The organism is Rhodococcus sp. NPDC057135, from assembly GCF_042670865.1.
GTDB lineage: Bacteria > Actinomycetota > Actinomycetes > Mycobacteriales > Mycobacteriaceae > Rhodococcus_F.
The window spans coordinates 130,690-244,500 of the sequence record NZ_JBHUUU010000008.1; the positions used below are offsets into that span (position 1 = coordinate 130,690).

General features: G+C 61.6%; 109 protein-coding genes, 3 tRNA genes, 1 other RNA gene and 1 pseudogene (2 of these 114 cut by a window edge). 61 read left to right on the forward strand and 53 right to left on the reverse strand.

From position 1 onward, the window contains the following. Positions 1 to 311 carry the 3' portion of a YdcF family protein gene (locus tag ACFT1A_RS16950; protein WP_128638009.1) on the forward strand. It extends 268 nt beyond the left edge of the window, so the window shows 311 of its 579 coding nt (coding positions 269-579); its start codon lies beyond the left edge, outside the window; its stop codon occupies positions 309 to 311. A gap of 5 nt (positions 312 to 316) precedes the next feature. Next, entirely contained in the window at positions 317 to 1,615 is a 1,299-nt protein-coding gene (locus ACFT1A_RS16955) for a deoxyguanosinetriphosphate triphosphohydrolase (RefSeq protein WP_378447913.1), read from the forward strand. A 13-nt stretch (positions 1,616 to 1,628) separates the two neighbouring features. Here ACFT1A_RS16955 and ACFT1A_RS16960 read toward each other — a convergent pair whose 3' ends face one another. Beyond that, positions 1,629 to 3,167 carry a serine/threonine-protein kinase gene (locus tag ACFT1A_RS16960; RefSeq protein ID WP_378447914.1) on the reverse strand — a complete coding sequence of 513 codons (1,539 nt, stop codon included), beginning with the start codon at positions 3,165 to 3,167 and terminating at the stop codon, positions 1,629 to 1,631. Positions 3,168 to 3,251: 84 nt separating this feature from the next. Here ACFT1A_RS16960 and dnaG point away from each other — a divergent pair, with 84 nt between their 5' ends. Then, the gene (gene dnaG / locus ACFT1A_RS16965) at positions 3,252 to 5,171 is read left to right on the forward strand and encodes a DNA primase (RefSeq protein WP_283304208.1); all 1,920 of its coding nucleotides are present in this window, start codon (positions 3,252 to 3,254) and stop codon (positions 5,169 to 5,171) included. Between the two features lies 1 nt (position 5,172). Here the strand turns inward: dnaG and ACFT1A_RS16970 are convergent, their stop codons facing one another. Beyond that, positions 5,173 to 5,424, reverse strand: coding sequence for a hypothetical protein (locus ACFT1A_RS16970; RefSeq protein WP_094273802.1), 252 nt, complete (start codon positions 5,422 to 5,424; stop codon positions 5,173 to 5,175). A gap of 136 nt (positions 5,425 to 5,560) precedes the next feature. Here ACFT1A_RS16970 and ACFT1A_RS16975 point away from each other — a divergent pair. Next, positions 5,561 to 5,633, forward strand: a tRNA-Asn gene (locus ACFT1A_RS16975). A 67-nt stretch (positions 5,634 to 5,700) separates the two neighbouring features. Here ACFT1A_RS16975 and ACFT1A_RS16980 read toward each other — a convergent pair. Continuing rightward, the gene (locus ACFT1A_RS16980; RefSeq protein ID WP_378447915.1) at positions 5,701 to 6,324 is read right to left on the reverse strand and encodes an HAD family hydrolase; all 624 of its coding nucleotides are present in this window, start codon (positions 6,322 to 6,324) and stop codon (positions 5,701 to 5,703) included. Positions 6,325 to 6,456: 132 nt separating this feature from the next. Further along, positions 6,457 to 6,654 (reverse strand): hypothetical protein, encoded by a 198-nt coding sequence (locus tag ACFT1A_RS16985; protein ID WP_003941659.1) that lies wholly within the window; start codon positions 6,652 to 6,654, stop codon positions 6,457 to 6,459. Positions 6,655 to 6,832: 178 nt separating this feature from the next. Here ACFT1A_RS16985 and ACFT1A_RS16990 point away from each other — a divergent pair. Next, a tRNA-Ile gene (locus tag ACFT1A_RS16990) sits at positions 6,833 to 6,906 on the forward strand. An 831-nt stretch (positions 6,907 to 7,737) separates the two neighbouring features. Here ACFT1A_RS16990 and ACFT1A_RS16995 read toward each other — a convergent pair. Together ACFT1A_RS16995 and ACFT1A_RS17000 are read right to left on the reverse strand one after the other, a co-directional pair. Beyond that, a complete protein-coding gene (locus tag ACFT1A_RS16995; protein WP_378447916.1) occupies positions 7,738 to 8,700 on the reverse strand; it encodes a hypothetical protein in 963 nt (320 codons plus the stop codon). After that, on the reverse strand, positions 8,697 to 9,188 hold the full coding sequence (locus tag ACFT1A_RS17000; protein ID WP_378447917.1) for a hypothetical protein: 492 nt from the start codon (positions 9,186 to 9,188) through the stop codon (positions 8,697 to 8,699). The genes ACFT1A_RS16995 and ACFT1A_RS17000 overlap by 4 nt, the downstream gene beginning before the upstream one ends. Positions 9,189 to 9,556: 368 nt before the next feature. On the opposite strand from ACFT1A_RS17000, the gene ACFT1A_RS17005 reads away from it, so the two are divergent. Beyond that, a complete protein-coding gene (locus ACFT1A_RS17005) occupies positions 9,557 to 10,273 on the forward strand; it encodes an SGNH/GDSL hydrolase family protein (RefSeq protein ID WP_378447918.1) in 717 nt (238 codons plus the stop codon). A 350-nt stretch (positions 10,274 to 10,623) separates the two neighbouring features. Beyond that, positions 10,624 to 11,100 carry a hypothetical protein gene (locus tag ACFT1A_RS17010; protein WP_378447919.1) on the forward strand — a complete coding sequence of 159 codons (477 nt, stop codon included), beginning with the start codon at positions 10,624 to 10,626 and terminating at the stop codon, positions 11,098 to 11,100. A gap of 195 nt (positions 11,101 to 11,295) precedes the next feature. On the opposite strand, the gene ACFT1A_RS17015 is transcribed toward ACFT1A_RS17010, so the two are convergent. Next, on the reverse strand, positions 11,296 to 11,637 hold the full coding sequence (locus tag ACFT1A_RS17015; RefSeq protein WP_378447920.1) for a hypothetical protein: 342 nt from the start codon (positions 11,635 to 11,637) through the stop codon (positions 11,296 to 11,298). A 117-nt stretch (positions 11,638 to 11,754) separates the two neighbouring features. Here ACFT1A_RS17015 and ACFT1A_RS17020 point away from each other — a divergent pair, with 117 nt between their 5' ends. After that, positions 11,755 to 12,273, forward strand: a complete 519-nt coding sequence (locus ACFT1A_RS17020) for a DinB family protein (RefSeq protein WP_378447921.1) — start codon at positions 11,755 to 11,757, stop codon at positions 12,271 to 12,273. On the opposite strand, the gene ACFT1A_RS17025 is transcribed toward ACFT1A_RS17020, so the two are convergent. After that, positions 12,274 to 13,746 (reverse strand): mannitol dehydrogenase family protein, encoded by a 1,473-nt coding sequence (locus ACFT1A_RS17025; protein WP_378447922.1) that lies wholly within the window; start codon positions 13,744 to 13,746, stop codon positions 12,274 to 12,276. It lies immediately after the preceding gene. A gap of 7 nt (positions 13,747 to 13,753) precedes the next feature. Then, positions 13,754 to 14,764 (reverse strand): NAD(P)-dependent alcohol dehydrogenase, encoded by a 1,011-nt coding sequence (locus ACFT1A_RS17030; RefSeq protein ID WP_378448040.1) that lies wholly within the window; start codon positions 14,762 to 14,764, stop codon positions 13,754 to 13,756. Positions 14,765 to 14,902: 138 nt separating this feature from the next. On the opposite strand from ACFT1A_RS17030, the gene ACFT1A_RS17035 reads away from it, so the two are divergent. The 13 genes from ACFT1A_RS17035 to ACFT1A_RS17095 all read left to right on the forward strand — a co-directional run bounded on the left by ACFT1A_RS17035 (position 14,903) and on the right by ACFT1A_RS17095 (position 29,803). After that, positions 14,903 to 15,901, forward strand: a complete 999-nt coding sequence (locus ACFT1A_RS17035) for a sugar-binding transcriptional regulator (RefSeq protein WP_378447923.1) — start codon at positions 14,903 to 14,905, stop codon at positions 15,899 to 15,901. Positions 15,902 to 15,964: 63 nt separating this feature from the next. Further along, positions 15,965 to 17,317 (forward strand): ABC transporter substrate-binding protein, encoded by a 1,353-nt coding sequence (locus ACFT1A_RS17040; protein ID WP_378447924.1) that lies wholly within the window; start codon positions 15,965 to 15,967, stop codon positions 17,315 to 17,317. Then, the gene (locus ACFT1A_RS17045) at positions 17,314 to 18,264 is read left to right on the forward strand and encodes a carbohydrate ABC transporter permease (protein ID WP_378447925.1); all 951 of its coding nucleotides are present in this window, start codon (positions 17,314 to 17,316) and stop codon (positions 18,262 to 18,264) included. Before ACFT1A_RS17040 ends, ACFT1A_RS17045 begins: the two co-directional genes overlap by 4 nt. After that, on the forward strand, positions 18,264 to 19,130 hold the full coding sequence (locus ACFT1A_RS17050; RefSeq protein WP_378447926.1) for a carbohydrate ABC transporter permease: 867 nt from the start codon (positions 18,264 to 18,266) through the stop codon (positions 19,128 to 19,130). The genes ACFT1A_RS17045 and ACFT1A_RS17050 overlap by 1 nt, the downstream gene beginning before the upstream one ends. A 28-nt stretch (positions 19,131 to 19,158) precedes the next feature. Continuing rightward, positions 19,159 to 20,253 (forward strand): ABC transporter ATP-binding protein, encoded by a 1,095-nt coding sequence (locus ACFT1A_RS17055; RefSeq protein ID WP_378447927.1) that lies wholly within the window; start codon positions 19,159 to 19,161, stop codon positions 20,251 to 20,253. A 95-nt stretch (positions 20,254 to 20,348) separates the two neighbouring features. Next, a complete protein-coding gene (locus ACFT1A_RS17060) occupies positions 20,349 to 21,266 on the forward strand; it encodes a carbohydrate kinase (protein WP_378447928.1) in 918 nt (305 codons plus the stop codon). Positions 21,267 to 21,361: 95 nt separating this feature from the next. Further along, entirely contained in the window at positions 21,362 to 23,578 is a 2,217-nt protein-coding gene (locus ACFT1A_RS17065; RefSeq protein WP_378447929.1) for an MMPL family transporter, read from the forward strand. Positions 23,579 to 23,596: 18 nt separating this feature from the next. Next, on the forward strand, positions 23,597 to 24,802 hold the full coding sequence (locus ACFT1A_RS17070) for a sensor histidine kinase (protein WP_378447930.1): 1,206 nt from the start codon (positions 23,597 to 23,599) through the stop codon (positions 24,800 to 24,802). Further along, a complete protein-coding gene (locus ACFT1A_RS17075; RefSeq protein WP_378447931.1) occupies positions 24,799 to 25,473 on the forward strand; it encodes a response regulator in 675 nt (224 codons plus the stop codon). Before ACFT1A_RS17070 ends, ACFT1A_RS17075 begins: the two co-directional genes overlap by 4 nt. Before the next feature lie 66 nt (positions 25,474 to 25,539). Continuing rightward, positions 25,540 to 26,838, forward strand: a complete 1,299-nt coding sequence (locus tag ACFT1A_RS17080) for a DUF222 domain-containing protein (protein WP_378447932.1) — start codon at positions 25,540 to 25,542, stop codon at positions 26,836 to 26,838. A 323-nt stretch (positions 26,839 to 27,161) separates the two neighbouring features. Next, positions 27,162 to 28,289: an NDMA-dependent alcohol dehydrogenase gene (locus ACFT1A_RS17085; protein WP_378447933.1), complete on the forward strand. Its 1,128-nt coding sequence runs from the start codon at positions 27,162 to 27,164 to the stop codon at positions 28,287 to 28,289. Positions 28,290 to 28,325: 36 nt separating this feature from the next. Beyond that, positions 28,326 to 29,165 carry a serine hydrolase domain-containing protein gene (locus ACFT1A_RS17090; protein WP_378447934.1) on the forward strand — a complete coding sequence of 280 codons (840 nt, stop codon included), beginning with the start codon at positions 28,326 to 28,328 and terminating at the stop codon, positions 29,163 to 29,165. A gap of 128 nt (positions 29,166 to 29,293) precedes the next feature. After that, positions 29,294 to 29,803, forward strand: a complete 510-nt coding sequence (locus ACFT1A_RS17095; protein WP_378447935.1) for a DUF3145 domain-containing protein — start codon at positions 29,294 to 29,296, stop codon at positions 29,801 to 29,803. Between the two features lie 110 nt (positions 29,804 to 29,913). Here ACFT1A_RS17095 and ACFT1A_RS17100 read toward each other — a convergent pair whose 3' ends face one another. The 6 genes from ACFT1A_RS17100 to aceE form a co-directional block, all read right to left on the reverse strand. After that, positions 29,914 to 31,347 carry an acyl-CoA carboxylase subunit beta gene (locus ACFT1A_RS17100; protein ID WP_003941597.1) on the reverse strand — a complete coding sequence of 478 codons (1,434 nt, stop codon included), beginning with the start codon at positions 31,345 to 31,347 and terminating at the stop codon, positions 29,914 to 29,916. A gap of 108 nt (positions 31,348 to 31,455) precedes the next feature. After that, positions 31,456 to 32,706 (reverse strand): KasA/KasB family beta-ketoacyl-ACP synthase, encoded by a 1,251-nt coding sequence (locus ACFT1A_RS17105; RefSeq protein ID WP_003941591.1) that lies wholly within the window; start codon positions 32,704 to 32,706, stop codon positions 31,456 to 31,458. A 7-nt stretch (positions 32,707 to 32,713) separates the two neighbouring features. Further along, positions 32,714 to 32,989, reverse strand: coding sequence for a meromycolate extension acyl carrier protein AcpM (gene acpM / locus ACFT1A_RS17110; protein ID WP_003941649.1), 276 nt, complete (start codon positions 32,987 to 32,989; stop codon positions 32,714 to 32,716). A gap of 84 nt (positions 32,990 to 33,073) precedes the next feature. Further along, complete coding sequence (locus tag ACFT1A_RS17115; RefSeq protein ID WP_378447936.1) at positions 33,074 to 33,982, reverse strand: ACP S-malonyltransferase; 909 nt, start codon at positions 33,980 to 33,982, stop codon at positions 33,074 to 33,076. Between the two features lie 127 nt (positions 33,983 to 34,109). Continuing rightward, a complete protein-coding gene (locus ACFT1A_RS17120; RefSeq protein ID WP_378447937.1) occupies positions 34,110 to 35,438 on the reverse strand; it encodes a PucR family transcriptional regulator in 1,329 nt (442 codons plus the stop codon). 99 nt (positions 35,439 to 35,537) lie between these two features. Then, positions 35,538 to 38,393 (reverse strand): pyruvate dehydrogenase (acetyl-transferring), homodimeric type, encoded by a 2,856-nt coding sequence (gene aceE, locus ACFT1A_RS17125; RefSeq protein WP_378447938.1) that lies wholly within the window; start codon positions 38,391 to 38,393, stop codon positions 35,538 to 35,540. A 347-nt stretch (positions 38,394 to 38,740) separates the two neighbouring features. On the opposite strand from aceE, the gene ACFT1A_RS17130 reads away from it, so the two are divergent. The 6 genes from ACFT1A_RS17130 to ACFT1A_RS17155 all read left to right on the forward strand — a co-directional run bounded on the left by ACFT1A_RS17130 (position 38,741) and on the right by ACFT1A_RS17155 (position 41,797). Then, positions 38,741 to 39,187, forward strand: a complete 447-nt coding sequence (locus ACFT1A_RS17130; RefSeq protein ID WP_378447939.1) for a hypothetical protein — start codon at positions 38,741 to 38,743, stop codon at positions 39,185 to 39,187. A 177-nt stretch (positions 39,188 to 39,364) separates the two neighbouring features. Further along, a complete protein-coding gene (locus ACFT1A_RS17135) occupies positions 39,365 to 39,790 on the forward strand; it encodes a DUF3052 domain-containing protein (protein ID WP_317554952.1) in 426 nt (141 codons plus the stop codon). 36 nt (positions 39,791 to 39,826) lie between these two features. Next, the gene (locus ACFT1A_RS17140) at positions 39,827 to 40,291 is read left to right on the forward strand and encodes a peroxiredoxin (protein WP_317554954.1); all 465 of its coding nucleotides are present in this window, start codon (positions 39,827 to 39,829) and stop codon (positions 40,289 to 40,291) included. Between the two features lie 32 nt (positions 40,292 to 40,323). Beyond that, a tRNA-Val gene (locus tag ACFT1A_RS17145) sits at positions 40,324 to 40,395 on the forward strand. A 92-nt stretch (positions 40,396 to 40,487) separates the two neighbouring features. Beyond that, complete coding sequence (locus ACFT1A_RS17150; RefSeq protein WP_311093638.1) at positions 40,488 to 40,712, forward strand: hypothetical protein; 225 nt, start codon at positions 40,488 to 40,490, stop codon at positions 40,710 to 40,712. A gap of 65 nt (positions 40,713 to 40,777) precedes the next feature. Continuing rightward, positions 40,778 to 41,797, forward strand: coding sequence for a cobalamin biosynthesis protein (locus ACFT1A_RS17155; RefSeq protein WP_378447940.1), 1,020 nt, complete (start codon positions 40,778 to 40,780; stop codon positions 41,795 to 41,797). On the opposite strand, the gene ACFT1A_RS17160 is transcribed toward ACFT1A_RS17155, so the two are convergent. Genes ACFT1A_RS17160 through ACFT1A_RS17170 form a run of 3 tightly spaced genes read right to left on the reverse strand, consistent with a single transcriptional unit; the run spans position 41,738 to position 43,880 of the window. Beyond that, positions 41,738 to 42,676: an SURF1 family protein gene (locus ACFT1A_RS17160; RefSeq protein ID WP_378447941.1), complete on the reverse strand. Its 939-nt coding sequence runs from the start codon at positions 42,674 to 42,676 to the stop codon at positions 41,738 to 41,740. The genes ACFT1A_RS17155 and ACFT1A_RS17160 overlap by 60 nt on opposite strands. A gap of 48 nt (positions 42,677 to 42,724) precedes the next feature. Further along, positions 42,725 to 43,198, reverse strand: coding sequence for a low molecular weight protein-tyrosine-phosphatase (locus ACFT1A_RS17165; RefSeq protein ID WP_378447942.1), 474 nt, complete (start codon positions 43,196 to 43,198; stop codon positions 42,725 to 42,727). After that, entirely contained in the window at positions 43,185 to 43,880 is a 696-nt protein-coding gene (locus ACFT1A_RS17170; protein WP_378447943.1) for an HAD hydrolase-like protein, read from the reverse strand. The genes ACFT1A_RS17165 and ACFT1A_RS17170 overlap by 14 nt, the downstream gene beginning before the upstream one ends. A 56-nt stretch (positions 43,881 to 43,936) precedes the next feature. Between ACFT1A_RS17170 and cobC the strand changes: the two genes are divergently transcribed. The 4 genes from cobC to ACFT1A_RS17190 all read left to right on the forward strand — a co-directional run bounded on the left by cobC (position 43,937) and on the right by ACFT1A_RS17190 (position 48,068). Next, the gene (gene cobC / locus ACFT1A_RS17175; RefSeq protein ID WP_378447944.1) at positions 43,937 to 44,971 is read left to right on the forward strand and encodes an Rv2231c family pyridoxal phosphate-dependent protein CobC; all 1,035 of its coding nucleotides are present in this window, start codon (positions 43,937 to 43,939) and stop codon (positions 44,969 to 44,971) included. Next, positions 44,968 to 46,101, forward strand: a complete 1,134-nt coding sequence (locus tag ACFT1A_RS17180) for a Nif3-like dinuclear metal center hexameric protein (RefSeq protein ID WP_378447945.1) — start codon at positions 44,968 to 44,970, stop codon at positions 46,099 to 46,101. Before cobC ends, ACFT1A_RS17180 begins: the two co-directional genes overlap by 4 nt. Positions 46,102 to 46,209: 108 nt before the next feature. Continuing rightward, complete coding sequence (locus tag ACFT1A_RS17185; protein WP_019748955.1) at positions 46,210 to 46,947, forward strand: zinc ribbon domain-containing protein; 738 nt, start codon at positions 46,210 to 46,212, stop codon at positions 46,945 to 46,947. Next, on the forward strand, positions 46,944 to 48,068 hold the full coding sequence (locus tag ACFT1A_RS17190) for a bifunctional RNase H/acid phosphatase (protein WP_378447946.1): 1,125 nt from the start codon (positions 46,944 to 46,946) through the stop codon (positions 48,066 to 48,068). The genes ACFT1A_RS17185 and ACFT1A_RS17190 overlap by 4 nt, the downstream gene beginning before the upstream one ends. A 28-nt stretch (positions 48,069 to 48,096) precedes the next feature. On the opposite strand, the gene ACFT1A_RS17195 is transcribed toward ACFT1A_RS17190, so the two are convergent. Both ACFT1A_RS17195 and ACFT1A_RS17200 read right to left on the reverse strand, forming a co-directional pair. Further along, the gene (locus ACFT1A_RS17195) at positions 48,097 to 49,347 is read right to left on the reverse strand and encodes an SLC13 family permease (protein WP_378447947.1); all 1,251 of its coding nucleotides are present in this window, start codon (positions 49,345 to 49,347) and stop codon (positions 48,097 to 48,099) included. 28 nt (positions 49,348 to 49,375) lie between these two features. Then, a complete protein-coding gene (locus ACFT1A_RS17200) occupies positions 49,376 to 49,903 on the reverse strand; it encodes a DUF1697 domain-containing protein (RefSeq protein WP_378447948.1) in 528 nt (175 codons plus the stop codon). 54 nt (positions 49,904 to 49,957) lie between these two features. Between ACFT1A_RS17200 and rnpB the strand changes: the two genes are divergently transcribed. The 3 genes from rnpB to ACFT1A_RS17215 all read left to right on the forward strand — a co-directional run bounded on the left by rnpB (position 49,958) and on the right by ACFT1A_RS17215 (position 52,378). Next, an RNA gene (gene rnpB / locus ACFT1A_RS17205) (RNase P RNA component class A) lies at positions 49,958 to 50,372 on the forward strand. Between the two features lie 319 nt (positions 50,373 to 50,691). Next, on the forward strand, positions 50,692 to 50,877 hold the full coding sequence (locus ACFT1A_RS17210) for a hypothetical protein (protein ID WP_007735457.1): 186 nt from the start codon (positions 50,692 to 50,694) through the stop codon (positions 50,875 to 50,877). Positions 50,878 to 50,968: 91 nt separating this feature from the next. Next, positions 50,969 to 52,378 carry an RNB domain-containing ribonuclease gene (locus ACFT1A_RS17215; RefSeq protein ID WP_378448041.1) on the forward strand — a complete coding sequence of 470 codons (1,410 nt, stop codon included), beginning with the start codon at positions 50,969 to 50,971 and terminating at the stop codon, positions 52,376 to 52,378. A 4-nt stretch (positions 52,379 to 52,382) separates the two neighbouring features. On the opposite strand, the gene pip is transcribed toward ACFT1A_RS17215, so the two are convergent. From pip to panB, 3 genes are read right to left on the reverse strand one after another with little or no spacing between them, the layout of a single operon-like run. After that, positions 52,383 to 53,366 carry a prolyl aminopeptidase gene (gene pip, locus ACFT1A_RS17220; RefSeq protein ID WP_378447949.1) on the reverse strand — a complete coding sequence of 328 codons (984 nt, stop codon included), beginning with the start codon at positions 53,364 to 53,366 and terminating at the stop codon, positions 52,383 to 52,385. Continuing rightward, positions 53,366 to 53,806 carry a hypothetical protein gene (locus ACFT1A_RS17225; protein WP_230813774.1) on the reverse strand — a complete coding sequence of 147 codons (441 nt, stop codon included), beginning with the start codon at positions 53,804 to 53,806 and terminating at the stop codon, positions 53,366 to 53,368. The genes pip and ACFT1A_RS17225 overlap by 1 nt, the downstream gene beginning before the upstream one ends. 51 nt (positions 53,807 to 53,857) lie before the next feature. Next, positions 53,858 to 54,709 (reverse strand): 3-methyl-2-oxobutanoate hydroxymethyltransferase, encoded by an 852-nt coding sequence (gene panB / locus ACFT1A_RS17230; RefSeq protein WP_003941624.1) that lies wholly within the window; start codon positions 54,707 to 54,709, stop codon positions 53,858 to 53,860. Positions 54,710 to 54,916: 207 nt separating this feature from the next. Here panB and ACFT1A_RS17235 point away from each other — a divergent pair, with 207 nt between their 5' ends. From ACFT1A_RS17235 to ACFT1A_RS17245, 3 genes are all read left to right on the forward strand, one after another. Continuing rightward, positions 54,917 to 56,488, forward strand: a complete 1,572-nt coding sequence (locus ACFT1A_RS17235) for an alpha/beta hydrolase (protein WP_378447950.1) — start codon at positions 54,917 to 54,919, stop codon at positions 56,486 to 56,488. A 107-nt stretch (positions 56,489 to 56,595) separates the two neighbouring features. Next, complete coding sequence (locus ACFT1A_RS17240) at positions 56,596 to 57,936, forward strand: glutamine synthetase family protein (protein WP_003941637.1); 1,341 nt, start codon at positions 56,596 to 56,598, stop codon at positions 57,934 to 57,936. Next, positions 57,933 to 60,947 carry a bifunctional [glutamine synthetase] adenylyltransferase/[glutamine synthetase]-adenylyl-L-tyrosine phosphorylase gene (locus ACFT1A_RS17245; RefSeq protein ID WP_378447951.1) on the forward strand — a complete coding sequence of 1,005 codons (3,015 nt, stop codon included), beginning with the start codon at positions 57,933 to 57,935 and terminating at the stop codon, positions 60,945 to 60,947. Before ACFT1A_RS17240 ends, ACFT1A_RS17245 begins: the two co-directional genes overlap by 4 nt. 9 nt (positions 60,948 to 60,956) lie before the next feature. On the opposite strand, the gene ACFT1A_RS17250 is transcribed toward ACFT1A_RS17245, so the two are convergent. Beyond that, complete coding sequence (locus tag ACFT1A_RS17250) at positions 60,957 to 61,817, reverse strand: spermidine synthase (protein WP_378447952.1); 861 nt, start codon at positions 61,815 to 61,817, stop codon at positions 60,957 to 60,959. Positions 61,818 to 61,983: 166 nt separating this feature from the next. On the opposite strand from ACFT1A_RS17250, the gene ACFT1A_RS17255 reads away from it, so the two are divergent. From ACFT1A_RS17255 to ACFT1A_RS17270, 4 genes are all read left to right on the forward strand, one after another. Then, the gene (locus ACFT1A_RS17255) at positions 61,984 to 63,111 is read left to right on the forward strand and encodes an NDMA-dependent alcohol dehydrogenase (protein WP_378447953.1); all 1,128 of its coding nucleotides are present in this window, start codon (positions 61,984 to 61,986) and stop codon (positions 63,109 to 63,111) included. A 185-nt stretch (positions 63,112 to 63,296) separates the two neighbouring features. Beyond that, complete coding sequence (locus ACFT1A_RS17260) at positions 63,297 to 64,118, forward strand: alpha/beta fold hydrolase (protein ID WP_378447954.1); 822 nt, start codon at positions 63,297 to 63,299, stop codon at positions 64,116 to 64,118. Positions 64,119 to 64,162: 44 nt separating this feature from the next. Further along, complete coding sequence (locus tag ACFT1A_RS17265) at positions 64,163 to 65,191, forward strand: cupin domain-containing protein (protein WP_378447955.1); 1,029 nt, start codon at positions 64,163 to 64,165, stop codon at positions 65,189 to 65,191. A gap of 18 nt (positions 65,192 to 65,209) precedes the next feature. After that, entirely contained in the window at positions 65,210 to 65,731 is a 522-nt protein-coding gene (locus ACFT1A_RS17270; RefSeq protein WP_378447956.1) for a hypothetical protein, read from the forward strand. A gap of 71 nt (positions 65,732 to 65,802) precedes the next feature. On the opposite strand, the gene ACFT1A_RS17275 is transcribed toward ACFT1A_RS17270, so the two are convergent. Further along, entirely contained in the window at positions 65,803 to 66,489 is a 687-nt protein-coding gene (locus tag ACFT1A_RS17275; protein WP_378447957.1) for a GntR family transcriptional regulator, read from the reverse strand. A gap of 128 nt (positions 66,490 to 66,617) precedes the next feature. Here ACFT1A_RS17275 and ACFT1A_RS17280 point away from each other — a divergent pair, with 128 nt between their 5' ends. From ACFT1A_RS17280 to ACFT1A_RS17290, 3 genes are read left to right on the forward strand one after another with little or no spacing between them, the layout of a single operon-like run. Further along, entirely contained in the window at positions 66,618 to 67,538 is a 921-nt protein-coding gene (locus ACFT1A_RS17280) for a sulfurtransferase (protein WP_378447958.1), read from the forward strand. Positions 67,539 to 67,581: 43 nt separating this feature from the next. Further along, positions 67,582 to 68,427, forward strand: coding sequence for a hydroxyethylthiazole kinase (gene thiM / locus ACFT1A_RS17285; protein WP_378447959.1), 846 nt, complete (start codon positions 67,582 to 67,584; stop codon positions 68,425 to 68,427). After that, positions 68,427 to 69,536: an LLM class flavin-dependent oxidoreductase gene (locus tag ACFT1A_RS17290; protein ID WP_378447960.1), complete on the forward strand. Its 1,110-nt coding sequence runs from the start codon at positions 68,427 to 68,429 to the stop codon at positions 69,534 to 69,536. The genes thiM and ACFT1A_RS17290 overlap by 1 nt, the downstream gene beginning before the upstream one ends. Here the strand turns inward: ACFT1A_RS17290 and ACFT1A_RS17295 are convergent. Then, a complete protein-coding gene (locus ACFT1A_RS17295; protein WP_378447961.1) occupies positions 69,529 to 69,879 on the reverse strand; it encodes an inorganic pyrophosphatase in 351 nt (116 codons plus the stop codon). The genes ACFT1A_RS17290 and ACFT1A_RS17295 overlap by 8 nt on opposite strands. A 2-nt stretch (positions 69,880 to 69,881) precedes the next feature. Then, on the reverse strand, positions 69,882 to 70,661 hold the full coding sequence (locus ACFT1A_RS17300; RefSeq protein ID WP_378447962.1) for a helix-turn-helix domain-containing protein: 780 nt from the start codon (positions 70,659 to 70,661) through the stop codon (positions 69,882 to 69,884). 56 nt (positions 70,662 to 70,717) lie between these two features. Here ACFT1A_RS17300 and ACFT1A_RS17305 point away from each other — a divergent pair, with 56 nt between their 5' ends. After that, positions 70,718 to 71,110 (forward strand): VOC family protein, encoded by a 393-nt coding sequence (locus ACFT1A_RS17305; RefSeq protein WP_378447963.1) that lies wholly within the window; start codon positions 70,718 to 70,720, stop codon positions 71,108 to 71,110. Between the two features lie 72 nt (positions 71,111 to 71,182). Here ACFT1A_RS17305 and ACFT1A_RS17310 read toward each other — a convergent pair whose 3' ends face one another. The 5 genes from ACFT1A_RS17310 to ACFT1A_RS17330 all read right to left on the reverse strand — a co-directional run bounded on the left by ACFT1A_RS17310 (position 71,183) and on the right by ACFT1A_RS17330 (position 74,570). Next, the gene (locus tag ACFT1A_RS17310) at positions 71,183 to 72,211 is read right to left on the reverse strand and encodes an alpha/beta hydrolase (RefSeq protein WP_378447964.1); all 1,029 of its coding nucleotides are present in this window, start codon (positions 72,209 to 72,211) and stop codon (positions 71,183 to 71,185) included. A 149-nt stretch (positions 72,212 to 72,360) separates the two neighbouring features. Beyond that, positions 72,361 to 72,699 carry a DUF3349 domain-containing protein gene (locus ACFT1A_RS17315; protein ID WP_378447965.1) on the reverse strand — a complete coding sequence of 113 codons (339 nt, stop codon included), beginning with the start codon at positions 72,697 to 72,699 and terminating at the stop codon, positions 72,361 to 72,363. 11 nt (positions 72,700 to 72,710) lie between these two features. Next, positions 72,711 to 73,037: a DUF3349 domain-containing protein gene (locus ACFT1A_RS17320; protein WP_378447966.1), complete on the reverse strand. Its 327-nt coding sequence runs from the start codon at positions 73,035 to 73,037 to the stop codon at positions 72,711 to 72,713. A gap of 49 nt (positions 73,038 to 73,086) precedes the next feature. Beyond that, on the reverse strand, positions 73,087 to 73,368 hold the full coding sequence (locus ACFT1A_RS17325) for a hypothetical protein (protein ID WP_003941641.1): 282 nt from the start codon (positions 73,366 to 73,368) through the stop codon (positions 73,087 to 73,089). A gap of 14 nt (positions 73,369 to 73,382) precedes the next feature. Continuing rightward, on the reverse strand, positions 73,383 to 74,570 hold the full coding sequence (locus tag ACFT1A_RS17330) for an inorganic phosphate transporter (RefSeq protein ID WP_003941590.1): 1,188 nt from the start codon (positions 74,568 to 74,570) through the stop codon (positions 73,383 to 73,385). Positions 74,571 to 74,721: 151 nt separating this feature from the next. Between ACFT1A_RS17330 and ACFT1A_RS17335 the strand changes: the two genes are divergently transcribed. The 6 genes from ACFT1A_RS17335 to ACFT1A_RS17360 all read left to right on the forward strand — a co-directional run bounded on the left by ACFT1A_RS17335 (position 74,722) and on the right by ACFT1A_RS17360 (position 79,880). Then, complete coding sequence (locus ACFT1A_RS17335; protein ID WP_378447967.1) at positions 74,722 to 74,916, forward strand: hypothetical protein; 195 nt, start codon at positions 74,722 to 74,724, stop codon at positions 74,914 to 74,916. 96 nt (positions 74,917 to 75,012) lie between these two features. Beyond that, complete coding sequence (locus tag ACFT1A_RS17340) at positions 75,013 to 75,471, forward strand: DUF5994 family protein (RefSeq protein WP_042921868.1); 459 nt, start codon at positions 75,013 to 75,015, stop codon at positions 75,469 to 75,471. 499 nt (positions 75,472 to 75,970) lie between these two features. Then, positions 75,971 to 76,153: a hypothetical protein gene (locus ACFT1A_RS17345; RefSeq protein ID WP_378447968.1), complete on the forward strand. Its 183-nt coding sequence runs from the start codon at positions 75,971 to 75,973 to the stop codon at positions 76,151 to 76,153. Positions 76,154 to 76,210: 57 nt separating this feature from the next. Continuing rightward, positions 76,211 to 77,173, forward strand: coding sequence for an SMI1/KNR4 family protein (locus ACFT1A_RS17350; protein WP_378447969.1), 963 nt, complete (start codon positions 76,211 to 76,213; stop codon positions 77,171 to 77,173). 160 nt (positions 77,174 to 77,333) lie between these two features. Then, on the forward strand, positions 77,334 to 78,389 hold the full coding sequence (locus ACFT1A_RS17355; protein ID WP_378448042.1) for a hypothetical protein: 1,056 nt from the start codon (positions 77,334 to 77,336) through the stop codon (positions 78,387 to 78,389). A 264-nt stretch (positions 78,390 to 78,653) separates the two neighbouring features. Continuing rightward, on the forward strand, positions 78,654 to 79,880 hold the full coding sequence (locus ACFT1A_RS17360; protein ID WP_378447970.1) for an MFS transporter: 1,227 nt from the start codon (positions 78,654 to 78,656) through the stop codon (positions 79,878 to 79,880). On the opposite strand, the gene ACFT1A_RS17365 is transcribed toward ACFT1A_RS17360, so the two are convergent. From ACFT1A_RS17365 to ACFT1A_RS17375, 3 genes are all read right to left on the reverse strand, one after another. Next, positions 79,822 to 80,415 (reverse strand): transposase, encoded by a 594-nt coding sequence (locus ACFT1A_RS17365; RefSeq protein ID WP_378447971.1) that lies wholly within the window; start codon positions 80,413 to 80,415, stop codon positions 79,822 to 79,824. The genes ACFT1A_RS17360 and ACFT1A_RS17365 overlap by 59 nt on opposite strands. 4 nt (positions 80,416 to 80,419) lie before the next feature. Further along, positions 80,420 to 81,043: a hypothetical protein gene (locus ACFT1A_RS17370; RefSeq protein WP_378447972.1), complete on the reverse strand. Its 624-nt coding sequence runs from the start codon at positions 81,041 to 81,043 to the stop codon at positions 80,420 to 80,422. Positions 81,044 to 81,723: 680 nt separating this feature from the next. Then, on the reverse strand, positions 81,724 to 82,227 hold the full coding sequence (locus ACFT1A_RS17375; RefSeq protein WP_378447973.1) for a hypothetical protein: 504 nt from the start codon (positions 82,225 to 82,227) through the stop codon (positions 81,724 to 81,726). A 327-nt stretch (positions 82,228 to 82,554) separates the two neighbouring features. Between ACFT1A_RS17375 and ACFT1A_RS17380 the strand changes: the two genes are divergently transcribed. Next, positions 82,555 to 82,908 carry a hypothetical protein gene (locus ACFT1A_RS17380; RefSeq protein ID WP_378447974.1) on the forward strand — a complete coding sequence of 118 codons (354 nt, stop codon included), beginning with the start codon at positions 82,555 to 82,557 and terminating at the stop codon, positions 82,906 to 82,908. Positions 82,909 to 83,484: 576 nt separating this feature from the next. Here the strand turns inward: ACFT1A_RS17380 and ACFT1A_RS17385 are convergent. Both ACFT1A_RS17385 and ACFT1A_RS17390 read right to left on the reverse strand, forming a co-directional pair. Further along, entirely contained in the window at positions 83,485 to 85,605 is a 2,121-nt protein-coding gene (locus tag ACFT1A_RS17385; RefSeq protein WP_378447975.1) for a restriction endonuclease, read from the reverse strand. A 572-nt stretch (positions 85,606 to 86,177) separates the two neighbouring features. After that, positions 86,178 to 86,726 carry a recombinase family protein gene (locus ACFT1A_RS17390; protein WP_378447976.1) on the reverse strand — a complete coding sequence of 183 codons (549 nt, stop codon included), beginning with the start codon at positions 86,724 to 86,726 and terminating at the stop codon, positions 86,178 to 86,180. Between the two features lie 287 nt (positions 86,727 to 87,013). On the opposite strand from ACFT1A_RS17390, the gene ACFT1A_RS17395 reads away from it, so the two are divergent. Continuing rightward, entirely contained in the window at positions 87,014 to 88,144 is a 1,131-nt protein-coding gene (locus ACFT1A_RS17395) for a pentapeptide repeat-containing protein (RefSeq protein ID WP_378447977.1), read from the forward strand. Positions 88,145 to 88,328: 184 nt separating this feature from the next. Next, positions 88,329 to 90,296, forward strand: a complete 1,968-nt coding sequence (locus tag ACFT1A_RS17400) for a pentapeptide repeat-containing protein (RefSeq protein WP_378447978.1) — start codon at positions 88,329 to 88,331, stop codon at positions 90,294 to 90,296. A 151-nt stretch (positions 90,297 to 90,447) separates the two neighbouring features. Here the strand turns inward: ACFT1A_RS17400 and ACFT1A_RS17405 are convergent, their stop codons facing one another. From ACFT1A_RS17405 to ACFT1A_RS17425, 5 genes are all read right to left on the reverse strand, one after another. Then, the gene (locus ACFT1A_RS17405) at positions 90,448 to 91,599 is read right to left on the reverse strand and encodes a hypothetical protein (RefSeq protein ID WP_378447979.1); all 1,152 of its coding nucleotides are present in this window, start codon (positions 91,597 to 91,599) and stop codon (positions 90,448 to 90,450) included. Next, the gene (locus tag ACFT1A_RS17410) at positions 91,596 to 93,344 is read right to left on the reverse strand and encodes a hypothetical protein (protein WP_378447980.1); all 1,749 of its coding nucleotides are present in this window, start codon (positions 93,342 to 93,344) and stop codon (positions 91,596 to 91,598) included. The genes ACFT1A_RS17405 and ACFT1A_RS17410 overlap by 4 nt, the downstream gene beginning before the upstream one ends. Before the next feature lie 506 nt (positions 93,345 to 93,850). Further along, positions 93,851 to 95,761 (reverse strand): hypothetical protein, encoded by a 1,911-nt coding sequence (locus tag ACFT1A_RS17415; RefSeq protein WP_378447981.1) that lies wholly within the window; start codon positions 95,759 to 95,761, stop codon positions 93,851 to 93,853. A 181-nt stretch (positions 95,762 to 95,942) separates the two neighbouring features. Then, the gene (locus ACFT1A_RS17420; protein WP_378447982.1) at positions 95,943 to 96,152 is read right to left on the reverse strand and encodes a hypothetical protein; all 210 of its coding nucleotides are present in this window, start codon (positions 96,150 to 96,152) and stop codon (positions 95,943 to 95,945) included. Position 96,153: 1 nt separating this feature from the next. After that, entirely contained in the window at positions 96,154 to 96,354 is a 201-nt protein-coding gene (locus tag ACFT1A_RS17425; RefSeq protein WP_378447983.1) for a helix-turn-helix transcriptional regulator, read from the reverse strand. A 125-nt stretch (positions 96,355 to 96,479) separates the two neighbouring features. On the opposite strand from ACFT1A_RS17425, the pseudogene ACFT1A_RS17430 reads away from it, so the two are divergent. The 3 genes and pseudogenes from ACFT1A_RS17430 to ACFT1A_RS17440 all read left to right on the forward strand — a co-directional run. Next, a pseudogene (locus tag ACFT1A_RS17430) lies at positions 96,480 to 96,689 on the forward strand (helix-turn-helix domain-containing protein); the annotation flags it as partial. A gap of 111 nt (positions 96,690 to 96,800) precedes the next feature. After that, positions 96,801 to 97,145, forward strand: a complete 345-nt coding sequence (locus ACFT1A_RS17435) for a hypothetical protein (protein WP_378448047.1) — start codon at positions 96,801 to 96,803, stop codon at positions 97,143 to 97,145. After that, the gene (locus ACFT1A_RS17440; protein ID WP_378447984.1) at positions 97,129 to 98,262 is read left to right on the forward strand and encodes a tyrosine-type recombinase/integrase; all 1,134 of its coding nucleotides are present in this window, start codon (positions 97,129 to 97,131) and stop codon (positions 98,260 to 98,262) included. The genes ACFT1A_RS17435 and ACFT1A_RS17440 overlap by 17 nt, the downstream gene beginning before the upstream one ends. 53 nt (positions 98,263 to 98,315) lie before the next feature. Here ACFT1A_RS17440 and glnA read toward each other — a convergent pair whose 3' ends face one another. Next, positions 98,316 to 99,752 (reverse strand): type I glutamate--ammonia ligase, encoded by a 1,437-nt coding sequence (gene glnA / locus ACFT1A_RS17445; protein WP_003941609.1) that lies wholly within the window; start codon positions 99,750 to 99,752, stop codon positions 98,316 to 98,318. Positions 99,753 to 99,965: 213 nt separating this feature from the next. Here glnA and ACFT1A_RS17450 point away from each other — a divergent pair, with 213 nt between their 5' ends. After that, the gene (locus tag ACFT1A_RS17450; RefSeq protein ID WP_378447985.1) at positions 99,966 to 100,439 is read left to right on the forward strand and encodes an RDD family protein; all 474 of its coding nucleotides are present in this window, start codon (positions 99,966 to 99,968) and stop codon (positions 100,437 to 100,439) included. A gap of 73 nt (positions 100,440 to 100,512) precedes the next feature. Here the strand turns inward: ACFT1A_RS17450 and ACFT1A_RS17455 are convergent, their stop codons facing one another. From ACFT1A_RS17455 to sucB, 5 genes are all read right to left on the reverse strand, one after another. Next, a complete protein-coding gene (locus ACFT1A_RS17455) occupies positions 100,513 to 101,268 on the reverse strand; it encodes a DUF4191 domain-containing protein (protein ID WP_003941625.1) in 756 nt (251 codons plus the stop codon). 76 nt (positions 101,269 to 101,344) lie between these two features. Next, entirely contained in the window at positions 101,345 to 102,355 is a 1,011-nt protein-coding gene (lipA, locus tag ACFT1A_RS17460) for a lipoyl synthase (RefSeq protein ID WP_378447986.1), read from the reverse strand. 51 nt (positions 102,356 to 102,406) lie between these two features. After that, the gene (lipB, locus tag ACFT1A_RS17465; RefSeq protein ID WP_378447987.1) at positions 102,407 to 103,168 is read right to left on the reverse strand and encodes a lipoyl(octanoyl) transferase LipB; all 762 of its coding nucleotides are present in this window, start codon (positions 103,166 to 103,168) and stop codon (positions 102,407 to 102,409) included. Between the two features lie 29 nt (positions 103,169 to 103,197). Next, positions 103,198 to 104,085, reverse strand: coding sequence for a TIGR01777 family oxidoreductase (locus tag ACFT1A_RS17470; RefSeq protein WP_378447988.1), 888 nt, complete (start codon positions 104,083 to 104,085; stop codon positions 103,198 to 103,200). Between the two features lie 120 nt (positions 104,086 to 104,205). Beyond that, entirely contained in the window at positions 104,206 to 105,963 is a 1,758-nt protein-coding gene (gene sucB, locus ACFT1A_RS17475; protein ID WP_378447989.1) for a 2-oxoglutarate dehydrogenase, E2 component, dihydrolipoamide succinyltransferase, read from the reverse strand. A gap of 364 nt (positions 105,964 to 106,327) precedes the next feature. On the opposite strand from sucB, the gene ACFT1A_RS17480 reads away from it, so the two are divergent. Next, on the forward strand, positions 106,328 to 106,678 hold the full coding sequence (locus tag ACFT1A_RS17480; protein ID WP_003941713.1) for a hypothetical protein: 351 nt from the start codon (positions 106,328 to 106,330) through the stop codon (positions 106,676 to 106,678). Positions 106,679 to 106,733: 55 nt separating this feature from the next. Here the strand turns inward: ACFT1A_RS17480 and ACFT1A_RS17485 are convergent, their stop codons facing one another. Then, positions 106,734 to 108,251: a leucyl aminopeptidase gene (locus ACFT1A_RS17485; RefSeq protein ID WP_378447990.1), complete on the reverse strand. Its 1,518-nt coding sequence runs from the start codon at positions 108,249 to 108,251 to the stop codon at positions 106,734 to 106,736. Positions 108,252 to 108,409: 158 nt separating this feature from the next. Between ACFT1A_RS17485 and gcvT the strand changes: the two genes are divergently transcribed. Then, on the forward strand, positions 108,410 to 109,510 hold the full coding sequence (gene gcvT / locus ACFT1A_RS17490) for a glycine cleavage system aminomethyltransferase GcvT (RefSeq protein ID WP_378447991.1): 1,101 nt from the start codon (positions 108,410 to 108,412) through the stop codon (positions 109,508 to 109,510). Between the two features lie 32 nt (positions 109,511 to 109,542). Then, positions 109,543 to 110,646: a branched-chain amino acid aminotransferase gene (locus ACFT1A_RS17495; protein ID WP_378447992.1), complete on the forward strand. Its 1,104-nt coding sequence runs from the start codon at positions 109,543 to 109,545 to the stop codon at positions 110,644 to 110,646. Here ACFT1A_RS17495 and ACFT1A_RS17500 read toward each other — a convergent pair. The 4 genes from ACFT1A_RS17500 to cobT form a co-directional block, all read right to left on the reverse strand. Next, on the reverse strand, positions 110,640 to 111,476 hold the full coding sequence (locus ACFT1A_RS17500; RefSeq protein WP_378447993.1) for a dienelactone hydrolase family protein: 837 nt from the start codon (positions 111,474 to 111,476) through the stop codon (positions 110,640 to 110,642). The two genes, ACFT1A_RS17495 and ACFT1A_RS17500, sit on opposite strands and share 7 nt — an antisense overlap. 112 nt (positions 111,477 to 111,588) lie before the next feature. After that, positions 111,589 to 112,563: a GlxA family transcriptional regulator gene (locus ACFT1A_RS17505; protein WP_378447994.1), complete on the reverse strand. Its 975-nt coding sequence runs from the start codon at positions 112,561 to 112,563 to the stop codon at positions 111,589 to 111,591. A 9-nt stretch (positions 112,564 to 112,572) separates the two neighbouring features. Next, a complete protein-coding gene (locus ACFT1A_RS17510) occupies positions 112,573 to 113,340 on the reverse strand; it encodes an adenosylcobinamide-GDP ribazoletransferase (protein WP_378447995.1) in 768 nt (255 codons plus the stop codon). 2 nt (positions 113,341 to 113,342) lie between these two features. Next, positions 113,343 to 113,811: the 3' portion of a nicotinate-nucleotide--dimethylbenzimidazole phosphoribosyltransferase gene (cobT, locus tag ACFT1A_RS17515; RefSeq protein WP_378448043.1), read on the reverse strand. Its footprint extends 590 nt past the window's final position; 469 of the gene's 1,059 nt are visible here — the last part of the coding sequence; the start codon falls outside the window, past its right edge; its stop codon occupies positions 113,343 to 113,345.

Sequence of the window (113,811 nt, forward strand, 5' to 3'; positions counted from 1 at the left end):
TTCCGTCGAGTGCGATCACCGCTGTGGAGACCGGTTCGGACACTCTGCTCAGCATCGATGCGGTGAGTGCCGAGATGTCCTCGCAGGGCATCAATTCCGCCGTCCTGGTCAGTGACCCGTGGCACTCGTTGCGCACCCGGACGATGGCCCGCGACACGGGACTTCAGGCGTGGACCGCACCTACTCGTCAGGGCCCGGCCGTGTTCACCCGCGAATCCCAGTTGCACGGAATCGCTCGCGAAACCGGCGCGCTGCTCTGGTATCAGCTCACACACTTCTCGGCAGACTTCCCCTACACGGCAGGGCAATAGAAACCATGACAGCTCACACCACCTACGGAGGCGGCACCTACTCCGAACACGACCTCGAACGTCGTGTCGTCGAGGCGCCGAAGCGAGCGGGGTTGCCGGGTTCGCAGATCGCAGCGGCGCAGCATCGTTCGGACTTCTCGCGAGACCGCGCCAGGGTCCAGCACTCCGCGGCTTTGCGCCGCTTGGCCGACAAGACCCAGGTTGTCGGCCCACGCGACGGCGACACACCTCGCACGCGGCTGACACACTCGATGGAAGTCGCACAGATCGGGCGAGGGATCGCCGACGGGCTCGGTTGCGACCCGGACTTGGTGGACCTTGCGGGTCTCGCACACGACATCGGGCACCCGCCGTACGGGCACAACGGCGAGAAGGCGCTCGACGAAGTCGCCAAGGACTGCGGCGGTTTCGAAGGCAATGCACAGAATCTGCGGATCCTGACCAGCCTCGAACCGAAGATCCTGCGCCCCGACGGTCTGAGCGCCGGCCTCAATCTCACCAGGGCATCACTCGACGCGGCCATCAAGTACCCCTGGACCCGCCCTGAGCCCGGCGCGAAGTTCGGCGCATATGACGACGACGCAGAGGTGCTCGCCTGGGTTCGCGAGGGTGCGCCCGAGCGTCGGCAATGCCTGGAAGCTCAGGTCATGGACTGGGCCGACGACATCGCCTATTCCGTGCACGACGTGGAGGACGGGGTGATCGCAGGCCGGATCGACCTTCGCTCGCTTGCTGATCCGTCCGAGCAGCGCGCACTGGCTGAACTGGGGGCCTCCGAGTTCCGCGGCTTGGTAGTCGACGATCTGATCGAAGCCGCTCAGAGGTTGTCCGAACTCCCCGTCGTACGCGGAGTCGGAAGTTTCGACGGGACGCTGGGAAGTTCCGTCGCGTTGAAGAACCTCACAAGTGAATTGGTGGGACGCTTCGCCACGGCCGCGATCGCCAGCACACGGCAGACAAACGGCAACCGACTTCTCTCGCGCTACCAAGCCGACCTCGACATACCCGAGGCCGTCGCATCCGAGGTGGCGTTGCTCAAGACCGTGGCGCTCTACTACGTGATGTCCGACGCCGGGCACAAGGCGCGTCAGGATCGGCAACGTGATCGTGTGCATCGCGTCGCGGAATGGTTGTTGGCCACGGCGCCCGCGGGGCTCGATCCGATCCTGCTGCCCGCATGGGAGCGCGCCGAGGACGACGGTGCTCGGGTCCGCGTGGTGGTGGATCAGATCGCGTCGTACACGGAAAGTCGGCTGGAGCGGGTGGACAAGGCGAGCCTGGGCGCGCAGGCCAGTTGGGGCTGAGCCGGCTGCGCTCTCAGCAGGTCATTCGCGTCGACGGGTCGGTAGTGGTGTCGAGCCACTTGCCGTAAGCGTCGCCGCCTGCTGCGCGGACGTCCTTGCAGATCTTCGACTCGCTGTTTCCGGATTCGCGATACACGGTGTAGATCGCAGTCCCGGAATCCGAGACTTGACGCAGTGACGGGCAGGACTGGTCTGTGCGTAGGTATTTCGAGCCGGGGAACGCGTCAAGGTAGTTCTGAATCTCGCTGGCATACGTGGCCGGATCGGTGGCATTGGCCAACACCACGATTCCGGTTCCCTTGCACGAGGGGACGGTGATCGGCTTGCTCACCCCGAGATCGCCGTTCTTCGTGGACAGGGTGGACGCCCGCGTGGTCGTGGTTGCCTGCTGTCCAGCGGTGGGCAACGGCTCCAGGTTTGGCGTTCTGACCGGCTCCTGGATGGGTGCCGGTTCCGCCGTGGCGGTGGAAGCTGCTACAGCGGTTGGTGATTCGGGCCCCGAGCTTCCCTGTATCGCCCAAGCCGCCGCGCCTCCTGCGGCCAGAACGAGTGCAACTCCAGCCGCCCCGATCGCGATCGGGGCTCGGTTTCGCTTGGTCTTTGTCGCGATGTGCGTGTAGTTCCCGTAAGCGGGATTCACTGTGGTGTAGGCGGGCGGCCCGACGATTGTGGATTGCAGTCCGCCGGCCGCACTGGTGGCGTTGTCGGCCGAGAGGGCTTGCCGCGCTTCGAGTGCGAGCGCTCCGGTGGTCGGATAGCGGTGTGCGGGATCCTTTGCCATACCGCGGGCCACGACAGTGTCGAAACGTTGCGGGAGCGACGGAACCGTCAGCGTGGGGCGCGGCGGCGGAGCGTTCAGGTGCGAATTGACGAGATGACCGATGCTTGTGGTGTTGAAAGGCGTTGTTCCGGTGAGGGACTGGTAGAGAACACAAGCAAGGGAGTAGACATCCGCTGCGGCCGTCGGTGTTTCGATACCGAATCGCTCCGGCGCCATGTACGCATACGAACCGACCGCGCTTCCCTCGGTGGTGATTTTCGTGTCTGTCTGTGAATATGCGATTCCGAAGTCCACGAGGTAGGCGAAGCCGGTCTTCGTGAGAATGATGTTGTCTGGTTTGACGTCGCGATGGATGAGTCCGCGCGCGTGCGCTGCGTCCAGCGCTGACGCTATCTGCAAGACGATGTCGACGGCTCGCGCCGGGGTGAGTCTGCCGAACTCGGTCAACTCGGCTCGCAATGTGTGGCCTTCGACCAATCGCATGTCGATGAAGAGAACTCCGTCGATCTCGCCCCAGTCGTGCACCGGGATCACGTGCGGTTCGTTCAGGGCGGCGGTGGTGCGAGATTCTCGGCGGAAACGAGCTTGGAATGACGGGTCGGCCGCGAGGTCGCGATGGAGCAACTTGAGAGCGACCAGGCGATCCTTCGAGGTGTCGTACGCCTCGTACACCTCACCCATTCCGCCCCGACCGAGCAGACGACGCAGCTCGTACACGCCGAATCGAGTTCCCGATCGCCCTTCGGGCGAGCTCGAGGCGTTTTCAGTCATCGTCGGTCCCATCGCTGCGGTGCAGAGTCGGCCATCAACATATCGTTGTCAGGAGGTGTCGGGGGACCGCCTAGACTGATGTACGTGGCGGGCCGAATTTCTGACAGAGACATCGCGGCCATTCGCGAACGCACTCGCATCGAGGACATCGTCGGTGAATACGTTTCACTCAAGCGTGCCGGTGGCGATTCGATCAAGGGTTTGTGTCCCTTCCACGACGAGAAGTCACCGTCGTTTCACGTACGACCCAACCACGGCCTCTATCACTGCTTCGGCTGCGGTGAGGGTGGTGACGTGTACTCGTTCCTGCAGAAGATGGACCACATCAGCTTCGTCGAGGCCGTCGAGCAGTTGGCGGATCGACTCAGCTACACGATCTCGTACGAGGGCGGCGGACCGTCCGTTCAGCGCGATCGCGGCACCCGTGCACGCTTGATTGCGGCGAACGCGGCGGCTCAGGAGTTCTACGCCGCCCGACTGCGCGAACCCGATGCCCAGGCGGCCCGCGACTATCTCACCGAGAGAAACTTCGACGGGGCAGCAGCCCTGCAATTCGGATGTGGATACGCGCCCGAAGGTTGGGACACTCTCACAAAACACTTGATGTCCAAGGGATTCGAGTTCAAGGAGCTCGAAGCAGCAGGGCTGTCCAAAGAAGGGCGGCGCGGTCCGATCGACCGGTTCCATCGTCGCCTGCTCTGGCCGATCCGCAGCGTTGCCGGTGACGTCATCGGCTTCGGCGCCCGCAAGCTCTTCGACGACGACACCATGCCGGGCAAGTACGTCAACACGCCGGAAACGATCCTCTACAAGAAGTCCCAGGTGTTGTTCGGCTTGGACCTCGCCAAGCGCGACATCGCCAAGGGGCACCAGGCTGTAGTCGTCGAGGGGTACACCGACGTCATGGCGATGCACTTGGCCGGCGTCAAGACCGCCGTTGCTTCGTGTGGAACGGCCTTCGGTGAGGAGCACCTTGCGATGCTCCGCCGACTACTGATGGACGACAGTTACTTTCGCGGTGAGATCATCTACACCTTCGACGGTGATGCCGCGGGGCAAGCTGCTGCGATGAAGGCATTCGAAGGCGATCAGAAGATGGCCGGGCAGACCTTCGTGGCCGTCGCTCCTGACGGAATGGACCCGTGCGATCTTCGCCTCGAGTCCGGTGACGCCGCCGTTCGCGACCTTGTTGCGAGGCGTACGCCGATGTTCGAGTTCGTGGTCAAGTCGATACTCACCGAGCACGATCTCGAGACGGCTGAAGGGCGCGTCGAAGCACTGCGTCGTACGGTCCCCGTCGTTGCGCAGATCAAGGAATCAACTCTGCGCGACAGCTATGCGAACCTCCTCTGCGGATGGGTCGGGTGGGACGATCTTCCATCCGTCCGACGACGCGTGCGTGACGAAGCTCGTAAACGGGCGTCGACGCGTGGATCTTCACCGGCGCCCAAGCGTCGTCAGGTTGTCGACCCACCTGCCGCCGATGCGCTTGCCTTGCCGATCGGAATCTCGAGGCCACGGCCCAACGACCCGGGGCTTTCGACGCAGCGAGCTGTCCTCAAGGCCGCGTTGCAGCACCCTGGCGTCGCCGGCAGCGTCTTCGACTCGTTGCCACCCGAGACCTTCACCCACCCCGCCTACGTCGTGATCAGGCAGGCAATGGCCGACGCCGGCGGAACGAGCAAGGGACTCGGCGGCGCCGAGTGGATCGAAGTCGTCACCAAGGGCGTCGAAGACATGACGGTGGCCTCGGTTGTATCGGAACTGGCCGTCGAACCCATGCCCTGTGACGAAGACACGGTTCCGCGCTACATCAACGGAGTGCTCGCCCGGCTGCAGGAAGCGTGGGTGGGCGAACAGGTTGCCGACCTCAAATCCAAGCTTCAGCGCGTCTCACCTGCTGCGGCCCCGGAGGAGTACAACTCGCTGTTCGGCGATCTCGTGGCGCTGGAGCAGTATCGCCGACAGCTGCGTGAGCAGGCTGTCGGCGACCAAAGCGTCTGACCTAGCGGTTCTTCTTCAACTGGTCGTGGGGGACCAGAATCGTGGTCTCCTCGTTGAGCGGCTTCATCGGCTCGAGCTTGGGCTGAGTACTCAGTGAGTCGGCCAGCTTCTGCCGTGACGCATCCAACACCTTCTTGGTGGCCGGACTAGTGGCCACCGCCTTCGCGGCCCGGCTGATCTGCTCGTATCGTGCGCGGCCCGCTTTGGTTCCCAGGACGTACCCAGCTGCAACACCGATCAACAAACGCATCATTCCTGCTTCCCTCCAGCACCGATCGTCCTGACTCCATCCTGCCTGATGACTCGCTGGGCAGGCGATTTGGTACTTCGGTGGAGGATTCGCTACAGTTTCTCAGGCAACGCCGGAACGGGCGAAGCGAGCAAGACAATCCCCTGTAGCTCAATTGGCAGAGCTTCCGACTGTTAATCGGACGGTTGCTGGTTCGAGTCCAGCCGGGGGAGCAGCAAAGCCCCTCACCTGAGAAATCGGGTGGGGGGCTTTCTTGTATTCGTCCTTGTTTCGTCTCCGCTAGTGCGTTTGCAGCAGACCCACCGATCGAAGTGCCGATTCAACGTCTGCCGCCTTGTTTGCTTGTGCACCGCGAATTCCCAGCTGTCGAGCGCCGAGGACGTTGATCGGGTTGTCGTCGACGAAGAAGGTCTGTTGAGGGCGCGCATCGAGAAACTTCAGCGCGGCCAGGAAGGCCGCAGGGTCGGGTTTGGTGGCTCCGAGCATGCAGGAGAAAACATGCTCGTCGATTGCCGATGGAGTTACGACGCTCTCGATGGCGGCCAAAAGGACAGGTCCGTTGTCGGAGAGTGTGGCGACCGCGACGCCCTCGCTACGAAGCGCGATTGCGAGATCGATGACTGCGCGGTCCGGGATGAAGGCCTTGGCCCAGACTCGACGTAGGTCGTCGCGGTTACCAGGAAACCCGAACGCTCGAAAGCGTTCCAGAATCGCCTCTTCGGAGTGAAGGCCGAGATCGCATTCCCGGTCGAACCCGGACTCGAACACCAGGGCATGGATTTCTTTTTCAGTGCCGCGGATGGCCGTTGCCAGTTCTGCGGCGCGAAGATCAGGTTCGAACCGACACAGCACACCACCCAAGTCGAACAAAACGAGTTCAGGTCGTGCGCTGTCGTTCGCCATCTCGCAGAGGATAGGCGTCATCAGCACCCGTGAACGCGGCTCGAAGATTTTGGCGACAAATACATCGAAAGCCCGACGCAAGAATCTGCGTCGGGCTTTCGGTGGAACCGTCGAACTGTTCGGCCGGTGCGCTTACTTCGCTGCGCGATCCGACGGCTCGAACAGTCGGATGATGTGGCTGGGGTTGATGTAGTAGACACCGTTCGGAGAATTGAGAACGAGAGTGTCTTCGGTGAAATCGGTGACGGTGCCGTTCAGCTTGGCGCCGTCGGACATGATGATCCGGATCGTAGCCTTCGAGTTCTTGAATTCGGTCAGTGCAAGCTTCATGTGGTGATCCTGTTCCGTGGGGTGTGCACTCCCACGGTATCGGCTCATCGCGCCTGTGCCGACCAACCTTGGAAGACTCGACTCGAAAGAGTGCAACGCGTCACCGCCTGCCCGATTGTGATCCGCGTCGGATGTGCCGGTAACATTCGGATTCGCCGTGATGCAACGCGTCACGGATGGGGCGGTAGCTCAGTCGGTTAGAGCCGTGGACTCATAATCCATTGGTCGCGGGTTCGAGCCCCGCCCGCCCCACGTTCACGTGCCGTGAGCCAGCGGCTCAGCCCAAATGACTTTTGTCGAAGATCATGCTGCAGACGATCGCCAAGGCGACAAGTGCGCAGAGTGCAATCACCAGGACAGTTGCCCACCGGTTGTTGGGATCGAATCGCCGGGCAATGCGCCTGCGGTTGCGCCTGAGTCGAGCATTCCTGGTCACGCAAGGAATCGTTGCATCATGATCGTCGATTCCAGACGAGGTGAAAGTCTCGGATCCAGATGACCAATTTCCCGACAGTGTCGGATGTGCAGCTTCTGGATGTGACCGAGACAGAGACGATTCGGAAGCCGAAGGAAAAGCAGGTACCTATCCAGGTATTTCAGCGTATGTGCTCGACCAGCCGAAGTGTCACGCTCTAGATGTACCTACGCACGGCGATCGAAGGTGATTTCGAAGATCGAACTCAGGGTTCACTGAACCATTGTCTGTACCTGCTGGCGCGAGCCCGGCCTACAGGTGACGACGATGCGTTCGAGCGACACCCTGAGCGTCGACGCACGCTGGTTAAACAGTTAGCCGGCACGAAAACCATCTTCGCCTGGTGTAGGTGCAGGCAGTCGAGCCGACCCCCCCGCGGCTCGGCTGCCCTCAACAGGCGACGAGACCCGAATGGCGGCGCCGAATTGGCGATTAGGGTGTCAGTCTGCGGACCGAATGTCAATGGAATGTAAAAATGCTCGGAATTTCATTGGGAGACATAAGGTTTGTTCGAACCCTCGGTTGGGGGCCTGAGGATTGCCAACCTGCGATTGGGGCACCCGCGAACTGTCGCGGAAGGTCCGCACCCGCGTAGTAGATCTATGGATCTACGGTGCGTCCGAACTGGCGGGAGACACTTGACGTCGAGTATCCGGCGCCGACGTTCTACCGATATCGGGCTTTCTGCCTAGGGCTCGCTTGACGATCCATACGGCAGGTGCCGACAGGAATGGGAGATACACGAAGATGTAGCTGTCGAACTCAATGCCCAACGCGAGGTAAACCCCGAGGTGAAATCCGAGCAGGACGACAATCCCGATCCTGAACAACACAGGGAAGAGGACGGCAACGATCAACCACCCTTCAGTGAAGACAGTGGCGTAGTCGAGGACCTTCCAGAGCCACATCGCGTGAATGTCGAATAATTCGTATGTCAACGGGCCGAGCTTGGTCGGGTCAGCCACGTCTCGTGCAACATAGCCCCGGGTTGCCTGCAATTCAGGGTTCAGCCATCCCGACGCTGCTTTCGGTAGTGCCGCCGTAAACAGGGCGTAGGCGATCGTTACTGCCCAGATGAGCATCGGCAGCCCGCGGGTTCGGGGAGCTTTTCGTTGTGCACGTGAGCGTCGTGCATCGAGGGATAATGCTGCGCCCCATCCAGCAGCGGCCATAGCCACAGGCAAGAGCTCGAACAGTATGAAGTGATCGACCTTGCCGAAGGAATGAACGATCCCGCTACCGGTCACCAGCACGACTGTCATCGCGACGGATACGAACATTGTTCGATAGCCGACGAGAAGGGCTGACGCCAGGATGAAACGGATGACTTCGAGGCCGACGAGGAGGCTCGCGGAGGGCGGTGACGACAGCACGGAAAACGGACCGGACTGCGGATGAAACAGAACTGCCGGAACCTCGCCCGCCCACGAGTAATCGATGGGAAACGCGATCACATACAGTGCGAATAGGATTCGAATGACGGCGAGGTACCTCGCATTCGCGCGGTACGACTCGCACAACTGATCGATGTAGTCGCGCAGGAACAACAGAGTTCCCGCACGGGCACTCATAGATCAACCCTTGTCGTTTCGCACGGGTCAGTTGACGTGTCGGTTCCGTCGGTGATGTCGATAATTGTTTTGCGCCAGCAGAACTCGATACTGTCCGGGATGGCACCACTTCCGACTTCGACGCTGCGGTTTCGGAGCCATTCGACCAATTCAGGGTCCGCTGTTCGGGTGTTGCGGTCGCCTGCCCCGCTGGGGCGGAACGCATAATCGAGTGATGCTCTCGCGGATGAGTAGCGAATATCGCCGGCGAGATCTACTGGGTTGGGACTCATCGTGGATCCGTCGGTGTAATGGACAGTAATATCCAAGCCACTTCCACTGAACTCGCCGTCTGCATTGGGCACGCCACCGAAGCTGGGCATGCGAATTGTCGGGTACGGCTCGGGGCGGACACCGAACGAGTAGGCGCCTTGCGCGAGGAGTACGACTGCGAGTGCTGCGATCGCGATCAGTCGCCGATTGCTGCGCTTTGCTTCTGTTTCTGGCATGTCGACGTTCTTCCTGGCACCTGGTGCCGATTTCTTCGAATGAGAAAAATAGGAGGGGATTGCCGACCGCGGGGGACTGGGTGTTGTCGCGCGTCCGTGCAGATGTACCGAAAGTAGTTGAAGTGTCGACGAAATATAGCTGCGCGATTGCCGATTGTCGCAGCGTTGAATTGGAAATGGACTTTGGTCCGTCGAATGGGGGACAGTGTGCCCTGAATGCTTTGCCGCGCCTTAACTTCCAGCAAGCTTGGCCCCAGTCTGCTGTGAGAGCGGGATTTCGCTCCTTTGTCGAAGTTCGATTCAAGCGGTACGACAGATGCTTGACACTCGCTCAGAGGCAACATGATTCGACCCCGTATGTTTACGGGGTGACCAAACCCAACAAGCGAACTGTCGCCGTCATCGGTGCCGTGGTTTTCACCGTCGTAGCGGTGATCGTAGGATTTGCTTACGAGCAATCCCGAGACAGTCGGGCAACTGCCTCTGTATCGCAGCCCGACAGTTCGGCGCCGGCGCTGAATGCCCCTACCGACGACTTCGACACGGTCGCAATTTTGGGGGACTCTTACTCGATTCCGAACACGACGGGAGATCACTGGCCGGCACTGCTTGCCTTCGATCGTCGCTGGTACCTGGCAGATTTTGCGAGCGGTGGTACCGGCTACGTCCAAGGAAACGCCGAAAAAGGCAAGCTACCGTTCGGTGCGAAAATTGATCAGGTCGTTGCGGTGAATCCCGAGGTCGTCATCATCGCCGGCGGTCGAAATGATGTTTCGTACCCGCTCGAAGTGCGAGATGCGACTCGGGAGTTGTATGCGCAGCTACGAGATCGGCTTCCTGACGCCAAGGTTGTAGTCATCGGCCCCATCATGGACAACCGGCCTCCATCCGAGACTGCTGTCAACGTGAACGATCGAATCCGTTCCGCCGCAGAGCAGTACAAGCTACCTTTCATCGATGCGCTCGCCGAGAACTGGCTGTCGGACCCGACGCTCCTCAAGGAAGACGGCATGCATCCCACATCGGCTGGTCAGAGGCTCATGTTCGAGAAGATCAGCGAGCACCTTCACTCGCTCGGTCTCTAGCTCCGAACGAAAGCGAAGAGGATCCCGCACATGCGGGATCCTCTTTTTCGTGAAAAGTGCTGTCGAACTTAGGTCATCAGTAATGAGGACTTTGGACCCAGCCTTCGCCGCGAGTTCGTCGGCGGAAGGTCGTACTTGTGCCTGCCGGAGGCGCACACACCTAGGGCGGAGATGGCAGGGGCGGCATAGACCATGTCGACATGTTGGCTACTGCTGCTGTTCTGTGTCACCCGTGATCAAACCGGGCAATCGGAACAAAGCACTTGCTGATGAGTTACAGTTGTTGATAAAGTGTAACGATAAGTGATGTAAACGAACAGCAAACCTCGAGGTCGCGCTACCGGAATTCGGTGGGTGCCGGGGATCGCTTTGCTGTCGATGGGCACGACGTCGTTGGGCGGCGCAGACAAGGGTTCGGCGAATTGTGCCGGGGCGCACCTCTGATCAACCTGACAGGTCAACGTAACGGAGAACATACTGTGACAACCAAGAACTCGATCCCGCCTGGTGTCAAACCAGATCAACGAAACAGGCTGTTCGGCAACACTATTCGATCGGTTGAAGGTCGCGAACTGGTCGAGCGGCTGAATGTCATGTTCGAGCGCGCGAACAGTACAGGTCAGGTGGTGAATCAACTCGAACTCGCGACTGTGCTTTCTGCGCAGAGGTTCGACGGTTCGCCAGGTGACAGGTCTATTTCGGCGCCTGACAGGTTGATGCATGCAACCGAGGGGCTCTCGTACGAATCCCTCTCCCTGCTGATTCTTGCGGCCGAGCATTTACTGCGTTCGGAGGGGGTACATGTCGACTCGACGCCCTTCAACTGAGGGATGACGAGACCAGGTGAAGCCTTGGCCACAACCGCGTCACAGAATCTTTGAAGTTGAACTGAAAGCCCTGGGAAATTTCAAGTGACCGACCCGTCGCAGACGGACGAATATTCTGTCACCAACGGAACGACGTCGATACGTCGTTGTTTGTAATTCCGTGGTGCGAGGGGCGAACCAGACGGCCGGCGTTTCTCAACCGCAAGATCCCGATTCCGCTGCTTCGAAGGCTTCCTGGATGCGCTGACGCCCCTCAGCGTCGAATCCCCTCCAATCGCCGTAGGGTCCTCTCATGTATTCGCGGACGCGATCGATCGGTGACGTGGAATCGCTTGGAGTCCGTCCCAGCTCTTCGGCCAATCCGAGTATCGACTGGCAGATTTTGTCGACGGAGTCGGGTACGCCAAGCCGTCGGACCCACGTTCCGCCCGTTTCGGCTGTTGTCGATACGGTGTCGGGTTGTTGCACCGCCGGCGCCGCGCAACCGCCAATCATCAAGCCGGCAGCGAGAGTGGCCAAGGCGAGCGAAGAGCGCATGTTTCGAATCAAACCAGATGCCGCAAACGATGATGGAAATTCGCAATACCGAGCACGATTCGTTTCATCGGCCAATCAAAACAGACTGACTCCGCTCTGGCGGACTATTCTCGATCCATGCCGATCACCCCGGACACAAAGAATTGGACATGGGTCCTCGAACGCCCTTGCACCGAGTGTGGGTTCGACTCATCCAGCGTTGCATTCACGGACGTTCCCGATCTGGTGCGTGCCAACGCCGCCTCCTGGGCTGCAGTGCTCGAACGCGAGAACGTGACAGTGCGGCCAGACAGCGAAACATGGTCAGCGTTGGAGTATTCCGCCCATGTGCGCGACGTGTTCAGGATCTTCAAGGTGCGGTTGGAACAGATGCTCGAATTCGACGATCCGAGATTCGAGAACTGGGATCAGGACGCAACAGCTGAGGCCGAGCGATACAACGACCAGGATCCGGCAACGGTGGCATCGGAATTGTCGGACGCTGCTGCGGAGATCGCGAACGCTTTCGAAACCGTGCCAGAGGGTGGCCGCCAACGACGGGGCCTCCGTAGTGACGGATCGGCGTTCACCGTCGAATCGCTGGCGGCCTACTTCATTCACGATCCGATCCATCACCTCCACGACGTATCGGCGTAGTCAGAGCCCACGTACCTCCTCGAGAGTTTTCCTGGCTCCGACGGAGTGCAATGAGTCGAGAGTCTTTCGGAAGCTTGCGACAAATCGGCGGTTGTCCACGAGATCTCCGAAGACTTGGCGGTTCCCGATGAAGGCCAGTGGATCGCTCGACTGCTTCTGCGCGAGCGGTACCAGAGTCTCCGCCATCTGATCGACGACGGTGATGGGGTCTCCATTCTCGTCTGAACCCTCGGCGTAGCGGGCCCAACTGGCGACAATGGCGGTGGACAGGTTGATCGACCCGCCCGCGTCGAGTTGCTTCCGGATGACGGGCAACAGCCACTTGGGAATTCGATCGGACGACTCGGCACACAGACGTGCAATCGTGTCGCGGACCTGAGGGTTCGAGAATCGTTCGATGAGGGTCTTCTTGTATTGATCGAGATCGACGCCGGGTACCGGATCAAGGGTCGGCGTCGCTTCGAGATTCATGTAGTCGAGCAGGAACCCTGACAAGAGTTCGTCCTGGCATGCCTCGTGGACCAGGCGGTATCCGGCAAGGTAGCCGAAGTACGCGATGCCTTGATGGCTGGCGTTGAGAAGGCGCAGTTTCATGAGTTCGTACGGGCGAACGTCCGGCACCAGATTCACACCGGCATTCTCCAAAGGGGGTCTGCCCATGGTGAACTCGTCCTCGAGGAACCACGCGGTGAAGGGTTCCGCCGCAATCGGCCACTGATCTTCGACGCCAAACGTCTCGGCGATCTCTGCTGTCACCTCGGCTGTCGTGACGGGTGTGATCCGGTCGACCATGGAGTTGGGGAAGGCGCCGTTCTCTTCGATCCACTCCGCAAGTTCGGGATCCTTCAGGGCGGCAAAGGCTCCGAAAGCGTTCCTCGCGACTGATCCGTTGCCTTCGATGTTGTCGCAACTCATGATCGTGAACGGTGCCAGACCCCGGTCTCGACGGAGTGCGAGTGCAGCGCAGATCAGACCGAAGGTAGTGCGGGGGAGTGTTCCTGGTTGGAGATCGTGCACCACATCGGGATTGGACGAGTCGAACTCTCCCGTGCTGTCCGAGATGTTGTATCCGCCCTCGGTGATGGTGAGGGAGACGATCTTCGTCGATTTGGATGCCATCTTTTCGATCACTGCCTGCGGATCGTCTGGAGCGAACAGGTACTCGACGATCGACCCGATGACCCGGCCCTCGAGCGTTCCGTCTGCATGCTTGAGTGCCAGGGTGTAGAGGCCGTCCTGCGCTCGGAGTGCGTCTCTCATTCGCTTGTCCGACGGCATCACTCCCACACCGCAGATTCCCCAGTCGAAGCCCTCGCCACGTCGCAGGAGAGTGTCGATGTACATGGCCTGGTGTGCACGGTGAAAGCCGCCGACACCGAAATGCACTATGCCGGTAGTGACTTTGCTCCGGTCGTAGTTCGGCACTTGGAGTGAAGTGTCGAAGTCGTGCAAGGTCTTCGTATTGAGTTCCATGAAAGTTCTAGTCTCCTTCGGCGACGATGACTACGGCTTTGATGCTGCCGGGAATGCGGTCGGCCACCAGGGCCTCTTGCGACTGTTCGAGTGAAAAGCGGGCAGTGACCATCGAATCCAGATCGACCCGGCCGGCGGCGACCAGTGCGGCGGCGATCGGCCACGTGTTGGCGTATCGGAACACCCCGGTCAGAATCAGTTCGCGGTTCTGGATGATCGGGACCGGCAACGGAATCTCGTCGGCCCCCATTCCGACCAAAACGACTGTCCCAGACGGCCGAACGGCGTGAATGCCGTCGATTACGGCGGCCGTGGCACCCGAAGCGTCGATGAATGCGTCGACGGCGAGAGAGCGTACGTCGCTTTCGCGGGGATCTACGACCGTAGTTGCGCCGAATTTCAGTGCCACATCACGCCGGGCCGCATCGATGTCCGAGACGATGACTTCCGTGGCGCCAAATGCCTTGGCCACCTGCGTCGTCACGATTCCTACCGGACCGGCGCCGGCGATCAGCACCCGAGAGCCAGCCGTGATCCCTGCCTTCTGGGCGGAGGCGATCCCTACTGACAGTGGCTCGAACAGCGCAGCTGCCTCGTAGGACACGGAATCTGCGACGGGATGCGCGAAATCGGCACCGATCGTGACGTAGTCGGTGAGTGCACCGTCAATCGGAGGTGTTGCGAAGAACTCCATGTGAGGGCAGAGGTTGTATCTGCCTGCCTTTGATTCGGGACTTGTCGGATCAGGCTTCTGCGGCTCGATGGAGACGCGCTGCCCGACGCGTCCCGGATCGACGCCGTCGCCGACTGCGGCGATGCGTCCCGATGCCTCATGTCCGAGAACGAGGGGTGCGTTGACGACGTAAGGACCGATGCGGCCTTCGCGAAAGTAGTGCGCGTCCGACCCGCACACGCCCACGGCGTGGATGCGGACGAGAACTTCACCAGCCTTCGGGGATGGCCGGGGTCTCTCGACCATCTGCATCTTTCCGGTCTCAACGAGGACATTTGCCCGAATTGTCGCAGGTAGATCGATGGATTCTCCGGAAACTGTTGTGTGGGTCACAACCTGATGTTAGCTTAATGAGCATAAGAACATCTAGTGAGCATCTGCTCACGATCGAGAATCTTTGAACCTGATGCATAAGGAGACCGTGTGAACCAGTCGGCTCAGCCCACAGGACTCAAGCCGTCGAAGTTGCCTGCTTCCGAGGATGTGCGGCTCGCGTTGCGGGCTGCGACCATGTACCACCTCGAAGGCGCCACTCAGGCGGAGATTGCAGCGAAGTTGGGCGTCTCGAGGCCTACGGCCGGGCGACTGTTGGCCAGGGCGCGGACGCAAGGGTTGGTCAGGGTCGAGATTATGGTTCCGCCGGAGCTCGAAGGTTCGGTGAACACGGAATTGGAATCGGAGCTCGAGAAGCACTTCGGGTTGGCCGAAGTTTTGATTGTCCCCGAAGCGAATTCGGACTCGGACGACCCGGACTTCGACGCGCTCGGCCGACGTGCAGCGGAAGTCCTGGTTCGGCGCCTGCAGCCGTCGAGCGTGCTCGGATTCACATGGGGCCCGGAAACCGTAGCGGTAGCGGGTTCTTTGCCAGACAAGGCGGCGAAGTGCTCGGCTGTGGTACAACTTGACGGCTCCATGACGGTGACCGACTACCAAACCGGTGTCGACTTCACCATCGGCCGATGCGCACAACAGTTGCAGGCCAATCCTATTCGCCTCAATGCTCCGCTATATGCCGATCCAGCGACGGTGGAGTCGATGCGAAACGACTCGGTCATCTCGAAAGCCCTGAAGGCTGGAACTGATTCCGACATCATGGTTTTCGGAGTTGGTGCTGTTTCGACGGCCACGACTTTGTTTGCCGGCAGTTTCGTCGACTCGACCATGCTGGACGAGTTGGAAAGTCGAGGGGCTGTCGGTGAAATCGGCGGCCGTTTCTACACGATCGACGGAAATCCAGTGGAGGGGCCACTGCCTGAGCGGACGGTCTCCGTCCCGCTCGACGCAGTGAAATCCTGCGATCAGACAATTCTGATTTCGGGGGGAACACACAAACGCCAGGCCGTTCTGGGCGCATTGCGCGGAGGTTTGGCAAACGTACTCGTCACCGATGTCGAGTGCGCCCAGTGGCTGCTCGAAGGGTAGCGCTCTCACGAGTTTCGCTGTCCGAGCGCGCGACTGACACGCAAGTGTGAAGGAAGGTAATCCGTGAAAACAGGAAGACGAGTGTGGGGCGCTGCAGCGGCGGCGCTCTGCCTCCTGGTGTCGGGATGTGCGGGTGCTGGTGCGCTCGGTGGTTCCGGCGAACGAACAGTCACCATTGCGATGGTGTCGAACTCGCAGATGCAGGACGCCATCAAATTGGCGCCGGCTTTCGAAGCCGAGAACCCCGGCATCGACCTCAAGTTCGTCAGCCTTTCCGAGAACCAGGCCCGCGCCAAGATCACAGCGTCGACGGCCACCGGTGGCGGCGAGTTCGACGTCGCGATGATCAGCAACTACGAGACGCCCCAGTGGGCAGCGAACGGTTGGCTCACGAACCTGTCCGAGTACGCGGACAAGACTCCAGGTTATGACGAGGACGATTTCGTACCGTCCATCAAGGCTTCACTGTCGTACGAGGACAACATGTACGCGGTTCCGTTCTACGGGGAGTCGTCGTTCCTGATGTATCGCAAAGACCTGTTCGACCAGGCGGGGATCACAGTTCCAGAAGACCCGACGTGGCAGGAAGTTGCAGGTTGGGCAGAGCAATTCGACAACCCTGATGCCAAGATGTCCGGAATCTGCCTGCGAGGAAAGCCGGGCTGGGGCGAGGTTCTCGCGCCGCTCAACACAGTGATCAACACTTTCGGCGGACGCTGGTACGACGAGAACTGGAATGCGCAGTTGACCAGTCCGCAGGTCGAGGAGGCCGTTCAGTTCTACGTGGACACCGTCAAGGAGCACGGCCAGCCGGGGCCTGCCACAAGTGGGTTCGGCGAATGCGCAACACAATTCGCGCAAGGCAACACGGCGATGTGGTACGACGCGACCTCGGCTGTGTCGGTGCTCGAAGATCCCGCATCGTCGAAGGTGGTCGGCAACATCGGATATGCGAAGGCCCCGAAGGTCGAGAAGTCCGATCCCGGATGGCTCTACACCTGGGCGCTCGGAATCCCGGAGTCGGCACAAAACAAAGACGATGCCTGGAAGTTCATCTCCTGGATGACGAACAAGGACTACATCCAGAAGGTCGGCACTGAACTCGGCTGGTCGAGAGTCCCTCCGGGAAGCCGTCTTTCGACCTACGTGATTCCGGAGTATCAGGAAGCGTCAAAGGCATTCGGTCCGATCACCCTCGAATCGATCAACAACGCAGACCCGAAAAACCCGACAGTGCAACCGGTTCCATACACCGGCGTCCAGTTCCTCACCATCCCTGAGTTCCAGGATCTGGGCACTCGCGTCAGCCAGCAGATCAGCGCGGCAATCGCGGGTCAGAAGAGTGTGAAAGAAGCACTCGAACAATCGCAGCAGTATGCCGAGGTGGTCGGCAAGACCTATCAGGAGAACCGATGACTACGGTTGCTGAGCTCAGATCCACGGTGGACGACGCGCCACCGGTTCGTATCGACAAGAAGATCTCCCGTGCCGAGGGTTGGCGTCGTCGAGGTCCGTTGCTGCCGGCGTTGATCTTCTCGATCGTCGTCACGCAGATCCCCTTTCTGTTCACTCTCTACTACTCCACGCAATCCTGGAACCTTGTCCGGCCCGGATCGCGGCACTTCAACTGGTTCAACAACTACATCGATGTGTTCAAGGACAGCCAGTTTCGGGAAGTCGCGGTCAACACGGTCATCATGATCGTGGGTACGGTCATCGTTTCGGTGATCCTCGGACTCGCATTGGCGCTGCTACTCGACCGAGCCTTCCTCGGTCGCGGTATCGTGCGAACGCTGCTGATCACGCCGTTCCTCATAACTCCCGTCGCTGGTGCATTGCTGTGGAAGACAACAATGTTCGATCCGGTATTCGGTATCGTGAACTTCGTCCTCCAGCCTTTCGGCGTCGGCCAGGTCGACTGGGTCAGCAAGTTTCCGCTCGCCGCGGTCATGATCAATCTGATCTGGCAGTGGACGCCATTCATGATGCTGCTCATTCTGGCCGGTTTGCAGTCGATGCCCCGAGACATCCTCGAAGCCGCACGGGTGGACGGAGCCAAGCCTTTTGCGATGTTCCGCGAACTGACACTGCCGCACCTGCGTCGCTTCATCGAACTCGGTGCAGTTCTCGGCGCGATCTACCTCGTGAACACATTTGACGCGGTGTACATGATGACGTCGGGTGGGCCCGGCGTGGCCAGCTCGAACCTGCCGTTCTACATCTACCAGCGCGCGTTCCTCGGCTTCGACGTCGGTCAAGCCGCGGCGATGGGTGTCGTGACAGTGATCGCGACCATCATCGTGTCCACGCTTGCGCTTCGACTGATCTTCAAGAGCTTCACCGGCAACGAGGAGGCGGCGTGATGACTGCCGTAGAGACGACAAGTGCGACGACCGACAAGCCCGTCGTCAAGAAGAAGAAGAGCAGTAAGTTCAGTCCGTGGTCGGTCGTGGCGTGGATCGCGGCCCTCGGGTTCTTCTTTCCGGTCTTCTGGATGGTCCTGACCGCGTTCAAGACCGAGGCGGACGCGTACACCGATCCGCCGAAGCTGTTCTTCACCCCGACCCTCGAGCAGTTCCGAGCCGTCCTCGACTCCGGCCTCGGGACGACTCTGGCGAACTCTGCCTTCGCCACGGGGATGTCGACCATTCTGGTTCTGCTACTTGGTGTTCCGGCGGCATTTGCCTTGTCGCTCCGACCGGTCGCCAAGACCCAGGACGTTCTGTTCTTCTTCATCAGTACGAAGATGCTCCCCGTCGTGGCAGCGATCGTGCCGCTGTACGTGATCGTCAACGACATCGGCCTGCTCGACAACATCTGGGCCCTGGTCATCCTGTACACCTCGATGAATCTGCCGATCGCGGTGTGGATGATGCGCTCCTTCTTTCTCGAAGTTCCCGGCGAGCTTCTCGAAGCGGCCAGCATGGATGGTGCCAGCCTGTGGACTTCGGTTCGCGAGGTGATCCTGCCTCTGATCTCACCCGGCATCGCTGCCACCGCACTGATCTGTGTGATCTTCTCGTGGAATGAGTTCTTCTTCGCCGTCAATCTGACAGCTGTTCAAGCACAAACGATTCCGGTCTTCTTGGTCGGGTTCATCACGGGCGAGGGCCTGTACTGGGCTCGGCTCTCCGCGGCAGCGACCATGGCGGCATTGCCCGTCATCTTGGCCGGTTGGTTCGCCCAGAACAAACTGGTGCGCGGCCTGTCCTTCGGTGCAATCAAATAATTCTCCTCACCCTTCTCAGGAGTTCGTCATGGCTGAAATCTCGTACCAGAAAGCGTCTTGCATCTACGAAGGTGCCGGCACTCTCGCTGTCGATTCACTCGATCTCGACATCAACGACGGTGAGTTCATCGTGCTCGTCGGTCCGTCAGGTTCCGGAAAGTCCACGGCACTACGCATGTTGGCGGGGCTCGAGGACATCGATTCGGGCGCGATCACCATCAACGGCAAGGACATGACCGATGTCCCGTCGAAGGACCGTGACATCGCGATGGTCTTCCAGAACTATGCGCTTTACCCCAACAAAACCGTCGGCGAGAACATGGGGTTCGCGCTGAAGATGCGCGGTGTGCCCGTCGAGGAGCGAAAGAAGAAAGTTGCCGAAGCGGCCAAACTTCTTGACCTGACGGAGTATCTCGACCGCAAGCCGGCCAAGCTTTCCGGTGGTCAACGGCAGCGAGTTGCGATGGGCCGCGCCATCGTTCGTGAACCGCAAGTGTTCTGCATGGACGAGCCGCTTTCCAACCTCGACGCCAAGCTGCGCGTCCAGACTCGCACGCAAATCGCGGCATTGCAGCGACGACTCGGAACCACCACCGTCTACGTCACACACGATCAGGTGGAAGCGATGACGATGGGTGATCGCGTGGCCGTGCTCAAGGGCGGTAAGTTGCAGCAGTTCGCCTCTCCGACCGAACTTTACGATCGGCCCGCCAATGCGTTTGTTGCCGGATTCATCGGATCTCCGGGAATGAACTTGGTGACGGTGCCGGTCAGTTCGGGTGGCGTCCGCTTCGGTGCCGTCGAAGTTCCGCTCGACCGCGAGCAGATGACGGCAATCGCCGCAGCCGGTCTGAGTTCGGTCACCGTGGGAATTCGGCCTGAACAATTCCAGGTGGTCGCGGCCGGAGACGGAATCGCAGCTCAGATCGACCTGGTCGAGGAACTGGGCAACGAGTCGTACATCTACGCGCACGTACCCGGCACGGAAGCCGATCCGATTTCGCTCGTCGCACGCACCGGTGGGCGATCGAAGTTGCAGTACGGCCAGACTCTCGGTTTCGAGCGGGTGGACGGTCCGGTTCACCTCTTCGACCCCACGACCGGCGAGCGCGTGGGTAGCTGAACCCCTCCACAATCGTGACCTGCTCGGCACCCGAATTCGTTCGTGCCGAGCAGGTCACATCCATCTTCGATTGGCAAGAAGGTTAGGGTCTACCGATGAGTGATACACGCGAACGATCCGTCGTGGTGTGTGGTGAGGGACTGGTCGATCTGGTACCGGTGGGGGATAACTTCTCGCCCAAATTGGGCGGGGGTCCGTTCAACGTTGCGATCGCATTGGGTCGACTCGGCTCTGACGTGGGATTCGTCTCTCGCTTGTCCACCGACGCGTTCGGAGATCGGATGATCGACTCGCTGGCCGCGTCGAACGTCGACACAACCGGAGTCGAACGCGGGGCCGAGCCGACAACTCTGGCCGTCGTGAATCTTGCTGCCGACGGGGGAGCGCGGTACTCCTTCTATCTCGAGGGAACGGCGGATCGACAGTTTGCGCTGCCGAAACTTCCCTTCGCTCGGGCGTTCTCGTTCGGAACGCTGTCGCTGGTGCTCGAGCCCGGTGCCTCTGCCTACGAAGCGATGCTGCACGAAGCTCATGCCCGCGGTCGACTCACCATGGTGGACCCCAACATTCGCCCGGCGGTGATCGCAGACCCAGACGCCTATCGACGACGGTTTCGGTCGTGGTTACCGTCCATCGACATTCTCAAGGTGAGCGACGACGACGCCCAGTGGTTGGGTTCGGTCGACGGCACCGAGTGGCTGGACGAAGGCGTCGGCGCCGTGCTGCTCACCCGAGGTGGTGATGGGTTGCGGTTGATCACCAGCGAACTCGATGTTTCGGTGTCGGCGCCCGCGGTTGACGTCGCGGACACGATCGGTGCGGGCGACACGGTACACGGAGCGCTGTTGGCTTACCTTGATCGACACGACGCACTCGACGCCGCCGTTCTGCGTGGGTTTTCCGAGTCCGATTGGACGGCTGCGTTGATCTTCGCTGCGCGCGCGGCAGCTGTCACGGTGTCGCGACCGGGGGCGGATCCGCCGTGGTCGAGGGAGTTGGGCCTGATCGGCTAGCCCTGGGGACCACCGCCCTACTGCGAGCGCAGTACGCGTAAGTGTCTACCTGTGCACGATGTGCGACGGGGTCGTGTATCGGCACAGTGATACGCATGTCGATATTTCTGTACAAACTCTCGAGACTTGCGTTTCGGCGCCGCTGGGCGATGGTGGGCTTCTGGCTCGTCCTGCTGGTGGCGGGCGGAGTGGGCGCAGCAACGCTGTCCGGTCCGACGGTCAACACGTTGTCGATCCCGGGTACCGAATCGCAAGCGGCGCAAGATCTTCTGGCTGAAAGATTCCCGCAATCGTCCACCGACGGAGCCAGTGCTCGCATCGTCTTCGAATCTCCTGCGGGCACGACGCTCACCGATCCGGCGATTCGACAATCCGTCAGTGACTTGGTCTCTGCGCTCGGGAAGGATCCCGAGGTTGCAGCGGTATCGGATCCGTATGCCTCCGGGGGAGTGTCGTCGACTGGGACCATCGGATACATGCAGGTCTCCTATACCGCCGACTCGATGGACTTGCCGGATAGCTCGAAAGAACTGCTCGAGTCGGCCGTTCACGACGCTGCGGGTTCGGGACTGGCGGTCGATGTCGCCGGCAACGTGCTTATGGAAAGCAGTGCCGAATCGATGGGCGAGGTGATCGGCGTCGCGATCGCCGCGGTGGTCCTGACGGTCACTTTCGGTTCGTTGGTGGCGGCAGGGCTTCCGTTGATCAGTGCACTCATCGGCATCGGCATCGCGATCTGCACGATCACCATCGCAACGGGCTTCATCGAATTGGGTTCGAGCACAACCGTCCTGGCAATGATGCTGGGTCTGGCCGTGGCCATCGACTACTCGCTGTTCATCGTCTCGCGCTACCGCTCAGAACTACGTGACGGACATGATCCCGAAATTGCAGCGGGCCGCGCAGCCGGGACAGCGGGATCGGCCGTAGTGTTCGCGGGGTTGACCGTGCTCATCGCATTGGCAGGATTGTTCGTCGTGAACATCCCGTTCCTGACGAGCATGGGTCTGGCTGCGGCGTTCGCAGTTGCTGTTGCCGTGGTGATTTCACTGACTCTGCTGCCCGCCACGCTGGGATTTGCAGGATCGCGCGTTCTGAGCCGATCCGATCGTCGCCTGCTTGCGTCCGGTGGTCAGTTGACGCATCGCAAAACGAAGGAAGGCGCAGGCTCGCGATGGGCCAAGTTCGTGATCCGGCGTCGAGTTCCGGTTTTGCTCGCGTCAGTTCTCGGGCTGGGATTGCTAGCGATCCCCACCTTCGGCATCAACCTGAGCTTGGCGAGCCCACCGGTGCCCGACACCACTGCCGCCCGAGCCACCGACCGACTTTCCGAGGGATTCGGTGCCGGGTTCAGCGGTCCGCTGATGGTGGTCGTCGACGTTGCCGACGCCGCAGATCCGACATTGGCATTGAGTGGGGCCCAAGAGAAACTCGGTGCTCTGCCCGACGTAGCGGCAGTGACGCCGCCCGCGCTCAATCAGGCCGGTGACACAGCAGTCATCACAGTGGTTCCGTCGAGTGGCCCGGAAACCGAGGCAACCAAGGCGCTCGTCGCCGATATTCGAGCGGTCGCCGGATCGCTGACCGACGAGACCGGGGCCACGATGTCGGTCACCGGTCAGACAGCCTTGACGATCGACGTCTCGGACCGCCTGGCCGATGCCCTGGTTCCTTATCTCGCATTGGTCGTCGGCCTCGCCTTCATCCTCTTGATGTTGGTATTCCGCTCGATACTGGTACCGCTCAAGGCAACTCTCGGATTTCTGCTCTCCATCGGCGCGACGTTCGGTGTGCTGGTCGCGATCTTCCAGTGGGGTTGGTTCGCCGGGATTCTCGGAATCGAGGGTCAAACCGGATCAGTTGTCGCGATGTTGCCAATCTTCATGATCGGCATCGTCTTCGGGTTGGCGATGGACTATCAGGTGTTCCTGGTGACCCGAATGCGTGAAGCGTACGTCCACGGCGACGGACCGGACGAAGCAGTCGTGAAGGGCTTCGACCAGGGTGCCCGAGTGGTCACGGCCGCGGCGCTCATCATGATCGCCGTTTTCGCGGGCTTCATCTTCGGCGGCGACGCCTTCATCATGCAGATCGGACTCGGACTTTCGTTCGCGGTTCTGTTCGACGCCTTCGTGATTCGCATGACAGTCGTTCCGGCCGTCATGTCCCTGTTGGGCTCGAAGGCATGGTGGTTCCCCGCTTGGCTGGACCGGTTGGTCCCGAACGTCGATGTCGAGGGGGAGCAGTTGACTGCGCTGCTCGCAGATTCGAAGGATTCCACTGAGCCCGCGAACGACAAGTTGTCGGTGTGATCCGGATACGGTAGATCGATGACCTCGACTTCGACGTGGGGTCGATGGTGTGCGGAACACCCGCGCACCATCGACCTGGCACTGACCATCCTCGTGCTCCTTGCCACGTGGACGGCGCACCGCATCGCGCTCGACGGCAATGAGACCCGCGAGGTCACGGTTGTGGGAGTCGTCGTGACAGCTATTGCAGCCGCAACCATCGTGTTCCGAAGGCGCTATCCGTTCTCGGCGCTCGCGGTGGCAGTGCTTCTCGGCGTTTTGATGATTGCGCTGTCGACGCCGCCGAATGCCGGCACAGGTTCGGCGGCGATGGTATGCCTCTATTACGTTGCCAGCACGAGTGACCGCCGGAAGACCTTTTTCGCAGCGGCAATCACAGTCGGATCGCTGATGCTTGTCACGACTTTCCTGGGAGTAGGAAACAACCTCCTACAGGAAGCGCTGGGGATGTTGTCTTGGTTGCTGATGGCGAGTTTCGCCGGCGCTGAGGTCCGTTCTCGCCGTGCATATCTGGAGTCCGTCGAAGAGCGTGCGGTGCAAGCGGAAAGAATGCGCGAGGACGAGGCTCGACACCGGGTCGTCGAAGAAAGAATGCGGATAGCGCGAGACCTGCACGACGTCGTCGCGCACCACATTGCATTGGTCAATCTGCAAGTTGGGGTCGCGTCGCACCTGATCGGGAAAGACCCGGAGAAAGCGACGACTGCACTACGCGGAGTGGAAGAAACATCCAAGGCCGCACTGGACGAGATTCGGGCCACCGTTGGTGTTCTCCGTGATGCGCAGGACGGCGATCGCTCGATGAAGCCGGCTCCGGGGCTTTCGGATCTACCGGCACTGGTGGATCAATTCGTCAGTGCAGGAATGGAAATCGAGGTGCGCGCTGTGGGTTCTGTTCGCTCGCTCGGGCCCGCAGTAGATCTCACGGCGTACCGAATTATCCAGGAGGCACTCGTGAATGCGAGCAAACATGCGCTGCCAGGGGCCGTCACCGTGTCGTTGTCGTACGAAGCCGAGGTTCTGGTGCTGACTGTCGAAAACTCCGGAACAGCAGTGCCTTCGACTTCGCCACCCGGGTACGGACTGCTGGGAATGAAGGAGAGGGCGCAGGCAATGGGAGGCGAGGTGTCAGCAGGATTCCGTGCGGACGGGGGATTTCGTGTGGACGCGCAACTTCCGCTTGTGTCAGTGTCGAGCGGTTCTCTGCGTGAGGAATCGCTGTGACTGTTCGGGTAGTAGTGGCGGACGATCAGGCGCTCTTTCGGCAAACGCTTGCACTGCTCATCGGTTCTGAAGACGACATGGAGGTGGTCGCCGAGGCGGCGGACGGAGAGCAGGCATTCCAGGCAGCGCTCGAACACCGACCTGACGTTGTACTCATGGATATTCGAATGCCGGGCACCAGCGGTGTCGAAGCAACCGCCATGATCGCCGATCATCCGGATTTGTCCGACGTACACGTGTTGATCCTGACGACATTCGAGGTGGATGAGCATGTGGCACAGGCGATCCGGGCGGGTGCCAGCGGCTTTATCGGCAAAGGGATCCGGGCTGAAGATCTGCTGGATGCTGTTCGGACGGTCGCAAGTGGCAACTCGTTGTTGTCGCCGATGGCGACCAGTGCGTTGATTACTCGATTCCTTTCCATCCCTTCGCGGGCAGACTCGGCTTCTGGGATCTTCGGTCAATTGACGCCGCGTGAACTCGAGGTGGTAACTCTCGTTGCTATGGGGATGTCCAACGACGAGATCGCCGCGGAGTTGGTGATCAGCGCTGTCACGGCAAAAACGCACGTGAACCGGGCGATGACAAAACTTGATGTCCGTGACCGCGCACAGTTGGTGGTTCTGGCCTATCAATGCGGTCTGGTGGTTCCGGGACGCTCGGTGGATTGATTCGATAAACCCTCTTGACTCGAACGTGTGTTCGACTATTGTAGAGGGTGGGGATCGGGGGATTCTATGAGTGTCTTGTTGTCGGACGTGGTTTCGAGTTCTGCGGTGGGGTTGCGCGGGCAGTTGTGGCAGTTGACTGCCGCCGAGTTACGGGCTGCTGCTGTGTCGGCGAGTGCGGAGATTCTTCGCCTGGAAGCGGTGCGGGTGGCGGTGGTGGACGAACTGTCGATGCGTCCGGATGATCAGGTGATTGCCAGCCGCGGAGTCGGGTCATGGTTGGCGGCGAACACGATGCTGCAGGTTCGGGACGGGAAGAAGATCGCCGCGTTGGGTGCAGCGTTGCGGCCGTTTCCCGCGGTAGCAGCGAGATTCGATTGCGGGGATTGCTCGTTCGATCACGCAGTGTTGATCGTGGCGTTCTGCGAATCCCCGCCGAAGGGGATGCCGGACGAGGCGTTACCTCGCTGTATCGACCTGCTGCTTGCGGCAGCCTCGGGGGTGGAGGCGACGACGACGAAGGTGCGGCACGTTATCGCGACCTTGGAGCGGGTGTTCGAATCCGATGAGATTCCGCCCGCCGAAGACGTCGACCGGAACGAACTGCGGATCGCCTCGACCTTGAACGGTCGGGTGGTGGTTCGTGGGGATTTCGACGCCCTCACCGGCGAAATGCTGCTCTCGGCCCTGTCGAATTTGACGATGCCGACCCCGGCACCCGACGGAACCCCCGACGCACGGTCGGCGGCAAAGCGGACCGCGGACGGGTTCACCGAACTGATCCGCCGCTACCTCGACTGCGCAAAAACCGGAACCGACGGCGGCCAACGTCCGCACGTGAACGTGCACATCAACGCGCGCGATCTCGCTGAGCATCGGGACTGCGCCGCCGCGCCCTCGAATGGTGAAGAGTCCCCGTCGGATCTCGATGTCGGGCACATGCCATGGCTCGGACCGCTGTCGGTGTCGCAGACGAGGTTGTTGGGGTGCGACTGTTTCCTGTCCACCGTCCTACTCGACGATCACGGCGCACCGCTCGATGCGAAACCCGGAAAACGGTTGGTCAACGCCGAACAACGCGTCGCCCTGATCGCCCGAGACAAGGGCTGCGCGTTCCCGGGGTGTTCATGCGTACCAGCCTGGACCGATGCGCACCACATTAAGCACTGGGCGAACGGCGGCCCGACGGTGATGAACAACCTTGTCCTGCTGTGCCGTTCCCACCACCGGCTGATGCACCGGAAATCGGGGTTCGTCGGCAAGTGGGAAATCCGAATCGGTGTCGACAACAAACCGTGGTTCATCCCGCCGCCCTCCATCGACCCCGGACAGCACCCCCGGCCGGCGAACACCACCTTCAAAACCTGAGAACAGCTTCTCAGGCACAACAGCCCACGCCAGGCTCCGCATCCGACTTGACTGCCGGAGGCGGAGTCCAAGGTGCGTGCTCTCGTGATGGCCGTGGCTTCGGCGCGACCGTGGTTTCAGCGCGACCGTGATTTCGGTGAGGCAGGGCGACGTGTCCCACTCAGTGGGTCATTTTTTCGTCGCTGCCACGCCGGTTGTGCCAGGTCATTTGGACGGCTGACCTGCACCGCGAAATCTTTCGTTAGAACACGTTCCAATTTCGCAGTTTTGTGGCTATGGTCACAGAGATAGATGCGGGTGTGCGAATGAAAGGGTGAAGTGACGTGAAGACCAAGGGTGCAATCCTGTGGGGCCTCAACGAGAAGTGGTCCGTCGAGGAGATCGAGATCGGCGAGCCGGTAGCCGGCGAAGTTCAGATTCGCATGGAAGCGGCCGGAATGTGCCACTCCGATCACCACATCGTCACCGGCGCGACCCCGATGCCGTCGTTCCCCGTCATGGGTGGGCACGAGGGTTCGGGCGTCATCACCAAGCTCGGCCCAGAGGTCAAGGGGTTGGAGGTCGGCGACCACGTCGTCCTGTCCTTCATTCCGGCTTGTGGAACCTGTCCGGCGTGTTCGGGCGGCCATCAGAATCTGTGTGACCTCGGGATGGGTCTGCTCAGCGGCCAGGCCATCAGTGACGGCACCTACCGAATCCAGGCTCGCGGCGAAAACGTGATCCCGATGTGCCTGCTAGGGACGTTCTCGCCCTACATGGTCGTGAACCAGTCTTCGGTTGTGAAGATCGACAAGGACATTCCGTTCGAGGTTGCAGCACTCGTCGGTTGCGGCGTTCCCACCGGTTGGGGATCGGCAACACACATCGCTGATGTGAAGCCGGGTGAAGACGTTGTGATCATGGGCGTTGGCGGCGTCGGTATCAGTGCCCTGCAGGGTGCTGTTGCGTCGGGTGCCCGCTACATCTTCGCCATCGATCCTGTGCCGTGGAAGCGTGAGCAGGCTCTGAAGTTCGGCGCAACACATGCGTTCGAAAGCGCCGCCGCTGCCATTCAGCCGATAATCGACGCTACGTATGGACGCATGGCGCAGAAGACGATCATCACCGTCGGCGAAATGAAGGGTGAGTACGTCGAAGAGGCGATGATTCTGACGGCCAAGGCTGGTCGTTGTGTTGTCACCGCGATGGGGCATCTGACGGACATGGACGTAAAGCTGAACCTGTTCCTGATGTCGATGCTTCAGAAGGATCTTCAGGGCAACATCTTCGGCGGTGGCAACGCTCGCCAGGACGTGCCGAACCTCCTCGCGATGTACAAGGCAGGCAGGCTGAACCTCGACGACATGGTCACTCGGACCTACACCCTCGAAGGTGTGAACGACGGCTACCAGGACATGTTGGATGGCAAGAACATCCGCGGCGTCATCCGGTACACCGAAGCTGACTGGTGATCGGAAGCGCAACGCTTGTGCCAGTAGTCTGATCGGGTGCCCAGTACTCACAGTCTTGACGTAATCCAGCAGTGGCCGGTCGACAATGCGGCAGCGGTCGTCCTCTCCGGGAAGAACTCGGGTGAGGGCGACCGCGTTCGTGGTTTCAGCGGCGATCAGTCGCACGTTTTCCCTCTGGCTTCGGTGACAAAACTGTTGTGCGCCTACGCGATTCTCGTCGCGGTGGAGGAAGGGGCGGTCGAGCTGGACGGGCCGGCCGGACCTGAGGGGTCGACGGTTCGCCATCTCCTCGCGCACGCGTCGGGGTTGGCATTCGCCGAACGTGTCGTTCAGGCGCCGGTGGCGTCGAAGCGGATCTATTCGAGTGCGGGATTCGAGGTACTTGCCGAGTTGGTTTCCCGGGAGACCGAGATCGAATTTGCCGACTATCTGGCCGAGGCCGTGTTCGCGCCATTGGGGATGACCAGTGCGGGTCTCGTCGGTCCGGCCGGCCACGGTGCGCAGGCATCTGCAGACGACTTGGCCAAGTTCGCGGCTGAACTGCTCTCACCGACCCTTGTTTCGACGCAGACGTTCGCCGAGGCGACGACCGTCCAGTTCCCGGGGCTCAACGGAATCCTTCCGGGTTACGGCTCTCAGCGCCCCAACGACTGGGGACTCGGATTCGAAATTCGCGGCGACAAGCGTCCGCATTGGACTGGTCTCGAGAACTCGCCGGCAACCTTCGGTCACTTCGGTCAATCGGGGACTTTCCTGTGGGTCGATCCCGCGATCGATACTGCGTGCGTCGTACTTACCGATCGCGACTTCGGTGACTGGGCCAAACCTTTGTGGACTGAATTGTCCGATGGCGTGATCGGCGAAGTTTCTCGATAGAGCACAAATTTCTCTCCTTCCACTGGCGCAACACGGGTAACACAAGGCACACTGTTCAATCGAGCGTGCTGCACGAACTCGACAGAGGTCGTTGGGGAAGACGTCCCTCGTCGAAGCAGGAGGCTCGAGTGCGCGAAATGAATCAATTCGCGGACGTGACGACTGGTGTGGTTTACATCCACTCGTCGCCCGCGGCGCTGTGCCCGCACGTGGATTGGGCTCTGTCCGCCACGTTGGACAGCCCTGCCAAACTCAGATGGACCTCCCAGCCTGCCTACGACGGCCTTCTCCGTGCAACGACGGATTGGACAGGTCCCGTCGGAACCTGTGCCCGCCTGGTCGATTCGCTACGCGCGTGGCCGATGTTGCGGTTCGAGGTCACCGAGGATCCGAGTCACGGCGTCGACGGCGAACGGTACAGCCATGTACCTGGTCTCGGTTTGTGGCGCGGATCCACCAGTGCGAACGGTGATGTCGTCGTCGGGGAGATGAAGCTGCGGTCCATCATGAATTCCGGTGGAGACATCGCCGCGGAAATCGGTCGGGCAATAGGCGCACCGTGGGACGAGGAACTCGAACCCTTCCGGAGTTCAGGCGAAGGTGCCGAAGTGACATGGCTACGAAGGCGCGTCAGCTGACCGAGGTCCATCCTGAACCCTGAGTGCTCTCGCGGCTTGAACGACTAAGACTTGAATGACAAAGGTGGGCCCCGCCGTATCGGCGAGGCCCACCTTGCTGTCAAGGGATGTCAGAGCGGAATGTTCTTGTGCCGCGCGCGGACAGACGGCGCAGACGCGAGCGCAGCAGTGACGATGCTGCGAGTCTTCGCCGGGTCGATTTCCTCGTCGACGACGCCGATTTCGACCGCGCGGTCGACGCCGCCTGCGATTGCCTCGTGCTCGGCAGCGAGGCGGTCGTGCAATGCTTCCCGCTCGTCGTCCGGTGCAGCTGCGAGGGCCCGCTTGTGCAGGATGCCGACAGCAGCCTTCGCGCCCATCACGGCAACTTCGGAGTTGGGCCAAGCGAATACGGCCGTTGCTCCGAGGGCTCTCGAGTTCATCGCGATGTATGCGCCGCCGTAGATCTTTCGAGTGACGACGGTGACCCGGGGGACCGTTGCCTCGGCGAAGGCGTGAAGTAACTTCGCTCCGCGTCGGACAACGCCTTCCCACTCCATCGAGACGCCCGGCAGATACCCGGGAACATCGACGACGACCACGAGCGGCACGCCGAATGCGTTGCACAGTCGCACGAACCGAGCGGCCTTCTCTGCACTTTCGGAGTTCAGGCACCCGCCGAGTCGGAGTGGGTTGTTCGCGATGACGCCAACGGTACGTCCGGCCATTCGACCGAATCCGGTGACGATGCTCCGCGCGTAATTGCCTTGCAGTTCTTCGAAACTCGACTCGCCTTCGACGTTGTCGAGCATTTCGTGAACGATCGGACGAACGTCGTACGCACGTTTTGCGGACGCGGGCATCATGGCGCGCAAATCGCTGTCGCCGAGTTCGGCCGCACGCTGATCGAATTCGCCCTGCTCGCACATCATCGAAACCAGGCGGCGTGCACGGTGCAATGCGTCGGCCTCGTCGTGTGCGGCGATGTGTGCGACACCGGACTTCTTGGTGTGTGTGTCCGGACCGCCGAGTGAAACCATGTCGACCTGTTCGCCGGTGACACTGCGAACTACGTCTGGGCCGGTGACGAACACTCGGCCTTCCGGGGCCATGATCACGACATCGGTGAGGGCTGGACCGTACGCGGCTCCGCCGGCCGCGAAGCCGAGCACGACGGAAATTTGAGGTATGAGACCCGACGCGCGGACCATGGCCTCGAAGACCAGTCCGACTGCGTGGAGTGCTTCGACGCCTTCAGCCAGACGCGCGCCACCGGAGTGCCAGAGGCCCACGATGGGGGACTCTTCCTCGATGGCGGTATCGATGGCTTTGACGAGGTGTTTGCAGCCGTCGACGCCCATTGCGCCGCCCATGACGGTGGCGTCGGAGCAGTATGCGATGGTGCGGACGCCGTCGATGTTTCCGGAAGCAGCAAGCACACCGGACTTGTCACGGGCGTGGAGTGGAACTGTGGTGCCGGGGTCGAACAGATTTTCCAGGCGCGCAAGAGGATCGCGCGGGTCTGTCGATGATTCGGACTTTGTCACGGGGGCCAGGATGGTCATCGCGTCCTCCTTCAGTACGAGCCTTGGGTGGAACGAAAGGTCGGTGTTGTCCGCGGGTGACGTTGTGTTGCAACGACACCCGCGGACAGGTGCAAACCGCGGTTCGGGCTAGGCCCGACCGAAGGCGAGCGCGACATTGTGCCCACCGAAACCGAACGAGTTGTTCAGTGCGAAATCGAAAGAGCCGGTTCGGGGTTCACCCTTGACGACATCGAGATCGATCTCTGGATCCTGGCTGTCAACATTGAGCGTGGGCGGGATGATCCCGTCACGCACTGCCAGAACCGTCAGGACTGATTCGAGGGCGCCGACAGCGCCGATCGAGTGTCCCAGCGCGGATTTCGGGCCGTACACCGCAGCGTGATTGCCGACCGCTGCGTTGATTGCCTTTGCCTCTGCGATGTCACCGATCGGCGTCGCAGTGGCGTGGGCGTTGATGTGCTTGATGTCGGACTTCGTCAGTCCGGCCATCTCGATTGCTCGGGTCATGGCTCGCGCCGCGCCCAGGCCTTCCGGATGCGGTGCCACGATGTGGTACCCGTCCGAAGTGATTCCGGAACCAAGCAGGCGGGCGTGAATCGTTGCCCCGCGTGCCTTTGCGTGCTCCTCGGTTTCGAGGATCATCAGGGCGCCGGCTTCGCCGAAGACAAATCCGTCGCGATCCTTGTCGAAAGGACGTGAAGCTGCGGCCGGATTGTCGTTGTTGGTGCTCATCGCACGCATCATGGCAAAGCTCGCGATCGGAACCGCGTCGATGAAGCTCTCGACTCCACCAGCCACAACCATGTCCGCGTCACCCATGACGAGCATGCGGTGAGCGTGAGCAATTGCCTCGGAACCCGACGAACATGCTGAAACCGGGGTGATGACGCCACCGCGTGCTCCGAGCTCGAGCCCGACCGTTGCGGCCGGTCCGTTGGGCATGACCATCTGCACCGAGAACGGGGACACCTTGCGGTATCCGCCGCCGCGGAGCTTGTCGACGGCGTCGATGAGCGTGTCGCCGCCGCCGAGCCCGGTGCCGATGACAACGGCCAGGCGGTCCTGATCGACTTCAGGGCTGCCGGCGTTGCTCCAGACCGTGCGACTCAACGTGAGGGCAAGGCGTTCCACCCAGCTCATCCGTCGAATTTCGACGCGGGACAAGCCCTCGTCCGGTGAAACCTTCAGGTGCCCGCCGATGCGAATGGGAAGGTCGAACTCGTCGATGAACGGGTCATCGAGGATTCCGATGCCGCTTTCGCCGGCGAGTAGCGCCTTCCACGTGCCATCCACATCACCAGCCACCGACGTCGACGTCGCGAGGCTCGTGACGACGATGTCGGGGAATTTCCCTTTGCGGGTAGAAGCGGAAGTCACGGTCGGCTCACTCTGCGTTCTTGGCTTCGGCGCCTTCGGCTTCGAGCTTCTGGATGTACGCGACGATGTCGCCGACGGTGCGCAGGCCTGCAAGATCCTCGTCGGGGACCTTCACGCCGTACTTGTCTTCGGTCTGAACAGCGATCTCGACCATGGACAGGGAGTCGATATCGAGGTCGTCCACGAAGGACTTGTCAACGGTGACCTCGGAAGGCTCGATACCGGTGACCTCCTCCACGATCTGGCCGAGTTCCGCGATGATTTCTTCCTGAGTGTGGGCCACTGGTGTGGCTCCCTTCTTGATCGATTGAGGTGGGGTGAAACGTCCGGCCGCCGTTGGGGCTGATCAGCCGGTAGGGCGTCCGAGCTAGGTCAGCTCGGACAGTGCGGAGATATCCTCCGGGTTCTTGAGGGCCACCGTCGGTGTGCCACGCATTTCACGCTTGGCAATTCCGACGAGGGTTCCGGCCGGCGGGAGTTCCACGATCGCGGTGACTTCTGCGGTCCGCAACGAAGCGGAGCAAAGATCCCAGCGAACGGGGCGGGTAACCTGCGCGGCAAGTTTGGTGAGGGCGTCGGCGCCCGAGGAAACCGGTGCGCCGTCCGAGTTGGAAAGCAGCGTGCGCGTCGGATCGGACGGGGTGATCTTGGCGGCAGCAGCTGCGACGGCGTCCTGTGCAGGTGCCATGAAGCGGGTGTGGAACGCGCCGGCGACAGGCAGTGCTCGGACTCGTGCCTTTTCGGGCGCATTCGCCGCGAGTTCTTCTAGTGCGGTGAGCAGGCCGGCGGCCACGATCTGGCCGGCTGCATTGCGGTTGGCCGCTTCGAGTCCGAGTTCTTCGAGTCGTGCGAGTACTTCGGCTTCGTCTCCACCGAGAACTGCCGACATGCCGGTCGGCTCGAGTGCGCAGGCCTTGGCCATCTCGGCGCCGCGAATTGCAGCAAGTGCAACCGCGTCGTCAGCGGAGATCACTCCGGCGACCGCAGCGGCGGCAAGTTCACCCACCGAATGGCCGGCAGCGATGACGTCGGCGCCGAGCAGCCCGCGTGATTCGATTTCCTCGTATGCCAGCAGAGCGGCGGCGACGACGAGGGGCTGTGTCACCGAGGTGTCGGTGATTTCTTCGGCAGTTGCGGTCGTGCCGAGGCGGACCAAGTCCAGGCCGGCTGCCTTCGACCACACTTCGAGGCGGTCTTGCGCTCCGGGCAATGCCAGCCAGGGGCTGAGCATGCCGGGTGTCTGAGAGCCCTGTCCCGGGGCGAGCAACGAAATCACTTATTAAGAGAACACCGCCGCGAGCAACCTGCGAGATGTCGGTCGCGATGAACTCTGGCGAAGTGTTTTGTAGGGTTCCCACAAAATCCCACGTCGCGCTCGGCCATCGAAATTGGACGCTCGGGGGTTACAGGTTTGTTTGTCCGGATGTTAAAGATGTGACTGAAGTAACCGAATTGTTCGATTTGAGATCGATTTGTGTCAATCGGCCCACGGTAGCGGCGATCCGTAGTACGTATGCGTCCCGAGGATTCGTAGGATCCCGGCCGGTAACTTCCGCGATTCGCTTCAAGCGGTACCGAACGGTATTTGGATGAACAAACAGAAGACGTGCACAAGTCTCAACCGCACCTCCACAGTCGAGATAACTGTCTAAAGTATCGGTCAAGACTGTGCCGGATTCAGCTAAAGGTGCGACCAGGAAATCGCGAAGAGCCTTTACGGCAGCGGCGTCTCCCAGTAGTGCCCGTTCCGGGAGCAGTTCAGTCGCGAAAACGGGACGAGGTGCGCCGCGCCACCCGGCAACGGCCTTGACTCCCGCGAGAGCTTCGGACGCACTGAAGTGCGCTGCGCTCAACGAGGGCGTTGTCGGGCCGATCACCACCGGCTCGTCGGCGAAACTCATGAGCAGGTCTTGAAGGAACTGGCTGCCTTCCGTCTTGCTGCTCAGCTCGCCGCTGACGATCATCACCAGCCGCGGACCCTGCACCACGGCAAGAACAGCGCGCCCGTGCGCGGCGGCAGTCGCGTGGACGGTGCCGGCAACCGAGACCCGCTCGTCCGGCGGGGGAGACCCGACGATGACGGTGGCCGGGGCAGTGGCATCCCAGTTCAAAGTGGCGGCGCGGGAAAGCATGTCCGAACCGGTGTCGCCCTGCACGACGGCGTCGACGACGAGCGCTTCCAGCCGCGTGTCCAGGGCTCCACGAGATTCGGCAGCACTTGCGTACACCGTCGCCGCTGCAAAGCCGAGTTCACGTCCGTAGCGCAGGACGGCCTCCGTCAGCGCGATCAGCTGCTGATCGTTGCGCGCGAGAGCCGGTAGCCATTTCTCGAAGAACTCCATCGCCACCCGGACCATGTCGACGGTCTGGCGCAGCGTGAGCTGTCGAGCAAGGTCCTGAGGGATGACCGGAAAAGACTCGTATCCGAAGCTGATCTCCGAGTCGAGTTGCCGCAGCCATTCGAGGAAGTTCACCACCGATGTCTGCACCAAGAGTTGAACGTCGGCGCGTTGCGAAGCGTCGAGACTGTCGAAGAAGGGAAGCTGCTCCTCCATCACGGTCACGGCCTCGGTGGAGAGCCGACCGGAGAACTGTTTGACGCGGCGGAGCAGGGCCTCGGGGAGTGGATCGCGAACCTGACGACGGCGGGCGAGAACAGCCTGCAACCCGGACGACTGTGGTCGGGTGCGGCGCACACCCTCTTCGGGTTTCTCGGGATCAGGTTCGGGCATGAGAAAAACCTACGCCCATCGCCGCAGCGGATGTCGAGATGACACCCGCGGCGATGGGCGTAGGTCTGTTTTCGAGCGCTCGGACTGTTGCGCTAGGACTTACGCGCTACCGGTGTCCCCGGTCTGCTCGGGCGCAGCATTCACGTCGTCGATACGGTACCGACTCGCTGCTTCGACGGCCTTGGACCGCTCGATCGATCCTTCCTTCGCCAAACCGATCAGCACGGCAACGACGATGGATTCGGCATCGACGTTGAAGTAGCGACGTGCCGCAGTGCGAGTGTCGGAGAAACCGAACCCGTCCGTGCCGAGCGTCGTGTAGTCGCCTGGAACCCACTGACGGATCTGATCCGAGACCGCACGCATCCAGTCCGAAGCCGCGACGACGGGACCCTGAGCCGAGGACAACGCCGTGGTGACGAAGGGAACCGGAGCATCCTCGGACGGATTGAGCAGCGCCTGACGTTCGCATTCGACGCCTTCGCGGCGCAGCTCACCCCAGGACGTGACCGACCAGACGTCTGCCGAGACGCCCCACTCGTCGGCGAGCAACTTCTGCGCCCGCAGCCCCTCGGGCATCGCGACACCGGATACCAGGATCTGTGCCTTCGGGCCGGCGGCCTCGGAAGTCTTGTAGAGGTAGATGCCCTTGAGCAAGCCCTCGACGTCGAGATCTTCGGGCTCGGCCGGCTGAACGTACGGCTCGTTGTAGATGGTGAGGTAGTAGAAGATGTTCTCGCCACCGAAGCCGTCGACGCCCTCGGTTCCGCCGTACATGCGGCGCAAGCCGTCCTTGACGATGTGCGCCAACTCGTACGAGAACGCGGCGTCGTAGGTGACAGCGGCGGGGTTGGTGGATGCCAGGAGCAGGGAGTGTCCGTCGGCGTGCTGGAGACCTTCACCGGTCAGGGTGGTACGACCGGCGGTCGCGCCGAGAACGAATCCGCGAGCCATCTGGTCGGCGGCCGCCCACAGACCGTCACCGGTGCGCTGGAAACCGAACATCGAGTAGAAGATGTACAGCGGAATCATCGGTTCACCGTGGGTGGCGTACGACGTGCCGACTGCGGTGAACGAAGCCGTCGAACCGGCCTCGTTGATGCCCTCGTGCAGGATCTGGCCGATCGGGCTCTCCTTGTAGGCGAGCATGAGTTCGGCGTCGACGGACGTGTAGAGCTGACCGTTGCGGTTGTAGATCTTCAGCGACGGGAACCACGAGTCCATACCGAACGTGCGAGCCTCGTCCGGGATGATCGGAACGATGCGCTTGCCGATTTCCTTGTCGCGCAACAGTTCCTTGAGGATGCGCACGATCGCCATGGTGGTGGCGACTTCCTGCTTGCCCGAACCCTTGCGGATGACGTCGTACGTCTTGTCCTCGGGGAGCTTGAGCGGCGCCGCGTCGGTGTTGCGCGAAGGCAGGAACCCACCCAGTGCTTTACGACGGTCGAGCATGTACTTGATCTCGGGTGCGTCGGCGCCGGGGTGGTAGTACGGAGGCAGGTACGGGTCCTTCTCGAGCTCGGCGTCCGAGATCGGGATGTGCTGCATGTCGCGGAACGCCTTGAGATCGTCCAGCGTCAGCTTCTTCATCTGGTGCGTGGCGTTGCGGCCCTCGAAGTGCTTACCCAGGGTGTAGCCCTTGATGGTGTGCGCGAGGATGACCGTCGGCTGGCCCTTGTGAGCCATGGCGGCTGCGTATGCGGCGTGGACCTTGCGGTAATCGTGGCCACCGCGCTTGAGGTTCCAGATTTCCTGGTCGGTGAGGTCCTTGACCAGTTCCTTGGTGCGGGGGTCACGTCCGAAGAAGTGATCGCGCACGAATGCACCGTCGTTGGCCTTGTACGTCTGGTAATCGCCGTCCGGCGTCACGTTCATCAGGTTGACGAGTGCGCCGTCGCGGTCGGCGTGCAGCAGCGCATCCCACTCGCGACCCCAGACGACCTTGATGACGTTCCAGCCGGCACCACGGAAGAACGATTCCAGTTCCTGGATGATCTTTCCGTTACCGCGGACCGGGCCGTCGAGGCGTTGGAGGTTGCAGTTCACGACGAACGTCAGGTTGTCGAGGCCTTCGGTTGCCGCGACGTGAGCCAAGCCGCGTGATTCCGGCTCGTCCATTTCGCCGTCGCCGAGGAATGCCCACACATGCTGATCGGTGGTGTCCTTGATGCCACGGTCGTTGAGGTAGTGGTTGAACCGCGCCTGGTAGATGGCGTTCATCGGGCCGAGGCCCATCGAGACCGTCGGGAACTCCCAGAAGTCGGGAAGCAGTCGCGGGTGCGGGTAGGAGGGCAGTGCGCCGCCGAAGTCTGCGTGCGACTTCTCCTGGCGGAATCCGTCCAGCTGTTCCGCGGGGATGCGGCCCTCGAGGAAGGCGCGTGCGTAGATGCCGGGGGAGGCGTGACCCTGGATGAAGATGTGGTCGCCGCCGCCGGGGTGGTCCTTGCCGCGGAAGAAGTGGTTGAAGCCGACTTCGTACAACGCTGCTGACGATGCGTAGGTCGAGATGTGTCCGCCGACGCCGACGCCCGGCCGCTGAGCGCGGTGGACCATGATCGCGGCGTTCCAACGAATCCAGGCGCGGTAGCGACGTTCGACCTCTTCGTCGCCGGGGAACCACGGCTCGTTCTCGGTCGGGATCGTGTTGACGTAGTCGGTCGAGGTGAGCGCGGGGAGTGCGACGTGCTTCTCGCCGGCGCGTTCGAGCATGCGGAGCATAAGGTAGCGGGCACGTGTGGGCCCGGATCGATCCAGAAGTCCGTCGAATGATTCGAGCCATTCGGTGGTCTCGTCCGGATCGATGTCCGGAAGGTACGAGGCAACACCCTCGCGAATGACGCGAACGCGACCGTCGGTTCCTCCCGGCGTATTCGATGCGGGCGGACCCGACTCGCCGGCGGCGCCGGAATCGGCGTTCTGCCCGGACGCGGGACCCTGGATCAGGTCAGACAACGTGTGCTCCTCATTGGTTTGGGGACGCGTGGTGGGGCGTCCTTACATAGGTGATCGAGGCCTTGTTAGGTCCGACGCACTTCCATCGTGAATATGGCGCGTACCTCATCTTTCACCATCCCGGTCGGTCCGGCACACCTCGCCTCTGGTTACTCTCGGGTAGCGTTTTTCGGCGTGACGCAGGGGCGTGATGGTTCCCCGTAGTCACAGGCTTGGGGGATGGATCGGAACGTATGAAGGGGTGGGGAAAAATAAACAAAGAAATCAATTGCGGCAGGGTCGGGGCGTGGGTTTCGATCGGATCGATCGCAGTGGGGTTGTCTGTGATCGTGGGGTGCTCTGCGGCGGTGACCGGATCGGCAGTTCCGAACGAATCGCAAGCCGCTGCGTATGAATCCGAGGTGAGCATTTCGGTGGCGGCGGCGTCTTCGTCGAAAGCGGCAGCAGATGCTGCCGAAGCAGCCTTCACGATCTGTGAGGAAGCGGTCTCTCGATCGAAAAACGACGTGGTCGCGTTCAACGCCTACGTCGACGCCGGAAATCAAGGCGCGTCGGACTTGAGGGCCGAAGCGAGCACCGCTGCTTCGTCTGCACGGGAAACGGCTTCGTGGTTCGACTCGGTCTCGAGTGAACTTCCAGCGGAGCTTTCCGGACTGTTCGACGAATTGGCCGCGAACCTACGTTCGTCTGCTGCCGTGATCGAGAGTGATCACACGGCGGATGAAATCAATTCGATCAGCGATGCGAGCAATTCGATTCGCAAGTCGATCTTCGACGAATGTGGATCCCTGTGACCTGCGGTAATCCGCAGGCGTATGGTTCGGCGTGTGTCAGAAGACGATCTTTGAAGAAAGTTTTCGGCGTGGTCGGCTTGCGCTAACGCCTCAGACCATGTTCGCTTTCCCTAATTGATCGTCAAACGGTAGGTGTGCGGGGTCGCCACACACCATCAACAAAAGGAGGACCCCACCGTGGTCGCCGCGGCGGATGCCCAGAACTACGCTCAGAAACTCGGGATTACCACTGACATGGTGGTGCAGGAACTGGGCTGGGATGAGGATACCGACGACGGCATTCGTGCCGCGGTTGAGGAAACCATCGGCGGGGAAATGCTCGACGAGGATTCCGACGAGGTCATCGACGTCGTGCTGCTGTGGTGGCGCGACGAGGACGGTGACCTGGTGGATGCTCTGATGGATGCCATCGGGCCGCTCGCCGACGAAGGCTTTGTGTGGGTCCTCACCCCGAAGACCGGTTTCGACGGTCACGTCGAGCCCAGTGAGATCGCCGAATCGGCGCCGACTGCCGGCCTGACCCAGACATCGGCAGCCAACCTCGGTGACTGGTCGGGAAGTCGATTGGTTCAGCCGAAGGCCCGTCCGGCCAACAAGCGCTGACCCGGTCCTTTTCCGTACTTTCCCAAGGAATCGCACATGCCCCTCGATGTTGGTGCCCAGGCACCGGATTTCACTTTGAAGGACCAGAACAACCAGGAAGTTTCGCTAGCAGATTTCCGTGGCAAGAAGAATGTTCTGTTGGTCTTCTATCCGTTGGCCTTCACCGGAACTTGCCAGGGTGAACTTTGCAAGGTCCGTGACGAGCTTCCGAAGTTCGAGAACGACGACACTGCCATTCTCGCGATTTCTGTCGGTGCTTCGCCGACCCACAAGATCTGGTCGGCAGAACAGGGATACACCTTTCCCTTGCTGTCGGACTTCTGGCCGCACGGTGAAGTCGCTCAGAAGTACGGCGTGTTCAACGACAAGTTGGGCTTCGCGAATCGCGGCACTTTTGTGATCGACAAAGACGGAATCATTCGCTTTGCCGAGATGAACGGCCCCGGAGAAGCCCGTGACCACGGACTTTGGGCAAACGCGCTTGCCGCGCTAGAGTCTTAGAGCACTCCCGGTGAGGGTCTCACCGGGAGTTCGGGCGTGTAGCTCAGTGGTAGAGCTCTGGTTTTACACACCAGCGGTCGGGGGTTCGAAACCCTCCGCGCCCACCGAAGAATTCAAACCCCGATCTGCATGTCGATGCAGATCGGGGTTTTTCATTTCCGACAACGAATTGTCTTTAATACGCCATTCTGGACGCATGTCCAGTTCTGTGATCGAAGTAGCCGTCGACCCGAGGCGTGTGCATCCCACCCGTCCGCACATACATATCGCCGAGATGCCCAGTCTGAGTGTTGCGTTGTTCCCGGGGCAGACGATCCGGGTTCGCTCCCACGGTGACGCACCGGCGACAGGGGTTGCCCGTGTCTGGGAAATCAATCGCATGCACCGCTTGATCTATCTCACGATCGACTGGGACGGGTAGAGATCAGCTAGCGCAGACACGTGACGGTTGGCCAGAGAACGAGCGTCGCTGCTACAACTACGCTCGTGCAAATTTCGGTTCGTTCGTCCCAATCTCGATTCAGTGCGCGAGCCGCCGGCCTTCTCCTCGGCTTCGCTGCGGATCGGGTGTTCGCCGATCCGGGGCGGTTCCATCCGGTTGCCGGCTTCGGTACCGCAGCTATCGCGCTGCAGAAGATTTCCTACCGAGACTCGAGGATGGCCGGAACACTTCATGTCGCTGTGCTCGTGGCAGGTACCGCGGGGCTCGGCCTCGCGGCCGAAACAGCGTCGCGCCGGGCAGGTTGGATGGCCGTGACGGGTACGACGGCGTTAGCCACCTGGGCCGTGCTCGGCGGGACGTCGCTCGCACGCACCGGCGACGACATGGCCGCGCGGTTGGAGGCCTCCCGCGTCGATGGCGACCTGACGGAAGCGCGTGAGCTTCTTCCTTCACTGTGTGGACGTGATCCCTCGGTGCTTGGCGAAGAGGGCCTCACACGAGCTGCACTGGAGTCGGTCGCCGAGAACACATCCGATGCGAGCGTCGGCGCATTGTTCTGGGGCGCAATTGCGGGCGTGCCAGGTCTGTTCGCGTACCGCGCCGCCAACACACTCGACGCGATGATCGGTTACCGCTCCGAGAAGTACCTCAGATTCGGGTGGGCCGCGGCGAGGTTCGACGACTTGGTCAACATCGTCCCGGCTCGGCTCACAGGCGCGCTGACGGCCGCGTGTGCACCGGTGGTGGGCGGCTCGGTGCGCGAATCACTGACAGCGTGGAAACGCGACGCAGCGGCTCATCCAAGCCCTAATGCGGGCGTCGCGGAAGCGTCGGCGGCAGGGGCATTGGGCATTTCGTTGGGAGGCCGGACCGAGTACGCGCACGGTGTGGAGATGCGGCCCGTCCTCGGCGGTGGGCCTGCGCCTGCGCCGAACGATCTGCGCCGCGCGTCGAGGCTTTCGTCGGCGGTGCAGATCAGTGCAGCAGTGGTCGCAGCGGGTATTTCAGCGGGTATTGCCGTATCGATCGGCAAGTTTGGCTTCCTGCGCCGTCAGCGGCACTGACTCCGGTTCCGGCTTCTTACGGCGGGTGAAGGTACGAGCCGGTTCAGCGGGGGGTGCGGCAGGCGCGGACGCCGTTGCCTCTGGGGTCTTCTCGGTAGCGGCGTCGTCGGTCGCAAAGCCCTCGACAGCTGCTTGAGCTGCCTTCTCCTTGCGACGTTCGCGCCACTCCGCGCGAATGAAGTAGGCCAGACCGAGCGGCGCCATGATGCCGAAAGCCAACCATTGGAACCCGTACGAGAGGTAGGGACCCGCGTCGAGTTGGGGGAGCGGAATCGTGCCGAGACCGCCGGGCTGGTCGGGTTCGAGCTGGATGTACGCGTCGATCAGGTCCGTTCCGATGAACTCGCCGATAGGTTGTGCGTCGATGGAGTAGACCTGCTTCGCGCCGTCCTCGAACATCGGAACTCTGCCGGGCGCAGTGCCTTCCGAGAGACGCACGCGGCCGTTGAGCGTCACCGGATCGGTCGGCGGCGCAGCGATGGGAGGTGCCTCGGCGCCGTTGATCGGCCGAACGTATCCGCGATTGACGAGGATCGTGCGACCGTCGTCCAGGCGGAAAGGCGTCAGGATCTCGTACGAAGGCGCGCCCTCGATGGACTGCAGGCGGACGAGAATGTCGGCGTCCGGCAGGTAGGAACCGGCCGCGGTGATGTTTCGCCATTCGTCGTCCGGTGCGATCGTCGAATCGGAGATGACATCACCGATCGGCACGGTTTCCGCGTTGATCGAGTTCGAGATCAGATCATTGCGATGCTCGGTCTTGGTGTTCTTGCCGAGCTGCCACGGAGCGAGCACGGTGAAGCACAGGTAGGCGAAGAGCCCGACCACAGCTGCCAGTACCAACCAACCGGGCCGCAACAGGAATTTCAGTCTTCGCACACGTCCACGGTATCCGTTGCCCGAACGGGAGTGAATTTTGCTACTGGTTCAGGCCCGCTCACGGATCCAGTCGAGTATGTCGGGAATGGCCGCTTCGATCTGGTCTCGAACCAGTTCGAAGTCCTCCTGATCCCCGTAGTACGGGTCTGGGACAGATTCGCCGTCGGCCTCGGGGTCGAACGATCGCAGTAGCCGCCGCCGCTCCGTGGGCACGCCGAGATGAGCAAGCTCACGTTCGTGGCCGGTGTCGAGGGCGACGACCAGATCGGCCGCCAGATGATCTGCATTGACCTGCGCGGCGCTGTGGCCCGTCGGATATCCGGCCGCGCGGAGCACGACGTTGGTCCGCTCGTCGGCCTCGCTACCGGTGTGAAACCCCTCGGTACCGGCGCTGCTCACACGCACCCGGTCGGCGAGGCCTTCACGGCCCAGATGCGCGAGCAAGATCTTCTCGGCCATCGGTGACCGGCAGATATTGCCGGTGCACACAAACGTCACATGGAGCGGTTCAGGCGCGGCCATCGAGTAGTCCTCCCAGTTCGGATGCCGACGATACGGAGCAATGAGCTTGCCGCGCTTCGTCGGCAGAGCCGTAGCCCCATTCGACGACGACGGTGGGAATGCCGTACTTCGCGGCGCCGAGTACGTCGTGGTCACGATCGCCGATCATGAGCACGTCGGGCGTTCCGCCGTCGGCGGCGAGGACGGGAGTGATCCCGAGTGAGGTCAGCGAGTGCGCGATCACGTCCGGCTTCGCCCGGCGGGTTCCGTCGTCGCTCGCCCCGCCGATGAACTCGAAGTGCTCGGCCAGGCCGAAATGTTCGAGGATGCGAATGGCGAACCGTTCCGACTTCGAGGTGGCGACGGCGAGCCGGGTCCCGTTCGCGCGAGCCTTGCCCAGGACGACGTCCATGCCCTCGTACACCGAGTTCTCCTGCCACCCGGTCGCGTCGTATCGCTCGATGTACGCGGAGATCGCCCGGTCGACGTCGGCCGGGGTCATGCCGAGTGATCTGAAGGTGTCGACCATCGGCGGGCCGATGACCGATGCCAGCATCTCCTCCGTCGGCTCCGGCCGGCCGACGGTGGCCAACGCATGTCGGAAGCCGCCGTGAATGCCGGGCGCGGAATCGGTGATGGTTCCGTCCAGATCGAACAGAACTACGGGAAAACGGTCGAGCGGTGGTGTCGTCACGGTTCTCATTGTCCCGGACGGCGGGGGTGATGTCCGCGCGCAGTGCCCGACCGTAGGCTGGCCGGGTGAGTACCGGAACGGTTGACCTGGAGAGCTTGCGACATCACGGAGATGTCGAAGCCGAGCCCGGGTTGCTCGATTTTGCCGTCAACGTTCAAGGCGCCGGCCCACCGAAGTGGTTGCGGGATCGGCTGGCCGCAGGGCTGGCGACGCTCGGTTCCTATCCGTCGGCTGCAGCGGAACTGAAGGCCCGCGAAACCGTCGCGCAGCGGCACGGGCGCCGACCCGAAGAAGTCTTGCTGCTCTCTGGCGGTGCCGAGGGTTTTGCGATGTTGCCGCGCCTGAATTCTCGCTCGGCAGCACTGATCCACCCGTCCTTCACCGAGCCGGAACTGGCGCTGCGAGAGGCCGGTGTACCGGTGACGCAGGTAATTCTGGAGCCGCCTTTCGAGCTTCGGGCTGCGCAGGTACCGGAATCCGCGGACCTTGTCGTTCTGGGTAATCCGACCAATCCGACGTCCGTGCTTCACCCCGAGGCCGATGTGTTGGCACTGCGTCGGCCCGGCCGGATCCTGGTGGTGGACGAAGCCTTCGGCGACGCGGTCCCCGGCGAAACGGAGAGCGTCGCGGGTGTCGAGTCGGCGGATGTACTCGTGCTTCGCAGCCTGACCAAGACGTGGGCGCTCGCCGGATTGCGGTGTGGGTACGCGATCGGCTCTCCGGATCTTCTGGCTCGATTGGCGCACGGCCGAGCGCACTGGCCACTGGGCAGTCTGCAGATCGAAGCCATCACGGCGTGCTGCGAACCGTTCGCGGTCGAGCAGTCGAGGATCAAAGCCGAAGCGATTGCCGCAGACCGCCGAGACATGGCCCGGCGACTGACCGAGATCGGGATTGCCGTGCACGAACCCGCGGCGGGGCCGTTCGTGCTCATCGACCTCCGCGACGGTGCCGCGATGCGAGAGCACCTGCGTGCCCGCGGTATCGCCGTCCGCCGGTGCGACACCTTTCCCGGGCTCGGGCCGGATCAGTTGCGTGTGGCGGTCCGTCCAGCCGAGCAGGTCTCGGTTCTGATCGAAGCGATGAAGGAGATCTTGTGAGCGGCCCAACTCTTGCGGACGTCATAGCCGTGCTGGAATCCGCCTATCCGCCTGCCCTGGCAGAATCGTGGGATTCGGTCGGTCTGGTCTGCGGCGATCCTGCCGACGCTGTGACGAGAGTGGTTTTCGCGGTGGATCCGACCGAGGCCGTGGTCGACGACGCCATCGCCTCCGGCGCCGACCTTCTCGTTGTTCACCATCCACTGCTGCTGCGTGGGGTGGATACCGTCGGTGCTCACACCCCCAAGGGCGCGTTGGTCCACAAGCTCATCAAGGCCGGGTGTGCGCTGTTCTCGGCGCACACCAATGCGGACTCCGCCGACCCCGGAGTATCCGACGCTCTGGCGCAGGCTCTGGGCCTGACCGTGCTGCGCCCGATCGAACCCAAGCCGACGCAGCCGCTCGACAAGTGGGTCGTCATGATTCCGATGGAGAATGCGCCGGTCGTGCAGGACGCACTTTTCGAGGCCGGGGCGGGCCGGATCGGTGACTACAGCCAGTGCAGTTGGACCGTCACCGGTACGGGTCAGTTCCTTCCGGCCGACGGTGCGAATCCGACGATCGGGACTGTCGGCGCTGTGGAGCAGGTTCGCGAGGATCGGGTGGAAGTGATTGCCCCGCGCGGAAAGCGAAGCGCGGTGCTGGGCGCACTGCGGACTGCCCATCCGTACGAGGAACCGGCCTTCGACGTTTTCGAACTTGCAGCGTTCCCCAGTTCGCTCGGTCTGGGTCGGGTAGGTGAGCTCGAGCACCCCGAAACTTTGCGGGAGTTCACTGCGCGAGTGGCGCGCTCACTGCCCTCGACCGAGTGGGGTGTTCGCGCCGCTGGAGATCCAGACGCGACCGTCAGCAGGGTGGCGGTCTGCGGCGGTTCCGGCGACTCGTATCTGGACGTGGTGGCGGGACTGGGCGCCGACGTCTACGTCACTGCGGACCTGCGGCATCATCCCGCGGACGAGCATCTTCGCGCCGGTGGCCCGGCACTGGTCGACGTCGCACACTGGGCGAGCGAATACCCCTGGTGTGCGCAGGCGAAATCTGTGGTCGATGCCGCGTTTGCCGACAATTCGGGGTGGGAAAGCCGGGTTTCGACAATTCGCACCGATCCGTGGTGTTTGAGTGCGCATTAGTGCAGGGCTGTGCAAGGTACGGTTGCACGAACAATTCAAGAGCAGTTCTTCGAGAGCCGTCCTTCGCGAGCACTGCCGACATCGGACTTACAGCAGGAGTTATACAGCGTGAACGTCGAACCACAGGTGCAATCCAAGCTTCTCGACCTCGCCGGGGTGGATGCTGAGCTCACTCGGATCACCCACCGACGCGGAGCGCTTCCCGAGCAGCAGGAAGTCGAACGTCTCGAGGCCGAGCGAATCAGCCGCAAGGATGCGTCCGTAGCCGTCGAGATCCAGATCGACGACATCGATCGCGACATCCGCAAGCTCGAGGGCGAGGTCGACGCTGTTCGTCAGCGCGAGGATCGTGACCGCACGCTTTTGCAGAGCGGGTCGGTCGGGGCGAAGCAGCTCACCGAACTCGAACACGAACTCGGCAGCCTGGTTCGGCGCCAAGGACTCCTCGAAGACGAGTTGCTCGAAGTGATGGAGCAGCGTGAGGCGTTGCAGGCTGATCACGATCACGCCGGTGCCCAGCTCTCCCAGGCCGAAGAAGAACTGATCGACGCCAAGCGTCGCCGCGACGATGCCGTCGCTGATCTGGACAAGGCGCAGGAACGTTGCGCCGCCGATCGTGAACGACTCGTCGGCGAATTTCCCGCCGATTTCCTCGCGGTGTACGAGAAGCAGCGCACCCTGGGCGGACCGGGCGCAGCACTACTGCAGGCCCGCCGATGCGGCGCTTGCCGGATCGAGATCGACCGCGGTGAGATCTCCCGAATCGCCGCGACGCCGGCCGACGTCGTCGTTCGTTGCCCTGAGTGCAATGCAATCATGGTGCGTACCAAGGAGTCCGGTCTGTGAGTCTCTCGCAGGTCATCGTCGAGGCCGACGGTGGATCGCGGGGCAATCCCGGTCCGGCCGGCTACGGAGCTGTGGTGTTCGACGCCTCGCGCTCGGTGTTGGCCGAACGCAAGGAAAGCATCGGAATCGCGACCAACAACGTCGCCGAGTACCGCGGACTGATCGCCGGGTTGACCGCTGCCGGTGAACTCGGCGCGTCGACGGTCGATGTCCGTATGGACTCGAAGTTGGTCGTCGAGCAGATGTCCGGGCGCTGGAAGGTCAAGCACCCGGACATGATTCCGCTGCAGCGACGCGCGGCCGAGTTGGCGACGCAGTTCTCACGAGTCACCTACACATGGATTCCGCGCGCCGAGAATTCTCATGCCGATCGTCTTGCCAACGAGGCGATGGACGCTGCTGCCGGCATCGAAACCGCGGCCCCCGCACCTGTTACGCCGGCCGCCCCGTCCGAAGAGACGTCGGAGCCGCAGATCGCCGGCTCGCCGGGATGGATCGCTACCACCGGCAAGCCCACACGAATGTTGTTGCTGCGTCACGGCCAGACAGCGATGTCGGTCGATCGCCGCTACTCCGGTCGCGGCAACCCGGAGCTCACGGAACTGGGCCGAGCGCAGGCCGCCGGCGCTGCCGGACGCTTCGGCAACCGCGGCGGTATCGACGCCATCGTCTGCTCACCCCTCGGCCGAACCCGCGAGACGGCAGAGGCATCGGCCCGCGTGCTCGGCCTACCCGTCGTCGAGCACAAGGGTTTGATCGAAACCGATTTCGGCGACTGGGACGGACTCACGTTCCGTGAGGCAGCCGAGCGTGACCCGGAGCTGCATCGCGAATGGCTCTCGGACACTTCGGTGCGTCCACCGGGCGGCGAGAGCTTCGACGAGGTGCGAGAACGAGTCGTCGCCGCGCGCGACGACCTGATCGCGACCTACGGCGGCGCAACGCTGTTGGTCGTCTCTCACGTCACCCCGATCAAGACTTTGGTGCAGTTGGCTCTCGATGCCGGGCCGTCGTTGCTCTACCGGTTGCATCTGGATCTGGCGTCGCTGAGCATCACCGAGTTCTATCCCGACGGGGGAGCGTCGGTGCGGTTGGTCAACGACACGTCACACCTGCGCTGAAAAGCCCAGACGGCTGATCAGCCGCTGATCAGATCACCAACCACAGGGCACTCACCGCGGCGAGCAGCGTCAGCGGCGTCGTGATGACCCCGAGGAGGGTGAACGTCGCCAGCGTGGGCGGTGCGCCCGCGCTGGTGGCAACTCGTCGCCAGAGCATCGTCGCGAGAGAACCGACGTAGGTGAGGTTGGGGCCGAGGTTGACGCCGATCAACATCGCAAGCACCAGAGCTGGAGGTGCCCCCGTTCCGAGCGCTGCGATCATCAGCAGCGTTGCCGGCAGGTTGTTGACGAGGTTGGATGCGACCGCCGCTACCGCGGCGACAAAGAGCAGTGAACCGTAGCTGGTGTCATTGGGGAGGATCTGCGCAATCCATTCGCCCACGGGCCCGTTCGCGACCCCGGCGACGATGATTCCGAGAACGAGGACAAACGCGCAGAACCAGAGGTCGGCAGCGTAGACCATCTTGGCTGCGGTCGTACGGTGCCGAGCCAGAGCGATCGCTCCCAGAACACCGGCACCCACCACAGTGATCCAGGCGGGTTCGATCCCGAAGAAACCCGAAACCGCGAAACCGAGAAGCGTCATAGCGATCACCGTCAGCGGCAGAATCGGCGCGGGCGAGGAACTCTTACTTGCCGGTGGCTCTATGTTTTCGGAGCGGACGAGTTCGGAGCGGACGAGTTCGGATCGGAAGAACAGTCGGAAGATCAGATATTCGACAGCGATCGTCACGACCCACGGCAACGCCATCAACGCGGTGAAGTGCAAGAACGTCAAACCTGTTGCGGCAAACGCGATGAGGTTGGTCAGGTTGGACACCGGCAGCAGGGTCGACGCCGAATTCGACAGGTGCGCACTGGCATAGGAATGCGGCCGGGGACTTGCTCCGATGGATCGTGCGGCCGCGATCACCGCGGGTGTCAGCAGCACGACGGTGGCGTCGAGGCTCAGGACCGCCGTGGTCAGGGCGGCGGCGCCGAACACATAGATCAGCAACCGGTGCGGATCGGCGAGGGATCGTTGCTGCAGGACCTGGCTGACCCAGCGGAAGATACCGAGAGCGTCCGCGGCGTGAGCGAGAACCAGCACGGCCACCAGGAACACGACGGTAGGCGCCATGCTCGTCAGTTCTTCGCGGGCTTCTTCGAGAGTGACGACACCGGTCAGAAGCACGATCACGGCTGCTGGGCCGGCAACGGTGATTTCGGGAAGTCCGCGTGGACGCACTATCGCAAAGACGAGTACGGCGGCGACGAGCAGGATGGGAAGAAGAGTCACGCGGTTGTGCTCCGCGTCGGGGCGAGCGTCATTTGAGCAGTTTGTAGAGCGTGTTCAGGTTTCGGGTTGTCGTGAACGCCTTGAACTTCGGTTTGCCGGTGTTCTTGCCGAACGCGCTCTTGACAGTCTGGCCCTTCTCGACCTCCCAATACAGAACCCCGGCGCCGGCCGCGACCCGTTCGACCGAGGCATCGAGTTGCGCTGCCGCAGCGCTCAATTCCTCGAGCACCGCCGGCTCGGAGGCAACCATCGCGTACGCGTGCCAACCTCCGCGTTCGCGCTCGAACGGATAGTTGTCCACGATCGCCTGCAGTGCCGGGATGTCGAGGACGAATACCCAAGCCTCGTAGCCGAACTCACGGGCCAGAGCGGATTCGATCTGCTTCTTCAGTGAAAGTACGTCGGTGCTCGGACTGTCGAACAGCACGTTGCCGGAGGCCAGGACGGTTTTCACGCCTTCGAATCCGAGGTCGGTGAAGACTCTCGCGAGGTCCACCATCTTGATGTTGATGCCGCCCACGTTGATACCGCGTAGCAGGGCCACGTACCGAGTCATAAGGTGACCATAGTGCCGGCCGCCGACAGGCGCCCGGTAGCATACGGGGGCGGACGAGTTGGCCGGGCGGCCGCGGCTTCTGGAACCAGCGCGTACCGCGCACAGGCCTGGGGCCGAGGAAAGTCCGGACTCCACAGAGCAGGGCGGTTGTTAACGGCAACCCGAGGCAACTCGCGGGACAGTGCCACAGAAAACAGACCGCCTGCCTTTCGAGGCAGGTAAGGGTGAAACGGTGCGGTAAGAGCGCACCAGCACCTCGGGTGACCGGGGTGGCTAGGTAAACCCCGCCCGGAGCAAGGTTGAAGGTCGCATCGCTCGCGGTGCGGCTGCGCAGGTGTTCGAGGGCTGCTCGCCCGAGCCTGCGGGTGAACCGCTCGAGGCACCCGGCGACGGTGTGCCCAGATGGATGGTCGCCACTCGGCACTTCGGTGCCGCAGGACAGGATCCGGCTTACACGCCGACTCGTCCGCCCGCGATCTGCACAGTGAGAAAAAGAAGACCCCCACCGGATCGGTGGGGGTCTTCTTTGTTCGAAAAGCTGTCAGACAGGCTTGATGACCAGCAGCGTAGCCCAGTACGTTGCCGCGTCATGGCCCATGAGCGGGAGGAGGTAATCGTAAAGAATTGCGGACATGCGCACTCCATTTTCTGTTCGTAGCTTGTGTTGGGCATTCAAGCAGAACTCACCGTTCGAATGTCCGGTTCTCACCTGCCAGGCCAAGTAGAAAGAATATCAGTCTCACAGCGATCTACAAGCTTCTATCTCACTCTGATGTCACACTGTGGATATGACTGATGAAGATCGACTCTGGTACTTCGACGTGTCCGACGGTTCCGTCACGCAGGGAAAGGGTGCGTCCTCGCTGACGAGGATGGGGCCGTACCCTGATCGGGACTCTGCCGAGCACGCATTGAAGATCGCTGCCGAACGCAACAAGGCGGCCGATCGGGCAGACGAAGACTGGAACAACTGAGGCTTGAGCAACTGAGACTGCAACAGCTGGGACCGGTACAGCTGCTGCACCGGCCCGAACCGATCATGGAGGATGCGTGCCCGCAAGTCGAATGATGGTGCAGGGAATCGACTTCGGAGTGGTTCGGGCGGAGTTCGACTTGCCAGGAGCATTCTCGGCCTCGGCGCAAGCCGAGGCCGAAAATGCCGTGGATCGTTTCGGCGACGGGCGTGTCGACGAAACGGCAATTGCGTTCGTGACCATCGACCCGCCCGGATCGATGGATCTCGACCAGGCAGTGCACATCGAGAAGACTTCGACGGGTTTTGTGGTGCACTACGCGATCGCGGATGTCGCGGCGGTAGTGACGCCGGGCGGCGCTCTCGACATCGAGACACGCAAGCGGGGCCAAACTTTCTATCTCCCGGACGGTTCCGTCCCGCTGCATCCTCGTGCGTTGTCCGAGGGTTCGGCGAGTCTGCTGCCGGACGTGGTTCGCCCCGCCGCGCTGTGGCGGATCGAACTCGACGCGCAGGCCGAGCCGACGTCGTGGCAGGTGAGACGCGCTTTGGTGAAATCGGTGGCACGTCTGGACTATTCGACCGTGCAGCGCGATGCCGACGCGGGAACCTTGCATCCGTCGATCACGGCGTTGCCCGAGTTCGGCCGTCTACGTAGTGCCTCCGCGATTGCCAGGGGAGCCATCGAGCTGAAATTGCCTGAACAGTCAGTGGTTCGGGAGCAGCCCGAGGACGAGTCTTCGGGCCGCTGGCGGATCGAGTTGGAGCCGCGCACCGAAGCTGACGACTGGAACGCTGAAGTCTCGCTGCTCACGGGCATGTGCGCCGGGCGCATGATGATCGACGCAGGTATCGGGTTGCTTCGCACCCTGCCGCCGGCCGAGGAGTCCGCGGTTCGGACCCTGCGGAGAACTGCAGTGGCGCTGGGTATCACGTGGCCGGAGGGTCACAGCGTCGGGCAGATTCTTGCCGGCCTCGATTCGAGTGAGCCGTCGACGATGGCGCTGATGTCGGTTGCGCCGTCGTTGCTGCGCGGGGCAGACTACGCGGCCTTCGACGGCCAACTACCGGAGTTGACGGTGCATGCGGGGATCGGAGCGCCCTACGCTCACGTGACTGCTCCGCTGCGCCGCTTGTCCGATCGCTTCAGCACCGAGGTGTGTTTGGCGATCACAGCTGGTACGCCGGTACCGGAATGGGTGCGCACTGCCCTTCCCGAGTTGCCCGACATCATGAGTGGGTCCGACTCACTGGCGAACAAGGTCGACCGCGCGTGCATCGATCTCACCGAGTCCACCTTGCTCGACGGCCGGGTCGGCGAGGTTTTCGACGCGGTAGTGATGCGCGCCAAGGACGGAAAGCGCTCGGCGGAAGTATTTGTCCCGTCGGTCGCGGTGATCGCGAAATGCGTCGGAACGCCCGACGACGGTGAGCGCGCGAAGGTGCGGCTCACCGCCGTCGACACCGTCAAACGGACGGTGGAATTCACGTTCCCGGCGTAGGGAGTTACCGGTAAGAATCGGTGGCTTCCACCAGGTGATGCACGATGCCGGGCTCCATGGCGGAATGTCCGGCGTCGTCGACGATCACGAGCTTGGATTCGGGCCACGCCTTGTGCAGCGCCCAGGCGCTGGTGGCCGGGCAGACGACGTCGTAGCGGCCCTGGACGATCGTCCCCGGAATGCCCTGCAGTGCGGAGCTTTTGCGTAGGAGTTGGTTCTCGTCGAAGAACCCGCCGTTGACGAAGTAGTGGTTCTCGATGCGGGCGAAGGCCAAGGCGAACCTGGTCTCGGAGTTCTGTTCGATCTTGTCTGCCTGTGGGTACAGGTAGCTTGTCGATCCTTCCCACGCAGACCAGGCGATGGCTGCGCGGGCCGCGACGTCGGGGTCTTCGGAATGGAGCAGGTGGTGATAGACCGCGACGAGGTCTTCGCCGCGCTGCCCCTCGGGTACCGGTTCGAGGAATTTGTCCCAGCGCTCCGGAAAGATGTTTCCCGCGCCGCCGTTGTAATACCAGTCGATCTCGCTGCGACGCAGGAGGAAGATCCCGCGTAGGACGAGTTCGGTGACGCGCGTGGGAAACGCCTCGGCGTAGGCGATGGACAGTGTGGAACCCCAGGACCCGCCGAAGACCATCCACTTGTCGATCGAAAGATGTTCGCGCAGCGCTTCGATGTCGCCCAGCAGCTTGTCCGTCGTGTTCACCGACAGATCGGCGCCGTCGGCCACATGCGGGGTGGATCGACCGCAGCCGCGCTGGTCGAGCAGAACGATGCGGTAGGCGGCCGGATCGAAGAACTGCCGTACCGCCGGTTGCGCGCCGCCGCCGGGACCGCCGTGCAGGAACACCACCGGCTTGCCGTCCGGATTTCCGCTGACTTCCCAGTACATGCTCTGGCCGTCACCGACGTCGAGGAAACCGGTCACAAACGGCTCGATCGGAGGATAGAGATTCCGACGAACAGTCGGCTGTGCTGATGTTTCGGTCATCAGAAGCCCACCAGGCCGGAGGCGAGATCGGGGATCTCGAGTGCGGAAATCGCGCCGGTACGGACGTCGGGGCACGCGGCCGAGGTTGCCGCGTCGATACTTTCGCGGTTCTGGGCGAGATCGAGCAGGTTGATGCCGTTCTGCGTCGCCCACGTGATGACGATCGTGTTCAGTCCGCCCTTGCCGAGCGTCGGGGTGACGGTACGCCAGTTCTGCAGCTGCCCTTCCATATCCGAGCACAACTGCTGGACCTGCGCGTCGGTGAAGGTGGTGCCGGACGCGGACGTTGTTGCCGGCGCCGTCGTGGTGGAACTCGCGGGCGTAGTGCTGCTGGGCGCGGGAGAGTTGGTGGACCCTCCCGCGCATCCGCTCAGCACCGTGACGAGAGCTGCCGCGCCGACTACAGCTGCGGCAGTAGAACTTCGACGGTTACCGATCATTGAACGCACCCCTGGCTGGTTGAGAGACAGGCGGCGTTCGCCGGTCTCGGATCAGAAACTGTGTTCTGCGGCCGGGAAAGCGCCTGTGCGAACTTCTGATGCATAGGCTGCGGCTGCGGAACGCAGTTCGTCACCGACGTTACCGAAACGCTTGACGAACTTGGCCGTCTTACCGCTCGTGTAACCCGCCATGTCCTGCCAGACGAGTACCTGAGCGTCGCATTCGGAACCGGCCCCGATGCCGACGGTGGGGATGGTGAGTTTGCGGCTGACCTGGCCTGCGATCTCGGCCGGGACCATTTCCATGACGACGGAGAACGCCCCGGCTTCCTGGACTGCAATGGCGTCCGCCACAAGCTGCTCGGCCGCGTCGCCGCGACCCTGGACACGGAAACCGCCGAGCGAGTTCACGGACTGCGGGGTGAATCCGACGTGAGCCATGACGGGGATGCCGGCCGAGGTGATAGCCGCGATCTGCTTGCTCATCCGTTCGCCGCCCTCGAGCTTGACGGCGTGTGCGAGGCCTTCCTTCATGAATCGCGTCGCAGTCGCCAGGGCTTGCTCGGCCGAACCTTCGTACGTGCCGAACGGGAGATCGGCGACGACGAGTGCGTGTGGAGCGCCCCGCACGACGCCGCGAACGAGCGGAAGCAGTTCGTCGACGGTGATCGGCACGGTGGTGTCGTAGCCGTAGACGACGTTGGCGGCAGAGTCGCCGACGAGCAGCACCGGGATGCCTGCGTCTTCGAAGATGCGTGCCGTCGAGTAGTCGTAGGCGGTGAGCATCGACCAGCGTTCACCGTTCTGCTTCATTTCGGCGAGGTGGTGAATGCGCGTCTTACGCTTCGGTGCATCGGTAGAGCTTGCAGTGGGTACAGAACCGTAGAGAGGTGTCTCGGACATCGTTGTCCCTTTCTGGCCTCGAGGCCCTGAGCGTTGATCGCCTTCGGGTCCCCGGGTGTGGGTGATGACGTGTTCAGTCTGCCACCGGACGTCGCCGACACGAATAGCTGACGGGGTGCAATGGGTCACATCACCGCGCGCGTACCAGGTAGGCGCCGAAACGAGGCGAACCGCTGGCTATCGAGGATTCCTGGCACCATCGATGGCATGTCGAAGTTCGTTCGCCTCTCCGGTGCCCTCGCCGGAAGCGCAGCAGTGCTCGTGTTGGTTGTCGGTTGCACCAGTTCAGGGGGCACTCCCGAATCGGTGGAACCCGATGGTTCCGCAGCATCCGCGGTTCCGTCCGGCCTGGAGAAATTCTACGAGCAGACGCTCGACTGGGGATCGTGCGACCAGTTCGTCGAGGACGGCACGGCGCCACTGGGGCGAGGGGTCGACTGCGCGAAGGTGAGCGTTCCCGTCGATTACGCGAATCCGAGCGGCGACACTGCGCAGGTGGTGATCTCGCGTTCGAAGGCCACCGCTGACCGCATCGGTTCGCTGTTGCTGAACCCGGGCGGACCGGGTGGGTCCGGGCTGTCGATGGCGACGTCGGGTTCGGGCACCGAATTGCAGGAACGCTTCGACATGATCGGTTTCGATCCGCGGGGAATCGGTGCGTCTACCCCGCAGGTGCGGTGTCTGACGCCGGAGGAGATCGATGCGGAGCGCGCAGAGGTCAACGTCGACATGACGCCGGAAGGTATCGCCCTCGCCGAGGCGGACAGTAAGGACTACGCCGCCAAGTGTGCCGAGCGGACGGGTACGGAGTTCCTCGCCCACGTCGGTACCTACGAGGTAGTGCGGGACATGGACGTCATTCGGGGCGTTCTCGGTGATCCGAAGATGAACTACCTCGGGTTCTCGTATGGCACCCGGCTCGGATCCACGTACGCCGAGACCTTTCCGCAGAACGTTCGAGCGATGGTCCTCGACGGCGCGCTCGATCCCGAGCAGGATCCGATCGACGAGGTGGTCTTGCAGGGGCAGGGTTTCCAGGGCGCATTCGACGCCTTTGTCGCCGACTGTGTCTCGCGAACGGACTGCCCGTTGGGTGACGATCCGGCGCAGGCGCAGGCACGCTTCCAGGCACTCGTCGATCCGCTGATCGAGAAGCCGGCGGCGACCACCGACCCACGCGGGCTGAGTTATTCCGACGCGATCACCGGCGTCCAACAGGCCCTGTATTCGCCGCAGTTGTGGACTCCGTTGCGTGGAGGTCTGTCGAGTCTGGCCGACGGACGCGGCGACTCGCTGCTCAATCTCGCCGACATGTACGAAGGCCGTGAGGACGACGGCAGCTACTCCAACATCAACGACGCGTTCAACGCCATTCGCTGCGTGGACGATCCGGCAACCACCGACCGCGCCGAGGCCGGCGAATCCGACACTCGGTACCGCGAGGCGGCACCGTTCCTCGACGACGGACGGGGGACCGGTCAAGCGCCGCTCGACCTGTGCGCGTTCTGGCCCGTTCCGGCAACCGGCAGCCCCCACGCGCTCGACCCTCAGGCGCTCGCTGACGCCGGTCTGCCGCAGCTGGTCGTCGTATCCACGACGCAGGATCCGGCGACCCCGTATCAGGCCGGAGTGGATCTCGCGAAGCAGTTGGGCGCCGCCCTGATCACGTTCGACGGAACCCAGCACACGGTGGTTCTGGACGGAAACTCCTGCGTCGACGATGCCGTCGTCGACTACTTCGTTTACTTGAAAGCTCCGGAAGAAGGTCTCACATGTTAGCCGGCGCGACGCCGTACGCTGCGCCTATTCGATGGTGACCAATCACTCTGTTAACCGGGACCACTGATGTAACACAGATTTAACGTGGCTTGCTTAGTCTCGCGTGCATGGATCGCCAAAAAGAATTCGTGCTTCGTACCCTGGAAGAGCGCGACATTCGGTTTGTCCGCTTGTGGTTCACCGATGTTCTCGGGTACCTCAAATCGGTGGCGATCGCCCCCGCCGAACTCGAAGGTGCCTTCGAGGAGGGAATCGGATTCGACGGTTCCGCCATCGAGGGATTCTCGCGAGTCTCCGAAGCCGACACCGTCGCCCGACCCGACGCTTCGACATTCCAGATCCTGCCGTGGGCCCACAAGGACGGTGCGCAGCATTCCGCGCGCATGTTCTGTGACATCACGATGCCCGACGGTTCACCGTCGTGGGCAGATCCGCGCCACGTCCTGCGTCGCCAGTTGAGCAAGGCCAGCGATTTGGGCTTCAGCTGCTACGTTCACCCGGAAATCGAGTTCTTCCTGCTGGAGAACGGTCCGATCGACGGCACTCCGCCGATCCCGGCCGACTCGGGTGGATACTTCGACCAGGCCGTCCACGATTCGGCTCCGAACTTCCGCCGCCATGCCATCGACGCACTCGAGTCGATGGGTATCTCGGTCGAGTTCAGCCACCACGAGGCTGCGCCGGGTCAGCAGGAGATCGATCTGCGCTACGCCGACGCACTCTCGATGGCCGACAACGTCATGACGTTCCGGTACGTCGTGAAGGAGGTCGCGATCGGTGAAGGCGTTCGGGCGAGCTTCATGCCCAAGCCGTTCAGCGATCAGGCCGGCTCCGCGATGCACACCCACATGAGCTTGTTCGAAGGCGATACCAACGCCTTCCACAATCCTGACGATCCGATGCAGCTCTCCGAGACCGGCAAGGCATTCATCGCCGGCATCCTCGAGCACGCCAACGAGATCAGTGCGGTCACGAACCAGTGGGTCAACTCGTACAAGCGACTCGTTCACGGGGGAGAGGCACCCACTGCCGCGTCGTGGGGCCCGTCCAACCGATCGGCTCTCATCCGCGTTCCGATGTACACGCCCAACAAGGCGTCCTCGCGCCGCGTCGAGATCCGCAGCCCAGACTCGGCCTGCAACCCGTATCTGACCTTCGCGGTCCTGCTTGCTGCCGGCCTTCGCGGCATCGAGAAGGGCTACACCTTGCCGCCCGAGGCAGAAGACGACGTGTGGTCGTTGACCTCCGCCGAGCGTCGCGCCATGGGTTACAAGGAACTGCCGAGCAACTTGGACAGCGCTCTGCGCGAGATGGAGAAGTCGGAACTGGTGGCCGAAGCACTCGGCGAGCACGTCTTCGATTTCTTCCTGCGCAACAAGCGTCGTGAGTGGGAGGAATACCGCAGCCACGTGACGCCGTTCGAGCTCAAGACCTACCTCGGTCTGTGACGGTGAAACCGCCCGCTGCGAGATCAGCAGTTCCAGGACCGGGTCGTCTCGGGCTGGTCGAGCCCACCGCCGCCGACGAGTTGCGTCAGCTCGGTTGGGTCGACGCCGAGAGCATCGAACTCTTGTGGTCGCTTTCGCGTGCCGCGAACGCCGATCTAGCTCTGCGCACTCTTGTGCGGATCAAGGACGGGCTCGGCGACGGGTGGCGTGAACTCGATCAGGCATTGCGCAAGGACAAGAGCCTGCGCGGCCGTTTGTTCGCGCTGGTGGGTGCATCGTCGGCATTCGGCGATCACCTGGCCGCGGATCCGATCGGCTGGAAACTTCTCGACGGCACAGCTCTGCCGACCAAGGACGAGGCGACTGCGGCCTTGCTCGAGGCCGTGGGTGCCACGCTCGACGAGGGTGCCACCGAAGGCTCACTGACCTACCGCGCCTCCGTGACCGGACCGGAAGCTGTTGTTGCTCTGCGTAAGAGCTACAAGGATCAGCTGATGCTTCTGGCCGCGGCTGATCTTGCGGCGACCGTCGAGAACGAACCGGTGGTGCCGTATCAGACTGTGGGGCATCAGCTTTCCGACCTGGCTGACGCTGCGCTGACCGCTGCACTCGCGGTAGCCATTGCAACGGTGTGCCCTGAGGGCAGTTGTCCGATCCGGCTCGCCGTGATCGCCATGGGCAAATGTGGTGCGCGCGAGCTGAACTACGTCTCCGACGTCGACGTCGTGTTCGTCGCCGAACCGGCCGACGCGACGGCAAGCCGCGTTGCCGGTGAGATGATGCGTATCGGAACCTCCGCATTCTTCGAGGTCGACGCTGCGCTGCGTCCCGAAGGTAAGCGCGGAGAACTGGTTCGCTCGCTCGAATCCCACATCACGTACTACAAGCGTTGGGCCAAGACCTGGGAGTTCCAGGCGCTGCTCAAGGCTCGTCCGATGACGGGCGACATGGAGCTGGGTCGCCAGTACTCCGAGGCGATGAGCCCGATGGTGTGGATCGCCTCCGAGCGCGAGGACTTCGTCCCCGAAGTTCAAGCCATGCGTCGACGCGTCGAGGAAATGGTTCCCCCCGAACTGCGTGAGCGTGAACTCAAACTCGGCCGCGGAAGCCTGCGCGACGTCGAATTTGCCGTCCAGCTCCTGCAATTGGTGCACGGACGGGCCGACAGTTCGTTGCACGTGCAGAGCACCGTCGATGCACTGACCGCTTTGGCCGCGGGCGGATACGTCGGCCGCGACGACGCCGCCAACCTGACTGCGTCGTACGAATTCCTGCGTCTGCTCGAGCACCGTCTGCAGTTGCAGAAGCTCAAGCGCACGCACACTCTGCCGCCGCCGGACGACGAGGAAGCGCTGCGCTGGTTGGCGCGCGCCGCACACATGCGACCCGACGGTCGGCTGGATTCCCTCGGAGTCCTGCGCGCCGAGATCAAGCGGAATTCGCACCGTATTCGCCGCCTTCACGCGAAATTGTTCTACCGCCCGCTTCTCGAATCGGTAGCGCGGATGGACAAGGAAGCGCTGGTCCTGGGGCCCGAAGCCGCGGTGCGGCAGTTGGCCGCTCTCGGTTACACGGCGCCCGAGCATGCACTCGGACATCTGACCGCACTGACCAGTGGCGCTTCGCGCAAGGGTCGTATTCAAGCGCTCCTGCTGCCGACGCTGCTCGAATCCCTCGCGGACACACCTGATCCCGACGCCGGTCTGCTCGCCTACCGCAGGCTCTCGGATGCGCTCGTCGACCAGACGTGGTTCCTGCGCCTGCTCCGTGACGAGGCTGCGGTCGCCGAGCGTCTGATGACCGTGCTGGGCTCGTCCGCGTACCTACCCGACCTGCTCATCAAGGCTCCCGACGTGATCCGTTTGTTCGCGGATTCACCGAGTGGACCGCGCCTGGTCGAACCGAAGCCCGAGGATGTCGCTCGCGGGATCCTCACCGCCTCCGGTCGACACAGTGATCCGAATCGCGCTGTTGCCGCGGCCCGCTCGCTGCGCCGACACGAACTTGCCCGCATCGCTTCGGCCGACATCCTCGGCATGCTCGATGTTCCCGCAGTCTGCAAGGCGCTGTCCTCGGTCTGGGCTGCGGTGCTCAACGCGTCGCTCTCCGCTGTGATCAAGGCCAGCGTCACCGAACTCGGGACCGAGGCTCCCGCCAGTTTCTCCGTCATCGGCATGGGCCGATTGGGCGGCGGGGAACTCGGCTACGGATCCGATGCGGACGTTCTGTTCGTGTGCGAACCCCGCGAGGGCGTCGACGAGACCGTTGCGGTCAAGTGGGCCAACAGCATTGCCGACAAGGTGCGCAAGCTTCTCGGGGCACCGAGTACAGATCCACCGCTCGAGGTCGACACCGGACTGCGCCCGGAAGGTCGCAACGGACCGATGGTACGAACCCTGGAGTCTTACGACGCGTACTACGCGAAGTGGGCTCAGGCGTGGGAGATTCAAGCACTCCTTCGTGCGCACCCGGTGGCCGGTGATCCTGAATTGGGACTGCGGTTCCTGCACATGATCGACAAGACCCGCTACCCCGAAGGCGGCGTCAGTGACGCGGCGGTGCGCGAGATCCGGCGCATCAAGGCGCGCGTCGATTCCGAAAGGCTTCCTCGCGGAGCCGATCCGGCAACGCACACCAAACTGGGTCGCGGCGGTCTGGCCGACATCGAGTGGACTGTGCAGTTGCTGCAGCTGCGGCACGCCGACAAGATCGAGACGCTGCACAACACGTCGACGCTGGAGACTCTCGACGCCATCGGCGCCGCGGAACTGCTCAGCGAAGGCGACGTCGAACTGCTACGTGACGCCTGGATCACCGCAACGAAGGCACGCAACTGCCTCGTTCTGGTCCGCGGTAAGCCGACCGATCAGCTTCCCGGTCCCGGACGCGTCCTCGCGGCCGTGGCGCAGGTCGCCGGATACGGCGACGACGCAGGGGAGTTCCTCGACAATTATCTGCGCATCACGCGTCGAGCAAAAGCTGTGGTGGAGAGGGTGTTCGGCGGCGAGTAGCGCTCTCGCTCAGTCCTGCCGAATCGACGCGTTCGCGGCGAACTTACGCACTTCGGCGTCCTGCCACACGTGGGCGGGAACGCCGCCGCCGAGGAGCTCGCGCGCGAGCGCTGGTTGCCCGCCGATCGGTACGTCGCTGCCCGCGATGATCATGTTGCCGTAGCGGCGACCCTTGAGCATTGCGGGATCAGCAATGATCGCCATGTGTTCGAACTGTGCGCCGATGGTCGCGGCCTCGCTCCGAGCGCCCTGCAGATCCGGGGTGTCGCCGCAGTTGACGATGTAGATACCGCCCGGGGCAAGTATGCGTCGTACATGGGTGGTGAATTGAGCCGTCGTCAGCGGAGTCGGAGTTGTGCTGCCGGCGAAGACATCTCGTATCACGATGTCGCGGGTGGACTCGGTGAGAGTTTCCGCGACGGCGCGGGCCTCGCCGACACGAATGCGCAGCAGTGGTGCGCGCGGAAGGTCGAACCAATCGCGCACGAGTTCTGCCAGAGCGCCGTCGATTTCGACCACCACCTGACGTGCGTCGGGGTAAGTGGCAGCGAAGTACCTGGCCATGGAGCAGGCACCGCCGCCGAGATGCAGGACCCGCAGACGCTCGGCCTTGTCACGTTCGGAATCGACCAGATGCGCGATCCACCGCATGTATTCGAAGTCGAGCACCGTGGGATCCGCGACGTTCACGTGGGAACTGGGCACTCCGTTGATCTGGATGATCCAACTGTCGTCGGAGTACTGATCGCGGACAAGCTCGCACGTCCCGGTATCGATGGGGAAAGTGCCGGCGACGGGACCGGACTCGCCTCGCTCGGGAGCACTGCTGCGAGTTCTGGTCTTGCGAGTTCCCTTGGCCACTGTGTCCATGTTAGCCGTGCGCCTTTTTGGTAGCGCCCACTACCAAAAAGGCGCACAGACCGGCAGTATTCTCGAGCTACTTCAGGCACACTCGTACCTGGAGTGTGATCGGTGACACAAATGCCGGCGCGTTCTTTCGTCGTCCGTGCATCACGAAGAATTTCGAGGAGTGCAGGTGAAGGTCAAGGCAGCGGTAGTCAAGGCGCCAGGTCAGGCATGGGAGATCGAAGAGGTCGAGCTGGGCGACCCGGTCTCGGGTGAGGTGCAGGTCCGACTCGCCGCATCGGGACTGTGCCATTCGGACGAACATTTGCGTACGGGCGCCAGCCCGCTGCCCTTCTTCCCGGCCTTGGGCGGGCACGAAGGCGCCGGAGTGGTGACGAAGGTCGGCCCGGGTGTCACGAGCGTCGAAGAAGGCGACCACGTGGTTCTCGCCTTCATCCCGGCGTGTGGACGTTGTCCGTCTTGCGCGAAGGGTCTACAGAACATCTGCGACGAGGGAGCCGGCCTGTTGACCGGGCAGGCGATCTCCGACAAGACGTACCGCGTCACCCTCAACGACGAGCCGGTCATCCAGATGTGCCTGCTCGGAACATTCTCGCCGTACGTGACCGTCAACGAGGCGTCGGTGATCAAGATCGAGAAGGACATCCCGCTCGACAAAGCGGCCTTGCTCGGTTGCGGTGTCGCCACCGGCTGGGGATCGGCCACCGCGATCGGTGGAGCCAAGGTCGGCGACACGGTGGTGGTCGTCGGCGTCGGCGGTGTCGGAATCAACTCGGTACAGGGTGCGGCGTCGGCCGGAGCGCGATTTGTGATCGCGATCGATCCCGTCGAGTTCAAACGCGACAAGGCAAAGGAATTCGGCGCCACACACACGTTTGCCTCACTCGAGGAAGCGCTACCGGTAATCGGCGAGATCACCTGGGGCAAGATGGCCGACGTCACCGTGATCACCGTGGGTGAGATCCACGGCGACATCATTCAGCCCGCGCTCAGTGCGACGGGCAAGGGTGGCCAGGTAGTAGTCGTCGGAATGGGGCATTACGCGGATTCGCAGGTGACGCTCAGCCTCTTCGAGCTGACCCTTCTGCAGAAGCGTTTGCAGGGAGCCATCTTCGGTGGGGTCGGGCCAAGGTCCCAAATTCCCAAGTTGCTCGATCACTACCGAAGCGGCGCACTCAAACTCGACGAGTTGGTGACCAAGACCTACAAGCTCGAGGAGATCAACGAGGGTTACGCCGATATGCTGGAGGGAAAGAACCTGCGCGGCATGATCGTTTACACCGAGGCCGACTACTGATCGTTTTCATCTGACACAACAGTCCGGCCCGACACCCCGCGGTGTCGGGCCGGACTGTTGTGCCCAGCAGTGGTGATTTCTGTCGATCGATGCGTCGATCGCGCCCGTAGTGGGCACTCGCAGGGTGAGCAAGCCGGGCAGCGTGTCCGGGCCTCACTCCACGACTCGACAGAGAAGAGCAGAACATGCCCTACATCACCACCTCCGACGGAACCGAGATCTACTACACCGAGCACGGCACCGGCCGGCCGATCGTCCTGAGCCACGGGTGGCCGCTCAGTTCCGACGCCTGGCAGGTCGAGATGAAGCTGTTCGCCGACGCCGGATACCGGACCATCGCGCACGATCGTCGAGGACACGGTCGCTCGTCGAAGACGTACACCGGCAACGACATGGATACCTATGCCAAGGACCTGGCCGAGCTGATCGATACCCTCGACCTGAAAGACCTGATCCTGGTAGGCCATTCGACCGGCGGCGGGGAAGTGGTCCGCTACGCGGCGCAGCACGGCAAAGGGCGCGTGGCCAAGGTGATCACCGCCGGCGCCGTACCGCCGATCATGGTCAAGTCGGACGGCAACCCTGAAGGCACACCGATCGAGGTGTTCGACGGAATCCGCAAGGGCTTGCTGGGGGACCGATCGCAGTTCTACAAGGACCTCAGCGAGAGCTTTTACGGCGCGAACCGCGAAGGCTCCGATGTCTCGCAGGGAGCGAAGGACGACTTCTGGCGACAAGGGATGTTGGTCAACCTCGCCGCGGCATACGACTGCGTCAAGGCATTTTCGGAGACTGACCAGACTGCCGATCTCGAATCCATCGACGTTCCGATCTTCATCGCTCAGGGGGACGACGATCAGATCGTGCCGATCGGCGCGGCGGCGGAGAAAGCGATCAAGCTGGTGAAGAACGGCACGCTGAAGGTATATCCGGGTGCACCGCATGGGATCTACGGCTCGTATCAGGAGACCCTCGACCAGGACATTCTCGCCTTCATCGAGGACTGACGTCAGAGAGTCGGAAGGACCAGAGTGGGAAGGATCAAATTGCCATGACCACACACGTTGCTTCGCTGCGCCATGGTCCCAGCATCTTCGAGAACGAACTCGGCTCGATCTCGCAGCTCGACACGAGTTCGTTGCCGATCCTGTCCGGTCTGTCGATCAAACGAATTGTTCTCGGCCCCGGCGCGATCCGCGAACCACAATGGAACGTCAACGCGAACCAGATCGCCTACGTCACGAGCGGAACTGTTCTTGTCTCGATGTTGGGCAATGTCGATGAGTTCGCAAGTTTCGTGGTGCGAGCGGGGCAGATGTATCACGTCGAATCCGGGGCGATCTATCACATCGAGAATGTCGGCGAGGAGGAAGCGGAGATCATCGCTGCCTTGCGAACTTCTCTCCCGCAGCACTTCTCGTTGCAGAGTAGCGTCAGCGCAATGTCGAACGCGGTGCTCGGCAATACCTACGACCTCGCCGCATCAGCCTTCGATGTCTTCGGTAGAGCCGATGCGTCCCAGATAGTGCGGCGCGGCGGTGCGGCCGTAATTCCCGATACCGCCGGCCTTCCCAACGCGCATCTCTTCGACCTCGACGGCCAGATCGCCCCTCTCGCCTATCCGTACGGACAGGCGAAGGTGGCGCGCAAGCAGTATTGGGCAGCGCTGGAGGATCTTTCGATGTACTCGTTGACTATTCGCGAGAGCGGAATGCGTGAGCCCCATTGGCATCCCGTCACTGCCGAGATGGGATACGTGCATCGGGGTCGCGGGCGGATGACAGTTCTCGATCCCGACGGATCACTCGACACCTACCTGCTCGAACCGGGCCAGGTGTACTTCGTTCCACGTGCCTATCCTCATCACATCGAGGTTGTGGGCGACGAGGACATCAACTTCCTCATCTTCTTCGACCAGTCGACGCCAGGCGACATAGGCTACCGTGCAACGGCTTCCGCGTTCTCACGCAGCGTTCTCTCGGCCTCGTTCGGCGTTCCGGAACGCGAGCTGCCACACTTCCCTTTCACTCCGATCGATCCGCTCATCGTCTCGCGGAACAATCCGATCGACCAGGACTGACCGGCGAGGACGCCCATCATGACCAGCACGCTCACCGTGACCGATCACGGGACGACGCTCGACTTCACGTACGAGGATGCCCTCCGCTATCACGGTCCGCAGGCCCCGGGCGGCGTGGCGCACGCCTACAAGGTCCTCGAGCGCGCACTTGGTGTGTTCGGTGGGGAGGGCTCCGTGGAGCGTCGCGACCTGGTCGTGGCCACCGCACATGGCGGACCTGGAGTGCGCGATGCGTTCGAATTGGTCACGCGCGCGGTGACAGAAGGGCGGTACACCGTCGACAGTTCCCTGGCCAGGCCTGAACGTGGAAATACACTCGCACTGTACGTATTTCGGGTCGACTATCGAGGCGCGAGCGTCACGCTGACCATTCGTGAGGGATTTGTCGTCGACGAGTTCATCACTCTCGCCCGCAAAGGTGACCGGACGGTCGACGACGAGGCGCGGCTGACAGTGCTCAAGCAGGAGATGGCGGACCGAGTGATGTCGAGCCCGGCCGAGAGCGTGTACGACGTCGAGACCGGCACGCTCCCCGCGTGACAGACGGGCGGCGTAGGCGTCGGCGCAGAACCCTGGGCTGACCGGAGTCCGCGACTCTGGGCTGTCTGGAGTCAGCGGCTGGCGAACATCCTTATCCGCTGGTCGCGGCTGCGCTCGAGATGGTTGCGCATGTGACCACGAGCTGACGATTCGTCCCTGGAGCGAATGGCGTTCAGGATCTCTTGATGCTCCGAATTGAGCAGGTCCGGTTCGCCGTAGTTCGACGGCGGGCCGCTGTCGTAGATTCGCAATTGGGTAGTGAGTCGGATCAGCAGTGACGTGATCGTGGAATTGTGGGCGGCCTGCCAGAGGGCCTCGTGAAACTTGAAGTTCCCGGCACGAACCTCGGTGCCTTCTGTTGCAGTGCAGCAGAACTCGTGCAATCCATCCAGGCGGGCAAGGTCGAGATCGCTGTGACGGAGTGCGGCCGCGCCGGCGGCTTCCGATTCGAGGGCAACCCGCGCTGCGTAGATCTCGATGACGTCTTCGGGAGTGCCGGAGCGGACCCGAAAACCGCGGGCGGCTCGTTCGAGTAGACCGTCGTGCGCGAGCCAGTTGAGTGCCTCACGGATCGGGGTACGTGATGCGCCGTACGATTCGCACAATTGAGTCTCGTGCAGCGGAGCGCCCTGGGGGAACTTGCCCGCCAGGATGTCGGCACGCAGGCGCAGGTACTGCCTCGAAGTCTGATCGGACCGGCCCAGCGCAGCCTCCGGCACCAGCAGATCGGTGGTGCTCGTATCGGCGTCGAGATCCATGTGTCCCCATTCCTGTGCATGCAAGTAGAGCGCGTTCGATTATGCCATCGACGACGAGTGAGTACTTGCGTATACGCTAGTACTCATTTAGATTCGTGATTGTTCGTTTCCGAGGGAGAGGGTCCGAGGTGGCTGGAGAGACCGCGTCGCCGCTGGTGGGTGCCGCTGAACTCGACGCGATGCTGCGTGAGGGAGGCGTCTCTGTGCTCGACGCGACGGTGCATTTTCCTCCCGCACGATTCGATGGTGACTACCGGCCAGAGTCCGGGTACGCCGGCTGGGTCTCCTCGCACATCCCGGGTTCTCGGCACGTCGACCTCATGAATGTCTTCTCCGATAGGGAAGCGGCACTGCATTTCACGCGTCCGTCACCGGAGCAGTTGGTTACCGATCTTCAATCGAGCGGTATCGAGCCGGGTGCGGCAATCGTGATCTACGACCAGGGATCGACCACCTGGGCATCGAGGCTCTGGTGGGTGTTTCGCAACGCCGGCATCGAAGCAAGAGTCCTCGACGGTGGCCTCGCCGACTGGACGCGACTCGGCTTCGCTCTCGTGAGCGGCGACGACGTAACCCACACGTCGGCGTCGGCGCGTTGGAGCGTGACGGATCTCGGACTGTGGGTCGATCTACCGCGGGTTGCCTCACTGTCCTCCGGAGAAGAAGCCGGAACGCTGGTGTGTGCCCTGGCAGCTGAGCAGTACGAGGGAACGGAGAAGACGCGATACTCGCGACGCGGACATATTCCGTCAAGTGTGAATCTGTCCGCGAAGAGCCTTCTCGACGCCGACGCTCGGATGCTTCCGGTGGACGAAGTTTTGTCGAGATCGGCCGACGTTCTACCAGCCGTCACCGAGCCTGTCGTGATCTATTGCGGCGGTGGAGTTTCGGCGTGCTTGACCGCACTTGCACTGATCCGAAGCGGCCACGAGGATGTCAAAGTCTACGACGGCTCGTTGGAGGAATGGACTGCAGATCCGACCCTGCCGATGGTTGTCGGTAGTGAGCCCGGCGGCGCGATTGCGGATGTTCGATGTCCGCGGTCCTGAATCGCCGCAGTCCCCAACTACTTTCCGTCCTGAAGGAATTCTCATGTCTGACACTGTCTCTGTCGAAACCGTGGCGTCGGCGATCGACGCACTCCGCGATCAGGTACCGCTCGTTCAATCGCTGACGAACATCGTTTCGGCAAACTTCTTGACCAACGTCCTGCTCGCTGCCGGCGCAAGCAATGCTCACATCGACAATGTCCACGAAGCGGGTGGGTTCGCCGCCATCGCCGGGGGAGTTCTGGTCAACCTCGGAACACCGGACGACGGAACGGCAGAAGCCTTCCTGGTTGCTGCAGAAGCGGCCAGAACTGCCGGTACGCCATGGGTTTTGGATCCCGTGGGCGTCGGCGGACTGCCCTGGCGCAGCGGTATCGCAGTGGACCTGCTGCGCTTTCACCCCAGCGCAATCCGCGGAAATGCTTCGGAGATCATCGCTCTGGCCGGACTCGGTGGTGACACCCGCGGCGTCGACAGTGCCTCGGACTCCGTCGATGCCGTGCCGGCCGCACTGTCTCTTCTGAAGCATGCCGACGCAGTTTCGGCATCAGGACCGGTCGACTACATCGTCGGACGCGATGCGGGCGGTGACACCCGGGGCATCCGAGTCTCCGGTGGCAGCGCACTGTTGCCGCGCGTGACCAGTACCGGTTGCTCTCTGGGTGGCCTTGTCGCCGCCTACCTCGCCGTGACGCCGACCGCGCTGGACGGATTGGTTGCTGCGCACACGCATGTTGCCGTGGCATCGGAGATCGCCGAGGAAAATGCCTCGGGCCCTGGGTCTTTTGCAGTCGCATACCTCGATGCGCTCTACAACGTGAATGCGGACACCATCCACTCGCGGGCCCGAATCGAATCGTTCGACCTGCCGGCTGGAGTGCAGAACTGATGGGCGTCAAGACTTTTTGGTATCTCACCCAGGCCGACGGGGACTACCCGTGGAGCCCTGGCGGACTGTATCCCGTGGACGGGGCCAGGCAGATCGAGCTCGCAAAGACCATCGACGACGGCGGATTCGAAGGCGCTCTGGTTGCCACCTGGCCGAACGATCCGTTCATCTCGGCGACCTGGGCCGCAGCGCACACCACGCGCATGAAGTTCCTCGTCGCTGTATACGCGAACATGACTCCGGCGCGCCTGCTTGCGGAGAAGGCATTGACCTTCGACGCCTTCAGCGGTGGCCGACTGTTGATCAACTCGGTCAACGGACGCGAGAACATCCTGACCAAGTACGACATGAACGTGCCCCACGACGAGCGTTACGAGTTGGGGGAGCAGTACTGGGCAGACTTCCGCCGCATCTACTCCGAAGGGACCGAGTCGAACTTTCCCAACACGCCACTGCGTATCGACGCGCCCACGGGGCATCAGGTTCCGCTGTGGGGCACCGGTGATTCGCCTGCAGGCCTGGCGAATTCAGGCAAGGTGCTCGACACCTACTTGGCGATGCTGCGCGAAACTTCGTTCATCGAAGACAAGTTCTCTGCCGCGCGGGTGGCGGCGGAGGCAGCCGGACGCGAATTCACCGACTTCGGTGCGCTCACCGGAGTGATCGTTCGCCCCACCAAGGCGCAGGCGCACGACCGGTTCCGCTCCTTGTTCGAGAAGACAGGCGTCGAGCAGATCGCCCATGTCTTGGACAACGCAGTGCGTCGTCGTACTCAGGGGAAACAGGACCTCAAAACTTTCACTGCTCGCGACGCACAGCGACAGGGCTGGGCGGACAAGATTGCGGCCGGCCGACTTCCGGAACCGGAGGAGTTGTACGTCGGTGACGGTCTGTACGCAGGTATCACGGCGTGGTCGCCGCTCGACATCTTCGGCACCGGGTCGTCGGCGGTGTACTACGTCGGTGATCCGGATTCGATCACGGACTCGGTGCGCACGCTTCGCAGCCGAACCGGTTTGACTGCACTGATTCTGGCGGGCTGGCCGCTGATCGAGGAAGCGAAGTGGGTTGCGGAGTATCTTGTTCCGCGATTCGACGAACTCAGCTGACAGCGCGTCGCAGGATCGTGGCACCGAGACCTAACGTGTCACGGAGAAATGCTGCAGCAGTGTCGATTTCATTCGCAGTGCATTCGAGAAGGATTTTGACTTCCACGTCCTTCTTGACGATGTCGGCAATAACAGCCACGGCAACAACGCCGGTTCCGACGGCCGAGCCTCGGAACAGATCGATCCCGTCGCCGTCCGCGCTGACCGTGCCGTCGAGATAGCCGTAATCGAGCGGATAGATCGCAGCGTGGTACCGCGGGTGTGCCGACCCGCGGGGTCGATCGATCACGACGGTCGACGTGGCAGCCAGGTGATCGAGGGCCGAGAACAGATCTTCGTTCATCTCTACCGGTGCTCGCGCAGTAGCTGAGTCGGCGTCAGACCGGCCAGCGCTCGCGTATCGCGCGCGAGGTGGGCTTGGTCGGCGTATCCGGCGCGGCCGGCCAGCGAGGACAACGTGAGATCTGCGCTGCGGCTGAGAGCTAGTACATTCTGCATGCGTTGTACCTTCTGAATCAGCTTGGGGGACAGCCCGACCGACGACGTGATCGAGCGTCGAAAATGACGTTCGGAAACACCGAGGTCTGCGGCGATCTCGCGGACCGGGGTCGTAGGTGAGGCGATGAGCGCGCAATAGCCTCGTTCGATTCCGTAGTCCGGTTCCAGTCCCCGCCACAGCTGGTCCAGCAGATTGGCGTCGACTGCCTCGTGGCGAAGGGCATCGGCAAGCACCCGAGCTTGTCGGGAAGTCAGGATGTCGTCGAAGGCGATCTTCGAATCCTGCACCGCGTCGGCCGCGGCGCCGAGCAGGCTCCGCAGAGCGGGTGGTTTGATGCGGATGCCCCACATCGTCGTACCGGCGGCGACCGAAACCAGATCGGCACTGGTTGCAGGTCCGACAAGCCACGACCTTCCGTCGCTGTCGACGATGAAGTCGGCGCAGAGATCGGGAAGTATTCGCTTTGCCTGCGTGGACGTATCGGATTCGGTAGTGCTCTTCCACGTGCAGCTGAAGAGGTCGGTCGAACCGGTGATCCGATTCTCGACATAGGTGTGGCCGTTTTGTTCAAGACTCGACGCTGCCGTCCGACTACCGTCAAGAGTGAGGGTGTCAGTGCCGGTCATCAGATCATCGTCACACACTCGCCGATCACTTCTCGACCCGAAACAGGAGAAATACCGTGTCCGTCTCTCCGAGACTCGATCTCGTCGGAATCGTCACCAACGATCTCGCTCGTTCCCTCACGTTCTACCGAACCCTCGGGCTCGACATTCCGGAAACACCCGCGGATGCTCCCCATGTGGAGTTCACGTTCGACGGTGGGCTTCGGCTGGCGTGGGACGCGCTGTCCACCATCGCAAGCTTCGATCCTGACTTCGCTGTCGGGGAGGGGCGACACCCTGTCGCGTTGGCGTTCGATTTCGGCACACCCGCTGCCGTCGACGAGGCGTATCAGCGCATCACATCCGACTTCCCCGGACACAAGGCGCCGTTCGATGCCGTGTGGGGGCAGCGTTACGCCGTTCTTCTCGATCCCGACGGCAATACCGTGGATCTCTTTGCCGCGCTCTGAATTCGAACGACGCAGGCCTCGACCGAATATCGGTCGAGGCCTGCGGTTGTCGGTGATCGAGTAGTTGTCAGTTCACCAAGCGTTGAGGGTGTCGAGGATCTGGCCTCGGGCCTTCCACAGTTCTGCACCCCAGTACGGCCACGAATGAGTGCCGTTGGCCGGGAAGCTGTACGTTGCCGGAATTCCCAGGGAGTTCATGCGCAGTTGGAATGCCCGTGAGTTCATCAAGGCAAGGGCCTCGAGCCCGATGGCACTACCGGTATTCACGAAGTCGACGGGCCGACGCGGTTGATCGAACTGCCCGGGTAGGCCGCTCGCAGCGGATATGTACAGCGAGAGCCCAGCCAATTCGGGGGCAAACACGAACGGGTCGTTGCGGAGCCAAGCAGGGTTCCACGGCGGTCCCCACATGGCATCGACATTGAAGGATCCGGCGCTGACCATCGCCACGCGGATCGCTTCACGCATACCTGGAGCCGAGATGTTGAGGTATCCCGACAACGACCCGGCGAACTTGAACTGATCGCGGTGGTAGGCCGCGAGCGTCAAGGCCGCACTGCCACCCATGGAGAGTCCGAGCACACCGTTGTTGGTTCGGGAAACGCCGCGCGATTCCAGATACGCGGGAAGTTCCTGAGTGAGGAACGTTTCCCATTTGTACGTCACTGGCTGGCGATTCAAATTGCTGGTCGCGTACCAGTCGGAGTAGAAGCTGGACTGCCCGCCGACCGGCATGACCAGGGTGACGTTGTCGCCGCGAAACTGTTCGAGGGCGTTGGTCTCGAAACTCCACGCGTTTCGGTCGTCACGTGCACGCAAACCGTCGAGAAGATAGAGAGCCGCGTTGCCGCCGCGTGAAGCCCACTGGATCTGGACCTTGATCGGTCCCATCGAGGAGTCGACGAAGACGTCCTCGATACCACCGGCCGGAGCGGTGCGCGCAGGTGCCGCTGTTGCTACTGAACCGCTGATCAGACCTGCTGTCAGGGGGAGTGCGAGGGCTGTCGCAGCGATGCCGAGGATCCGACGCTTGATTCGTCTCGAAATTCGCTTCTTCGAAGAATCTCGGTTGTTTGCAAGATCAATGTGTTCCTCGTGCATAAATCACTCCCGCCCCAAAGGTGCTTGCACACCGAGATCCGACCGAGCCCCCGAGGCACGGAATTCCTGATGACACTAAGTGGTCTGTATTGGCTCCGACGGCTCCGTTATCGGTTCGTTATCAAACTGGTCCGATTCACGAAGTGCCGTCAGGAGTCGTCTACCGGAGGTTGAGCGTCGATTTTCCAACCTCCACGAATCAAATGTTCCCGTACCCGAGCGACATCCGATTCGTGCGGCATGTCGTCGGTGACTTTGGTGATGAGGACGCCGATGTCGATCGGATCGACCGGAACCGGAAAGTCGATCGGATCGACTGGAACTGGAAACTCGGCGACGAGATCGTCGGCAAGAACGGCGATCTCTGCGTCCGACAGCTGCCGCCGGAGCAGGGCCATCAAAGGGACGTAGTCCTGCTCCGGCACACCGTTCGGATACCCGGCACGCAGCCAGCCGAGTATCGAAGCCAGAAGTGGTGGAAGGCTCAACGAATCGAGCTTCAGTCGTTGTCGAGATCAGCGAGTGGCCACCCGGCGGCAGCCAGGACCGAGGCAACGCGCGCGATGTCCTGGTCCGAGGGCGTCTGGCTCGTCAGATCTGCGATCTGAGCGCTGATCTCGTCGCTCGAGATCACCTGGTCGCTGTTGACATCGCTCAGTTCTGCAAGTGCAGCGCCGATGGCGATTTCTCGAATTTGCGCGTCCGAGAGCTTGCGTCGTAGCAATGCGACCAACGGAATGCGATCCTTGGGCGGTATGCCTTCGGGGTAGCCGGCGCGAAGCCATTCCAGTATGGACTGGGGCAGGGATGGAGTCGGTGCAGTCACGGTGATGTCTTTCCGCTCGTGAGGGCGCAGGGGAGAGCCGCGCCGGGGATCAGAAGATCTCGATGCCGAAGGTGTGGCTGAGGAAGCCCTGCATGATGAAAAGGATTCCGGTGACGATCGCGATGAGTACAACCGCGAAGCACACCACTGCACCTGCCACGGCCAACGGACTGCGAGCCGCGACGGCAGTGCTCCCGCCCCCACTGCCACGCTGCCCGGCGTCGAGGGATTTCAGGCCGATCGCGAAGATCGCCGGGAGTCCGGCGCCCAGCAAGAGGCCGACCAGTACGACCTGCCAGAGCGAGTCGACGGTGTTTTTCAAGATATCCATGTCGATTCCCTCTTTCAGGCTTTGACGTCGGTGGTGACGCGGGCGTCCGGCCCGGGGACCTCTGCGGGTACCAGGCCGCCGTCCCATTCGGCGTTGACATTGCTCGGATCGATGGGCTCCTTGCGGGAGCGCAGGTACATCCAGCCGGCCAACGCGATGAGCACGGCGAATACGACCAGGACGCCGGGCAGGCCGCCGACGATGTTGGCCAGTCCCCAGCACAGAGCGCCGACGATCGCAGCGGACGGGAGAGTGATCAACCAGGCGACCGCCATACGTCCGGCTACGCCCCAACGAACTTCGGCGCCCTTGCGTCCCAGACCGGTTCCCATGATGGAACCCGTCGCCACATGGGTGGTGGAGAGCGGAAGGCCGAGGTGGCTGGAAGTGAGAATGATTGCAGCAGAGGATGCTTCGGCTGCCATGCCTTGTGGTGCGGCAATCTCGACAAGTCCCTTGCCGAGCGTGCGGATAACTCGCCAACCGCCGAGGTAGGTTCCGGCAGCGATCGCGAGCGCGCAGGTGAGCTTGACCCAGAACGGCATGTCCGCGTCGGCGGAAATGGTTCCGTGGGCTACCAGGGCGAGGAAGATGACGCCCATGGTCTTCTGAGCGTCGTTGGTGCCGTGGGCGAGAGAAACGAGTGAAGCCGAACCGATCTGGCCCAGTCGGAAACCCTTGTCCTTGGTTTCTTCTCCGACGTTCGAGGTGATGCGGTAGATGAGCCAGGTGCCGGCCGCGGCAACCAAGCCGGCCACGACGGGCGCGAGAACTGCGGGGATGACAACCTTGCTGAGGACGCCGCTCCAGGCGACACCGCTCATACCGAGGGACGCGATGGCGGCGCCGATCAGACCGCCGAACAGCGCATGCGAGGAACTCGAGGGGATACCGAGCAACCACGTTGCCAGGTTCCAGATGATGCCGCCGACAAGGCCGGCGAAGACGATGGTGAGCAGCGCTTGGCCACCCACATTTCCGAGGTTCACCACGCCCTTGGCCACGGTGGCAGCAACCTCTACCGAGAGGAAAGCTCCGACCAGGTTCAAGGAAGCAGACAGAGCGACTGCCACCTTGGGCTTGAGGGCGCCGGTTGCAATCGACGTGGCCATAGCGTTGCCAGTGTCATGAAAACCGTTGGTGAAGTCGAACCCCAGAGCGGTTACGACGACGACGAGGAGAACGATGAGTTCCGCATTCACGAGAAGTCATGTTCCAACACCGGCGGGCCTCAAATCGACCTGAGACGGGGTCGTTCCGCGACATTTCCACCACTCGGCACCTGCTGTTCATCTTCGTCCGGATAATTGTCCGTTTTGAAACTCCTGGGGTAGCGAAAATTCATTCGCGTGCATGGTCGTGGAGTTTGTGGAGGCATGCGCACGTTTCATCTTCCTGGGCGAAGAGAAGACGATCTCGGTCACCACATTCCGTAAGAGTGGTGACGGTGTGGCTACGATTTCGAAATTCTTCAACACTCTCGGTCACGTCGGTGATGGTCCGTTCCCGTACGGCGATACCGGCGTGATCATTTCCGTCGACGCATAGTCGGCGTTGTGCACCGGAGTAACCTGGAGGCATGGAACCCACGACCGGGCGCCTCTGCCTGACGGTTCCACGAATCCTCCGTCAAGGAGCCTCGTCATGGCGCACATCAGCACTCTCGACTATGCAATGGAAGCACCGCAGCGCCATGTCGGGCAACCTTTCCCTTCGCCGACGCGGACCCCGCGGTTCCTGCTTCGTGGGCAAGGTGCCGTCAAGGCTTCGGTGGACGGCGCGTGGTTCCCGTGGACCACGAACGTCACGGCGGAGCTTCACGATCTGATATCCGCACTTTCGTTGCGGCTGGGGCCGATCGCGAGAGTTGCGTTCGACTGGAACACGATCAGTAGCGCGCAGCGACGTATCGACGAGGTCGACGGACTGGAAGTGCGGGGTCCGTACCCTGGCCAGCCCCACGATTTGATGTATCTCGACGACATCTATGGTCGTCAACTCGTTTTGATGATGATTCCGCCGTACACGGATCCGGACCGCGCGTACGAGGTCATGCGGCGGTTGGTGGACCCTGTCCGCAGCGAAACCTATCGGGTGCAGTGAGATCTTTCTGACGGGCGGAGTCGAATTCTTCGATTCCTGAACATGCGTCCAGTTTGTCTGGTTTGATGGTTTCCGAACCACAATCTCAGGCGCATTCCTTCCGGTCAGCGCTTGGGCGCGGCAGCTTGACTCCCTGCCGTGTCGTCGGTCCGGCACGTCCACCACCCTCCCGCTGTGCGTGAGCGCCGGACCGAAGGAAGCCCCACCCTCCCCACGGGGGTGGGGCTTCTACTTTGTTCGGGCTGACCGGCGTTGGCGTCGCCAATTTCCCTTGGTGTTCTCGAGATCGTAAAGCCTTCGCGCGTTGTGGAATTCGATCCTGCCCATCCACCTGATGTACGCAAAATCGAACTCGGGAGTTGTGTAATGCAGTGTGGCCCTGGGGCGCTCGCGTGCTTTAGATCGAGGAGCATGAGCCGCCGCAGGGAACAACCGCCGGCACGGCGGTATTTACCTATATGCCGGAGTTCATTCCATTCGCGGACTCGACGGTTACCTGTTGTTCGTCGATACCGGTCCCGGTGACCTCTACGGGTGTGTGACCGAGTTCGACAATTTCGCTGCAGACGATGCCGGGCCTCGGTGGGTCTCCCTGAGCGCGATGCTCGCCGATCTCGCAGACAGCCTCGAAACCGGATCAACATTCGACGAATATTGGAAACCTAAAGTGGTCGACGGCTAACTTGAATGGAAGTACGCGCCCTGACTCTTACCCTGACCCGCCGGATACATTCAGGCGATGACCCTCACTGACGCATGGCTGCGGTACATGCAGGTTCTTCACCAGAAGGCTCCGATCACGGCAGGCGCGATGCGTCCGCCGCGGACACTCGCCGAGAGAGAAGATGCAGAACGCGCAACGGCGCCGTGGACTGCGGAGATTCGAGAGTTCTTTTCACTTCACGACGGCCAAAAGAGGCCGACCGGTGGAGAAGCCTTCGTCGGGAGTGTGTTCCCGGGCTTTGAGACGCTCTGTCTCGACGAGGTCGTCGCAGAGCACCGATACTCGCGAGAGCACCTTCATGACACCGAAGATTTGGGCGATGAGTGGGGGAGTGTCGCGCGGGGGCAGCCGGCCGGGGAAGTCGCGCACATGTTTGTCGCCGAATACATTCCGTTCGCGGTGCACGGCTGCGGCGATCTGTTGTGCATCGACACGCGCGGTGGGCAGCGGCAAGGTTGCGTTCGCGAGTTCGGTTCGGAGGGCGCTGATGAATCTGATCCGGAGTCGGCGTCGTTGGCGGACTACGTCGATTCGGTGCGTATCAGTGTCGAGTCGGGTATCGAACATTCCGGTCTTGTCCCGACTGTCGAGGACGGCGCCCTCGTCTGGGACGTCGACTTCAGTGAAAACCCGGTGCAGGGATCCGCGCCCGAGCCCAAGGTGATGATCCGTCTGCCGTTCGCTCTGACGCATTTTCAGCCGTCACAGATCGGACCGGACGATGACCTGATCGACCTCGGTGCCGTGCGGCAAGCGGTATTGGACACAGCCCGATCGTTGCACCCGGGAGCGGCTATAGAAGGGGGTGAATCGGTCTTCCATCGAGTGCCCCGTCAGCAGGGTGTCGAAATCAGTTGGCTCGTCGGGATCGACAGGGAGGCGGCCACTTTCGTGTCCGTTGTCACGGGTATCGGCAACGAGGTGATCGTTCACGAACTACCAGAAGATGGCAGCGCCACCTTCGTGTTCGACGAGTGATGCCCGATCCGCTGGGGCCGCCGGGGTGTGTGGCCCAAGCGGACAACACCGATAGGTCGTCACACTGGTACACACAGTCATGACGGAAAACGAGGAGCCTGAGGCAGTGAGCACAACGAGTACAGCGGATACGTTGTTGTCGGGGCCACGCGGACGGCGGATGCTGCTTGACTACGTGATGGATGCCGAACGGATCCGGCGACCCGAGCCACATGACGACTCGTTTGGTTCCGCGGTTTTTCTGGCCTCCTATCACCTCGACCCCGACCGAGACTCGAGCGTATTGTTCGGCCCCGGCGCAGACGAAGCGCGGCAGACCGTCGTCACTGCCGACGATGTAGCGCACCGCCTGTCCGAGGTACCGCTTCCCGAGGTGACCGAGGTTGCACTCCGTTCGGCCCTCGCCGCAGCGACGGACACAGCGCGCTACTGGCAGGACCCCGACGGTGAAGATATCCTCGTCGCAACCGAGCCGGTACGGCGTGAGCTTCGACGAGTCGCCGAGCACATCGCACGATCCCCACACACGCAGTGGTGGACGACCGCGCTCGCCGAGACCGATCAATGGGTGATAGTGAGCCGGGACGACGACAGCCCCGATACCTTTGAGTCGACGGGTGCAGAACTCCTGAGCGACTGGCACGAGCACACTCTCGCAGCGGAAGCGCGAGCCGCTGACCGCCCGACCGATCCAAAGGCGAACTGGTCCGGTTACTGGTGGTCGAATCCGTCTGTTCGGTGTTCGACACGGACACTGTTCGACGGGACCCCGGCAGAATTGTGGTTCGTCGAAGACGGCATGGGTTGGAAACGCATCGCCGTGCGACAAGTCGACGCACCCGCCGGCGCTCGCATATACGAGATCGACGGTGCGCAGGCGTGGGCGGAACTCTGCAGACGGTTCCCCCTCGAGGTCACCGCGGATAAACGACACGACTGGTACCGGACCACCGGACGATCAGGGCGCTGGGTCATCCCCAACTGGCAGCTCGTCGCCGAGTGCTACACGGGCGTGCATCTCACCGTTATGGGATACCTGGCCGCGGCGGGAACCGCGATCGGAGTCGACGACGAGACGGCGAGCGTCATCGCCGGGTGGGCGCCCGACGCAACATGCTGGCTCACTGACCCCGACCGCATCGGCGAGGAATCCCGTACCTGGGTGCTCGACGACAGCCGAGAACACCCCGACTGGGTCCAAGAAACGCAACAATGAGTGACAGCCAATCGTGTTCGCTGCGCAATGTCCACTCGGTGAGCATCGCGGAGTGCAAGTCGAGACGGGTAACCCCACCTACGGGGACGAGGTGAGTAGCTGTGTCCGCTCTAGTCCTTGGTCACGGTTGAGTGCTTCTATCAATTTCGCAATGCCAACAGCCGTCTCGTCCTCAGCACCGATATCGGGCGTGCTCGGTTACAGTGCCGTGCATGAGCGGGACAGACTGGTGAAGTCGGCTGTGTGGCGTCGTGGATGTCAGCGATGAGTGACGTTTCGCCGGCAGGTCACCGTTCATCGTTCCGACGCTTTCTCACGGCCGCGGTGATCAGTTCGGCCGGCTCGTCGGTGACAGCTGTGGCGATGCCCATTTTGGTAGTGCAGCTTTTGGACGCGACGCCGTTCGAAGTGGGTGTGGTGAACGCGGCTCAGTTCATCCCGTATGCGGTGCTCGGGTTGGTCGCGGGGGTCTATGTCGATCGGTGGCGGCGCAAGCCAATTCTCGTGTGGGCCAGCGTCGGTCGAGCGGTGGTGCTCGGTGCCGTCCCGCTCCTGTGGCTCGCCGGGCTTCTGCACATCTGGGTTCTGGTCATCGTGTTGCTGTTGTTCGGCTCCTTTTCGGTGTTCGGCTTCGCTGCGATGCAGTCCTTGTTACCCCGGCTGGTTCCACGCAGCCAACTGGTGAAAGCAAACGCTCGACTCGACCAAGCCGACGCAGCGGCAACGACATTGGGGCCAACGGTCGGAGGCGCACTCGTAGGCCTGCTCGGCGCTCCCGTGGTGATCGCCGTCGACGCGATCAGCTACCTCATCGATGCCGCACTCAATTTCGGGCTCGACGTCGACGAGCCTCGATCCGTTTCTCGCTCCCGAAACCTGATGAACGAAGTGCGTGAGGGTCTGAGATTCACGTATCGCCACCGCACTCTTAACCCGCTCGCGATATCGACACACGTGTGGTTCCTTGCCAACGGAGCTGCGTTGACTGTGCTGTCGCTGTTCGCTCTCCGCTCGCTCGGGTTCAGCGCCTACACATACGGTTTGCTGCTGACGACGTTCGGTGTCGCAAGCCTCCTCGGCACATCCTGCGCTCACGCGCTCGGCACGCGCATCGGATCAGGACGAGCAGTCATCCTCGCCCGCACGGTATACCCCGTCACCTGGCTTCTCGTGGCCTTCGCGACGGACACAGGTGTCGGCCATGTACTGCTCTTCGCAGCACTGGGCCTGCAAGGGTTGGCAGCGGGCGCGGAGAACGCGAACGAGATGGGCTATTGGCAAACACTCACTCCCGATGAGCTTCTCGGGCGTGTGAATGCCGCCCGACGCTCCGTCAACCGCACCATGGCTGCGCTCGGCGCAGTGATAGCAGGTCTGCTGGTCGGCGCGATCGGTGAACGCCTAACCCTGCTCGGCGTCGCTGTTGTGTTCGCTATCGCCGCAGCCACATTGGGGTTCTCTCCGATGCGACATCCGGCGCGCGAACTCTGACCTCGAGACCTGCACCAGCCGCGCCTGCCCTCAGCTCGTTTTCTTCGTAGTTGGCACGGGAGACCGGATCCTTGAGAGCAGCGAACGCTGAAAGATAGATGGCGCGTTTGAGTCTGGCGTTGCCGCTGTGTTGTCGATGCCCACCTTCGACGGACGTTCCGGAGCGATGTGTGCGAGGTGCGACCCTGGCGTAAACCCGGCCGGTCCACCGAACTTCGCGAGCAATCCTGGTCCGACCGGGCGGTGCATCTGCGCGCCGATCGCGCGTCCGTGGCGGATTCACCGACAACAGCACCGACCGCAGGCGGTTGATCAACCGGTTTTCGTCGACCGCCAGATCGGCGTCGAATTCGGACAGCATGCGTAGACCCTCGACAAGGTCGCAGGCCTTTCCGATCGGCAACAGCGTATCGGGGAGTGTGCGGGCGGCATCGACGATGATGAAAGCATCTTTCGCGTCGGTCTTTCCGTTGCCGGGTACAGGTCCGCGAAACGCTGTATCCGCAGCCCTGGCAGGTAGGTCGACTACTCGCACTTCGCTACCGGCCTCGGCACAGAAAACTACTGGATCCGGTAGCCGTGCCCGGAGCAGAACTGCGCAGTGGAGAGAGATGTTCCCGGCTACGTGGTGGGCTGCTTTTCCTCGGGGTGTCGTCGGTTCGGCTACGATTTCCGGTAATCCGGTCTCGGTACTGGATGAGGTGCGGGTCGCCGAGTTGTTGCGGCCAGAGTTGGATGTGGAGTCGTATCTGCGGTTGGGTCTCCGGTGTCCGGTAGGCGTCCCAGTACTCAGTCCGTCCCCGAGCAAACACTCGCACTCGGCACGGGCCTGGCCTCGGATGGGGAATTGGATGCGATACCTCGCCTGAGAATCCGTCGAAGCAGAGTGCGTCGCTCTCGATGGTGAACGAACCCTCCGCAATGTCTTCCCACACTGTGAGTAGCGAATCCGTGAGCGGAGGGGCAGGTGTTTCGGTGGAGGTGACTGTCACGCGTACGAGCCCGCGTCCACCGGTGTGGATGACGAGTCGGCCTGGTCCGCCGGTGACGAATTGGGGTTCGGTCGGAAACCAACCCGGCGCAAGTGGTTCGTAGTCATCCGGTGAGCGCAGGACGATCGTGTTGTAGAAGGAGTCCACTTCGATTGCGAACGGATCGGGCATCTGTTGCTCCTCCTGCACCCAAGTCGGTTTCGGTCGAATGTATACCCGATGTAATTCCGCTCCGTTGCGGCTGGGACGTGTGTGGCAGACACATTCGATCGGACCGAAACAAGTGCACCCGCCCCACAGACGCGGGACGGGTGCACTCGGTATTCGCAGGTCTGACTTACGTCAGGATGCGGATCACACGTCGTAGTAGAGCTCGAACTGCATTCTCGGCGTTTGCGGTTGTTGGCATTGATTGGCGAAACTAATCTATCTGCGGATATGCCGTTGGAAGCGTTGGTACGAACTGAGCAATTTCGGATCTACTGCGTACTCTCTGCGTACCGAATGCGTCATGCCTGGCTGCTGTCAGCTCAGAATGACTAGAGCGCGTCGCTTGGCGCTAGTCACGAGAATGAAGTTCGCGGCTCAGTCGGTCGGCATCTGTGTCGTACCCACAGTTCCTCAGCAGTTTGATTGCTGATTCAGCCGTATCCCACGCGTGTGTCACCTGCCCGCGTAGCACGATCAGCTCACTGTGGCGCTCAACGGCTTCAACGCCGCACCATTGACGCACAATGCCCCAAGACTGCCGCTGCTTCTCCGCGAATTCCAACCACCAGTCTTCGTCGCCATGCTCTCGTGTTGTGGCAGCAGCTTCTCGCTCACTCGATGCGACCGAAGCCAGAATCCGTTCAGAATTCAACTCGCACAAAGTCGTCACGACGCGCAGGGTCGTCGCCCCACGGCGCCACCAAATCATCACCATCACGGAACGCCAATGAGTCAGATTCCAACTCGGTAGGCTCAATCTCGAGGAGTCGAGCCAACGCATCAACATCGAATATCGTTACGACACCAGCCCATCTGCTATGTCCGGCAGATGCAACAGTTCCATCAATCAGTTCGTCGAATACAACATGGCACGCGCCTTCCCTCGGATCGTTGTAGCCGAGCGATGCCTTACAGACTGCGGCCAGCCTGCTCTCCCTCTCCATGAGTGCATCGCGGTCATCCCACTCGACGTGCAACCTGCCCGGAGTTACGCGATCCTTGAGTCCGTCATCCTCAAAGCGGACAACAACTCGGGGTGGAGGACTTGTCCTTTGAATCTCAAGACATTTCACACGGGTGAATGCGCCTTGGCGGCCCACCCGGTAGGCGTAGTCGTGGCCAACTTCGATTTCGTCAATCTTCAATATTTTTGTCCTTCGTGTCCGAATTTTCCTTGCTCGACGAAAGTTGCCGAATCATCACGGGCTTTGCGCACGCACAGAGATTGGATTCGGTTTAGCAAGTGCCACAAACGATATCGCACGTTTGCCAGTAGACGTGAGATCTTCAAGTCGTGACGAGGCCGAGCACCACGGATTGGTGCGGTAGGGCGTAGATACGTTCGACCCTCCTTTGGACCTGGGAACCCGTACATCTTGCGATCACGTGAGCGAGTTGGGGGCGTGATCGATGCCGGGGGGGAGGTACTCCCCCCACTGGGCGTCACTGAGGCTGCGATCAAACTGCCCTGTATGGCAGGTTTCACTGCGATAATCGAAGCCATGCAGAACAACAGCGAACACGAGCAGTCGGTAGGCGAGACGACCACGACGAGTTCGGAACTGGGTGACCGCATCGAGCAGGTCAACTCCGATCAGGTGCCTGCCTTGATCGAGGTCGACGGGCATCGTGCTTGGATTGTTCCTGAGCGCCTATGGAACTCGATTCAATCGATTGCATTCCATGTCAATGACCCTGTCGGAGCAAAGGAACTGGGGGAGAAGCGACGCCAATACATTCGTGATGAGGCCGAACGACTGGCGAACGACCCCGACGATTTGGCCGAGATAAAGGCGATACAGGACTTCATCTACGGGAACCAATGATTCGAACGCGCCTACACGTGAACACAAATGAGATGGTGTGCCCAAATCGCCAGAACGAATCCGCAATGACGTTCGCACCGGATTAGTACGCGCAGCCGATCGGTGAGGCCACGAACCGAGCGAGCCCACAGTGTCGGTGTATTGCGATGTCTGAGATATTGAGACACTGGAAGATTCACCTCGTCGCATCCATTCATTAGGTCACTGTGGGCAACACGCCATGCCAGCGCGAGATCAAAGCGGCCCGCACTGCGGGCAAGCCGCCCGTCCGCAAATGTGTGTTGTGACGGAAGAAAATCATGAACACGGTTGCACTGGTGAACTTGTCGAACTGCCGACCCGCCCCTTAGAAGTGTCGTCGCGACTACGCAAGAGACACGATCCAGCGCAACCCCAATCGGCGCAACGAGAGCCACGGATGGGAAGCGCAAGAAGCCTCCGCACGGCAGGCCATGGCGGCAAACCGAGATCAGGTACTCAGCGGGGACACCTTCCGATCGCAAAAGCCGTCAACCTGGCGAGTGGGCAGCGCTCCACATTCGGTACATGACGGAGTCGCGCAGACACACATCACCCTCAGCTATTGAGATTCTCCGGCAATGACGTTTCAATGGCGTTTGCCAACGCTCGCAATCGCGAAGCTTCCGACCGCGCGTCGCCGAGTGAGTATGTCGAGAATCTGACGTCATCGTGTCCTTGCACGACTCGAATCGCGTCAGTGGCCGTGCTTGTTAGGTGCGCGAGTGCATCCAGTACTTCTTCGAGGGTTGGTTGTAGCTGAGACCTCCGCCCATCTCGAGAGATGTCGCGGGCTGTTATCGCGTCACCTGTATCCGCTGCTTCGTCGACAAGCTGGGACACCACAAACGAAATCACAGAGAGCTTTCGGCGTCGCCCCTCGATTGCGCGAGCTAGCTCGTCGAGTCCATTTGGAACCTTGAACAAGAGACTCGTCGTCTTCGGGCTCAATCCGAGCGCGGTGGCAGCCTCAACAATATCTCCAAGCCCCTGCGCGTCCACGAGCGCCCACTTCCGCTTGACGGCCATGTTTTTGATGGTCTCGCCAGCGAACGTCGGTCCTATTACCGCAGCGAAAACTGCCTGATGCTGGGTCTTGTGAGTCTCCAAAGCTACGTCGCTAATGTCAGTGTGTGATACCTGACCGTTCGATCGAGACTTAGCCTCTACGATGGCCACCGCTTCAGTTCCAGTATCGTCGCGCCAGCTCACAACGACATCGGTATCACCCGATCCGCTGATTATTCGTGCATGGAACCCCAGTGCTCGAAAAGCATCGCGGATTGCGAGCTCGAAAGCCTTCCCCGAACCGAGACCTGAAGCGTTTGGCGATCGCGACAACGTCACCAACTGATCCGTGAGCGAAGGTTGGTTTGGGGGGCTGGCCCGGGCAATCTCGGCAGACTGAGCCTGCTCGTCATCGCGAGGAGTCGGAGCGGTTGCGAGTGGCAGCCCAGCGAGCAGAGCTAGTCCAAGTGAAGTTGCCCGAAGGCTCCCGTACCGTGGCTGCTCGACCAAACCGGCGTCTTCGAGAAATGATGCGATCCAGCGACTTTTGTCGACGTTGAGGCCGTACTTCGCGGATTCGCGATACATGTCAGTGCGAGTGATACCGAGCTTCACAGTCTGAAGCATTTCGCCGACAAATCGCATATTCGCATGAAGAATTCGGATGAAGTTGATGTCCTCTTCCGATTCAATCCACGCTTTAGCGGGGGTCGTGGCTTGGTAAATGCCGAGTCCGACCTCGTGCAGAAGACCCGATGCCCGGAGGAACGGCATCATTGAATCGACGCTACTGCGTTGCAGCGCGAACGTGTCGGTAATAAAGCGAAGTAGCTCTTCCCGATCGATTGGATCGAGGGCCGCGTTCACAATCGTCCTGAGGTTTTCGACCTTGTTGGGTCTTGAGGCTGGACTTGGAACCCAGATGTTGTAGGTGCTACGAGATTCATGAGTACGTTCGGTCGTCGAGAACTCTGCGAGGAGGAGCTTGATCTCGTGCGGTGCTTCCGCAATGTCGTCGGTGGTGGTACGGCGTATTGCGATGGCTTGGGGGCTAACGATCGTGCACTGAGCGAGAAGTTTCTCCCCCGCTGACGTTGTACTCCAACGGCGGCCTCCGATTCCTTCGACAAGACCAAGAGCGTCAAGCCAATCAATCCGATCGCGCGTGCCGCCCAGACTCCTCCATGCCGTTTCATATTGAACGCGAAGATGGCGGTCGAGGTCCTCGACCGTGCATGGCGCGTTGGACACGAACGCCAGCGATTCCGCGAATAGCCGAAAGTGGCCGGCGAGGGCTGCACCGAGGGCTTCAGGTGCCGGACCCGACTGAAAAGCCTGACCGGCCGATGTTAGGTCAAGTCGACCTCGCACGGTCTGCGCGAATCCAGTCGCTTTGAGGAATCTGCCGTATTCACGCCATGTTGATGGATCTGTTGAGGGCGCAGCGCCAACCTTGTGTATGGCGCCCTCGAAAATCGCAGGAGGGATATCGGGGCGAGACTCCATAACGTCTGCTTTACCAGCGGCGATCTGCTCCACGAGCTCGACGACGAGCGCGAACCAGACTCGCTTGCCTCCACGCAACGCGGGTAGCGAGGACGCTTGCCTCCGCCAAAGTGCCGTCTGCTCGGCTACCTCATGCCGCGGGCTGGTTTTGATTGCTGGAGCCATGGGAGGAGTCTAAGGGACTGCTTGTTTCGCTCATCGAAAACGTCCCCACCGTTTTCAATTCCGTCTGGTGTCCAAGTGTGGATCGCCCCTTTCTGAACACCGGTCGACGAAGTCTAGTCTTCAGCTCGGTCGCGGTGAGATCGAGCGATAGGCCACCCAGCCTTCTTCCGGGGAATCATCGATCCACTCGCATTGATCAACAAGACGTTCGCCGCCCCCGCGCAACTCGCCTAGCGCGCAAGGAAACTGAGATCATTCGCTCGTCGGTCTCCACCTCGGCTTGGCAGACACCGTGCGCCTCGACCTGCCCGAAGCCGAGGACGGTTCCGCACAGTCTCCGTGCACTCTGTTTAGCCACGGCCGCTAACGCTGAGTCGGACTCCCAGACGATGGTAGATCAATCGGACACCATGGGTCGTTTCGCGTTATCGAATGGTCCAACGTTTTTTGGTGACGGAACGTGGTGGAGGTCCGCTACAACGATCAGCATCTGATGCTGCACCACGCGTTGACAGTTACGGTGTGACCAATCGACATCTACCACGCGAATTGTCTCTGTATCTGTTCAAGAGCTACGCGAGATACCGGTAGACCGTCGCACGTGAGCAGTCGAGCATTCGTGCAATGTCTGGAGCGCTGATACCTTTTTCGCGCAACTGTCGAGCCTTGATCGCGTCAGAATCTGTCACCTTGCGGGGCCGTCCGCCCTTGCGTCCGTTTGCAGCAGCTGCTACCAGTCCGGCACGTGTGCGTTCGATCATGGTGTCTCGTTCGAGCTGCGCGAATGCGGCCATGATCGTCAGCATTGCCTTGCCCATCGGCCCATCGGTATGGAGGCCCTCGGTGACGCTACGAAATCCGATCCCGCGCTCGGTGAGTTCATCTATGAGTTGCAAGACGTGGACGGTGTTGCGGCCGAGTCGGTCGAGCTTCCACACGGTGAGTACGTCACCTTCGCGCAGGTGGTCGATGCACGCATCCAACTCGGGGCGTGTGGTCTTGGAACCGGAGACGCCGTGGTCGGTAAAGATCCGGGCTGCACCCGCCGCTTTGAGCGCGTCTAGCTGAAGCTGCGCATTCTTCTCGGTGGTGCTCACTCGTGCGTATCCGATGACTGCCATTGTCTCGCTTCCGTCTCATTATCCCATCAAACTTTTGGTTATGAGACTATTGGTTATGAGACGGGATTACAAGACGGTTGCTCACGACGGCGAACAGGCGAAATCGAATCGACCGCCCCGGGTGGTCGCAGTCGCATCAATCGATCGATTCCGAGACAGACTCTTACGCGACCAATCCCCACCGAAGCGCGCTCATCAAGGCGCATGTCCGTTATGTTCTACCTTCGTGGTCGCGTTCTGTGGCCGCATTGCACCCATGCGAATTCTGCCGGAAAGGCAACTACACCGTGACAACACCTGAGCTTCGTCGCCGACCGGACCGAACTCAACGCACCCGCGCCGCCAGCGCGTTCGGCGTTGCGGTTGTCGCTGCGGCCACGATCTTGACCGCCGGCACCAGCAGTGCCGCGGCCGCCACTCCCGCCGAGATCCTCACCGCCGCCTGCCGCTACTACGAACCGAACCCCGATCTCAATATGGGCAGGTACTCCGACTGCTGGGGCGCGGACCTGACGGGCACGACTCTGACCAACGTGAACCTGAACGGCGGGATCCTGTCCGGCGCGAACTTGACCGGCACAGACCTGACCGGCGTGAACCTGACCTACGCGAGCCTGAACGGTGCGACCCTGTCCGGCGCGAACTTGACCGGCACAGACCTGACCGGCGCGATCCTGTCCGGCGTGAACCTGACCAACGTGAACCTGAACGGCACAGACCTGAACGGCGCGGACCTGACCAACGCGAACCTGACCAGCACGAACCTGACCAGAGCGAACCTGTTCGCGGCGCGCATGAGCGGCGCGAACCTGACCGGCACGAACCTGACCGGGGCGTACCTGACCTACGCGAACCTGACCAACGCGGACCTGACCAGCACGAGCCTGACCGGCGCGACCCTACGAGGCTCGACTCTGCGCAACACGAACCTGGCCGGCATGAACCTGGAAGGCATGGACCTGAACCATACGAGCATGTGGAACGCGAACCTGACGGGCGCGAACCTGACGGGCGCGGACCTGACCAGCGCGAACCTGTATAGCGCGAACCTGACGGGCGCGAACCTGACGGGCGCGGACCTGTCCTACACGGACCTGTACAGCGCGAACATGACGGGTGCGAACCTGACGGGCACGCTCGCGGTCCCCGCCGACATCACGATCGCCGCGACGTCATCAGCAGGGGCCTCCGTCACCTGGCCCGCCCCGATCGTTCCTGCCGCGCTCACCTTCGGTAGCTGCACCCCGACGTCGGGGACAATGTTCTCCGTCGGTACCCACACCGTCACCTGCGTCCTCGGGAGCACCGCGAATGCCAGCACCGGGCGCGGAACATTCACGGTCACCGTGACCGCAGCGCCGACCACCCCCGCAGCGCCCGCCACCGGTTCCCTCGGGTCGCTCGGATTTGGCAGCTGAGCTTTCTGCCTGCGTCGACGCAGTGATCACGTTGTCCTCCGCCCTTTAGCGGAGGGCAACGTGGATTCGTGGACTATCTCGCCGATCAGTGTCCGAGAACGGATCGATCTCGAGACAGCGCCTTTCGTGAGACCGTCTGTTAAGCGATGTGTCTGAATTGGTCCTCGAACGGTATGAATACGAGATGACCTCACCCCGTGCGGACGGAGCGGCCAACAAGCCGATCACGTTGGAAACTGAGAAGAAGGCCGAGCGATCATCGCTTCTTCTCTGGACTGTTTTTGGGATCGTACTGACCGGAGCATTGTCCTTCGAGGTGATGACAGTCTTCGTCCGGCTCATCCACGGAGAAGGCTCATGGTGGAAGATCTGGGACCACGACCTCAACGACGGGCAGTGGTTCGAGGCCGCGAGAGTCACCGTGGCCCTGGTCGCATTGACCGTTGCAGGCGGCGCCGCATACCTCGCCTACCGGCGGCAACGCACCGCTGATCAAAATCAGAAGACAGCTGCCGAGACACAACGCATCACTGCACAGGCGTACCAGCTGAGCACCCAGCAGCACGATGCGACACTCCGCCGAGAACGACGAGACCGGTTCACCGACGCGGCAACACAACTTGCCCATACCTCCGCTGCAGTGCGGATCGCCGGCATCTACGCGATGGCTGCCCTCGCCGACGACTGGCACTCCAATAGCGAAGCTAATGAAGTCCAAGCCTGCGTAGACGTTCTGTGCGGCTACCTCCGGTTACCGTACGACCCCGAACATGCGGTGAATCACCAAACCAAACGCATCATCACCAGACCGCGCACCCACCCCGACGGAACAACAGCAAAAGGCGACATCGAAGAGCATTTCGAGTACAGGCAGAACGACCGCGAAGTCCGTAAAACGATCCTGCGCGTAATCAGTGATCACCTCCAAGTCACGGCGGACTCCGCGTGGAGTGATCGCGCATTCGCGTTTCAAGGTGCTGTTCTCGAGGATGTTGACTTCGCAACAGCAATCTTTCGGGGACCGGTGTCATTCGACGAGGCGCAGTTCTATGGTGAGCGGACGTCGTTCGACAAGGCCCAGTTCCACAGCGAGCGGATATCGTTCAACCAAGCCCAGTTCCATGGCGAGCGGACGTCGTTCGACGAAGCCCAGTTCCACAGCGATCTGACGTCGTTCGACAAGGCCCAGTTCCACAGCCTCGAGCAGACGATGTTTTCCAAGGCACAATTCCATGGCGAGCGGACGTCGTTCGACGAAGCCCAGTTCCACAGCGATCTGACGTCGTTCGACAAGGCCCAGTTCGTCAGCCTCGAGCAGACGTCGTTCGACGAAGCCCAGTTCGTCAGCATCGAGCAGACGTCATTCAACGAAGCCCAGTTCCTCAGCATCGAGCAGACGTCGTTCGACGAAGCCCAGTTCCACAGCAATCTGACGTCGTTCGACAAGGCCCAGTTCCACAGCATCGAGCAGACGATGTTTTCCAAGGCACAATTCCACGGCAAGTGGACGTCGTTCCACGAGACCCAGTTCCACAGCAATCTGACGTCGTTCTACGAGGCGCAGTTCCACAGCGAGCACGCGTCGTTCTACAAGGCGCAGTTCCACAGCAAGCACGTGTCGTTCCACATGACACAGTTCCACAGCAACGAGCAGACGTCGTTCTACGAGACCGAGTTCCACTGCGAGCTGACATCGTTCGACGAGGCATATTTCCACAGGAGCGAGCGGACGTTGTTTTGCATGACCCAGTTCCATGGCGAGCGGACGTCGTTCGACATGACGCAGTTCCACAGCGAGTCCACGTTGTTTTGCGAGGCACAGTTCCATGGCGAGCGGACGTCGTTTTACATGACACAGTTCCACTGCGATCTGACGTCGTTCGAAATGACGCAGTTCCACAGCAATCGGACGTCGTTCTACAAAGCACAGTTCCATGGCGAGCGGACGTCGTTCAACAAGGCACAGTTCCACAGCGATCTGACGGCATTCGACGAGGCGCAGTTCGATGGTGAGCGGACGTCGTTCAAGAATCCTGGTGCATGGAAACAGGTCTACTTCGACTGGAGCCCGCGACCGCCCTACGCACCCACGGTCAAGAAACCCGACTCAGTATTTCCTGTGGCGTGGCCCCCGACTGTTCGAGACATCTAAACCACGATCCGAGCGGTCTCTGAGTCGATCGTTTTGAGACTTAGGCGTTGATTTCCATGGGGCGAGGCTGGTATCGATCCAATTGTTGCAGTGACTGGCTTCAAATGGGACGCCGATTACCTCCTGGTGATAGCTGCCATAAAAATCAACTTCATGTGCGACGAATCTTAGAGAGCTGGCTCACCCACATGGTCACCAGTTCTTTGTCGCCGCGTTGAAGCAATCTCATGTGCGAGAGCCGGTTTCGAATTGGGATAATCTCGTTCGCAAACTTTCGCCACACGACTGCCTGTATTCCGAGCTGGTTGAACTTCTCAACTCGCGACACATCCAGCAACTCGCCGAGAGTCAGCCATTCAATGGGATCTCGGAGTTCTGCAAGACTTCTGGCTGCAAAATTTGTATCTGCACGAGCACGGTCAAGAACTGTTTTTCCCATACCGTCGTTGAAAATCTGGTTGCGCCATTTTGGTCCGTATTCAGAAATTGCATCTTCACGGAGCCAACTTCTAATAGTTCGTTCGATGGTCCAAAGCCCCTTTGACACGCCGGGTAGATCGCCTTGCGAATCTACGATTCGAGAAAGAACATTGGAAAGCGCTTCGCGCAGTTCTGAATATATTCTTGAGTCAACGAGAACGGCATTGCTGTCATCGACTCGCACGAGACCCGCACCGATTAACCCTTCAATTTCCCTATTTCCGAGAACTCCCAGGAACGTGTCTGGACTAGTGCCGTATATTGCTGCGTCCAACGCAGCCAGTTGAGAGAGTCCCAGTTCGATCAGAGCGTTTTCGATTATTTCGGAAATATCATGATTCAATCCCAAGCCAATCCCAGGCAAGGTCGATGATCTGAGAGTTTTGCATTCATCTTCTCGCTCATCTTCGGATAGAGTTGACATGAAATGTGGCGACGAATCTTCTAAAATTGAGCTTCCTGGAACGGCTCTGAATGCGGAGCGTGGCGACCGCGAGACCAAGCATACCGAGATATTTTGGTCCAGTATCCTATCGATTTCTATCCTAAATTCTCCGAGCGAATAGCCATTGTAAGTTCCCAAATCTGCAAAATTTTCAACTCCATCTATAATAACTAATTTTTGGCCGTCTTGAATGTTTATTGACCCAAGTTCAGTAATTCTATCAACGGCTACGATTTCTCCCCCAATTGATTCGAGGAGAGGGTCTCTGACGCAGTTCCAAACTGAGCCACACTGAAGAAAAACTAGCCTCCTTCGTGTAATCTTTTTTCGCAGAGAGTCCGATCTGGATTTAACAATTTCGTTTAGTTTGTCGCTCATGTCAGCTGCAGCACCGGTGTGAGTTCATATCCATTTCCATCTCGAATTATCAATCCTAAGCTTAGTAGGTGCCCAAGGGCGCTTTGGGATATGACGGACAGTGATTCAAATTCCTCGGGTTCATCACGAAGAACGTCGAGGAGAAATGCCTCGTCCGGGTAGTACCTCCGGACGTGGTCGAGCATCTCCCGCATGTTCCCGGCAATCAATCGATGCCAATCTGTTTGGACGTGCAGAACATCTCGGCGCGTGATAATTCGCGAAAATACATCGACTGGAAGTTTAGATACCACCGTTGAAGCTAGGTGGCGGTAGAGAAAAGCATGACCACCAGACGCCTCAAAAAGCGCTGAGAGCGCGCTCTCCTGAATTTCAATACCCATCTTACGGCCCAGTGAGAGTGCGAGGTCGTTGGCTTCGTATCTCTCGAATGGTGCGAGATAGTGCGCCTTGGCCCAGGAAAATAATGGATTTGGGCGTCCATACAAGCGCCCGTCTTCGACGATAGCGCTGGTTAAACCAGATAGTAGGAAAGTGAAATTTTCATTCTCCTGCACAAGGCTCCTTAGCACCCCAAGAAATTGGGATATTGTCGTCATGGGCCCTTCGTGGATATCAATCCGATCAGAGGGAGTTAGATACTCTATTTCGTCGAGCAATACAACTACTGATATTTCTGATTGATTCAACTTTCGCATAACAGCCTGAAGTGCACTTTTGAATTGCGCCAAATCAGGCTTGTCGATTAGTTTTCGCAATTCCTTGAAGTCAATCGACCGCGTCTCTAGCTGTGTCGATAGATCTCCCACCAATTCTTGAACAAGCTGTGGTACAGGGTCCTTGGGCGGCGAGGGTAGGCTCTCCAAGTCGCGAAGCAAGACAATATTTTCGGGTCCGGATATAGAGTGAGAAAGCTCAGAAAGTACGCTTGTTTTCCCGGCCTTGCGGAGACCAAATAGGCCGGCAACTCGTTGATTCTTAACATCGTCCCGCAGGCTCTGGAGTAGTTGACGCCGGCCAAAGAAATTGTCGCCCTGAACCGGAGTCGTTTCATAGAACAGATCGCGTGTAAATATATAGTCCCGGATCAGGGAAACGAAGGAGATCGGCGGTGCCCCAGATTCGATGTCTAATGGAATGGCCAAGAACGAATGAGATGACCAATCGTCGAGTTTCTCACGGAGGCGAGGGTCCGGGGACCACAGAAAAATTATGTCTGGAGTAACTTCGCGATCTAGTTTTGCGATCGTTCTTCTTGCTGCCTTGAATGTTCTGTTCTGCAAATCAGGGTACGGACTGTAGAAAAACATCACCTCGCGGGTCATTCCGAAAGCTGATTCGATCGCGCCACTGAATCTTACCAACCCAACCATGCAGTCCTCAGAGCCAGTAACCTTACAGTAGTTGGCGAAAAGAAACTGCGACCCGAGAGCGTTTAGTGATTCTTGATGTTCATTCGCGATATTAAATCGCCTTTTTAGAGTGTTGACGTTCTTAATTGTGTCGGGATGGATGGGTGGTCGAACGGCGCCCGCACGCCAACTGGACTGGCGGGATGTTCGATCTGGTAGGTCATCCAATGATTTATCTTGATTTCTTACCCATTCTCGCATTTGTCGGGCGGTCGACGTGCGTAGGGGGCTCGATTCCGTCAGACCCCGTTCCCCAAGCTCTCCGAGCTTCTTGAGAACGAACGACGATGTGACACCCAATTCGGCAGCGAGCTCGCTTACACGATCATCCATGCGACAAGAATGCCATCGTATGTTGGGTTTGCGTCACGCGACACGGTTGATCTGGGTTCGTGGGCAAGGCAACCGTGCCGAACCATGAAATCTAGCCTGGGTTTGCGCTCAGCGCCTGTTTGACGGGGCTCAGATCTCCGCTTCCTGCCTCAGGTCTTGAGGTCGGTCAGGAAATGAACATGGCGAATCATTGGCCATCGAGGTCGTCTGGTGCACGATCAATCTTGGAGAGCTGGTCTCGCGCTATCCTGCTACTTTGGTCCTTGGCCCGTGAAGTTGTGCGCTCACCAGTGAATGAAGTGCGAGTCCGAGTGACTGAAGAATGATCAATGCGAAAGAATAGGCGCTACCGCCGACGTAGAACATCAACGCGGTTTTTCGGGACTCTGTAACGTTCGTTGGTAGAGGGGTGGAGAATTTCCACCCCTCCCCTCCACCTCAGAATTACCTCCTGGCCTGCGCAAATCAGTGTGGATACTCAGGGTGGAGCTTTTCACCCAACTCACTCAACGGAGCTTGTACCACTCTTCGCTACCTGCAATTCGCACGGAAACAACGTCATCGTCAACGAGTTGCACGATCGCGGGGTTGAAGTCGGGGCGGTCCGCAGAATTGAGGCATCGGCGCAACGGACCACGTGAAAGTTCTCCTTTTCGAAGTTCGCGTGTGATGCGTTCGGCGATGCGGTTGATTCGCTTCTGCGCGCGCGTGATTTCGGCAGTGTCATCGTCCTCGCCCCGGGCGACTGCGCGTGCCGTCCGATTCCTGCGGTTCCGATCGGACAGGACGTTCTCAATTTCGCCCCTGGTTCGACGGGATACGGCCATGATCTCTCCAGCCAGCATCCAGTCGTCGTCGCTCACAATTACCCGGCCTTCGAGGAACATCAGCGCAGCAGCAACCTTGAGACGGCAGAGCATGACGTGACCATCAAGTGGATCTGCGGCGTTACCCCGGAGCACCTTCAATCGGTGAGCGTCGATCTCGTTGCGAGCCACATCCGGAATCACGATCAAAGCCGGAGACGGCCCCCAGTGGGCGACCTTGATCTTCAACGGTTGCGGCTCATCCGGTCGGACGTCGGGCGCATATGGATCGTTGACCGGCAACCAGACGAATCTCTGCGGGGTTCCGCCACCCGCATCGTCAATAAGAGGGGCGGCATTTTCAGGTTGCACACCAACCGTGAGGCACAAACGGTAACTGTGTGCCTCCACGGCTGACGTCGTGACCTTCGACGCATTGTTGAATCCGATCGATTCACCCATATATGCCTTGCGCAGCTCGGGCATCAGAGTGGCGCCCTTCCTGCCTGCGAGCGCCGCCAAGGTGTCGATCTCGGAGACCGCGATCAATGCCCTAGTGCGCCTGGAGGATTCACCGTCCAGAGGCTCAGTTGCGCGAAATGCACGGGCCAAGCCTTCGCCACTACCAATATTCGGCTGATCGATCTCAATCGTGGCGTTGCCCCCGAAGTCCACGAATTCGACGGCAGCGAACCCTGCACCGTCGGCTGCGCCCTTACCTCCCCCTGAGATACCGACCGCAGCGAGGAAGAAATTTACTGACACGGCGCCTCCTACCGTGGGCGGAAGCATGACGTTGGGTTCAATCGCAGCGACGGCGCGCGCCAGGACGACTCCGAGCGTTGCCCACGGTCCGGCCCGCCGAGCCCGGGCGAAATCACGAACATGAGCCAAGGCCGGCCGCTGATTCCAAAATTCTGTATCGGGATCTTCGCTGGATCCGACATTCGCCGGTACGAACTCGTCTACGGAGTGCCCTGCCGTCACATGATCTGCGGCGTCCTTTCCGACCTTTGCTTCGACGATCGATACAATCTTGGCAATCCCTTCAAGGGTGATCGCGACATCCTGGGCGTGCTTATAGCCACTCGCATCCCTATCTGCCACGATTCGAATGACCCTGCCAGACAACGGAGTCCAATCGAAACGGCTAGCTGGAGTGTTGGCTCCCTGCGGGGGTGATACCGCAGCGATCCCCACGGCGGCGAGTGAATCTGCACATTGCTCACCTTCGGTGACGTAGACAACGACATCGCGATCCGCGGGAAGGTGTTCGAAGCGGTACAGCGACCGATCAGACTTGTTGCCCGACTGAGGAAAGCATTTGTCGGTAGTGCGTTGGACGGTCCGCCCTCCGGCGTACTGGTAGGTCACACCGTTCGGGCTGTCGAACAGGTCCGGCATCGAGAGGTTGACCTTGTTGAGTACCTCCTCAAGAGCATCAGCATGACTGTGAATCAGAGTTCGATCTCGGCTGTACATCACGCTGATCGACCTGTCTTTGGAGCTGTGGCCGGGTGATTGGATCGATGCCCGATCGCCGGCAGAGTTGAGCGTGACGACGGATCCAGCTTTTTCGAATGCCTGAATCACACGTTCGAACGATGTCACGCAATGGCCCCCGTCGTCACGCGCGTTGCACCCCAGTGGGCGAGGTGCCGGCGATGCAGGTCAAAGCTGATCAAAATGCTGAGGCTTTCTGTGTTAGCGTAGGTTTGATTGGTTGTCTGATAGCAACTGAGAATTCGAGAAGCGGATCCCTGGCCGGATCCGTTTTTCTTGTCTCTGGCCATCATTCGATCGTCCGGACGCTGAACCGGAATGACGCCTGGCGTTCGGCGACTCTCCTTACGCCTTCAGTGAGTTGGGCGATAACGGTGCGCGCTTCGTCGACCGTCAAGATCAACGTGAAGTGCTGCCCGATCCGGAGACTGACCTTTCCCATGTGGGGCATGGCAACTACGTCGGTGTCTACGGAGCCGTGTGCCATCAAGTCAGCCATATCAGCCAACCCCGCCGCGGATGGTGGCGATCTCCCGCGATGCGACCCACTTCTCGACCTCGCCCCTTCGGTAGACGACGCGCTTCATGCCGAGCTTGAACGACGCAGGTCCATAGTCCGTATGACGCCACCACCTCAGGGTGGCCTCCGGAATCCCGTATTCCGCGCAGACCTGTTTCGTGGTGATGATTTCCGTTGCCAAAGTCGACAACCTTCCTGTGTAGTGCGTAAAATAATGCATGATATGCAGAGCGTAAGCTGCGCTCTGTGCAGAACCAGGATTGCAACAACTTGCCTGCGTGGCAAGCAGGCCCCGTACTGATCCTCATGCAGCAAACCGATATAGCTGAACTCTTCGGGCAGATTGTGGCAAGACTTCGTGTCGACAAAGGGCTGAGTCAGACTGCACTCGCAGCAAGACTCAGCGAGGAGCTTGGTAAGAACGTCGACCCCACGACAATTACTCGAATGGAGCGAGGCTCAAGGCCGACCTCAGTCGTCGAGTTATACGCTCTCGCAAATATTTTCGGAGTTCCAGTCCGTGATCTACTCCCGGGTCGCCGCGACTCGCCGACGGAACTGGCTGCCAGACAGCTCAAATTCACCGAGGCGAACCTACGGCGAGAACGAATTCAGGCAGAAGCACGAGTGAGTGAGCTTGGCCGGGACATCGAGCGCATTGCAGCTGCTGTAGAAGCTGCAGGGCGCCTGACGATGCGCTCAGAGCCGAAAAGTTGCCTGACGACGGATGAGCTAGCCGATCTCGAGACGCTCGCACGCTTCGGATTCGGCGGATACCTCGAGATTCCGTTCATGAACATCTTTCATGAACTCTTCACCGACGACGAGGTGTCGAAGGCCAACGCATCGGCGAAGTTCCAGACAGCAGAAAGTCTTGGTCTCGAGGAAGACGTGCCAGACGAGGTTGTGCACTACCTGGGATTGATCGATTACCTGCGCAAAAGAAGGGTTGAAGGTGCAACCGAAGCGTAATAGGCGTGCGGGCGTCGAGGATCTCTGGAAGAAGGCCGACGGCACGCGTTCCAAGCTTGATGGACAGGGAAAGCGCTGGCGCGCAAGGTATGTAGACGATCAAAGCGGTGAGCATACGAAGCGGTTTGTGCGCAAAGTGGACGCTCAGGACTGGCTTGATAGTGCAACTACGGCACTGACCCAGGGCACGCACGTTGCGCCGCGTGATGCACAACTCACGGTCCAAGAATGGTGCGATCAGTGGATTCTTGGCTACGCGGTGCACCGTGACTCGACGGTGCGGCAGGCGCGCACTCACATTGCGCAGATTGCCGCGGAGTTCGGCACGATGCAGCTCGCCGCGGTTCGGCCATCGGCAGTTAAGGCGTGGACGTCGAAACTGAAGATCGACGGATTCGCAGAATCCTACGTCGACGCGCTACATGGCCGACTGTCTCAGATTCTCTCTGACGCGGTTTATGACGGATTGCTCGCTAAGAATCCGTGCTCGCGTCGTACGTCACCGCCTGCAGGAAAGCAGAAGGTCTATGTGCTGACTACCGATCAGCTGTGGATTCTTCACGACTCGATGCCGGAGCATTTGAGGGTCGCGATATTGCTGGGGGCCTTTGCTGGGCTTCGCGTCGCTGAGGCTACTGCCTTGAGGGTTGATGATGTCGATTTCATTCGTGGGATCGTCCATCCGAAGCAGCAGGGGCCGAATAAGCCACTGAAGACCGATGGCAGCTCTGCGCCGATCCCAATTCCGTCCGAGTTGAGTTTGCAACTGTCAGCGTCAGTGAAGCAGTGGCCGCATGAGAATCTCGTGACGAACGGTCAAGGGGGAGCGGCTGGTACTTGGTTGATCGACAGAGCGATCCGAGCTATGAAAGCCGACGAAGATATCGAATTACCCGAAGCCCTGACCTTCCATGATCTGCGTCACTATTTTGCGTCATTGCTGATCGCATCGGGATCAGATATCAAGACGGTTCAGGCTCGGATGCGGCACGCGAGCGCGAAGACGACGCTCGATGTTTACGGTCATCTGTGGCCGGACGCAGACGAGTCCACCCGCTCTGCAGTTGGAGCTGTAATCGCAGAACGGGCGGACTCGGTCAAAACTACAGCGTACTGACTGCGTGCCGAAGGAGTGTTTTCCTTGCGGTGCTGGTCAGAGGGTCAAGCGGCTCACACGTCGTAGTAGAGCTCGAACTCGTACGGGTGCGGACGCAGGTTGACCGGAGCGATTTCCTGCTCACGCTTGAGCGAGATCCAGGTCTCGATCAGGTCGGTGGTGAAGACGCCACCCTCGGTCAGGTACTCGTGATCGGCTTCGAGGCGGTTGATGACCGTCTCGAGGCTGGTCGGAGCCTGCGGGATGTTGCGAGCCTCCTCCGGGGGAAGCTCGTAGAGGTCCTTGTCGACCGGAGCCATTGGCTCGATCTTGTTCTTGATGCCGTCCAGGCCGGCCATCATCTGTGCAGCGAAGTTGAGGTACGGGTTACCCGAGGAGTCGGGTGCGCGGAACTCGAGACGCTTTGCCTTCGGGTTGTTGCCCGTGATCGGGATACGGACAGCTGCCGAGCGGTTGCGCTGGCTGTACACGAGGTTGATGGGAGCTTCGTAGCCCGGCACCAGACGGTGGTACGAGTTGATCGTCGGGTTGGTGAAGGCCAACAGCGACGGAGCGTGGTGCAGGATGCCGCCGATGTAGTGGCGAGCCATGTCCGAGAGGCCCGCATAGCCGGACTCGTCGTGGAAGAGGGGCTTGCCGTCCTTCCACAGGGACTGGTGGACGTGCATGCCCGAACCGTTGTCACCGAAGAGCGGCTTCGGCATGAAGGTGGCGGACTTGCCGTGCTGCCAGCAGGTGTTCTTGACGATGTACTTGAACAGCTGCAGGTCGTCGGCCGCTGCGAGCAGCGTGTTGAACTTGTAGTTGATCTCCTGCTGTCCGCCGGTGCCGACCTCGTGGTGGCCGCGCTCGAGCTCGAAGCCCGCGTTGGTCAGGTTGGTGGAGATTTCGTCGCGCAGGTCCACGTAGTGGTCGTACGGAGCGACGGGGAAGTAGCCGCCCTTGGCGCGAACCTTGTATCCGAGGTTCGGGGAGCCGTCGGCGTTGGTCTCTGCGCCGGTGTTCCAGGAACCGGAGATGGAATCCAGCTCGTAGAAAGCGGAGTTCATGCCGGAGTCGTAGCGAACCGAGTCGAAGATGTAGAACTCGGCCTCGGCGCCGAAGAATGCGGTGTCCGCGATGCCGGTGCTGACCAAGTACTCCTCGGCCTTGCGGGCAACGTTACGCGGGTCGCGGCTGTAGGACTCACGGGTGAACGGGTCGTGCACGAAGAAGTTGATGTTGAGGGTCTTCGCCTTGCGGAAGGGATCGATCTGCGCCGTGGTGACGTCGGGAAGCAACATCATGTCGGACTCGTGGATCGACTGGAATCCGCGGACCGAAGATCCGTCGAACGCGAGGCCGTCCTCGAACACGTCCTGGTTGAAAGCAGACGCCGGGATCGAGAAGTGCTGCTGGACGCCGGGCAGGTCGCTGAACCGAATGTCGACGTACTCGATGTTCTCGTCCGCGATGTACTTGATGACCTCTTCGGCCGTGGTGAACGCCACGCTTGTGCTCCTTAAGTCGCTTCAGCCAAGTGATGTCGGTTGAATCCGTCGAGGCAGACGGTAGGGAGCTGGTGTTGCCCGCTCGTCAACCCCTTGTTTCGGCAGTGTTACGCGTCGCAGCATCCTGGGGATTTCCGAAGTCCATGTGACCGGCCACACAGTTAAAACCCGGCAAATCTGGACTACGGTGCTGCGACGCCTATCCTGGACAGCATGGCACGAATCACCGGAACTTGGCTCTCTGGGCCTGAAGCAGCTTTGCCGAAGAATGCGGACGGTCGTGAGCAGTCTTATCGCGGCGAGTTCCTCGGCTTCCCTCAGGAGGGCCCCGGATCTTTGGTCGGTTCGGGCCGTCGTATCGCCGCACTGTTGGTGGATTGGGTTATGGCCGTGGGAGTGGCCTCGCTCATCACCGGCGACTTCTTCGACGGTATGACCTCCACGATCACGTTGATGGTGTGGTTCGCCGTCGGCGTCGTCACTGTGGCGCTGTTCAACTTCACACCGGGGCAATTCGTTCTCGGACTTCAGGTTGCGCGAATCGAAGGCCCGATCCGGGTGGGCTTGGTGCGCGCGCTCGGGCGTCAGGCACTTCTCGTGTTCGTGATTCCCGCGACGATCACCGACATCGACGGTCGCGGCATTCAGGACCGCGCGACCGGCACTTTGCTCGTGAAGTCGCGCTGACACGAACTTCTCGAACGAAGAAAGACCCGGGTCCGTATTGGGCCCGGGTCTTTCGTTTTGCTGTGGGGGAGTGTCAGCGACGACGAATGGTTCGCTGCATTCCCTTCATCTTCGCGCCTCCGGGCATCGGGCCCTTGGGAAGCGCCGCGCCGCCGCCGCGTGCGCTGAGCGCAGCGAGTCGGCCTTCGATGTTGTCCATGCGCTTGGTGTCGATGTTGCGCGGCAGCTTGTTCAGGTAACGCTGGAGCTGCGAAAGCGGAACCTGGCCTTCGTCGTTTCCGATGATGATGTCGTAGATCGGGGTGTCACCGATGAGGCGCGCAGTCTTCTTCTTCTCCTGCGCGAGGAGGCCCTTGACGCGTTGCGGCGAACCCTCTGCGACGAGGATGACACCTGGTCGTCCGACAACGCGGTGAACGGCGTCGAGCTGGGTGGTGCCGGCGACGGCGTTCGTGACGCGCCACGCGCCCTGCATGTTGTCGAGTGCCCACGCGGCGGCGCCGGCCTGGCCCTCAGCCTTCTTGTACACCGATTTCTGGACGCGACGACCGAAGATGATGAAGGCGCCGAGGAGGCCGAGAACGATGCCGATCGGCAGCAGGAACCACTGAAGGCCCCAGATGAGACCGACCAGGAAGAAGACCAGGGCCGCACCCACCAGGGTGCCGATCATCAGCGGCAGAAGGAGCTTGTCGTCCTTGCGCTGCATCTGGAACGCCTGCCAGAGCTGAGTTCTGCGTTCCTTGGAAGCCTGCTTGCGGGCAGCCTTCGCTGCAGCCTTTGCCTCTTTGGTGGGTTTGCCCTTACCGGATTTGCTGCCGTTCGCCATGTACCCAGGATACGTCCATTGCTGTGCGCCTTTACTAACCGCCCGCGGTTAATAAAGGCGCACAGCAAAAAGTGGATCAGCGATTCAGGCGCGCCATGAGTGAGCTGGCTTCCTGGGAAGCGTCGCCGCCCTCGGTCAGATGACGCTGCGCCTCGGGAAGTTCACGGCCGTGATGTGCCATGGCCTGCGCATACAGGCGGCCGGCACGGTACGACGAGCGAACCAACGGACCGGCCATGACGCCGGCGAAGCCCATCTCTTCTGCAGCCTTCGAGTGTGCGACGAACTCCTCGGGCTTGACCCACCGCTCGACGGGGTGGTGCCGAGGTGAGGGGCGCAGGTACTGGGTGATGGTGAGGATGTCGCAGCCGGCGGCGTGGAGATCTGCCATCGCCTCGGTGACTTCTTCCGGGGTTTCGCCCATGCCGAGGATCAGGTTGGATTTGGTGACCAGTCCGTACTCGCGTGCCGCAGTGATGACGTCGAGGCTGCGCTGGTACCGGAAAGCGGGACGGATCCGCTTGAAGATGCGGGGAACGGTCTCGAGGTTGTGTGCGAGCACCTCGGGACGAGAGGCGAAGACCTCGTCGAGCAGTTCGGGCTTGCCGTTGAAGTCGGGAACCAGGTTTTCGACGCCGGTGCCCGGGTTGAGTTCGTGGATCTTGCGGACGGTTTCGGCGTAGAGCCAGGCGCCGCCGTCGGGGAGGTCGTCGCGGGCGACGCCGGTGATCGTGGAGTACCGAAGTCCCATGGCCTGAACGCTTTCGGCGACGCGACGGGGCTCGTCGCGGTCGAGGGCTTCGGGCTTGCCGGTGTCGATCTGGCAGAAGTCACAGCGGCGTGTGCACTGCTCGCCGCCGATCAGGAAGGTGGCTTCGCGGTCTTCCCAGCATTCGTAGATGTTGGGGCAGCCCGCTTCCTCGCAGACGGTGTGCAAACCTTCACGCTTGACCAGGCCCTTGAGCTCCGAGTACTCGGGGCCCATCTTTGCTCGGGTCTTGATCCAGTTGGGTTTGCGTTCGATGGGCGTCTCCGCGTTTCGGATCTCGAGACGGAGCAGCTTACGTCCTTCTGGGGCGATAGTCACGACAGTGATCCTACGCCCGGTGATTACTGCAACGGGGTTCGGGCGAGCCCGTCAGCTGTACTGAACGGTAGTAAAAGTCGGAGTAGGCGAGGCGCTTTCGAAGGTGACGCGCTCGACGTTGCGTTCGGTGACGGGCATGGTTCCGTCGAGAGCAGCGATCACGGCCGTGGTGACGGCGGGAGTGACCTCGTCCACTGTGACGTCGCGACCGAGTTCGTGTGACAGCGTCGTCACTCCCGCGTCACGGATTCCGCAGGGAATGATGTTGTCGAATCCGGTCAGCACCGAATTGCAGTTCAGGGCGAAACCGTGCAGCGCGACACCACGTTGAACGCGAACGCCGATGGCTGACACCTTGCGTTCGGGCTTCCATTGCCCGTTGGCGAGTTCGGCAGGCAGCCACACACCCGAGCGGCCGTCGATCCGCCCGCAGTTCAGGCCGAGGTCCGTGCACACCGTGATCAGCGCTTCCTCGATGCGTCGTACGTATCGCACCACGTCGATGGGCTCGGCCAACTTCACGATCGGATACCCGACCAGTTGACCGGGGCCGTGCCAGGTGATCTTCCCGCCGCGGTCGACATCGATGACCGGTGTGCCGTCGACGGGTCGATCTTCCGGTTCCGTGCGTCGCCCAGCCGTGTACACAGGGGGATGTTCGAGGAGTAGGAGCGTGTCCGGCCCGATGTCGTCTGCCCGCGTTGCTGCGAGCTCACGCTGACGGTCCCACGCGGCGTTGTAGTCGATCGATCCGAGTTGCTCGACGGCGATCGGCAGTTTCGAGAACCGGGCGGAGACGGCAGCGCTGCTCATGGAAGTAGAGATTACGCCCGACTTCGGACTCAACCCAGTGCGGCCGCCAGCGCTTCGCCGATTGTGTTGTGGCGGAAGGAGAATCCCGCCTTTTCCAAAGCTGCGGGAATGGCGCGCTGGCCACCGAGGATGCCGCTCTTGGCGAATTCGCCGATCAAGGCTTCGAGGGCGAACCCGGGCACGATCCACGGCGCCGGGCGGTGAACTGCGCGGGACATGGCGTCGTTGAACTGGGCGTTGGTGACAGGCGCCGGACCGGTCAGGTTGACGGGGCCGGAGAGTTCGGGATTGGTGAGTGCGAACTTGATCGCGTTGCACTCGTCTTCGAGTGAGATCCACGGAAAGTACTGACGACCGTTGCCCAGTCGCCCACCGAGGCCGAACGAATAGATTCGCCGCAGTCGACCGAGCATGCCGCCGTGGGGTGAAATCACGACGCCGGAGCGCAGATTGACGACGCGAGCACCCGCCCTGCGCGCGGGCTCGGTGGCAAGCTCCCAGTCTCGACACGTCGTGGCGAGAAAGTCGGTGCCTGCCGGCGAATCCTCGTCGACGATCTTGTCGCCGGTGTCGCCGTAATAGCCGACGGCGCTGGCGTTGGCGAGGACGGGAACCTTCTGGCTCGCGACAGCTTCGGCCAAGACATCGGTGGCAACTATGCGGCTGTCACGGATCGCTTGCTTGTAGGAACCCGACCACCGTTTGTCGCCGATGCCGACACCACAAAGGTTCACGACGGCGTCAGCGCCTTGCAGGACGGAGAGGTCCAGACGGTCGTGGTCCGGGTCCCAACGCGATTCGTCGGGTCCAGCGGTCGACCGTCGAACCAGACGCACCACGTCGTGGTTGTCGGAGCGCAACGATGACACCAAGGCCGTTCCGATCAAACCGGACGAGCCGGCGATGACTACTCGCATTCGGAAAGCCTCCTTCGATTCAGACTGCTTCGGTATCCGACCCTATCTATCCGACCGTACTGAAAAAGCCGGGGCGCCACCTCCTGATGGAGATGACGCCCCGGCTGGAAGAGCAGTTGCTTACAGGCCCAGATCAGCTTCGAACGAGGCTTCTTCCAACCGCTGCTTCACAGTGGTGAGGAATCGGCCGGCGTCGGCGCCGTCGACGAGACGGTGATCGTAGGTCAGCGGCAAGTAGATCATCGAACGAACGCCGATGGACTCGTTGCCGTTCTCGTCGGTGACCACCATCGGACGCTTGACAATAGCGCCGGTTCCGAGCATGGCCGCCTGCGGCGGTACCAGGATCGGGGTGTCGAACAGCGCGCCCTGGCTGCCGATGTTGGTGATGGTGAAGGTGCCACCCGAGAGCTCGTCCGGCTTCAGGCCACCCGAGCGTGCACGCTTGGCAATGTCGGCGATGGCGCGGGCCAAGCCGGCCAGGCCGAGATCGCCGGCGTTGTGGATGACGGGGGAGAGCAAGCCCTGATCGGTGTCCACTGCGATGCCGAGGTGCTCGGCGTCGTAGTAGGTGATCTGCTTGGCAGCTTCGTCGTAGCTGGCGTTGATGTTCGGGTGCGACTTCAGTGCCTCGACGACTGCCTTGGCGAAGAACGGGAGGAACGTCAGGTTGACGCCTTCGCGCTCGATGAAGCCGGCCTTGGCGCGGGCCCGCAGGGCGACGATCTTGGTGACGTCGACCTCGAAGGTCTGCGTGAGCTGAGCGGTGTTCTGCAGCGACTCGCGCGTCTTGGTGGCCGTGATCTGCCGAATACGGTTGGCCTTCTGCGTGGTTCCGCGCAGGTGTGCCAGTTCCGGTCGGACGCCTGCAGCTGCGGAGGCAGCCGGTGCGGATGCGGGAGCTGCAGCAGCAGGAGCAGCTGCTGCGGGTGCCTTCTTGGCCTCCGCAGCGGCGAGCACATCCTGCTTGCGGATGCGGCCGCCGACGCCGGTGCCGGTGACGGTGGCGAGGTCGACGCCGTTGTCCGTTGCGAGCTTGCGCACGAGCGGGGTGACGTACGGGCTGCTGTCACCCGAAGCTGCGGGTGCAGCCGCCGGTGCGGGAGCCGCAGCGGGCTTCGGTGCGGGTGCGGCCGCAGGCTTGGGTGCCTCAGCCTTCGGGGCCTCAGCCTTGGGTGCTTCGGCCTTCGGGGCCTCGGCCTTGGGAGCGGGCGGTGCTGCGGGCGCGGCGGGAGCAGCCTTGGGTGCCGGAGCCGCGGCGGGTGCGCCGGATCCGACGACGGCCAGCTGGCCACCGATCTCGACGGTGTCGTCTTCCTGCGCATTGATCTCGAGCAGGATTCCGGCGACGGGCGACGGGATTTCGGTGTCGACCTTGTCGGTCGAGACTTCGAGCAGCGCCTCGTCGACGGCAACTTCGTCGCCGACGGCCTTGAGCCAGCGGGTGACGGTGCCTTCGGTGACGGACTCGCCGAGGGCGGGCATCGTCACGGCGGTACCTTCAGCGGAACCGCCGGAAGCAGCGGGTGCCTCGGCGGCGGGAGCTTCCTCGACGGGTGCCTCGGCAGCCGGAGTTTCCTCGGCGGGAGCTTCTTCTGCGGCCGGGGCGGGTGCCTCTGCCGCGGGAGCTGCGGCTTCGCCGGCTTCACCGATCTGGGCGAGCTCGCCACCGATTTCCACGGTGTCGTCTTCCTGCGCGACGATCTTGGTCAGGACGCCGGCGACGGGAGACGGAATCTCGGTGTCGACCTTGTCCGTGGAGACTTCGAGCAAGGGTTCGTCGACTTCGACCGTGTCTCCTTCCTGCTTGAGCCACCGTGTGACAGTTCCCTCGGTGACGCTCTCACCTAGGGCTGGCATCTGGACGGAGAAGGCCATGTCTTTTGACTCCTCGACAGTTGTGTTCGGGTTGTTGAATTTTGTCGACTTGTGGTCGTAATGCATTGTGCTCGAGTGGCGCGCGACGTGCGGCTACTTGTAGCTATTTTGCCGATGTCGACGCGCGGGCGCGGCGTCACCGTCGTTCATCTTTCCATTGATACGCCGGGCGTGTCCGATGAGGGGGATGCCGTCCGTTTCGGGTGTGTCGGCTACTGGTGAGTAGGTATGCGTCGGGGGTCTGGCTGTAACGTCGTAAGCGGACCAAACGGTATGTCGTGCGCAGGCAGAACGGACATCGCCTGGCAAACTTGACATATCGCCGGGGTGCATCCGCGGCGTCGGTACCGAGGAGAGTACGACCGTGGGACTGTTCGATCGTTTCAAGCGTCCGCCGAGTGCGGCTCAGGCCGCAGCGCAAAGTGATGCGGATCATCTGGCGAACTGGGCGCACTCACACGAGGGCGTCGAGGCGTACGTGGAACCTCAGACGACGGTGACGGAGGTGACCGTCGTCCTCGTCGCGAAGGACGGGGAGTGGACTCGTCGTCGCGTCGGCGGCGAACGCGGTGCCCGCAAATTGGGACAGGATTTGAAGATCCCGGTCTACGACGTCCGAAAAACGGGATATCCGCAGCGTATGCGTGATCACGACGAGCGTAAGCGCATCGAACGCAAGCGGGCGCGCGAGCAGGAATTGCGCGACGGCGCCTGAACTGCTGTGCGCCTTTATTAACCGCGGGGGGTTAATAAAGGCGCACAGCAAGGGGTCAGCCGTTGACCGCAATGTCCTCCAGGACAGAGATCATCGTGCGTACCGGAACTCCGGTGCCGCCCTTGCCGGTGTAACCCCACGGTCCTGACGTGTTGTACGCCGGACCCGCGACGTCGATGTGCGCCCACTGGACACCCTCGGGAACGAATTCCTTGAGGTAATGAGCTGCGACCAGCATGCCGCCCCAGCGGTGCGGGGTGACATTGGCCATGTCGGCGACCTTGGAGTCGAGATCTCCACGCAGTTCCTCGGGCAGCGGCATGGCCCAGCCGTTCTCGCCGACGCTCTGCGAGATGGATGCGACGCGGTCACGGAACTCGTCCGTGCCCATGACGCCGGGCGTGCGGTTGCCGAGCGCCACCATCTGCGCACCGGTCAGGGTGGCGGTGTCGATCATGTAGTCGGGGTTGTCCTCACCCGCGCGGACCATCGCGTCGGCAAGGATCAAACGGCCCTCGGCGTCCGTGTTGACGACCTCGATGGTGATTCCGCCGTACTGGGTCAACACGTCGCCGGGACGCTGCGCGGTCGCCGACGGCATGTTCTCGGCCATCGGTACGTATGCGACGACGTTGACGGGCAGGCCGAGCTTGGCGGCAAGCACGACGGTGGAGATGACGGCTGCGGCGCCGCCCATGTCCGAGGTCATGTTCTCCATCCCGGCGGCGGGCTTGATGGAGATTCCGCCGGTGTCGAAGGTGATGCCCTTACCCACCAGTGCGACCTTGCGGGCGCCACGCTTCTTGGACGCGTATTCGAGGCGGACGAGACGCGGCTGGCGTGACGAGCCCTTGCCGACGCCGATGATTCCGCCGTAGCCACCCTTCTCGAGTGCCTTCTCGTCGAGAACCTGGACGCTGAGCCCGGCCTCGACGCCCAGTGCCTTGGCACGCGCGGCGAACTCGGCAGGGTAGAGGTGGCTCGGGGGAGTGTTGACGAACTCGCGTGCGGTGGCGACGGCCTCGGCGATGGCAGCCGACCGTGCCAACGTTGCCTTGGTTTCCTTGGCGCGCGGCGACGGCACCAGAAGTTCGACGCGCGCGAGTGGCTGCGAATCAGGTCCGGGAGCCGTCATGGACGACTTGAATTCGGTGAAGCTGTACGCGCCCAACGCAAATCCCTCGGCGGTTGCACCGAGATCGAGGATCGAGAGCGTGGTTGCGACGGTGTCGATGCCGGACAGCGAGCGAGCTGCGGCGCCGGCGGACTTGCGGATCTGCTCACTGCCGAGCTTGTCGGCGGAGCCGAGTCCGACGGCGAGGACGCTGGTGACCGACAGTTCGCTCGGTGCCGGGACACGAGTGAGCTGCTCGGGCTTGCCCGTGGCGCCGACGGCGATGAGGCTGTCGAGGATCTCGGCGAGCACGTCTTCGGCGACGATGCCTTCGCTGAGTGCGATTTCGGGGCCGTCCGGACCCGACGTCAGACCGACGACCAATATCTCTGCGCGCTTGGCGACTGTGCCGGCGAGAACGAGGTCGGGTCCCAACGATCGGGCTGTGCGAGTGCTCAAGGTGTCTCCTGTGAGGTGAGTGTGCGATGCGTCCGGTTCTGGCGGACGCCTGAGTCGATGTTAGGCCCTTTGCAGTTTGCGGACGGGCGATCGTCACGGCCAGGTGAGCTCTCACTGCGGACATGTTTCGATCGGCGAAGTCCGATAGGTTGTGGGCCATGACCGACGAACAACTGTTGCAGGGCCCGATCCACCCCGTCCACGTCGAACTCGGCGCGACGTTCGCGCCGTTCGGGGGGTGGCAGATGCCGGTTTCGTATGCGGGCGTCGTGGCCGAACACACCTCTGTGCGTGAGAATGTCGGACTCTTCGACGTCAGTCACCTCGGCAAGGCCGTCGTGCGTGGGGCGGGCGCCGCGGAATTCGTGAACTCCGCACTCACCAACGATCTGAACAAGATCGGACCGGGTAAGGCTCAGTACACGTTGTGCTGCAACGAGTCCGGTGGCGTCATCGACGACCTCATCGCGTACTACGTCAGCGACGACGAGATCTTCCTCGTCCCGAACGCAGCCAATACCGCGGACGTTGTTGCGGCTCTGGTCGCTGTAGCACCGGACGGAATCACCATCGAGGATCAGCATCGTGCCTACGGTGTGCTGGCGGTGCAGGGTCCTAAATCGGTGGCGGTTCTGACGGCTCTCGGGCTTCCCACCGAGATCGAGTACATGGCGTACGAAGATGCGGAATGGAACGGGGTGCCTGTTCGTGTGTGCCGCAGCGGTTACACCGGTGAGGTCGGCTACGAACTCCTGCCGCGGTGGGAGGACAGTGAGCCGTTGTTCCGCGCGCTTCTCGAGGCAGTCCGCGCCGAGGGTGGGCAGGCCGCCGGGCTCGGAGCCCGCGACACTCTTCGTACCGAGATGGGCTATCCGCTGCACGGGCACGAGCTTTCGCTCGAGATTTCCCCGCTCGAAGCGCGCTGCGGATGGGCGATCGGTTGGAAGAAGCCGACATTCTGGGGCAAAGAGACCCTGACCGACGAGAAGGCCGCCGGTCCGGCCCGCAAACTCTGGGGGATCAAGGCTCTCGACCGCGGTGTGCTGCGGGCCGGCCTCGGTGTTCTGCGTGACGGCGAGGCAATCGGCGAGACCACCTCGGGGACGTTCTCACCGTCGCTCAAAGTGGGAATTGCGTTGGCGCTCCTGGATTCCGGCGCCAATATCGCAGCCGGTGACGAGATCGAAGTCGACGTCCGTGGTCGTGCTCTTCGGTGCGTCGTGGTGTCTCCTCCGTTCGTGGAGACCAACACCAAGTAGAGAGCTTTTTCACGTTCGATAGGATTGCGCCCATGACAGGTGCCGCCGATTTCGTTCGTGTTCAGAGCTCGTCCCCGAAGTCCGACGCCGAGCGCCGTGACATTTTGGCGGCGCCCGGCTTCGGGCGGCACTTCACCGACCACATGGTCTCGATCGACTACACCGCGGGCAAGGGCTGGCACGACGCCCAGGTGTTGCCGTACGGAAACATCGAGCTCGATCCGGCCGCAATGGTTTTGCACTACGGACAGGCCATCTTCGAGGGCCTCAAGGCATACCGTCAGCCGGGTGGCGAGATCAGTTCGTTCCGCGTCGAGGCCAACGCCGAGCGTTTCGCAGCATCTGCGCGCCGTCTGGCGATGCCGGAACTGCCGGCACAGATGTTCGTCGATTCCATCACCGAACTGATCGACGTCGATCTCGACTGGGTTCCCGCTGCCGGCGGCGAGGACGCGCTCTACCTCCGTCCGTTCATGTTCTCCACCGAAGCCGGCCTCGGTGTCCGTCCCGCCAACGAGTACCGCTACCTGCTGATCGCATCGCCCGCCGGCGCGTACTTCCCTCGTGGCGTCAAGCCGGTCAGCGTGTGGCTGTCCACCGAATACGTTCGCGCGGCCCCCGGCGGTACCGGCGCGGCCAAGTTCGCCGGCAACTACGCCGCTTCACTCCTCGCCCAGGCGCAAGCCGCCGACGAGGGTTGCGACCAGGTGGTGTGGCTCGACGCCATCGAGCGCACGTACGTCGAGGAAATGGGTGGAATGAACCTGTTCTTCGTCTTCGGCTCCGGTCCCGACGCTCGCCTCGTGACGCCGTCGCTGTCCGGATCGTTGCTGCCCGGCATCACGCGCAACTCGCTGCTCGCGCTCGCCGCCGATTCCGGCTTCTCCGTCGAAGAGCGCAAGATCAGCACCGACGAATGGCGCACCAAGTGCAAGAGCGGTGAAATCACCGAGGTCTTCGCTTGCGGCACAGCAGCAGTCATCACTCCTGTCGGACGAGTCAAGTCCGCCGAGGGCGAGTTCACCATCGCCGACGGCGAGCCGGGTGAAGTGACGATGGCACTGCGCGACACCCTCACGGGTATCCAGCGCGGTACCTTCGCCGACACCCACGGCTGGATGACCAAGCTTCACTGATCGCTGGTTCGTTCCGCGAGCAACCGCTCACGGAAGAACTGCAGAATCTCGTCTCGTGCGACGGTGGTGGGTGATCCGGCCTCGTCGACGAGGTGAGCTGTCACCACGCTGTGTGGATTGGCAATGACGTGTTCGAAGAACGGTGACGTTGCCGCGTTGGCCGCTTCGTCGGGCAGAACCTTCCCGACGAAGCGCTCGCCCAAGGCCGCCCTGTAGGCCGCGAATCGCTGTGCGCGGCAGAACGGGTCGCCTTGAAAGCGGTAGGCAAGCACCGTGAGGTCTTCGGCGTCGAGCCGCGAGCGCACAGCGTCGAGTTCTTCGGGCCCACTGTCGGTTTCGCCTGGTCGATCGAGCGGTAACGACGGTTGGGCGAGAACCGACGCAATGACCGAGGGTTCGAGCATCATCGACAGCGCGAAGTTACCGGTGAAGCACATCCCGATCACGCCGACTCCAGGGCCACCGCACTCCTCGTGGGCCGAAGCGGCGAGTGAACGCAGCCAACGGACCGCTGGACTCGGTTCGTCGGCAGCGAGAGCGCGGAACTCTGCGCTGACGCAGGCTCTCTTGAAAACGGAGACTCCCTCGTCCACTGTGGGCACCGCGCCGTCTAGGCCGAACAGCGACGGAACAAAGACCGTGAAACCGGCGTCGCGCACCCAGCGGGCGAATCGCGCAACATGCGGGCTGATGCCCGGCATTTCCGGCATGACAATTACTGCGGGTCCGGTGCCAGCCACGTACACGGACTTCGACACTGCGTCGATCGTGATGGTTCGCCGGTCGAAGTCTTCGAGCGGATCATCTTTTGTCATGCTTCGGTTCGGCATGCTGGGCCCTCCCAATTGGTCGAAGTTTCTCCTCTGCACAGTCTTTCGGTGCGGGATCAACTACAGAAGAGGGCGGTTCGCCACGTTTGCGGGCGGGCTCGCCACGCGCGACTTATCCGGTGCCGCCGTCGCGGAACCGCTTTCGATAGTCGGCCGGGCTGATTCCGACACGGTCGGCGAACAGTCGACGGAAAGTTCCAGGATCCTGATAACCGATGTGTCCCAAGATCTTTCCGAGTGACCAATCGGTTGATTCCAACAGGCGTTTGGCCTTTCGCACCCGTGCACGCTGTAGGTAGGCGCGCGGCGATTCCCCGGTTTCGTCCTTGAACTTCCGGAGCATAGTTCGGGTGCTGACGCGAAAAGCAGCCGACAGCTGATCCAAGTCGTATGGCTCCGCTATCCGTTCGACCAACCAGCTTCCGACGGCCTCGGCAAACTGTGTGTGCTTCACGGGCAGCATCGAGTCGACAACGTACGGAGATTGACTGGTTCGGTTCTCCGGCGCCAGAGTAATTCTTGCCGTCGTTCGCGCAATCTTGTCGCCGAGATGCTCGCGCACGAGTGCTGTGGCGAGGTCGAGCGCTGCAGTGAACGCCGCAGTGGTGGTGACGCCGTCGTCATCGACGATCAGCGAATCGGTTCGAACCGTCGCATCGGGATATCGACTCGCGAGGTCGGCACCGTACAGCCACGACGTAGTAGCGCGGCGTCCGTCGAGAAGTCCGGCCTCGCCCAGCAGATATGCGCCGACGCAGACTGACGACACACGAACGCCCCGCGCCTCGCAGGCACGGATGAACTCGATTTCTCTGTCCCACAGCGACAAGCGCGTCGCGGGATCTTCGGACGGTACAAGTTCGAACCCCGGCACCACCAGGTGATCGATGTCGTGATGCCCCTCCTGTGCGCCGATCGAAAATCCGCCCGCCGCAACGACGGGCGAGCCGGACGCGGCGATGACCGATACCTCGAAGGGGTCGGTGGACGCTCCATCGGCGACGCGATTGGCGATCAGCAGAAGATCCGTGAAAACGAAGATCTCGGCCGCCAGGCAACCCTCGTACGCCAGGACTCCGACTCGCACGACGTCAGATCACAGTCCGAGAGTGAGGCCGACGGCCGTCAGCGTCACCGTGAGTTCGAGCGCGAATCCGAGAACATCGCCGTTGAGCCCGCCGAATCGCCGGACGCAGTGACGCACACACAGCACACTGATCAGCAGCGCCGACGCGGTGACGAGAGGGCCGAGCCACCACCGGTCGGTGGCAAAGGCAGAAACGGCGATCAGCGGAACCGACCATACGAGTGCGGCCCACAGCGGTTGCGAATCGGCGACGAGCGCACCGAATCCGCTCGGGCTCGACGCGAGAACGCCTCGGCGGCAGGCAAAAACGACGGAGACTCGGCCCGCAGCGACAGCTACGAGGACCGCGATCCACTGCCGGGGGGAGTCGGCAACAGCAAGGACGCCGAAGGAGACCGATTGCAGACCGAGGAAGATGAACAGTGCAGCGACCCCGAAGGGTCCGGCACCACCGCTGCGCATGACCTCGCGGGCGCGCTCCGGTGGACCGTAACAACCCAGTCCGTCGACGGAGTCTGCCAGTCCGTCCACGTGCATCCCGCGGGTTCCGAGAGCGAGTGCGCCGACCGTCAGTAAGCCTGCGAGATAGGGATTGAGGCCGATGCTGGTTGCGCCCCAGAGTAGGAACGTCGCGGCAATGCCGAGAGCGATTCCGGTCAGCGGAGCGGCGGTGATGGCGCGACGCCCGGCAGCGCGATCGATATCGGAGGGACCACGAACCGGGAGGACCGTCAGCCACGAGAAGGCCAGTGGCACACCGGACAGCGGGCCCGCCACGCTCACTCCGCCGTAACGGTTTTGGTCAGGTCGATCGACTCGGGCTCTTCAGCGGGCGCGCTGCCCTGAGTGCTGACACCGGCCTCGGAGAATGTCGCCATCTTGCTCAGGATCGCCACTGCGCCCTGAAGGATCGGGAGCGCGGTGACTGCGCCTGACCCTTCGCCGAGTCGCATGTCGAACTCGACGATCGGTTCGAGACCCATTCGCGTCAACGCGATGGTGTGTGCGGGTTCCGTGGAGCGGTGCCCGGCGACCCACCATTCACGTGCGCCGAAAGCCAGCTCGTCGGCGACCATGGCGGCTGCGGTGACGACGACGCCGTCGAGGATCACCGGCGTACGACGCGACGCTGCCTGGGCCAGGAAGCCGGCCATCGCTGCGAGGTCGGCACCCGAAGACGTGCGCAGCAGCGCGACTGTGTCGCGAACGTGCGGACGAGCGCGTCGGAGAGCATCGCGAATCGCGGCA

What these genes read in the sequence shown, in the direction of transcription:
- ACFT1A_RS16955 (WP_378447913.1), top strand. Translation starts at nt 317, where the DNA reads ATGACAGCTCACACCACCTACGGAGGCGGCACCTACTCCGAACACGAC.
- ACFT1A_RS16960 (WP_378447914.1), bottom strand. Translation starts at nt 3,167, where the DNA reads ATGACTGAAAACGCCTCGAGCTCGCCCGAAGGGCGATCGGGAACTCGA.
- ACFT1A_RS16970 (WP_094273802.1), bottom strand. Translation starts at nt 5,424, where the DNA reads ATGATGCGTTTGTTGATCGGTGTTGCAGCTGGGTACGTCCTGGGAACC.
- ACFT1A_RS16980 (WP_378447915.1), bottom strand. Translation starts at nt 6,324, where the DNA reads ATGGCGAACGACAGCGCACGACCTGAACTCGTTTTGTTCGACTTGGGT.
- ACFT1A_RS16985 (WP_003941659.1), bottom strand. Translation starts at nt 6,654, where the DNA reads ATGAAGCTTGCACTGACCGAATTCAAGAACTCGAAGGCTACGATCCGG.
- ACFT1A_RS16995 (WP_378447916.1), bottom strand. Translation starts at nt 8,700, where the DNA reads ATGAGTGCCCGTGCGGGAACTCTGTTGTTCCTGCGCGACTACATCGAT.
- ACFT1A_RS17000 (WP_378447917.1), bottom strand. Translation starts at nt 9,188, where the DNA reads ATGCCAGAAACAGAAGCAAAGCGCAGCAATCGGCGACTGATCGCGATC.
- ACFT1A_RS17015 (WP_378447920.1), bottom strand. Translation starts at nt 11,637, where the DNA reads ATGCGCTCTTCGCTCGCCTTGGCCACTCTCGCTGCCGGCTTGATGATT.
- ACFT1A_RS17020 (WP_378447921.1), top strand. Translation starts at nt 11,755, where the DNA reads ATGCCGATCACCCCGGACACAAAGAATTGGACATGGGTCCTCGAACGC.
- ACFT1A_RS17025 (WP_378447922.1), bottom strand. Translation starts at nt 13,746, where the DNA reads ATGGAACTCAATACGAAGACCTTGCACGACTTCGACACTTCACTCCAA.
- ACFT1A_RS17045 (WP_378447925.1), top strand. Translation starts at nt 17,314, where the DNA reads ATGACTACGGTTGCTGAGCTCAGATCCACGGTGGACGACGCGCCACCG.
- ACFT1A_RS17050 (WP_378447926.1), top strand. Translation starts at nt 18,264, where the DNA reads ATGACTGCCGTAGAGACGACAAGTGCGACGACCGACAAGCCCGTCGTC.
- ACFT1A_RS17055 (WP_378447927.1), top strand. Translation starts at nt 19,159, where the DNA reads ATGGCTGAAATCTCGTACCAGAAAGCGTCTTGCATCTACGAAGGTGCC.
- ACFT1A_RS17060 (WP_378447928.1), top strand. Translation starts at nt 20,349, where the DNA reads ATGAGTGATACACGCGAACGATCCGTCGTGGTGTGTGGTGAGGGACTG.
- ACFT1A_RS17065 (WP_378447929.1), top strand. Translation starts at nt 21,362, where the DNA reads ATGTCGATATTTCTGTACAAACTCTCGAGACTTGCGTTTCGGCGCCGC.
- ACFT1A_RS17070 (WP_378447930.1), top strand. Translation starts at nt 23,597, where the DNA reads ATGACCTCGACTTCGACGTGGGGTCGATGGTGTGCGGAACACCCGCGC.
- ACFT1A_RS17080 (WP_378447932.1), top strand. Translation starts at nt 25,540, where the DNA reads ATGAGTGTCTTGTTGTCGGACGTGGTTTCGAGTTCTGCGGTGGGGTTG.
- ACFT1A_RS17100 (WP_003941597.1), bottom strand. Translation starts at nt 31,347, where the DNA reads ATGACCATCCTGGCCCCCGTGACAAAGTCCGAATCATCGACAGACCCG.
- ACFT1A_RS17120 (WP_378447937.1), bottom strand. Translation starts at nt 35,438, where the DNA reads ATGCCCGAACCTGATCCCGAGAAACCCGAAGAGGGTGTGCGCCGCACC.
- ACFT1A_RS17140 (WP_317554954.1), top strand. Translation starts at nt 39,827, where the DNA reads ATGCCCCTCGATGTTGGTGCCCAGGCACCGGATTTCACTTTGAAGGAC.
- ACFT1A_RS17150 (WP_311093638.1), top strand. Translation starts at nt 40,488, where the DNA reads ATGTCCAGTTCTGTGATCGAAGTAGCCGTCGACCCGAGGCGTGTGCAT.
- ACFT1A_RS17165 (WP_378447942.1), bottom strand. Translation starts at nt 43,198, where the DNA reads ATGGCCGCGCCTGAACCGCTCCATGTGACGTTTGTGTGCACCGGCAAT.
- ACFT1A_RS17170 (WP_378447943.1), bottom strand. Translation starts at nt 43,880, where the DNA reads ATGAGAACCGTGACGACACCACCGCTCGACCGTTTTCCCGTAGTTCTG.
- ACFT1A_RS17200 (WP_378447948.1), bottom strand. Translation starts at nt 49,903, where the DNA reads ATGACTCGGTACGTGGCCCTGCTACGCGGTATCAACGTGGGCGGCATC.
- ACFT1A_RS17210 (WP_007735457.1), top strand. Translation starts at nt 50,692, where the DNA reads ATGACTGATGAAGATCGACTCTGGTACTTCGACGTGTCCGACGGTTCC.
- ACFT1A_RS17215 (WP_378448041.1), top strand. Translation starts at nt 50,969, where the DNA reads ATGATGGTGCAGGGAATCGACTTCGGAGTGGTTCGGGCGGAGTTCGAC.
- pip (WP_378447949.1), bottom strand. Translation starts at nt 53,366, where the DNA reads ATGACCGAAACATCAGCACAGCCGACTGTTCGTCGGAATCTCTATCCT.
- ACFT1A_RS17225 (WP_230813774.1), bottom strand. Translation starts at nt 53,806, where the DNA reads ATGATCGGTAACCGTCGAAGTTCTACTGCCGCAGCTGTAGTCGGCGCG.
- panB (WP_003941624.1), bottom strand. Translation starts at nt 54,709, where the DNA reads ATGTCCGAGACACCTCTCTACGGTTCTGTACCCACTGCAAGCTCTACC.
- ACFT1A_RS17235 (WP_378447950.1), top strand. Translation starts at nt 54,917, where the DNA reads ATGTCGAAGTTCGTTCGCCTCTCCGGTGCCCTCGCCGGAAGCGCAGCA.
- ACFT1A_RS17240 (WP_003941637.1), top strand. Translation starts at nt 56,596, where the DNA reads ATGGATCGCCAAAAAGAATTCGTGCTTCGTACCCTGGAAGAGCGCGAC.
- ACFT1A_RS17250 (WP_378447952.1), bottom strand. Translation starts at nt 61,817, where the DNA reads ATGGACACAGTGGCCAAGGGAACTCGCAAGACCAGAACTCGCAGCAGT.
- ACFT1A_RS17260 (WP_378447954.1), top strand. Translation starts at nt 63,297, where the DNA reads ATGCCCTACATCACCACCTCCGACGGAACCGAGATCTACTACACCGAG.
- ACFT1A_RS17265 (WP_378447955.1), top strand. Translation starts at nt 64,163, where the DNA reads ATGACCACACACGTTGCTTCGCTGCGCCATGGTCCCAGCATCTTCGAG.
- ACFT1A_RS17270 (WP_378447956.1), top strand. Translation starts at nt 65,210, where the DNA reads ATGACCAGCACGCTCACCGTGACCGATCACGGGACGACGCTCGACTTC.
- ACFT1A_RS17275 (WP_378447957.1), bottom strand. Translation starts at nt 66,489, where the DNA reads ATGGATCTCGACGCCGATACGAGCACCACCGATCTGCTGGTGCCGGAG.
- thiM (WP_378447959.1), top strand. Translation starts at nt 67,582, where the DNA reads ATGTCTGACACTGTCTCTGTCGAAACCGTGGCGTCGGCGATCGACGCA.
- ACFT1A_RS17290 (WP_378447960.1), top strand. Translation starts at nt 68,427, where the DNA reads ATGGGCGTCAAGACTTTTTGGTATCTCACCCAGGCCGACGGGGACTAC.
- ACFT1A_RS17295 (WP_378447961.1), bottom strand. Translation starts at nt 69,879, where the DNA reads ATGAACGAAGATCTGTTCTCGGCCCTCGATCACCTGGCTGCCACGTCG.
- ACFT1A_RS17300 (WP_378447962.1), bottom strand. Translation starts at nt 70,661, where the DNA reads ATGACCGGCACTGACACCCTCACTCTTGACGGTAGTCGGACGGCAGCG.
- ACFT1A_RS17310 (WP_378447964.1), bottom strand. Translation starts at nt 72,211, where the DNA reads ATGCACGAGGAACACATTGATCTTGCAAACAACCGAGATTCTTCGAAG.
- ACFT1A_RS17325 (WP_003941641.1), bottom strand. Translation starts at nt 73,368, where the DNA reads ATGGATATCTTGAAAAACACCGTCGACTCGCTCTGGCAGGTCGTACTG.
- ACFT1A_RS17335 (WP_378447967.1), top strand. Translation starts at nt 74,722, where the DNA reads ATGGTCGTGGAGTTTGTGGAGGCATGCGCACGTTTCATCTTCCTGGGC.
- ACFT1A_RS17340 (WP_042921868.1), top strand. Translation starts at nt 75,013, where the DNA reads ATGGCGCACATCAGCACTCTCGACTATGCAATGGAAGCACCGCAGCGC.
- ACFT1A_RS17350 (WP_378447969.1), top strand. Translation starts at nt 76,211, where the DNA reads ATGACCCTCACTGACGCATGGCTGCGGTACATGCAGGTTCTTCACCAG.
- ACFT1A_RS17355 (WP_378448042.1), top strand. Translation starts at nt 77,334, where the DNA reads ATGCTGCTTGACTACGTGATGGATGCCGAACGGATCCGGCGACCCGAG.
- ACFT1A_RS17360 (WP_378447970.1), top strand. Translation starts at nt 78,654, where the DNA reads ATGAGTGACGTTTCGCCGGCAGGTCACCGTTCATCGTTCCGACGCTTT.
- ACFT1A_RS17370 (WP_378447972.1), bottom strand. Translation starts at nt 81,043, where the DNA reads ATGCCCGATCCGTTCGCAATCGAAGTGGACTCCTTCTACAACACGATC.
- ACFT1A_RS17380 (WP_378447974.1), top strand. Translation starts at nt 82,555, where the DNA reads ATGGCAGGTTTCACTGCGATAATCGAAGCCATGCAGAACAACAGCGAA.
- ACFT1A_RS17385 (WP_378447975.1), bottom strand. Translation starts at nt 85,605, where the DNA reads ATGGCTCCAGCAATCAAAACCAGCCCGCGGCATGAGGTAGCCGAGCAG.
- ACFT1A_RS17390 (WP_378447976.1), bottom strand. Translation starts at nt 86,726, where the DNA reads ATGGCAGTCATCGGATACGCACGAGTGAGCACCACCGAGAAGAATGCG.
- ACFT1A_RS17400 (WP_378447978.1), top strand. Translation starts at nt 88,329, where the DNA reads ATGACCTCACCCCGTGCGGACGGAGCGGCCAACAAGCCGATCACGTTG.
- ACFT1A_RS17405 (WP_378447979.1), bottom strand. Translation starts at nt 91,599, where the DNA reads ATGAGCGACAAACTAAACGAAATTGTTAAATCCAGATCGGACTCTCTG.
- ACFT1A_RS17410 (WP_378447980.1), bottom strand. Translation starts at nt 93,344, where the DNA reads ATGGATGATCGTGTAAGCGAGCTCGCTGCCGAATTGGGTGTCACATCG.
- ACFT1A_RS17420 (WP_378447982.1), bottom strand. Translation starts at nt 96,152, where the DNA reads ATGGCTGACTTGATGGCACACGGCTCCGTAGACACCGACGTAGTTGCC.
- ACFT1A_RS17450 (WP_378447985.1), top strand. Translation starts at nt 99,966, where the DNA reads ATGGCACGAATCACCGGAACTTGGCTCTCTGGGCCTGAAGCAGCTTTG.
- ACFT1A_RS17455 (WP_003941625.1), bottom strand. Translation starts at nt 101,268, where the DNA reads ATGGCGAACGGCAGCAAATCCGGTAAGGGCAAACCCACCAAAGAGGCA.
- lipB (WP_378447987.1), bottom strand. Translation starts at nt 103,168, where the DNA reads ATGAGCAGCGCTGCCGTCTCCGCCCGGTTCTCGAAACTGCCGATCGCC.
- ACFT1A_RS17470 (WP_378447988.1), bottom strand. Translation starts at nt 104,085, where the DNA reads ATGCGAGTAGTCATCGCCGGCTCGTCCGGTTTGATCGGAACGGCCTTG.
- sucB (WP_378447989.1), bottom strand. Translation starts at nt 105,963, where the DNA reads ATGGCCTTCTCCGTCCAGATGCCAGCCCTAGGTGAGAGCGTCACCGAG.
- gcvT (WP_378447991.1), top strand. Translation starts at nt 108,410, where the DNA reads ATGACCGACGAACAACTGTTGCAGGGCCCGATCCACCCCGTCCACGTC.
- ACFT1A_RS17495 (WP_378447992.1), top strand. Translation starts at nt 109,543, where the DNA reads ATGACAGGTGCCGCCGATTTCGTTCGTGTTCAGAGCTCGTCCCCGAAG.
- ACFT1A_RS17500 (WP_378447993.1), bottom strand. Translation starts at nt 111,476, where the DNA reads ATGCCGAACCGAAGCATGACAAAAGATGATCCGCTCGAAGACTTCGAC.